A 115,343-nucleotide genomic window follows, 5' to 3' on the forward strand; every position below is an offset into this window, starting at 1 on the left:
GGACTCATACTCGTGACAAAAGAATAAAAAATGTTTGATAAATCAATTAGTTTGAAATTTTTATCACACTGAAGTTCAAAACGAGGATTTTTTACTTTTGTGATGAATTAGAATAAAATTCATATAAAACAAATAGATAAAAAATAACCAGCCTAAAGCCGTGAGGATTAATACTTGAGTATTTTACTCGGGTATTGTATCTTTGCGTCATAAGATTATCGTCTGCGGTCGCCATTATGGGTACACTATAGGCCTATGACAAAGCAGCGCATAAAGACATCAGCGAGAACCGAAGTTATGACTGAACAAATTCATGAAGCATTATCCCGTAAATATGAGGCAGGCTTCGTCTCTGATATTGAGTCTGAAACCTTTGCTACAGGCTTAGATGAAAGTGTGATTCGTCGTATTTCAGCCATGAAAAACGAACCAGAATGGATGTTAGAATGGCGTCTGAAAGCTTACCACAATTGGCTGGCGATGGAAGAGCCTGAATGGGCTCATGTTCACTATCCGAAGATGGATTATCAAGCCATATCCTACTATTCAGCTCCTAAGAGTATGAAAGATAAACCTAAATCACTTGATGAGGTTGATCCAGAGCTATTACGAGTGTATGAGAAGTTAGGGATTCCTCTCTATGAACAGGAAATGCTCGCTGGGGTTGCTGTTGACGTCGTGTTCGATTCCGTGTCCGTAGTCACCACCTTTCGTGAAAAACTAAAAGAAGCCGGCGTGATTTTCTGTCCGATTTCGGAAGCGGTGCAAGAATACCCTGAACTAGTGAAAAAATACCTTGGCTCTGTGGTGCCACGTTCTGATAACTACTTTGCCGCGTTAAATAGTGCTGTATTTACTGATGGTTCGTTTGTGTATATCCCGAAAGGGGTACGTTGCCCGATGGAACTATCAACCTATTTCCGAATTAATGAACAAAATACTGGCCAATTTGAGCGTACCTTAATCATTGCCGATGAAGGCAGTTACGTCAGTTATCTTGAAGGTTGTACCGCGCCTCAGCGCGACGAAAACCAACTTCATGCTGCTGTGGTTGAATTGGTGGCGATGGACGATGCGCAAATTAAGTACTCGACCGTTCAAAACTGGTATCCCGGTGATGAAGATGGTAAAGGTGGTATCTATAACTTTGTAACTAAGCGTGGCATTTGTCATACCAATGCAAAAATCTCGTGGACACAAGTTGAAACCGGGTCGTCAGTCACTTGGAAATATCCAAGTTGTATTTTAAAAGGCGACAACAGTGTCGGTGAATTCTACTCTGTTGCCTTAACCCGTAACCGCCAACAAGCGGATACCGGTACCAAAATGATTCATTTGGGTAAAAATACTCGCTCAACGATTATCTCGAAAGGGATTAGTGCTGGAGAAAGTAATAACACTTATCGTGGCTTGGTACATATGGGGCCGAAAGCTGATGGCGCTCGTAACTTTACCGAATGTGATTCGTTGTTAATTGGCGACCGCTGCGGCGCGCACACTTTCCCATACATTGAAAGTCGTAACCCAAGTGCCAAAGTAGAACATGAAGCGACCACTTCTAAAGTGAGCGATGAACAGCTGTTTTTATGCCAACAACGAGGATTAGATACCGAGAAAGCGGTATCGATGATCGTCAATGGCTTTTGTAAAGAAGTGTTTAAAGAGTTGCCAATGGAGTTTGCCGTGGAAGCCGGTAAGCTGCTTGAAATTAGTCTGGAAGGCTCAGTAGGATAATTATTACATGTTAAATATTAAAAACTTACACGCTCGTGTGGAGCAAAAAGACATTATAAAAGGGCTAAATCTCGACATTAAGCCGGGCGAAGTTCACGCGATTATGGGACCTAACGGTGCGGGTAAAAGTACCTTAGGCTATGTGCTTTCTGGGCGCGACGGCTATGAAGTGACCGACGGCGAAGCGATGTTACATGGTCAAAGCTTACTGGATATGGACGTTGAAGAACGTGCTCGACACGGCTTATTCCTGGCCTTTCAGTACCCAGTAGAAATTCCTGGTGTCAGCAATATGGAATTTATGAAAGAGTCAGTGAATGCCATGCGTGCTCATCGTGGACAAGAGCCATTGACGGCTGCTGAGTTTTTGAAAAAAGCCAAAGAAGCCAGTAAGCAAGTTCAACTGCCGCTCGATTTTCTGAAACGAGGCGTTAATGAAGGCTTCTCCGGTGGTGAGAAAAAACGTAACGAAATCATGCAAATGATTTTATTAGAGCCAAGCCTATGTATTTTAGATGAATCGGATTCAGGATTGGATGTTGATGCTTTGCAAGTGGTTGCTAACGGCGTGAATAGCCAGCGCAGTAAAGATCGTAGCTTTGTGGTCATTACTCACTATCAGCGCTTGCTTGATTACATTGAACCCGATTTTGTCCACATTTTGGCTAACGGCCAAATTGTCAAAAGCGGTGATGCTTCATTAGCCAGAGAAATTGAGCAACAGGGTTACGCATTTCTTGGCTTAGAAGATAGCGAGGGGGCTGAGTAATGAGTCAATGGCTTCAGCAAGTGATAGACCGTGGCTCGAAAACCAATGATTGGCTGAGCCCGGTTCGTCAACAAGCGCTTAATGCTCTGCGTCAAACCCGCTGGCCGACCCGACGTACTGAAGCTTGGCGTTATACCTCACTCTCTTGTTTAGAGCAGCTAGAACTGTCGCCGGAATCAGACAATGCGCCGTTCAACTTAGCACCAATCGCTGGGCTTGAAACCATCGATTTAGTGTTTGTTGATGGTCAATTGCAGACCGATTTAAGCGCGCTAAATTTACCACAGGGTGTCAGTATCTATAGTGCTCAAAGCCTACCCGCTGACCAACAAGCAGCTGCGGTGAGCCGTTTTTCTCAGGTTAAACCATCGCGCCATTTATTCGGTATGGTCAACGATGTATTGGCTGATAATGTATTGTTTATCGATGTTGATCCTGAGTGCCATTGCACGACTCCGCTCCGAATCGTTCATCACAATCATCATGGCTATGAAGCCCATTATCGTGTGCAAGTTAATCTTGGTCACCATGGCAAATTAACCTTGATTGAGCATGCTCAAGGCAGCGGTGATAATTTACGCACCGGTTTCACGGAGTGTTTGCTTGATGTACATGCTGAGCTAGAGCATTATCAATTTCTGATCAATAGCCCGCAAGCTTTGTATTTTGGTGGCACGCATTTCTCGCTTAATGATTATGCTCAACTAAACAGTACGGTGATTGGCTTTGGTAGCCAATTGTCACGCCTTGATGTTGATATTATTCATAGTGGTGAGCATGCAGAAGCAAAAATGAACGCCGTTTATCTATTGGGTGAATCGGAGCATTTTGATTTGCACAGTACTATTGAACACGCAAAACCTAATGGTACTAGTGAAGAGAATGTACGTGGTATTGTCGGTGACAAAGCGACAGCGGTATTTAATGGCCGTATTCACATTCATCGTGATGCGCAAAAGACCCTTGCTGAGCTGAATAATCGTAACTTACTTTTGTCACGCCGTGGCCAGATCAATACCAAGCCAGAGTTAGAAATTTACGCCGATGATGTGAAATGTGCCCACGGTGCGACGGTGGCTGAAATTGAAGAAGAAGCGCTGTATTATTTGATGTCGCGTGGCATTGGCCGTTCACAGGCATTAGTCATGCTCAATGTTGGCTTTATTCAAGAATTGATTAACCAAATGCCAAATCAAGTTTTGGCTGAGTGGTTAGCGCCTATATTGAGTGCTCGTTTTAAAGAGATGGAGGTAAGATAATGGTCGAAACCTCTGCGTTCGACGTTGCTGCGGTTAGAGCGCAATTTCCTATTCTTAATCAAAATGTTGAAGGTAAGCCTCTGGTTTACCTAGACAATGCCGCGACGACGCAAAAGCCGATGGCGGTTATTGAAGCGATTACTGATTTTTATACTCAGTGTAATGCTAATGTTCATCGTGGCGTTCACCGTTTAGCGGATCAAGCAACACAACGTTATGAACATGGCCGTGATGTGGTCGCTAACTATATCCACGCTTTTGATCGCAGTGAAGTGATTTGGACTAGCGGGACTACCGAGTCGATCAACATTGTTGCGCATGGTATCGCGCAGCGTTTGCAGCCTGGCGATCAAGTATTGGTCACCGAAATGGAGCATCACGCGAATTTGGTGACTTGGCAACAGGCGTGCCTGAAGAGTGGTGCCGAGTTGGTCATCGCTCCTATTCAAGATAATGGTGAGTTGAATGTCGAGCAATTTGCATCGCTGCTGAATTCATCGACCAAATTGGTGGCGATGCCACACATTTCTAATGCGCTTGGTACGGTTAACCCTATCCATGCCTTAACGGCACAAGCCAAAGAGGTGGGTGCACTGGTCTTAATTGATGGCGCGCAAGGCATTGCTCATGGTGGTGTCAATGTGGCTGATATTGGCTGCGATTTTTACGCCTTCTCTGGTCATAAGGTTTTTGGTCCAACAGGAGTGGGCGTACTTTGGGGCAAAGCTGAGGTATTGCAAGATTGGCCGGTGTTGCAAACGGGCGGTGAGATGATTGCTAAGGTGACTTATCAAGACGCTACGTGGGGAAGCCTTCCTAACCGATTAGAAGCGGGTACACCCAATATCGCTGGTGTGATTGGTTTGGCCGCTGCCATTACTTGGTTTAGCCAGTTTGACCTCGCAGCCGTGCAAGCACACGAACGGGCCTTGATGGAGCGAGCGTTGCAACACGCGAGTGAGCTAGAGGGTTTCCAATTAATTGGTAATGCTAACGACAAAATTGGCGTGTTGAGCTTTTTACTGGAAGGTTGTCACCCAGCCGATATCGGTTTTATTCTAGATAAACAAGGGATTGCAATTCGCACCGGCGATCATTGTGCGCAGCCATTGATGCGTCGTTTAGGCGTTCCTGGTACGGCGAGAGCGTCATTTTCTATTTACAACACGATAGAAGAAATCGATGCGCTGTTCATTGCACTTAAAAAAGCTCAGCAAATGTTAGTTTAAGGTAAATTATATGCAGGTAGAAACTTATACCCCTGAAGTGTCGAATCAACCAGTACTGACATTAACCGACAGTGCGATTCGTCATTTTGAAAATAAATTAGCGAGTCAGCCTGACCATGTTGTACGCATCTCTGTGAAAACCAGTGGTTGCAATGGCTATGCCTATGTTCTCGATATCCAAGAGCAGGCGCTAGAGTCAGATCGAGTGATCAACGCAAGCGATAAGTTGACGGTCAGTATTGCTGCTGAGGCGATTGCGATGCTGCAAGGTACTGAACTTGACTACGTTAAAGATGGTTTAAATGGCGTGGTAAAGTTTAATAATCCTAATGTGGTTGCTGAATGCGGCTGTGGAGAAAGTTTTAATGTCAGTTAACACCTTAGTGGTCAGTGTTACTGTCTTTTCGAGCATCAAGGTTAACTAAATGCAACAGAGAATTGTAAACCTTGAACGCGATTGTCTGGTTAGGCGAGTGCCTAATGGCGATAAACAGCTTCTTACTCAAGGTGAGTTTGTCACCATTACTCAGGATCTGGGCGGTAACTATACCATCACGTGGCGCGGAAATATGTATCGTGTTGATGGTACTGATGCCGATGCGATTGGTCGACAGCCTCTGAAACTTGAATTTGATACACCCAAAGATGGAAATATCGATCAAGCGCAAATATATCAGGCTTTAGAGACCGTCTATGATCCAGAGATCCCGGTTAATTTATTATCGCTAGGTCTAATCTATCAAGTGTCGATTGATCAGGCTGCTCGCTGCGTACAGATTGAAATGACGTTAACGGCACCAGGCTGTGGAATGGGACCTGTTTTAGTCGGTGATGTTGAACATCGTGTCAGTATGGTGCCTCATGTCGATAAGGTTCAGGTCAACTTAGTGTTTGATCCACCATGGTCACGTGAGATGATGAGTGAAGAAGCCCAACTCGAAACCGGACTGTTTTTTTAATTCTTGGCTCCACGACTAGTGTAGAGCCGTTACGACACCTTAATCCAGTCGATGTCGTATCAATTCGTAAGGATATAGAGCTTAAAAATGAACCTACCAAGTGACCAAGAGATGATCGAAGATTTGGCTTTTTTTGACGATTGGGAGCAACGCTACCAATACATCATCGATTTAGGCAAGGCATTAACGCCGTTTGATGAGCAGCAAAGGCGAGATGAAGATCTAGTACCGGGGTGTCAGAGTCAAGTATGGCTGCATACTCAAATTGAGCAGGGTCGTTTACAGCTTTTTGCTTATAGCGATGCGATCATCGTTAACGGTTTATTGGCGATTGTCTTGGCGGCTTATCACAATAAGACTGCCAGTGAGATCCTAGCGTTTGATATCGATAGCTATTTCAAAACGTTAGATTTAGAGCGTCATATTAGCCCGACTCGAGGTAACGGACTAAGAGCGATTGTGGGTAAAATTCAACATTTGGCTCGCCAGCAACAATAAGTCAGGTTTTGGCCTATAAATAATAAAACCCACGCAAGTCGTGGGTTTTATTATTTATGTTGTCACTTTAAGCGGTTTAGCGCAGAAAATCTTCAATCTTATTACCGGTAATGGTCGAAATACTTTTAAATAAGTAGATCAATGCTCCCATCATGATGATCGTGACGGGTAAAGCAATGACTGGAAAGCTGAGGGCGGTCATCTTACCGATCTCTTCATTAAACGCTTCTGTCCCTGCTGGGCTCGTCACTATCCATTTGGCGAGTACATAGTTTAATACCGTAGAAACCAGAAACGAAAAAGCAATGATGTATGAGCAGATATTAATTTTGCTCTCAAATTCAGCGTGATTGTTGGATTTTTCTAACGCTTGATTGAGTTTTTCATTATCGACAATATCATCGTTAAGCAGCATCTTTTTGACAACCGGATATCCGATGGCATTACTAATCAATATACCAATAAAAATGATCCCTGGAATGGCCGCTTCTTTAATCGCAATGTAGGCGGGGTCTAATTGCAGTAAACCGATACCACCAGTCAACAGAACACTGATTAAACCAAGAGCGGAGTAAAAGTTGATTTTTCTTTCTTGAATAAAACTCACGATACCAAAAATCAATGGGAAGGCGAGGGCAACGATCAGCGCCCAGGTCGGTCCTAGATTATCTTCACCACTCATCTTACTGAGAATAACGACAGGGATGATAATGTTCAGTAACAGATTACTGATTAAACTCTTGTTTTTATTTGATTTCATTGTAAATGATTCCTACTTGCAGAGAGCAAAGTATACTAATGCTCCCCACTAACGCAAGTCCATCAGTAACCTCAAATCGAGCTCAATTGTAAGCAGTCGTCTCATGGTTTCTTCTTACTATTTGAGTTTAAACCCGCCCTTATTTTTATAATTGAGTAAAAAGAGTTTGCCAATACGGCCCATTAGGTTTACTGTTGTATCTGTGTATAACACCATATCGGTATAAAAATATGACAGAGTGGCAAGATAACCAGCCCATTTTTCGTCAGTTAGCCGACAAGATCATTGAACAGATCTTACAAGGGGTTTGGCAAGAAGATCATGCCTTACCGTCAGTAAGAACCGTGGCGGCTGAACTGAAAATTAATCACTTAACGGTAATGAAAGGTTATCAATTACTGGTTGACGAAGGACTGGTTGAAAAGCGCAGGGGTCAGGGAATGTATGTCATAAAAGGTGCACTTCAGCAGTTAAAAAACAGCCAGAAACAGCATTTTTTGCAGCAGCAAATCCCAGAAATAGCCCACACACTTCGTGTGCTAGAGATGCCCTTAGATGATTTTATTAGCCAATTAAAACGGCATATTGAAGGTGAACAATGAATCCATTAGTTGAAGCAAAGCAGGTTTCTAAACAGTACGCTAAACAAGCAGAGGCGCTGCATGAAGTGAGTTTTACTCTTCATGCTGGGCAAGTATTAGGCGTGTTGGGCCATAATGGTGCGGGTAAATCGACCCTAATTAACGCTTTATTAGGGGCTCACTACTACCAAGGTGACATCGCGATTAACGGTCTTCATCCGATTGCTGATCATGCTCAGGTCATGGAAATACTGGCCTATATTTCTGATGTCAATGTGCTGCCGGACTGGATGACGGTGAAGCAATTGTTACGCTATACCTCTGGCGTTCATCCCAGCTTTTCGTTAACCAAGGCCCGTTCAGTGTTAGCAGAAACCAATATTAATCTATCGAGTAAAATTCGCACGTTATCCAAAGGGATGAAAGTCCAGCTCCATTTAGCCTTAGTGATTGCAACCGATACCCAAGTGCTGATTTTGGATGAGCCCACATTAGGACTTGATCTTATGTATCGAGAAACCTTTTATCGTCATTTATTAGAGTGGTTTCATGATGGTGAGCGAGCGTTAATTATTGCTAGCCATGAAGTGGCAGAAATTGAACATTTGCTGACCGATGTGCTGATCTTAAAACAAGGCAACGTCGTTTTACAAGATTCGATGGATAATCTAACTGAGAATTATTGTGTATTAGAGGCGAACTCTAGCTACGCAGACGAGATTGAAAAACTGAATCCGTTACGTGCACAAGTCGGATTAGGCACCACCAAGTGGTTGCTGGCCGCAGAACATCGAGAAGCAGTACAAGCTTTCGGAACAGTACATAATATCAAATTAGCGGATTTATTTATTGCTCTACAAAAGGAGAAAGCATAATGCATGCAAGTCTATATATGCTTGAAAAAGAGCTGATTGAAAATAAAAGTGTTACCCGAATTCCTTTATTTTTATTAGCATGCGGAATATTATTATTCATTAGCTTATTAATGAATGTTTCACTTGGGAATAATCTATTTTTCGATGTCGAATATTCTGACACGCTTGCTCATGTTGATGGTTCTGCCGTCGAGAGCTTCAATCAATTCATTACGATGATGATTGGCTTGGTATCATTAATGTTAAGCGCTTTATATTTTCCGAAAACGTTTCGTAAAGAACGAAAAGAAGGTAGCGCGATGTTTTGGCGCAGTATGCCGGTCACAAATACCATGGTCCATATGGTGAAACTGGCTTTTGGACTACTATTAATCCCAGTTATCTGCTCTTTATTGGTTGTTTTTGCAGATATTTTTCTCTGGGTGCTCAATATGGCAACCAATGAAAGATTTGGATTTTTATTTGCTCAGCGTTCTTTGTGGTACGCATTGCAGCATGGTTTGAGTTACATTGGTTTAATGTGGCTAGTCGGTTTGTGTTTAATTCCATTAGCATGTTTTACTTTACTTATGTCACAACTGTTTAATTCACCACTATTAGTCATGTTTATTGGTGGTTTTACCTTAAAATGGTTGTCGATCGCGATGTTTAATTCTTACCTTATCAGTGATTTCTTTAACGCTATCTTTAATTTTCCGCTAAAATTAGTCACGGCTTCGACCATGTCCAATATAGTCAATGAGGTTGGTATCGGTAATCTCATGGCGTATCTTTTGATTGGCATGGTCAGTTATTGGGCAAGTTACCGGCTTTATCGTACGAATGAAAGTTCATTGGCCGCGCTATGGGCTAAATAAACGGATCATCCTCTTCGATATATACCCAAACCACTTGGAGTTGCAGGTAGCCAACACCGCTGCAGCTTCAAGTCGAAAGGGTATAAACAGAGGTGATGGGAAATCCCTTCTCATCACCTCTAGTGTTGCCGGTATTGTTATTTGATTTGGAGTATCAAAAGGCACAGTAGTGAGAGGAGAGGAATGTGAGTAGTGATAACGGTGGGATCCCGCGCCCAAGTGGTAAGGTTAACCCAATTGATACGGACTATACCGTTGGCCAAGATAATGTGGTGTTATCGGTTGGGCCTTTTGGCTTAGACATTCATAACCGAGTGTTCGCCGTATCTGGGCTAGCAATCATTATTTTTGTATTTACGACTTTGATTTTCCGCGAGCAAGTAGAACCTGTCTTTTTACATATGCGTGGTTGGCTGACCTCGCATTTAGATTGGTTTTTCATGCTATCGGCCAATATCTTTGTCTTGGTGTGTTTAGGTTTGGTGGTATCGCCATTAGGCCGAGTGCGTATTGGTGGCACTGACGCGGTACCCGACTATTCTTACGCTGGTTGGCTAGCCATGCTATTTGCTGCAGGAATGGGGATTGGTTTGGTGTTCTTTGGTGTGTCAGAACCCATGTCACACTTTAGTAGTTCCTTATCAGGTTCAGCCATAGAAGATGGCTTACGTACCGATTGGGCGCCACTGGGCGGCGCAATGGGAGATACCGAAGCGGCTCGTCGATTGGGCATGGCAGCAACGATTTACCACTGGGCGCTGCACCCATGGGCAATCTATGCATTGCTCGCGCTTGGGTTAGCCATTTTCTCGTTTAATAAGGGATTGCCACTGACAATGCGTTCAATTTTTTATCCTCTCTTTGGTGAGCGGGTATGGGGTTGGACAGGGCATGTGATCGATATTTTGGCGGTGGTAGCGACCGTGTTCGGTTTAGCCACTTCCTTAGGCTACGGAGCGTCTCAAGCAGCGACTGGACTTAACTTTTTATTCGATGTCCCCTTAACTGATACTACACAAGTGGTATTGATCATTGTGATCACCGCGTTAGCATTGATTTCGGTGGTTGCTGGGCTAGATAGTGGTGTTAAACGTTTATCAGAAATCAATATGGGCCTAGCCGCCTTATTGCTGCTGTTTATTGTCGTTGTTGGTCCGACGTTAGCGATTTTAACGGGATTTTTCGATAACCTTTTAGCCTATGTGACTTATCTACCTGAATTAGCCATGCCATTTGGCCGTGAAGATGTAAATTACTCGCAAGGTTGGACGGCGTTTTACTGGGCGTGGTGGATTTCTTGGTCACCATTTGTCGGTATGTTTATTGCGCGAGTATCGCGTGGTCGTACGGTACGCGAATTTATTGTTTGTGTGTTGTTGATCCCATCGACGGTCTGTGCATTTTGGATGACAGCCTTTGGTGGCACAGCGATTAGCCAATACGCTAATGATGGTTATCAAGCAGTGATGGGCGCTGATTTACCCGTTAAGTTATTTGCGATGCTGGATGCCATGCCGTTGGCGAGTATTACGTCGGTGATTGGCATCATTTTGGTCGTGGTCTTCTTTATCACTTCTTCAGATTCAGGATCATTAGTGATTGATACTATTGCGGCAGGTGGCAAAGTGAATGCGCCGACGCCACAGCGTATCTTCTGGTGTACCTTTGAAGGGTTAGTCGCTATTGCATTAATGCTAGGTGGCGGGTTAGCCGCAGCGCAGGCGATGGCGGTCACAACCGGTTTCCCGTTTACCATTGTCTTACTGGTCGCGACGGTGTCACTGATTAAGGGATTAATGAGCGAACCCAGAAAAGCAAAAGCCAAATAAAGAGCCAATAACGGCATATACCGAAAGTCGAAAGAATACCGTTGCTTCTCGATAAAAAAAGCCCTAACAGAGAGTTAGGGCTTTTTGTTGTACGACTGAAAGTTAACGAATCAAAAGCAGCGGGACGTTGGATTCAATGATGATTTTTGTGGTGTTGCTACCTACAAAAAACTGACGCAGTTTTGAGTGACCATAAGCGCCCATCACAATCATTCCCAACTGATGATGCTGTTGGTAATCGAGAATCGCGCGGTGCACGTCACCGGTTAAACTGGCTTCCACCACATTGACGCCATGAGTACGCAACTTTTCCGCTGCGTTAGCAAACGCGGTCGCTTTTTCATCTGAGTCTTCGACCATCACTAAGTGACAAGTCAGCCCTTTGAGTAGCGGAGTATTGATCGCTTTTTCAACCAGCTTTTGGCTCACTTCACTGCCATCAAACGCTAACAAATAATTTTGCGGCGCTGCAAAGTCCCCGGTCGCGACTAAAATATGACTTTTAATGGTGCGAACCACACTTTCCAATTGTGAACCAACGGCTTTAGTATTGCTTTGGTTCACCTCACCAGATTTGCCGACCACGAGGACGCGGATATCTTTTTCCATGTCCAACAAAGTTTCAAGTAAGTCACCGTGTTTTTGCAGTTTTTGTAGATCAGTAAAACCAGACTCAAGGGCTTTGGCTTCTAACTCATTGAGTAAGGCCTTTCCGTGTCTTAATGCTACTTTGGCGCGTTTTTCATCCAGCTCGACCAGCTCTTGTAGTAAGTGCTCACGACTGCCTAGTCCAATGTTTCCGGATAATTCAATGGCAATTTCTCGATCGGATTTATCGAGCACATGCAGTAGAGTGAGTGGCGCAGACAACGTTTTCGCTGTCCAAACGCTCAGATCCGCCACGGACTGTGAATAGCTCGCTCCATCGATACAGGCAATAATATTTGTCATGCTTTGCTCCTTAGTGACCGCCCATCAGTTTTGCCACTTCTTCGGGTTTATTATGAACACCGAACTTGTCGACAATGGTGGCTGTTGCTTCATTCATGCCGATTAATGTTACTTCAGCCCCTTCACGGCGGAATTTAATCACCACTTTATCAAGGGAAGAGACGGCAGTAATATCCCAGAAATGTGCTGCAGAGAGATCGATGGTGACATGATCCAATGCTTCTTTGAAGTCGAATGAGTTGATAAATTGATCTGACGAGGCAAAAAAGACTTGCCCAACAACACGATAAGTACGCTGGCTGCCATTTTCTGCTAGGTCGCTCTTGATAACCATAAAGCGGCCAATTTTATTGGCAAAGAATAGTGCAGCTAATAGCACGCCAACTCCAACACCAATCGCAAGATTGTGGGTCATGACCACCACAATCACAGTCGAAATCATGACAATATTGGTAGAAAGTGGATGCGATTTAAGATCTCTAATTGAGCTCCAAGAGAAGGTGCCGATGGAGACCATGATCATTACGGCGACTAGAGCTGCCATAGGGATCAAGCTTAACCAATCACTAAGAAAAACCACCATGATAAGTAGTAGTATACCCGCGACAAAAGTCGATAGACGGCCTCGACCACCGGATTTAACATTAATAATTGATTGACCAATCATCGCACAGCCAGCCATACCACCTAAAAAGCCAGTGGCAATGTTGGCCACACCTTGGCCTTTACATTCGCGGTTTTTATCGCTGTCGGTATCGGTAAGATCATCAACAATCGTGGCGGTCATCATCGATTCAAGCAAACCGACGACAGCAAGGCCAGCAGAGTAAGGTAAGATGATCAGTAAGGTTTCTAGGTTAAGCGGTACATCAGGCCACAAGAAAATTGGCAGTGTATCGGGTAAATCCCCCATGTCACCGACGGTACGAATATCGATGCCAAAACTAATAGCGATAATGGTTAAGGTGATAATACATACCAGCGGAGAAGGCAGCATTTTGCCAATGACGGGTACATAAGGGAAAAGATAAATAATGCCTAAGCCAGCTAAAGTCATCACATAGACATGCCAGGTGACATTGGTTAGCTCTGGAAGCTGAGCCATAAAAATTAAAATTGCTAAGGCGTTAACAAAACCGGTGACCACTGAACGCGATACAAAGCGCATTAAATTCCCCAGTTTTAGATAACCGGCGGCAATTTGTAATACTCCAGTGAGCAGTGTCGCCGCTAATAAATATTCTAGGCCGTGTTCTTTAACCAGCGTGACCATTAATAGAGCCATAGCGCCCGTTGCAGCAGAAATCATTCCCGGGCGTCCGCCAGTAAAGGCAATAACCACCGCCATACTAAAAGAGGCATATAGACCCACTTTGGGGTCAACACCAGCAATAATTGAAAAAGCAATTGCTTCTGGGATCAGTGCTAGCGCAACCACTAAACCAGCTAAAACATCCCCTCGCACGTTGGATAACCAATCGCGCTTAATATTCTGTAACATCTGTTTTCTCTATAAATAGGTAAATAAAAGGTGTGAATTGAGAGGTGGTTATTGTTCTAGGGCGGCGTAAGTGACATGCACGGAATCTCCTATTGGCCATTTAGAAATGTGATCTTAATCATTGCTGTTCTGAAGGTCAACCAAGGAAACCGTTAAGACGGTGTTTTGCTTTTTACTTTTTGCCAATGAGTAACGAAAAAAACAGCATTGAGCTTTGACTTTTTGCTTCGAAAGCCTTAACTTCAAACGCATCTGATTTTTCATATGTGTTTGTTATGTGCGATACGTTAACCTTCTATAAATCATTAGCTGAAGAGACTCGGCTTAAATCATTATTACTAATAAGTCGGCATCGAGAACTGTGCGTGTGTGATTTAATGACCGCACTCTCTCTCAGTCAACCCAAAGTCTCTCGTCATTTAGCCGAGCTACGTAAAAACGGTTTGGTGATTGATGAGCGGCGGGGTAAATGGGTCTATTACCAAATTAATCCACAATTACCGAATTGGATGCGTGAGGTATTAATCATGTCGCTGGAAAATAATCAGTCACTAATAGCAAACGAAAATCAAACCATTATTCGGCATTCTTGCAGTAATTAATTACCCGTCCAGACCTGCTTTAATTCAGGCCATCCCCAGGTGGTTAAAGCAACATTTTTAATTAAATCGTGGAAACGTAGCACTTGTTGTTCGTGATAGAGCGGCTGTAAAAAACCGTAATGAATTAACGTTGCCACCAAAGGCTCTAATACCACAAGGTACTGCTCTATACAGACGTTTGCGCGTATATCTGCTAACGATTGACGTAGCCATTTACTAGCCACATCACCCAGCGCATGGTGAAGCAGCGGGTTACTGTAAAGAAACTGATAGGCACTGGTATGACGATTATCATCTAAGTTAATACTGCTTAAGATTAGGGTTTCATTGAGAGTTCCCTGTGCTGCTTTTTGTTGCAAGGTTTGATAGTCGTAACTGTGGATGATGACTTGAATACCGTGATCAGCCAGCCGCTTAGCTATTGCTTCAGCGCACTCAATCAATGTCACGTAGTTGTATACGGCCATCGTCATTGACGTCGGTAATGGGCACTGAGTGGCGGGGAATCGAGATAACTTGGTCCAACAAGGCAATAAATGATCAGCGGGAGTGAGGTTTGAGTGCGCTATATCGCTCAATAACCAGTTTGGCTCAAGCAAGCTAAGTAACCATTGGCGTTGTTGGTCGTCGAGCGGTAGGTTAGCGTGGTGATTATTTAATAAAAAAATCGCCCCCTCTTCTTGGCGAGAGAATTGATTAATTTGTTCGTTTTCAATCTTCGGAGATTCTGCCGATACGTAATATTGGCAGCTTCGGCCAGCGTGAGGAATGGCGTCGGTTGCAGTTGTTACATCTTGGTCGAATAGCCAGATAGTAATCTGGTCACATAATGAACGGCAGCCATAGTATCGATTGAAAGCATGCAGTACTAATTGCTTATCAGTATGAGTATAAACTTTGAATGCACCACTGCCGATCACGTTGGAGTTGGACTGCTGAAGCTGTTTAACCGGTTGAATAGAATAACTGACACCGCTAATCAGACCTGCAAAGCTTTGATCAGGGACGGTGAATTCAAACAGTATTTCCCGCGGATGCGGGGCACTAATGCGCTTTAAATGAGCAAGTTCATGCTGATAATTCGCTAAGGATTTTAAGCCTGAAAAGAGCTCGACAATGCTCTGCGCATCGATCATTTGTCCGTCATGAAAAGTTAGCTCTGGGCGTAAATAAAAGCGCCACTGATAATTCTCAGCATCATAATGCCAATGGTGAGCCAGTTCCGGATGTACTTGTCCGTCAGCATCACAACGGACCAAGCAAGCGTAGGTTTGTCGTACTAAAAAGCGTTCACTGTTACGTTGTGGATGATGGGGCAGCAGAGTCTGAAAGGGGCGGCGATAGGTCAATTGGATATGCAATCGCCCTTCGTGCATTGAAGCTCCGGAGGTTTGCTGTAATAGCCGAGCGAAAACCTGTTCATCTTGCTCCAAAAGATCCAAGGCCTTGTCATACTGTCCACGTAAAAGACAGTCACTGGCTAGATGTTCTTTGAGCCGCTCAGGATCTTGCAATAAACACAGCGTTGAACGCTTATTTCGGCCAACCTTAGGCTGCCACGAGAGCCAGCCTTGTTGCTGCATTTGTTGTAGCAAGACACGTGCATAGCGCGGGCTACTGCATAATCGATTGGCAATGTCCTCTAACGTAGCACTGATGGGTTGTTCTATCGCATAACCATCGAAGCGTAAGTAATAACGATATAAATTAAGGATAGACAAAATAGGTTTCCTTTTTAAATTTTTGCTCCCCATTTAAGGGGGTAATGATAGATCGTTTTCCATTAAGAGCCATCTTATGGTCTATTTAAAGCTTTTATGAGCTTTTCCAGTCTATTGTGTATTGATGGTGTCAATGAGTCATTCGATTTATTTTTAAATAGGGATGTAAAATAAATTATCCTGTCAGTTTTTCTTTTCCTTAAATCTAGCATACTAAAGATATCCCAAGCCAGAAGAGGATACCATAATGCCAACCACATCAGCCGTTGCTCGCTCAAGCAAACCTATTGAAACGGGGTCTGTTGTTCACCCGCAGCCATTAACAGAATACTACTTACAACGCTTAGCGGTATGCCAATCTCGCTCAGAAAAGCAAGCGCTATTCGCTTTGATCCAACTATGCCAATGGCAACAAGAGATAAACAGTAAATCTAACTGAATAACCGCATGGCACCTTATTTACGCCCGCTCCTGACCCCCATCAAGAGGCAAGTAAGGTGCCATTTTTACGTTTTCCATTCATCGATATTTCTCGAAAACTTCACTTTGCTAGCTTGATTACGACTTCAACATCTTGTGCTTGACGAGCGTAAAATAAGACATATGATTTACCATATATCTGAAAAATCAAATGTGATGGTGCTCTCTTCAGAGCTAAGTTACGCCACTCATAATTCGAATCGTTTGTTGCTAATAAGGTGAATCTACCGATGAAAATCACGCGCATCATCTTAATAATGGCTAAGCCAATCATTGATGATGCGTTATTTTTAGCTATTGAAATATGATGAATCGAAAATTTTAGGAGAAAAATCATGGGATTATTTGAGCGCTACTTATCCGTTTGGGTAGGGCTGGCGATCATTGCTGGTATTACACTTGGCTCAATAGCGCCGGATGTCTTTGCGATATTTGCTCGCTTTGAATATGCGCAGGTGAATATTGTTATCGCGGTGCTGATTTGGTTAATGATTTACCCAATGATGGTGCAAATTGATTTTTCTTCCATTAAAGATGTCGGTAAAAAGCCTAAAGGTCTGATACTGACTTTAGTGATCAACTGGCTGATTAAACCGTTCACCATGGCATTTTTAGGTTGGCTGTTCTTTAAGGTGTTTTTTGCTAACTGGGTCGATCCACAAACCGCCAATGAATACATTGCTGGGATGATTTTACTTGGTGTTGCCCCTTGTACGGCGATGGTGTTTGTCTGGAGCCAATTAACCAAAGGCGATGCAAACTATACCTTAGTTCAGGTGTCGGTAAACAATGTCATCATGATCTTCGCTTTTGCGCCTATCGCTGGGCTGTTGCTGGGGATGACCGATATCACCGTCCCTTGGGATACCTTATTACTCTCGGTGGTTTTGTATGTGCTGATCCCGTTACTCGCTGGAGTGTATACGCGCAAAAAGCTAGCTAAAAATAATGATCTGTCACGTTTAAACGCTTTTACCGCAAAAATGAAACCTTGGTCGATAATTGGTTTGTTAGCAACCGTAGTGCTGCTATTTGGGTTTCAAGCCGAGACCATTCTCTCTAAGCCTTTGGCGATTGTATTAATTGCCATTCCGCTGTTGATTCAAACCTATGGCATTTTTGCGTTGGCTTACTTCGCTGCTAAGAAAATCGATTTACCACATAATATTGCCGCACCAGCGTGCATGATCGGCACTTCTAATTTTTTTGAACTCGCGGTGGCGGTGGCAATTGCTCTGTTTGGGTTACATTCTGGTGCAGCGTTGGCAACGGTAGTTGGCGTGTTAGTGGAAGTACCCGTGATGCTAAGTTTAGTCTGGTTTGCTAATCGCACGCGTCATTGGTTTAATTAATCACCCGATCGATTGGTCGCTGCCGAATAGGGCAGCGTTATGGATTATTCCTTCAATAAAAAAACAGCCATCTCTTATAGAAATGGCTGTTTTCCTCAGAGCTCTCAACCTCGATTCGATAGAGACTGAGTGCGTTCGTCGAGTCAGAGAGAACTAATACTTTTTGGCGAGTAGTTCAGCCATCTCTTGGTCGGTCTTATGGCGCACATCTAAACCTTTGACAAAGTAGATGGTGTACTCACAGACGTTGCGCGCATGATCGCCAATTCGCTCCACGGCACGGCCTATCCAAGTGATCTCTAAGATGGTTTGGAAGTGAGAACAGTTAAGCAGCATATTTTGGTTGTTTTGACGTAAAATTTCGCTATAACTGTTATCAATATGCTTATCCAACATTGCGGCTTCTAAGGCCGCTTCCGCATTCATATCATGAAACGCATCCATGGATTTTTGTAGCATATTAATCACGTGAGCGTTGATTTGTTCGAACTCATCTTCTTGCAGTTCAATACCCTCAAAGTAATTTTTCTTTCCTGGATGCTGTTCTTTTAAACGCAGTACCGCGCTGGCAATGCGTTTTGATTGATCACCAATCCGCTCTAAATCCATGATTGCCTTCATGATGGAAAAGATTGCTCGTAAATCGCGTGCTGCAGGCTGGCGTTTAACGAGAATATCCACACATTTTTGGTCGATACTTAGCTCGAGTAGGTTGATCTGATGATCATTTTCTATTACCTGCTTAGCGAGTCGAGTATCACCAGTCATAAAGGCATTGAGTGCGTGGCGAACCTGCTCTATCACTAAGTCGCCCATGTTAACCACAGAATCGACAATCGAGCGTAATTCGCTGTTGTAACTGTGTGAGGTGTGCCCATCAATACGATGAGTTGGCATAAATCTCTCCTGAAAAATTGTGAATTAACCAAAGCGACCCGTGATGTAATCTTCCGTGCGGCTATCACGCGGGTTGGTGAATATTTCTCGTGTATCATTGAGCTCGACAAGATTGCCCATATGGAAAAATGCGGTTTTATCGGAGACACGCGCTGCTTGTTGCATATTGTGCGTGACCATCGCGATGGTGTAGCTGCCTTTCAGTTCATCAATCAAATCTTCAATGATTGAGGTCGCAATAGGGTCGAGTGCCGAACACGGTTCATCCATTAAGATGACTTCAGGATTGACGGCAATCGCGCGTGCAATACAAAGGCGTTGTTGTTGACCACCAGACAGCCCAGTTCCGGGAGCAGAAAGGCGATCTTTGACTTCATTCCACAGTCCTGCACGGCGTAAACTGTTTTCAACAATTTCTTCTAAGTCGGCTTTATTATCGACTAAACCGTGCAAACGGGGCCCATAAGCAATATTTTCGTAGATGGATTTTGGGAATGGATTCGGTTTTTGAAAGACCATACCCACTTGCGCACGGAGCTGTACGACATCAAGGCTCGGGTGATAGATATCTTGCCCATCCAAGGTGACGGAGCCTTCAACGCGTGCGCTATCAATGGTGTCATTCATGCGATTTAAACAACGTAGAAAGGTCGATTTACCACAACCGGAAGGGCCGATAAACGCGACGACTTCATTTTCTACAATATCCATGTTGATGCCATGCAAGGCTTGTGATTCACCATAGAACACTTTGACATCACGGGCGGCCATTTTGGAATTTTTTACCGCAGTGGATGACGATGCTTTACGCACAATATCAGGGTTAATCATCGGCTGTTTATTCATTACTGCTTCACTTATCATGTTGGATTACCACCGTGTTTCAAAGCGTCGACGTAACCAGATGGCCAACGCATTCAGACTAATCATTAATGCTAGCAATACGATGATTGCAGCAGAGGTTCTTGCTTCAAAGAAGTTACGGAGTTCATTACCTTGCCATAAGAAAATTTGCACTGGCAGAGCGGTTGACTGATCCATCGGCGTACTTGGAATACTGGCAACAAACGAGTTCATACCGATTAATAACAGCGGTGCGGTCTCGCCCAATGCTTGTGCGATACCTAAAATCGCCCCGGTCAAAATGCCTGGAAGAGCCAGCGGCAGTACGTGGTGAAATACCGCTTGAGTTTTTGATGCGCCAATACCTAGCGCTGCTTGACGGATCGATGGTGGAATCGCTTTTAAGGTTGAACGAGTCGCAATAATCACCGTTGGCAGTGTCATCAGAGTTAACACTAAACCGCCGACAAACGGTGCCGATAATGGCAGTTTAAACCATAAAATAAACACCGAGGCACCGAGTAGACCAAACACAATTGAAGGAACGGCGGCGAGGTTATTAATGTTCACTTCAATAAAATCCGTCAGTTTGTTTTTCGGCGCAAACTCTTCCAAATAAATCGCGGAAGCTACCCCAATCGGTACCGCGAGCACCATGACGATCAGCATCATAAATACCGATCCCATAAATGCCCCCGCTAAGCCAGCCGACGCTAACGAGCTGCGTGAGTCGACATTCATAAATAAAGCGGTGCTAAATTTATTTTGAATCACGCCACGGTCTGCCAGTTCATCAGCCCAAGCACGCGTGCGAGCACTTAATTGCTGGCGCGAGTCGGGTAAATCGCGATCAATATTGCCTTTTAACCACACATCGACATTCGCATCGGCCAATAAATCTAAGCGTAGTGTTTTACCGACCAATGACGGGTCATTGACTAACATGTCGCGCAGTGCGAAACGTTCACCACTGGTGATTAAGCGTAATGCATCACGTTGATAGCGGGGCGCTTCCGGTATTTCTTTGGCTAAACTATTAACGATAATGCGGTTGAAATTGACCATGCCTACTTGACCTTGCCAAGCGAGCATTCGTTGTTGAAATTCACCTGCGGATTCGCCACTGAGCTGAACGGGTTTCGGCTCAATATTGATTACCTCAGGATCGAAATAAACGTTCAAACTTACCGTCGCCTGCCAAAAAGCAGGAATGCCTTTGGAAAAAACGGAAACAAACAGGATCAATACAAAACTGAGGGCTAAGCCAACAGCTCCCATACCAAACGCTTTAAAACGACGTTCACTGGCATGGCGTTTTTTGAGTGATTTTGCAATACGCAGTTGTGTTTTCTCACGTAGCTTATTCGTATCGCTCATTGATTGAGTTGAAGTTGGCATAATACTGTCCATGAAATTACTCATATTGTTCGCGGTATTTACGTACGATGACTAACGCAATGACGTTAAGAAACAGGGTAATCACAAACAGCGTTAACCCTAAGGCAAAGGCCACCAGTGATTGCGGGCTAGAGAAATCCAGATCGCCGGTTAATTGATTGACGATTGTCACGGTCATCGTCGATACAGCTTCAAAAGGATTAGCGGTTAAGACCGGGCTATTGCCCGCAGCCAACACGACAATCATGGTTTCGCCAATCGCACGGCTGGCGGCGAGTAGTACGGCTCCGGTAATGCCCGGCAGCGCTGCGGGCAGGACGACTTTACGTATCGTTTCTGATTTTGTCGCTCCGAGACCCAGCGAGCCATCTCTTAAGGCTTTAGGAACTTGGGTGAGGATGTCATCGGAAAGAGAAGAGATGAACGGGATGATCATTAACCCCATCACGACCCCTGCTGTTAGAGCTGAGGTAGCACGGATATCAATATTGAAGAATTCACCTATCTCACTCAGAAAAGGGCCGACGGTGATCAGGGCAAAGAAGCCATAGACAATCGTTGGGATCCCTGCCAGTACTTCAATAATCGGTTTCGCTACAGAGCGAACTCGACTGGGGGCATATTCGGCTAAGTAAATCGCGGCCATCAAACCGACTGGAATGGCGACGGCAAGAGCGATAAACGCAATCATGAACGTTCCCGCTAACAGCGGTAGCATACCAAAACCACTTTGGCCGCTGGTGCCTACGGTTGAGAAACGCGGATTCCATGTCGTACCAAAAAAGAAATCGAGTGGGTCAACAAAGCTAAAAAAGCGAAAGGCTTCTCCCAGCATCGACAGCACAATACCAATCGTCGTCAGAATGGCTACACCAGAACAGAGAATAAGTACGATGTGCAACGCACGTTCAACTTGGTTACGAGCACGTAAATCAGGGCGAATGCGACGGGTGCTAAAGACGACGCCTGTCGCAGCTAAAGTCGCCATTAAGCTACTTAAGATAACGTGACTGGTAAATTGTACCTGTTGCAGGTACTCAGCTGCCGCGATTTGATAATCACTGAATTCACTGACTACGGCAAAGCCGCTGGCTAAGTTATTCAATTGGTTCATCAATACACGAGCGTGATCGGCGGTAGCGGGTTGAAACTCGCTGGGGATACTGCTGAGCACTAAGTTTTGAATGAAATTAGGGGAAAATGTCGTCCATAAAACAAACACTAAAAAAGCGGGTACGACAGCCCAAAGTAGGGTCAATACACCGTGATAAACTGGACGAGAATGCAAGCGTTGAGTCTGCCCGCTGCTGGTTGATGCCACTCTTTTACTGCGCACTAGCCCGAGCTGATAAGCCAGAGCCATGACTGCCAGTAGTACCACCATTAGCATCATATTATTCATAATTGTGATTACCTTTTAAAAGCAATAGTAAGAGAGACGTTAATGCCTCTCTTACTGAATTATTACTTTATTTATAAAGTCTTACGGTTGCGAATGTCGTTTGAAACTTGCGCGCGCTCAGCGTCATCCATTGGGATTAGGCCAGCTTCTTCTAATGGGCTACCCATGCCACCAATCTGCTCGTTGACGAAGAATTGAGCGTATTCAAGTAGGCCAGGGACAACACCAACGTGGGCATTTTTGATATAGAAGAATAAAGGACGAGAAACCGGATATTCACCCGTTGAAATGGTCTCTAAACTAGGAGTGACACCATCGACCGTTGCCACTTTTAAGCGGTCACGGTTTTGGTCATAGAAGCTGAGGCCAAAAACACCTAATGCGTTACGCTGTGCATCGAGACGAGCCAGTGTTTCTGTATAGTCACCAGCGACTTCCACCACGCGTCCATCGGTACGAATCGCGTTACAGAAGTTTTCTTTGGCTTTGCTATCCATGGCTTTGACTTCAGCAAACGTTGCACAACCCGGGTGGACAACTTTTTCTTCATACACTTCACGGGTGCCGTGGTTAGAGCCAGGGATCACTAATAAGATATCTTGATCCGGTAGTGAAGGATCAATCTGTTTCCAGTTGGTGTAAGGGTTATTAACCATTTTACCGTTTTGAGGAATTTGCGCTGCGCCTGCTTTAAATACATGTTCAGGTTTTAGTGCAAAACTGCCACTGTCGGTGCGTGAAGCAAAGACAATACCGTCGTAACCGATTTTCACTTCGATGACTTCATTCACGCCGTTGGCTTTACAGTTCGCAAGCTCATTGGGACGGATAGCACGAGAAGAGTTAGCAATATCAATGGTGTTGACACCAACGCCTTGACAAAACTGGCGAAGGCCGCCGCCCGAACCACCTGATCCAACAATCGGTGTATTAAATTGAGCAAAAGTTTGCCCAAACTCTTCAGCAACGATTGATGAAAATGGCAGCACAGTCGATGAGCCAGCAATTTGGATAGTTTCACGAGCCATTGCAGGTGCTGAGATAGCCGTGGCGATGGTTGAGGCAAGCAATAGCGCGTTGCGTCCAAACTTCATAGTATTTCCCTCGTTCATTCACATTGTTAACCGCTATGGCATCATGCCTTCAAATTGCGGTTGTGTTTGGTTTAACTAAAACGGATTTTGGGTGGTTTGTATGACAGTAAAATGGAAGTTATATGACAATCATGTGACAGAGGGGAGCGGTGGGGGTGTGGCATAACCCGGTTTCTCGGTCAGTCAGCGCAGATTAGCACTGGAGGATGACGCTCTGATGACATCAACAAGATGATCTTTTTGAATATGAAAATTTCATGACAACGGCTGGATTACCATTGACAGCGATTAGAACGAAGTTAAGATATTCACATATCCATATAAGGAAATAGACTTATGCTACCTCATCAATTTTTTAAACTGTTGGCTGATGAAACCCGAGTGCGTTGTTTATTAATGATCGCTCGTGAACAGAACCTCTGCGTTGCGGAGTTAACCGCGGCATTAGAAGAGAGCCAACCCAAAATATCGCGCCATCTTGCTTTATTAAGGGCGAGTGGCGTTGTCGTCGATGCCCGTCAAGGTCAGTGGGTATTTTATCACTTATCTGATCAGCTACCTGGCTGGATGAGAAAACAGATCCAAGGCTTAGTCGACTCTCAGTGTTTACGAACTGAATATCAGCTTGATATTGCGCGATTGGCGGCGATGAAATCTCGGCCAACATGTTGTGCTTAATTATTCCGTGTGACTTGAAGGGCTTTCAAGTCACACGGATGAACGGATCATTATTAAGGAAATAAATCATGACGATTAAAGTAGGAATTAACGGATTTGGCCGAATTGGCCGCTTGGCATTGCGCGCGGCTTATGATTGGCCAGAGCTGGAATTTGTGCAGATCAATGATGTAGCTGGCGATGCGGCAACGTTGGCACACTTATTGGAGTTTGACTCTGTGCAAGGTCGTTGGCATCACCCTGTCTTGGCAGATGGCGACAGCATCATGATTGGTCAACATAAGATTCAAACCTCTCAACAAAAAGCCATTGATGCCGTAGATTGGTCAGGTTGTGATGTGGTGATTGAAGCGACGGGTAAACATCGTAAAACGGAGTTACTTAATCTGTATCTTGCTCAAGGTGTTAAGCGAGTCGTCGTTTCCGCTCCAGTAAAAGAGCCGGGTGTAGCGAACATTGTCGTCGGTGTTAACGATCATATTTTTAACCCAGATCAACACCGAATTGTTACGGCGGCATCGTGCACGACCAACTGCATTGCACCGATTGTTAAAGTGATCCATGAAAAATTAGGCATCGAGCAATCCTCATTTACGACCATTCACGATTTAACCAATACGCAAACCATTTTAGATGCGCCGCATAAAGATCTGCGCCGTGCTCGTGCGTGTGGGATGAGCCTCATCCCAACAACGACCGGCTCAGCAACCGCGATTGTCGAAATATTCCCTGATCTGAAAGACAAAATTAATGGTCATGCGGTACGAGTACCACTAGCTAATGCGTCACTGACCGATATTATTTTTGATGTTAAACGTGATACCACCGCTGATGAGGTTAATGCTTTGCTTAAAGCGGCATCAGAGAATGAACTGCAAGGTATTTTAGGCTTTGAAACACGTCCATTGGTATCGATTGACTATAAAGGCGATCAGCGTTCAACGATTGTTGATGCGCTATCAACCATGGTGGTGGGTAAACGTATGGTGAAAATTTACGCTTGGTACGATAACGAAATGGGCTACGCAACGCGTACCGCTGAACTGGTGCGTAACGTTGGCTCAGTATAAGGAAAAGACAATGACACATCCAACTTGGGAACTGCCGATTACCGATCAAGCCGGACTGATCCTCACGCCTTGTCCGGGCACAAAACAAACAGCGCTGACCGAAAGTATCGCACAATTAAAGGCGCAAGGGGTCACGGTTGTGGTGACCGCGCTGAGCCAACAAGAGATGCAAGAACATGGCGTTGGCCAATTGCCAGAAGAGGTAGAGAAAGCCGGGCTACTTTGGTTGCATGCACCAATCGCTGATGATTGTGCACCGGATGAAGCGTTCCATGTTCGCTGGCAACACATTGCACCTTTAGTGCATAAAGCTTTAAGTCTTGGTGATAAAGTGGCGTTGCACTGTATGGGGGGCTCGGGTCGTACGGGATTATTAGCCGCTCATGTTTTGCTTGAGAAGGGCTGGCCACTGGAAACGATCATTGCCAAGGTGCAGGCTTTGCGTCCAGGTGCTTTCACTAAAGCGGATCAGGTCGATTATATTCATCAGTTTGTCGGTCAATAACCCCTAGTAAGAGCTGCATTGATGCAGCTCTTTTTCAAAAAGAGTGATCATCCATGTTGTCCCAATTCAATCATAATGTTCGTCAATATATGCTGGTGACGTTCAATTACTGGAATTTTACCATTACCGATGGCGCATTGCGCATGTTGGTGGTGCTGTATTTTTATGATTTAGGTTATTCGACGTTAGCGATCGCTTCGTTATTTTTGTTCTATGAATTTTTTGGCGTGGTGACTAACTTAATTGGTGGCTGGCTTGGTGCAAGGCTTGGCTTAAATCGCACCATGAATATTGGATTAGGGATGCAAATCGTCGCTTTATTAATGTTAGCCGTACCTGCCGCGTGGTTGACGATCCCGTTAGTGATGGCAGCACAAGCGCTCTCTGGTATTGCCAAAGATCTCAATAAAATGAGCGCAAAAAGTGCCATTAAAACGTTGCTGCCAGATGATGCACAAGGGGCGTTATATAAATGGATAGCTATTCTGACTGGATCAAAAAATGCGTTGAAAGGAGCCGGTTTTTTCCTTGGTGGTGTCTTGCTCTCGCTGATCGGTTTTCAATATGCAGTGCTGGCGATGGCTGGCGTATTATTGGTCGTCTTTGTTGGCAGCCTCGTTAGTCTACAAGCCGATATTGGCAAAGCCAAAAATAAACCCAAATTTTCAGAAATTTTTTCCAAATCACGTAGCGTGAATATTTTATCGGCGGCGCGGATGTTCTTATTCGGAGCCCGTGATGTCTGGTTTGTGATCGCTTTACCGATTTATCTTGGTAGTGTATTTGGCTGGGATCACAGTGCCGTGGGCGGATTTTTAGCCTTGTGGGTCATTGGCTACGGTGTTATCCAAGGGTTTGCGCCGAAAATCACCGGTAGTGCTTCTGGTCAAGTGCCGGATGGACGTTCCGCCATGGGGTGGGCCGCCTTATTGGCTTTAGTGACCGGAGTGATTGCTTACAGTATTCAGGTCCAATGGCATCCGCAAATGGTGATCATCGGTGGATTATTACTTTTTGGTGCGATTTTCGCGGTTAACTCATCCTTGCATTCTTATTTAATTGTCAGCTATGCCAAGGGAGATGGCGTGTCATTGGATGTTGGTTTTTACTACATGGCCAATGCGATGGGGCGCTTGATTGGCACCATTTTATCTGGTTGGGTATTTCAAGAGTGGGGATTCGCCGCGTGCTTATGGGTTTCTTTTGCTTTCTTATTACTGACCACCTTAATTTCGATCGGGTTACCAAAAGTCAAACCACAGGATAGATTAGCGACCTAAATTGACGGGCATGAGCTTGTCCGTTGAGGCTGCAGTTAGATGGGTAACCGTTGGTATGCTACCCCATCAAACTGCAGCTTCTACTTTTTTGCTTTCACAGTATCTCTGTCGGCGGCAGACGTTTTCTCGTTCTATCCTTTATTCCCCACACAAACGCTGATAACGAGGCAACATACTTTCATTGCCTAACAACCCGCCTTGGTGAATATAGATAAATGAACATGGTTGCTGACTAGGTAGCCAATCAAGTAAACAGCGCCACATCAATGGGTCGTACAGCAAATCAAACTCAACATGAGTTTGCTCATAGAGCTGCTGCCAAATTTGATAATCCTCGCGATATAAATGGCCAAAGTGATGTTTACGCGAAGGTTCGATAATCGTTGGATAAAGGGTATCTGCGAGTTGTTGCCACTGTTGGCGTAAATAGTCCGCACCACCGACACAAGGGCAAGTAATCACTTGGATATCATGAGGTTGCAGTGCCTTTTGTAGGTAGAGCGAGGTTGCTCCGGTGCCTGACGGCAAAGCGATAATCCAGTGCTGTTTTGGCTGCTGTTGAATCCATTCGAGTAATTCAAGAGCTAACTGTTTGACGCCATATTCTGCTAAAGGTGATCGACCACCTTCTTCAATAAATAGACAATCTTGATCCGGTTTACGTTGTTGAACGATGTAATCATAGGGATGTGAGATAGCTTGATCTTCAGTGCTGATAACTTGCGCACCCAGTTCGAGCGCGGCCCGATAGTTACCGATTGGCCGTTGTTGGAGCCACTTAGGGATTCGATGAACATAATATTCTAATTTCCAACCACGAATCGCTGCGAGTCCTGCCAGTGAATACAAAGAATTGGCTTGCACGGATCCATAGCTAATTAAAGTGGTGATCGCCGGAGCTTCCAATTCGAGTAGACCAAGAAATTTACGCGCTTTATTGCCGCAAAATTGTGGATGCAATTTATCATCACGTTTTAAATAGAAATCGACACCTTGAAAGCGATGCTGGGTGATTGGGCTATGAGAGAGCTTCATGAATTCATGGGGTATTAACAAGTCAGCAGAGCATTATACGCTTTCTTAGCCATTAGCGGTATGAGGTGCAAAAAAAAGCCCAGAACAAAATGAACTGGGCGGATACAAACATAGGAGTTAATAAGGAAAAAGCAGCATTTACCTTGCCACTTGAAGCATCGACGGGATTCGCTCAACCTTCAAGTCGTATCGGTATCGTGTAGTTGCCAGTGACCAAGAAAGTTCGACGGCCGTAAAACTCTGAATGCTCTACCAACTACACTAAGTCAGACTGGATGAATAACAAAGAGTTCCCAAATAATAGAAAAATGATCAAAAAAAATGATTATTTTCCTTTGTTCTTGCTCGAGAACCTGAAATGCAGAGAAGTTATGTTGATTTATCACGGATTTTATATGGCGCTGACCATCTGGTCGGACCATGTTTAAAAAGTGTGATGTTAATTGCTTGTTAATCTCGTGTTTCAAAGGTATATTTCAAACAGTTGTTTGATACGGATGATTGAAATGGCCCCTAAGAGCAGTACCAAAGAAAAAATACTCGATGTAGCAGAAGGGCTATTTGCTGAGCATGGTTTTAATGATACCTCTCTTCGTACCATTACTAGTAAAGCTAACGTCAATCTGGCGTCGGTGAATTATCACTTTGGTGATAAAAAAACGCTGGTACGAGCGGTACTAAATCGTTACTTAGAAGCATTTATGCCAGCTGTTAAACAGTCATTGATGGCGTTGAATGAGCAAGAAAGTTACAGCATGGAAGAAGTCTTTGAATCGTTACGTGGTCCCTTAAAAGCGTTGAGTCAAATACGCCCAAGCGGAACCAGTCGTTTCATGCTGTTGATTGGCCGAGGTTATACCGATGTACAAGGTCATTTACGTTGGTTTATCACCACTCGTTATGACGACGTTCTCAGCTTATTTACTCAGTCAGTGATGAAGGCAAACCCCAATTTAACTCGCGAGACGCTGTTTTGGCGGCTGCATTTTACCCTTGGGACCTGTGTTTTTACCATGGCATCCAGCCAAGCTTTAGCGCAAATTGCTGAAAATGATTTTGCGGCTAAAGTTGACGCTAACTCCATGATTGACCAGATTATTCCTTATTTAGCTGCTGGAGTGGCGGCCAAATAATTGAACCAAACGAAACTATAATAAGTATAAATCTTAACCAGTGAACAAAAGGATCGGAATTATGAGCTCTCTAAGAAGAAAATGGATTAGTGACCCCGCTTTCAAACTCTTTAAGCAAGTGTTGCCTCCGCTGTCTGCAACCGAAAAAGAAGCCATGGAAGCCGGAAGTGTATGGTGGGATGGGGAGTTGTTCTCTGGTAAGCCTAACTTTACAACGCTACATCATTATCCTAAGCCAACTCTCACGGCGGAAGAGCAATCATTCATGGATAATGAGCTTGAAACGCTACTCGGTATGATTGATGACCATAAAATCATCAAACACGATCGTGACCTACCCAAAGAGGTATGGGATTATCTGCGTAAAGAGCGCTTCTTCTCATTAATTATTTCTAAAGAATATGGTGGCCGTGAATTCTCGGCATTGGCCAATTCAACTATCGTATCGCGTATTGCGACGCGCAGTATCAGTGCTGCCGTTACCGTCATGGTGCCTAACTCTCTAGGCCCTGGTGAACTGCTTTCTCATTATGGTACTCAAGAGCAGAAAGATTATTGGTTGCCACGTTTAGCTGATGGTACGGATATTCCTTGTTTTGCATTAACGGGCCCAGAAGCAGGCTCCGATGCCGGCGGCATTCCTGATCAAGGTATCGTGTGCTACGGCAAGCATGAAGGTAAAGAAGTCCTAGGTATTCGTTTAACGTGGAACAAACGTTATATTACGCTCGCCCCAGTTGCTACCGTTCTTGGTTTAGCGTTTAAACTGAACGATCCGGATGGGCTGCTCGGTGATAAAAAAGAGCTCGGTATTACTTGTGCCTTAATTCCAGCCAACCATACCGGTGTGGAAATTGGTGAGCGTCATGATCCGCTCGGTTTAGCGTTTATGAACGGACCAACTCGTGGTAATGATGTCTTTATTCCGATGGAATGGCTGATTGGTGGCGTGGACTATGCTGGTAAAGGCTGGCGTATGCTGGTTGAATGTCTTTCTGCTGGGCGGGGTATTTCTTTACCGGCTCTCGGTACGGCGATTGGTCACCTCACTTCTCGTACTACGGGAGCTTATGCTTATGTTCGTAAGCAGTTTGGTATGTCGATCGGTAAGTTTGAAGGCGTTGCAGAAGCGCTCGGTCGAATTGGTGGTTTGACTTACCTACTCGAAGCGACACGCACCTTGACAACAACCTCTCTCGATATGAAAGAGCGTCCAGGGATCATTACCGCGATTGCTAAATACCATATGACAGAAATGGCGCGAACTATCTTAAATGATTCCATGGATATTCATTCAGGGCGTGCAATTCAAGATGGACCTATGAATTATCTATCGACCCATTACCTCGGTGTTCCCGTTGCGATTACGGTGGAAGGGGCCAATATCCTGACCCGTAACCTGATGATCTTTGGTCAAGGTGCGACGCGTTGTCACCCCTATGTTCTTAAAGAGATGGAAGCGGCTGCTAACCCAGATAGCGAACAAGCCGCGAAAGATTTTGATAAGTTATTGTTTAAACACATTGGTCATGCAGTCAAAAATACCTTTGGTGCTTTTGGTGCTGCTCTGACGGGTTCACGATTCATCAAAGCGGAGATGAGTGGACCGACCCAAGGGTATTATAAAGAAATGACTCGTTTAAGCCGTGCCTTAGCGGTTAGCGCCGACTTTGCCATGTTGACTCTGGGTGGTGAGTTGAAACGTAAAGAGATGATATCTGCGCGTTTGGGGGATGCACTGAGCTTCCTTTATATGGGGTCAGCGGTTCTAAAGCGTTACGAAGATGAAGGCCGTCAACAAGCGGATCTCGATTACGTGCACTACGCGATGCAACACTGTTTACATCATGCTGCGAAAGCCCTGAGTGATACTTATCGTAATTATCCGATTAAAGCGGTCGGTGGATTATTAAAAGGATTGATATTCCCACTAGGTAATCACTACCAAGCGCCTAGCGATACACTTACCGTCAAGATTGCCGAAAGTTTAATGACGCCGGGAGCGCATCGTGATCGCTTAACCCATTTGTGTTACATCGGCAAAGATGAAGATGATAGCGTCGGCTTAATGGAAAAAGCTTTCCTTGCTATGTATAGCGTTAAAGGATTAGAGCGACAAATGAATAAAGCGGTGAAAGAAGGTAAAGTGGCTCGTAAAGGACCTTTGACTGAGCGTCTTGCTCAAGCGAAAGCGGCTGGTGTCTTGACTGAAAATGAAGTTGAAGCGATTTTAGCCGCAGACAAACTGCGTTCGAAAGCGATTCAAGTGGACCATTTCAGCCACGACTTAAGCGAAGTGCGCACTCACAACGTTAATCCACCAAAACTGAATAATGTGGCATAACTCATCCTATTCAATTTGCTAATGTCTTAAGGCCTCTTTTGAGGCCTTATTTTTTTGCTGTTAGTGGTACAGTAGCGCTGATTTTTTGCGATTGGTCTTGTCTTGCGTGTTTAAGATAGGATGATCCTGAACCATTTAGGTTAAGAACAGCTCCAACCACTCAGTAAAAAAGTGCTTTTGGGCAGAAATAAGATGCGAAGTGGCGCTGAAACTTTTATCCTAACCGAGATTTTTGAAGGAAGTTGAATATGATCATCAAACCTAAAATTCGTGGATTCATTTGCACAACCACTCATCCAGTGGGCTGTGAAGCGAACGTAAAAGAACAAATTGCTTATACTAAAGCACAAGGCTCGATTAAGAATGCACCCAAACGTGTGCTGGTCGTTGGCTCCTCTAGTGGCTACGGCTTATCTTCACGTATTGCTGCCGCCTTTGCTGGTGGTGCTGCAACGATTGGCGTCTTTTTTGAAAAACCGGGTACGGAAAAGAAAACCGGAACCGCTGGGTTTTACAATGCGGCCGCGTTTAATAAGTTAGCTCACCAAGAAGGTTTATATGCCAAGAGCCTCAATGGTGACGCCTTTTCTGATCAAGCTAAGCAAAAAGCCATTGAGTTGATCAAACAAGACCTAGGTCAAATTGATTTAGTGGTTTATTCATTGGCCTCTCCGGTACGTAAGATGCCAGATAGCGGTGAAGTGGTTCGCTCGGCCCTGAAACCAATCGGTGAAACCTACACCGCTACTGCGGTTGATACCAATAAAGACATCATTATCGAAGCCAGCGTTGAACCTGCCACTGAACAAGAAATCAACGACACCATCACCGTGATGGGCGGTCAAGATTGGGAGTTGTGGATGCAAGCGCTTGATGATGCGGGCGTTTTAGCGGACGGTTGTAAAACCGTCGCTTATAGCTACATCGGTACTGAGCTGACTTGGCCAATTTATTGGGATGGTGCATTGGGTCGTGCGAAGATGGATTTAGATCGCGCAGCGCAAGCATTAAATGAAAAATTAGCCGCTAAGCAAGGTAGCGCTAATGTGGCCGTGTTAAAGTCGGTTGTCACTCAAGCCAGCTCGGCGATTCCTGTTATGCCGTTATACATCGCAATGGTCTTTAAGAAAATGCGTGAAGAAGGCATCCACGAAGGGTGTATGGAGCAAATCTATCGTTTGTTCAGCCAGCGTTTGTATAAAAACGATGGTTCAGCACCAGAAACGGACGATCATAACCGTCTGCGTCTCGATGATTGGGAGTTGCGTGAAGACATTCAGCAGCACTGCCGTGAGTTATGGCCGCAAATCACGACTGAAAACCTAAAGACGTTAACAGACTATGAGCTTTATAAAGAAGAGTTCCTTAAGCTGTTTGGCTTTGGTGTTGAGGGTGTTGATTACGATGCCGATGTCAGTCCAGAAGTTGAGTTTGATGTGATCGATATCTAATCGATATCCGTTCTGATAGTAAAGATAGTAAAGATAGTAAAAAAGGCGCTTTATGCGCCTTTTTTGTTTAGCTTTTATTCCTTTCGACGATACCCATTGATTGAACCGTTTTAGCTGAGAATGATCAAAATGGTACCAGCAAGCGTCATCAAAATATTGGCAATCGCGTAAGTGCCTGCATAGCCAAGCGCTGGAATGGTCGATTTGGCATAATCATTGACGATATCCATCGCCGGTGCGCAGGTACGAGCGCCAATGATCGCTCCAAAAAGTAAAGCACGATTCATTTTTAATAGGTAGGCTCCGACCAGATAAGCAAAGACCACGGGGACAACACTCACGATAAACGCTAAGCCAATCACTTGCGGACCAACTTCGGTTAAGTGTTCAAACATCCGTCCACCAGCGCTTAAGCCGATACCCACCATAAATATCATCAGTCCTAGATCTTTGACCATGTTTAATGCACCTTGCGGGACATAACCAAAGGTTGGATGGTTGGCTCGTAAAAAACCAAGCGAGATACCGGACAAAAGCAGGCCGACGGCATTGCCTAGGCTAAAGGAGACTTGGCCAAAGGTCATGGTAATTAAGCCAAAGAGAATCCCTAAAATGAAAAAGCTACAAAAAGCCATGAGATCGGCCATCTGACTATGAATGGAGATAAAGCCGATTCGTTCGGCTAGCCCTTTAACGCGACTTTTTTCTCCACTGACCTGAAGTACATCGCCTTTCGCCAGCACAATATCGAGATCCATCGGCATTTCAATTTGTGCGCGCACCACGCGGTTCAAGAAACAGCCATATTCCGAGAGGTTTAAATCAGACAATCTTTTTCCGGCAATACTGTCACTTTTGACGACAATTTCTTCTTCAGTGATCCGTAGGTCAAGTAAGTTTCTATCAAACACTTCTTTACCATTACGAAAGCTCGGATCAAGGCGCGCATGACTGTCAGGAAAACCGACTAAGGCAATTTCATCGCCTTCTTGCAAAATGGCATCACCATCAGGGTGGGCAAGAATACCATTACGACGAATACGCTCGATATAGCATCCAGTTTGACGATAGATACCAAGCTCTCGTAAATTTCTGCCATCAATCCAATTGGTTAGCTCAGGGCCAACCCGATAAGCACGAATGATCGGCAAATAGACCTTACGTTGTCCGCTGCCGCCAATTCCCCGTTCTTGAGCAATTTGTTGCGCTGAATCAGAGAGATTTTGTTTTTGTAATTTAGGCAGTAACTTTGCAAACATGATCATACTGATCAGGCCAATCAGATACGCCATCGCATAGCCGACCGAGACATTTTCTAAAATCAAGGTCAGATCCATATTACGAGGAATATTGGCTAGCCCAGAGTTTAGGGCATCCTGTGCGCCAACCAACACTGGAGTCGACGTTAACGCTCCGGCCATCATCCCCGCGGCTAAGCCGTAATCGAGATTAAAAAAATGGCTGGCGGAATAGGTTAAACTGGTGGCAGTGACTAACACCACTAAACTTAAAATTAAGTAGTGTTTACCATCACGAAAGAAGATACCAAAGAAGTTTGGTCCCGCTTCAATCCCCACACAATAAATAAACAACATGAAACCAATCGTTAATGCTTCGGCATTAAACGAGAAGCCCAGATGCCCCATCACTAAAGACGTGATCAACACACCGATGGAGTTGCCTAATTGCAAACTGCCAAAGCGAATTTTGCCAAAGGCCAAGCCAATGGCGAGGACAACGAAGATCAATAAGATGGGATTTTGTTCTAACAACAGTACGACGTCGATATTCACAATTTAGCTCAATGTTGGCATGCAAGGGGAGGATGATTAAATTGTGACGATTGTATCGTAAATAGGCAAAAAGATAAGTGAAATTTTTCAGGGCAAGGTCATTTTTTAATAAATAATCCATTAAAAAACCCGCTAAACATCAGCGGGTTGACTAAGATTAGAAATGGTGTGTCGAAAGCTTATTCGTCAAATAGACCTAAATGCTCTTTTGCATAGGCTTCAAATTCAGTGCAGCCGCCAATATGCTCTTGATCAATAAAAATTTGTGGCACCGTTTCAACCGGTTTACCCACGGTTTTTTCTAGATCGGCTTTAGTAATACCTTCTTCATGAATATCAACATAACGGTAGTTGAAGTCATCACGTTTCGCTTTTAAGGTTTCTGCGTGCTCTTTTGCACGGACACAATATGGGCAAGCCGGGCGGCCAAAAATCACTACGAACATCACTTTCTCCTCTGTTTCGTTTGCGCCACTATGCCCGATTCGAATTAGGAAATAAAGTGTCATTTACCAGTTGTTTTAATAGGTAAAATTGATTGGATAATTTATGCCCAAGTTAAATAAAGCAGCGATAGTCATGCCATCTATTGTGATGTCGTGCATAGTCTGAGATGAAGTTTGAGTTATTTAGCAACAGGTTGCACTGAGTCAAAAAATTTTTCTACAAAGGAAAGCACACTGAATGCTATCAAAGTGATTGGGGGAGGGCACATGTTTCAGTTTATGACATCGAATCGAATTGTATTCGGTGCGGGTGCACTGCAACACTCGCTATCGCTGATTAATCAATACGGTTACAGCGTTCTATTGGTCTCAGGTAAAAACGTGCAACGCGCTCAAATGATCAGTGATTACTTGCAACAGCAAAAGATGCCGTATCAACATGTCGCGATCTATGGCGAGCCCAATATTACTATGGTAGAAGAAGCGGCAATTGTCGGACGACGTTTTCGACCACAAGTCGTGATTGCTATCGGTGGTGGTAGCGTTTTAGATATGGGCAAAGCTTTAGCGGCGATTATTCCTAATCAAGGAAATGTGTATGATTATGTTGAAGTTGTTGGTCGTAATGTGCCACTCAAAGCAAAGCCTCTGCCGTTTATTGCGATTCCAACCACCGCCAGTACCGGCTCTGAAGTCACGAAAAATGCAGTGTTAAAATCTGGACAAGATAAAGTCAAAGTGAGTTTACGTAGCCCAGAGATGCTGGCAGTCATGGCGATTATCGATCCGAGTTTAACCTATGGCACCGATCGTTATACGTCTGGTCGTGGTGCAATGAAGGCTTTTACTCATCTCATGGAGGCTTACGTTTGTGGTGATCCCAATCCTTTAACGGATATGATCTGTGAAGAGGGATTACGCCGTTTATCACGTTCAACGCTTGCTGCGTGTTGTCTAGATGATAAACCTGCTCGTGAGGATTTATCTTTTGCTGCGATGTTGGGCGGGATGGCAATCACTAACGCTAAGCTAGGTGCTGCGTATGGATTGGCCTCTGCGTTGGGAGGTAAGCTCGACGCGCCACACAGCGTGATCACCGCTCGTCTTGCCCCTTACGTTATGAGAGAGAATATTCATGCGGCGAAAAAGGCTCAGCGAGCGGATGTTTTACAGCGTTATTACCGAATCGCTCAATTATTAACGAAGCGTAAAAATGTCAATATTGATGACAGTATTCTTTGGGTACAAATGATGCTCGACAAATTACCACTACCGACGTTGAGTCAATTTGGCGTGTGTTCCACTTCTTTCGAGCAAGTTGCGACGGATGCTCTGCGCTCACAAGCGATCAAAGGCAACCCACTACCATTAACTCATGAGAGGTTAGTGTATATTTTACGTCAAGTTTGTTCATGTTCTAAATCAGAAACGCAGAATATTATCTCGCCTTTGGTTACCGAGAAAAGATTGCAGTGGATTTATAATTCTCGCCTTGTCGAAGGAAGTGAACAAGGAAGCTAAAAAGTAGAAAGAGAATGGAGCTATTCATCTTATGACCATGAATAGCTCCATTCTCTTTTTAGGTTGGGGGAGAGAAAAGAATTAAAACTGCGATAATTTATCGTAGCGAGAGTCTTTTAACACGTCTTTGACGCGTTTGAGGTTTTCTCTAAAACCAGAACCTCGGCGTAAAGTAAAACCGGTCGCCAACACATCTATCACCGTCATCTGCACAACTCGACTCGCCATCGGCATGTAAACATCAGTATCTTCAGGGACATCAAGACAAATCGATAAAGAACTCGCTTTATCTAATGGCGAGTCTTTTGCGGTAATTGCAATAACCGTTGCGCCATTTTCTCGTGCAAGATTAGCAATTTCGACTTGGCTTTTTGTCCGTCCTGTATGAGAAATAAGGACGATCACATCATTATCAGTACAGTTAATACAGCTCATCCGCTGCATAACAATATCTTCAAAACAAGAGATTGGAATATTAAAACGAATGAATTTGTTTTGTGCATCACGCGCAACGGAGGATGAAGCGCCTAAACCAAAAAACGAAATGCGCTTCGCTTGCGTTAATAGGTCAACGGCTCGGTTAATTTGCATTGGGTCGAGACTATTTTTGGCCACATCCAAACACGCCATGGTCGATTCAAAGATCTTATGGGTATACGCATCAGGTCCATCGTCTTCTTCCACATTGCGATTCACGTAAGGCGTACCATTTGCCAAACTTTGCGCTAAGTGTAACTTGAAATCAGGGAAACCTTTGGTATCGAGTCGACGACAAAAGCGATTCACCGTTGGTTCACTAACATCGGCCATTTTGGCCAGCGTCGCAATACTGGAATGGATCGCGGTTTGCGGGGAAGCCATGATCACTTCAGCTACCTTACGTTCCGATTTGCTGAAATTTTCTAGATTTTTTTGTATTTTTTCTAATGTATTCATAGTGTTCACGCGGGCCTAGAGAACAACTCATTGGGATTTTTAGGTGTCTTGTCATCATAAAAATGAATTATTTCGACAAGGGACACATTTACCAACGCCATGACGCGAGTATAAACCCAAGCGGTCATAAATCATAAAGTAAACACACTATCAAATAGTGAGAATATGACAAGCCTCAAACTAAATTTCATGAAAACTACACTTTTAATTGGCGAAAAGAGCTAAAAGCGTCGTTTATCGATGGATTATGATGGGCGAGTTACAATAAAAAGAAAGAAATTTTCATTTATTTCTTTCTTTTTATTCGTCGTTATTGTTTTGCAAATTTGCCCGAGTTTTTAAGCCTGTGAGCTAATAATGCTTTGACTCGACTGATTTATCTGGGCAAGTAATTGAGTGGCTGTTTGGGCTATGTCCCTTTGCTCTTGCAAGACCGAGTGTAAAATTGACCTAGTCGTGAGCGGGTTCGCCAATACGACACGAAAGACTAAGGTATCTAAACCTTGCCAACGTGCCGGATTGAGTTGTGTGCGAGAAACAAACGATTTACCTGTTTCACGCTGTTTCTTCTGAATGTATTTAGTTAATTCATTCAGCAAATGATTCAGTGCGATTCTCTCTTTTTCATCAGCGATTGTCAGTGCTTTTATCGCGTTATCAGGAGCATAACGATAAGTGAGCAGGCAAAGCTCAGGTTCTGAAACGAGTTCAAAATCTGTTTGTGATTGAATCAGATCAGCAAAATAACGCGCTTTCTCAATACTTTGATCAATTAATAGTTGATAACCTGCACGACTAATAATATGCATGCTCGCATAGACAAGCATCGCCATCCCAGAACGAGATCCTTCTAAGGTATGACTGCCTAAATCTTTAGAACCTTTGCGTAAAATATATTGCGCATGATGTTCTATCGCATTCATTGCATGAGGGTCTTTAAATAACACCATTCCGGCACCCATTGGAATATACATTTGCTTATGGGCATCAATGGTTACAGAATCGGCCAGTTCAATACCATCCAATAAGTGGCGATAGGTACTCGACATTAAGGTGGCACCACCCCAAGCGGCATCGACATGAAAATGACATTGCTCTTTTTGGCAAATTTCACCGATGGCTCTTAGTGGGTCGACATTTCCCGTTTCAGTTGTACCTGCAACACCGACAACGGCAAAGGGATGAATATTTTGTGATTTGAGTTGGTTAATCTTCAACTGCAGATCATCGGGACAAAGACGATTATTATTATCAGTACGAACAGTGACTAAGCCTTGTTGGCCAATGCCCAAAATATCAGCAGCTTTTTTTAGTGAATAGTGGCCGCGCTCAGAGACTAAAATCGCTAATCCTTGATAACCATAGTGGAGCATGGCTTTGAATAAGCCTTCTTTTTCTACGCCACCAAAACCCTCTCTCGCTTGCAGTGCATTATTACGTGCGACCCAGAGCGCGGTAATGTTAGCAATGGTGCCCCCTGAACAAAATGCGCCAAGAGAATGGGCGGCACTGTGCATCCATTGTTGGTAAAACTCGTCTTGTTGAGCATAGATAAGACGGTGCAACATGCCTAATACTTGACGTTCAAGTGGCGTAAACGCTTTCGAGGTTTCAATTTTTACTAAGTTTTGATTCAAAGCAATCATGATTTTTGACAGCGGCATTAAAAAATAAGGCAATGCTGAAGTCATATGGCCAATGAAACTGGGCGATGCCGTATGCACCGATTGAGCCACTAACGTATCCATTAAATGTTGAGTATGCTCTGAGACAAACTCTGGCGCTTCAGGAATGTGCGGATTGGAAAAGTCTTTTTCTATCTCTTTAAGCGGCTTTTCTTCTGCCACAATATGCTCACGTAAGAATTGGTTTAAATTACGTGACAATTCTTCTTCAATACGAGTCAGGGTTGAATCTGGTCCTTCTGGTACGGTGAATATACGTAAAAGGCTCTCAAAGCTTGCATCCGCTATTTTATGTTCTGATACCATAGTTATATCGTTATTGTTGAGACTGGTTAATGTCAGCTAGGCAATCTAAACCAAAACAAAAAACTTGTCCTGCAGTAATTTATATAGCCTTGGCGGTTCGTTCTTTGTTCGATTGGCGCGCTTTACTCAGTCACTTAATTGGGTTACGCATATTGATGAAATGTTGATGCATTGTAAAGTGCGCTATAACGGTTTCTTGAGCGTTAACCTGCAAGAGAGACAAATAACAACATTAAAAACGGCACTAACAGACTCAAGATAAAGCCACTGACAATCGCAATGGGAACACAGCGTACTCCCCCTGTCGTCTGGATCACTGGCAGGGTGAAATCCATGGCGGTTGCTCCGGCGTAGCCAATAGAAGTGCAGGGCTTACGACCAATAAACATCGGTATTAAGGCCAGTGCCACTAACTCACGCATCAGCTCAATCAAAAAAGAAGCGCCACCATAGACTGGGCCAAAAGCATCGCCCATCAGAATTCCAGACAATGAGTACCAGCCAAACCCAGAGGCCATGGCTAATGCTCGATAGATTGGGATATCGAGAATGAAGGCCGCTAGGATCCCACCTATCCAGCAGGTAATAATGACGACAGAGGCGATGATCATGCCATGCTTATTCAATAAGATCTGTTTCAATGTTAAGCCACTGTTTCTTAATTGAACGCCAATAAAAAACAGTAAAATAAATAAAATCCATTCACTGGCACTTTCTACCCAAGATAAATCAAAACCAAGAATCAAGCCAAGCAGCAGACCTGCGCCCACGACAAAAATCAGCTTAATTGATTCTAACGCCATGCTTGATAAGGGTAATTTGGTTTGTGTCGCTTGGCTATCAATGGGAAACCATTTATCAATCCAGGGAAGAGCTAACAAGTTACAGCACCCCATCGCAAGAAAAAACACACCTGCAATACGCAAAATTGCTTGTAGATTAGCGCTTAAATTATCTAATGCAGCGAGGCTAAGCCCCATCAGGAAAAGGATGACATAAACCAGAGAAACCGTTGCTTTGTTGAGTAAGGTTAATTTTGCTGGCTGAGAAATAGAAAAAAGATACCCGATAACGAGTGGGGCAAAAATAAATAGCATCCCTAAAAACATAGATTCCTCAATAGGTAACCCCAGCTCGTATTGACGATGATTGGGGAAGGGGGTCAAAAACCACTGGCGTTAATCACGCCATGTAACTGAGAACGAAATTCAACGTCCGTCATGTTACTTAAATGGTAAAGCACTTCCGCACCCGTGGTGTTAATTTCCACTTCATGCTCGTCTAAAGCGTCATCTTGTTTACGAAATAATAACAGATGATTTGCGATGCGAGCGATATCAAGATAACTGACTTCTTGGCGATGCTCAATGAATGGTTGGTTACTCGCCACTTCGAGAAAATCGTTATCAAATCCCCAATGTTTTAAAACTAGCTGACTGGTTGCCGAACAGTTCGATTGGAAAATCTGCAGCGCAATGTCTTGATCAAGGTAGTGTCCATTTTCCAAGTAAAGATGGTACTCATTCACTAAGCAAAACAGACCGATATCGGCCAATAGACCAACCAACAAAGCTTTCTCTTGTTCTAAATGTTGATAGTGCTGCGGTTCTAAACGCTTAAACCATTGAGTAACTAGAACCATACTGGCACCAAATTCACGTGATATGGCTGCACTATTGGTCAGGACTTTATTGCACGCGGTACTTAGATTAATCGAATACTTGAGTTGCTCAATAGCTTGAGCGGTGACAATATCACGTACGCGTATAATACCTAAGCGGGAAACCGCGGTGCTTAAGTCCAGACAGGTAATATTTCGGCGATTAAAAACCACCGAGTTTGCGACTCGAATAACCACCGCTGCGAGGCTTGGATCGTCGGTTAGACAGGCGGCCACATCAGCGATCGTGGTGGATTCGATACTGCATAATTGTTGAATTTTCAACACCACATCCGGGATAGGGGGAAGCGCAATCTTGCCTGTACTGATTGAAAATTTAACCAGTTGAGCAAACTCACTTTCCAATCCTTGGATAAGGAGGTGTTTATTTTCGGGAAGCCAGTAAAAAGATAAATGGTTCATCGTATCCGGTCAAAAGCGGGAAGACGCCCCATTTTACCGATTGCTAATAAAGAGATGCAACCATTAAACAGGTCTTAATGGTTTTATCGTGTAATATAAAGCATTAAATGAATAACGACTGATATGCAACATTAAGTTTTTGTGAAGTCAGTAGCTTTTTAACACGCTTTTCAAGTGATGGATGTGAGTTAAGTCCAGACTTATTTTATGGAATTAACTATCATGTACATAAATCAATACGCAGGCACGTAGTCAAAATAAGCTTGCGATGTATACCTAATTTATTCGCTATAACTTGCTGCTATCTGGTGATCTTTGTGACTCGGGGACGACGATTAAAGGATCTATCAAGATGAGTGAGACAACATTTTTTGATTATGTAATTAAGTTTGGGGACTACCAAAAACGCTCAATGTTCGGTGGTATTGGCTTATTTCAACAAGAAGCCATGTACGCATTGTTAACTGAGGGGGCGATTTTCCTTCGTGGTAGTGAAGAACTCGATGAATTATTAATCCAGTTAGGCTGTGAAAAATTCCGTCATGTGAAAAAGCAGACCACAGCAACGGTTAATTACTATGATATTACGCAACTTTTCGAGCAAGGTTATCCACAATTAGACGATATTATTCAACGTTCTATCTTTTATTCTATTTCGCAACGTAGTTTTCAAAAATCGCAGGCGAGCCGTCGGTTAAGAGACTTGCCTAATATGCAATTGACTCTTGAGCGAATGGTAAAAAAAGCCGGCGTCAGCGATGTGGAAACTTTTGTAAAACTTGGCGCTCCTGCTGTATTTAGTAAGGTTCGCAAAATTTATGGCAGTGATGTTGATGTTAAGCTGCTGTGGAAGTTTGCTGGAGCGATTGAAGGTGTGCATTGGAAGCTACTCCAAGAGCCACAAAAACGTCAGTTATTAGAATATTGCCAAGCTCGTTGAGCAATAATAAACAAGCCGAGGTCAGAGACGTCGGCTTGTTTTATGAAACGCACAGAGTACTTAAACTGAGTGGTATATCCAAACTACTTGAAGTTGCAGCCAACACCGCTGCTTCTTCAAGTAAGAAGGGTATAAAATTAGTATTTAAATCGAGCCGTAAGCATCAGTTGATCACCATACGCATCATTGAAGCGGGCTTCTGCGCCGAGTGAGAATAATTCCGTTGAGTGGAAACGAGCGTAAACAGAACCTATCCAATCGTCGCGATCATCAATAGAGACATAACCTGCTTTTCCACCGACTTCAAGTTGTGGCCCTAACCACTGACGAACACCTAAATTCAGTTCCATTCCTGAATCTGCACTGCCGTAGCTTTTCTTATCTTGTAAACGGAATAACATTTCTCCCGTTAAATCTGCCCAATTATTAATCGGTGCGTGAAAGCCAAAACCTGCGGCGAGATCGTAATCACTTTCAAACTCAGAATCGATACGGGCAATCATATGAGCATTAGGATGAATCGATTTACTGATTGCTGCACCGAAGGTAGCAGGGCTAGCGCCGAAACGAGCTTCGATATATTCGTAGTTAAAATTACTCATCACAGTTGGACTGTTTGGATCCGTTTGAGCCAAAGCGTGTGCCGACGTTAGAAGTAAAGCGGTTGCCATGATTGTTTTGCGCATAGTCACAATAAACCTATCTGTTTATGATTAATTCCATAGTATACCCAAGCGACATTAAGATGCAGTATTGAAAACGTTGCAACTGATTTCAAATCCAATGCATACGGCTTATAGAACGGGCGGCTTGAGTACACACTAAATCAATTACTATTTCGAGTGTGATAACATCATAATTGATTGATAGAGACGAACTCTACCAAAAAATGTCAAGATTGGGTTACCTTGATAAAAAAATAGCTAAATCAATATGATATTGTTTAGAATGCGACCATCTTTTTATCTGTTAAGCTCGATATTGTTCACGTTTAAAGATCATTCACCATAACTGGAGCGGTTTGCAGCCAGTGCGTTTAGAATTAACTCAGTATCAAGAATTGGCATCCAAGCCATTAAATCAGGCTCGTTTTCGATCACGTAATGAGTTAACTGCTCTTTCACGGTATGACGTAATTGCTCTGCTTGCCAAGGTTTCGTGATAAAAAAATGCAAGCTCGAGTGATTAATTGCTTCGACGGTATCGTCTAATCCAGCTTGCCCGGTTAACAATACCTTACGTGTTGGCTGAGTCGCTTCAGATTGGTTAAGTTCGATAAGAAAATGAATGCCGGTTTCTTGAGGCATAATGTGGTCACACAAAATAAGTGCCAGCGGGATTGCTTGCTGCTGGTAATCGGTAATGACTTCTTTGGCTTCTGCGACAGACTCCGCGGCTTCAAGAATAAAATGTTCTTCGAAGACGCTCAGATCTTGCATAACGCTATTCAGTACTTCACGTTCATCATCGACACATAAAATCATCAGTTTTTGCATTTATTTCTCCCTAAATAGGTTCTCGGTTGACGGGTAACCAAACCTGCATCGTAGTGTATTGACCAACTTCACTGTCTACGTTGATCCATCCTTGGTGTTGACGAACAATTTGTTGGCAAACAGATAAACCAATCCCTAACCCAAAATCGCCTTCTCGTTTGGTGGTATAATTAAGCGTAAAAATCTCGTCTTGTCGCTCTTTAGGAATGCCACAACCATTATCGGTAAAACTGATCACCGCATAAGCGTGATTACCTTGTTGGCGTAGCTCACTGGTAATGATTAATACGCCATGCTCTGGAAACGCTTCAACCGCATTAGAGATAAGGTTAGTCCAAACTTGTTGCAGGGCAATAGGGAGACAAGAGATAGCGGGGAGTTTGGCATAATGCTTTTCAACCTGGTGTCTTTTGAGGCGATTTTCGAAAATAACTAAAGTGTCCTCTAGTCCTTCATGGATATCGACAGTATGAAACGTTTCGTCATCTGCGCGCGCATACCCTTTGAGACTTTTGACCATATCGGCAATTCGCTGCGCACAAACCTGAATCGAACGAAGATTACTCCCTGCTAAGAAATACACTTCTAATTGTTCAATGTCGAGCAATGCTTGTTGTGGTTGAGACTGAGCTAAATTGAGTAGATGTTGGTCGTGCTCTAGGCCGAGTTTGACGATTTTTTTTGCTAATAGCGGATGATGAATTTGTTCGGCGATTTGCTTGGCTTTTGCCCGCTCTTCAGCCGTGGACATAGGTTTAGATTGTAAGGCTTGGGCCAGTAGTTGTGCGCCAGTATGTTCCAAAGAGTGGGGTGGAGCATGACCGACGAGATGAGCAATATGAGTTCGTAGAGTATCACTGCCACGTAGAATCGCCGCAACAGGATTGTTTAATTCATGAGCGACGCCGGCAACCAACTGACCCAGCATGGCCATTTTTTCACTTTCCATCAGTTGCTTATGCGCTGACTCGAGCGAGTCGAGCGTTTTTTGTAATTGTAATTTGGTATTAATGCTGCGCTGTAGCCGTCGATTAAAATGACGCAGTAATAAGTTAGTAAATAGGGGCAGTAAACTGGTATCGCTATGCATCACTTTAGCAAAGATATCGCGATCTAATTTAATGACATCAGTACGAGTTAACGTTAACGCGGTCGAGAAAGAGGGCTCTCCGGTTACAAAAGACATCCCTCCGACGATATTGCCCTTATTGTGGCGCACGACTTCTCTTTGTTGGCCGAGCTCATCTCGTTTATACAGCGCCACTTCACCTGAGGTAATAAACCATAAGAAATGATTGTCTTCACCTTCAACGGTGAGTAAGTGCTCCGCAGAGTAAGTTCGACAGGCTCGCGTTTCATCATTACCGTCAAAAAACTCATACAAGGCACCAATAACTTGCTCCGCGAGTTGTTGATCGGACATGCGGTGATAATCGCTGATAAAACCTTCACGATAGACACGCATTTTCTGATCAATATGCGCGCGTAAAATTCGGGTTTGATCTAATAAGGTGCTGTAAGTAAGAATATTGTCTTTATCATTATCAAGAACATACGTGGTTAACTCTTGGAGAACCGTCTTACATAACACGTTATCTTGTAACGGTTTGGTTAAACAATAATCTAAACGTCCTTCATTGACCGCGTTTAAAATGGCTTGAATATCTTGACCGCTGCTGATCAATATTTTGCGAGCGTGTTTCGTCTCAGGGCTTTTATCTAATTGAACTAAAAATTCGGCGCCATTAAAGCCTTCATGATGACTGGCAATCACTAACGCGGCAGTTTGTTGGTTTTCTTGGATGAACTCGAGTGCCTGCTGAGCCTCTACAATAGAATCAGCGGTATAGAGATCAAACTTGGCGGAAAAAATACTTAATTCATGACGCCATTGTTCAATACTAATGGGATTATTATCTAAGCACAGCAGAGCATATCGGTTCACAGCGGTCCCTATCATTACTTTTTAGCTAGACTACTGTAACAAGCTTTGCGAAAAAGATTTGAGAGCTGAGTTTAAGAATCTTAACCTCGTCAGTATTTGAGTTCGCTTATGGTAATGATGCACCACTTGAGCTCGATCAATCATCTGCGTTACACTGCTTGAAATAATAAGCAATCGAGTCATTTATGCAAAATATCAAACGAATAGGGGCTATCGGTGGTGCGGTAGTTTTAGTCTTGTGTTGGCCTTTAGCGGTTGGGCAAATAGGTCAGAAAGCGATTACTCACGGTTTAGAAAATTTAACGAATGAACAAATAAGCGCAGAGCTAATTCATTATGACCGTGGCTATCTTTCTTCTCACGTATCAGCTCGATTTACGGTGCTCGATGAGCGAGTTCGGCAACAGTTGATCAGCGAAGGTTTACCAACACAGTGGATAGTGGACAGCGATATTCAACATCAATTATTCAGCCTATCGGCGCAATCAAGACTGCCAGAATACCCCGAATTACCATTAACCATGACGACCGTTACCCAATTAAATGGCAATACGGATTATCATATTCAGCTAGATAGCTGGCATTACCAGCCGTTGGACAATGAAGCCTTAGGGATATCGTTAACGCCGGCTCAGCTTACTGGCACAGTCACTACCTTAGGGGAAGTGACTTATGATCTAACTTTGCCTTCGGTAATGGTTGATTTTATCGATGGTCAAAAAATGCAACTGTCTAAACTTGAAGCCAAAGGTCATGGCAAACAAGAAAATGGCTTTTGGCTGGGTAAGCAAGCGTTGTCGATTGGTGAACTTGAGATTAACGACAGTGACCATCAATCCCTTTTGCTTGTTCGTCAGGGCAGTTATGAATTCACTTCATCGATGGATGCCCATAAAAAACGTTTTACTAGTCAACATAAATTGACGGTTGATCAAGTGGTTAGCGATGAAGGTGAAGTGCATGATGCCACGTTTGACTTCACGTTAGCGGATGTTGATAGTCAAGCTTTTGAGCAATTATCCGCGTTATATCAAACCTACTCAACCATGCCTGCACAGGCTTTAAATCAAGCACTACCATTGATCGAAACACTATTTTCTCAAGGTTTTAGTCTGAGTCTAAATCAACTCGCTGTTAAAGTGGGTGACGGTGATTTTTCGGCCAATTGGATGCTGACGATTCCTGAAGGTACAAATGATATTTTGCAAGACCCCAGCGTGATTTTACCAGCTTTAACCGGTCATCTTGATAATTTTGTCTCTCAACAATTTGCCCAAGATTATCCTTTTATTCAACAAGGAATGGATGAACTGGTGATGATGGAGATGGCTACACAAGATGAACAAGGGTATCGAATTCACGCGCAAATTAATCAAGGCAATGTCTCATTTGATAATGGTAAACAAGTACCTCTGATCAGTTTGATCATGCCCTTATTGATGCGTTAATAAAGAGGGTCTCGATTTTTAATTAAGCCGCCTCTTTAGGGGGCGGTTCTGAAAGCAATGCGGATAAGTTGATGGAAAAATAATTAACCGCCGATCTTCAGTCAGTTCAAGCTGTTTCTTCTTATAAAAAAGTGGTATACCGAAAACACTCAGCATGGACTCTTTCAGAGAGAGATGGTGAGTACAGTTACATTTTTGACATCATTTCCCCATTTTCGATAGCAGGAGCAAGCAATACATGGAGCCGAATACGGACACTATTTATAATTTTAGTGCGGGTCCCGCCGCCTTACCTAAAGCCGTCATGGATAAAGCGCAAGCTGAGTTAGTGAACTGGAATGGTCTTGGCGTCTCGGTGATGGAAATTAGCCACCGTAGTAAGCCCTTTATTCAAGTGGCGCAGCAGGCTGAACAAGATTTACGTGATTTGCTCAACGTTCCTGATAATTACAAGGTGCTTTTCTGTCATGGCGGTGCTCGGGCTCAATTCGCGGCGGTCCCCCTAAACTTATTGGGTAAGGCGAATACCGCTACCTATATTGACGCCGGATACTGGGCAGCGAGTGCCGTCAAAGAAGCCCAAAAATATTGTCGTGTCGATGTCTTTGACGCCAAAATCAATAAGCAAGGCAAAACGGCGGTACGGCCAGCCAGTGAATGGGCGATTGATCCAGACTCGGCTTACGTGCATTTCTGTTCTAATGAAACGATTGATGGTATTGAAATTAATGATTTACCGATCACCGATAAACCGATTGTGGCCGATATGTCCTCGACGATTTTATCACGTGAGATCGATGTCTCTCGTTATGGGGTGATTTATGCTGGCGCGCAGAAGAACATTGGGCCTGCTGGGATCTGCATTGTGATTGTGCGTGATGATTTACTCGGTTTAGCGAATGAGGTATTACCGAGTATTCTTAACTATCAATTGTTGGCCGAACAAGAATCGATGTTTAATACACCGCCGACCTTTGCATGGTATCTGTCAGGGTTAGTATTTCAATGGCTCAAACAGCAAGGTGGTGTTCAAGCGATAGAGAAGATTAACCGAGCGAAGGGAGCCTTGCTGTACGACTACATTGACTCGTCAGATTTTTATCGTAACACCATTCATCCAGATAATCGTTCATTAATGAATGTGCCTTTCCAATTAGCCAAACCTGAGTTAGATGAGACCTTTTTATCGTTGGCCGAAACTCGAGGCTTAGTTTCGCTAAAAGGCCATCGAGTGTCTGGTGGAATGCGCGCATCGATTTACAACGCAATGCCATTAGAGGGGGTGCAAGCTCTGGTCGATTTTATGCAAGAGTTTGCTGAGCAATACGCTTAACTCGCTTTATTTCTCTCGATCAAACCGCAGTCAGGAGTGTCGTATCCTGACTGCGGTTTTTTATTCTTGATAAATTTGATAATAATCGATGTTTTGTTCAGCACAATGGCAGATCTTGGTTCATACTTAGTGCATAAAAAAATGGAGTTGGTTTGGTGTAAATGGCTTAGCAAACCTTAGTGAGTTGGAGTGAAACCGATTCGAGCAACGCCACGTTGCGATAATCCCTTTTTCTGACCCAAACAATTAAGGACGTGAGCATGCACAACCATGCATGAAAATAGTTTGCTTTGAGGGATAAACCATGAAATTCAGTCATAAAGTAGTCGCAGCGTCATCCGTGATGCTACTTTTGACGCTGACACTTTTGTCGACGCAACAGTATTTTACTATGCGCTCTGAGATTGAAACTCAAGTGAATAGCAGCGTCGATGAAATTGTTAGTGGGGTACGCAATACGGTGAGTAAAGATCTCAGTGGTAGTAAAGCGTTAGCACAGTATGTTACAGAGCTGGTTCAGGTTGATATTGATCCTCGAAGTGTCGCCGATGTGCTTCGCCAGAGGGCTTTAGCGAAAAGCTTTATTTTGGTCGGGTTTGGCTATGATAAAGATGGCTCTTATGTCGGTAGTGACCCAAGTTGGAACCCGGGAGCAACTTGGGATCCAAGAGTTCGGCCTTGGTATCGTGATGCCAAAAATGCGGGGCAATTAACCATTACCGCGCCCTATGCAGATTCAGCTACGGGAGAAATATTGATCTCGATTGCCACACCAGTTAATTACCGTGGGCAATTTTCAGGGGCAATATTTTTTGATGTTAGTCTTGTGTCTCTTGCCGAACTGGTTAACCAAGTTTCTCTATTTGATGCGGGTTATCTATTTATCGTTTCTGATGATGGTACTACCGTTGCTCACCCTGAAGCGCGTTTTAATGGTGAACCGATGTCGGCTTTCTTACCGAATGTACGTATCAGTCGTGATGTACAAGAAGTGAGGATTAATAATCAAGATTATCAATTACGTTTTGTACCAATCCCCGGTGAAACTTGGTCAGTTGGGGTTTTACTGGATGAGAGTATTGCCTTTGCTGCGGTTGATGATTTACGGCGTAGTGCGTTAATTTACTCGTTACTCGCTTTAGTGGTCAGCACCTTAATTCTTTCTTTCGTGATCCGTATTTTAATGCGCCCATTAGATACTCTCAATGATGCGATTCAAGATGTTGCTTCTGGACAGGGAGACTTGACTAAGCGACTTGATACCAATACCGATTATGAGTTTGCTCGATTAGCCAGCGGCTTTAACCGTTTTACTGAAACTTTACAGCAGTTGATTAAAGAGTCGAAGCAGATTGGTCAACAGATCATGCACAGTACTGAATCTACCGCTCACGGTTTACAAGCGTCGACCGAAGCAATGCAAAGTCAAATGCATGAGGTGGAGCAGTTGGCAACGGCAATGAATGAAATGGCCGCGACAGCAATGAATGTGGCTGGTAATGCGCAAGGCGCAGCTTCAGCTGCGCAAGAAGCAGATAACGCCACGGAGCAAGGCTCTGAAGTGGTATCACACACCACAGAAGCGATTAATTCCCTAGCGTTACGTATCGATCAAGCAGTAGAAGAGGTCAAGCAATTAGAAAGTGCGACCTCAAACATCGAGACTATTTTAAAAGTCATTAATGATATTGCCGATCAAACTAACCTATTGGCCTTGAATGCCGCGATTGAAGCAGCGCGAGCCGGAGAATCAGGTCGTGGTTTTGCGGTTGTGGCCGATGAAGTGCGTACACTTGCCCAACGAACGCAACAATCGACCACTGAGATTCGCAGTATGATCGAACAACTGCAAGTGGGATCAAGCTCAGTCGCTGGAGCGATGAGACAAAGTAAAGACACGGCAACAGAAACTGTCGCCAAGGCGAGCGAAGCCAATGATGCTTTATTGCGTATCCGTCAAGCGATTCAGCAAATTAGTGATATGAATATGCAAATCGCGTCGGCGGCTGAAGAGCAAAGCTTGGTTGCTGAAGAAATTAATACGAATACGGTGAAAATTAAAGACTTATCGGTACAAGTATCGGATACCGCGAGCCAATCAAACCAACAGATGCAAGAGCAGCTTGAAGATGTTCGTCGTCAAGAGGCAGTGATGAACAAGTTTATTGTTTAATTCTCTCTCCTTTAATAAAAAAACTCAGGCGGTTTGCCTGAGTTTTTTATATCCAATATAAGCTAAGCGATTAAGGGCGAGCGGATTTAGCGGTTGGTTTGGTGGTGTGGCTTTTCCCTTTAGGCGATGATGTTTTTTTAGCCGCATGAGGTTTGGTATTGCTGCGCAGTGCATCAAATCCAGGTTGGGTATTGGTATGCTTGGTGGCAAACCGATTGGCACCGTGGCGTCCCGACTTACGTCGTTGCGCAGGAGTGCGAGCGTCAACATCATCAGCGGGTACTAAACAGGTTGCTTTGTCTCCGATTAAATGTTTCTTGCCCATGTTAATCAGAGCTTCACGGATCAAAGGCCAGTTAAGCGGATCATGGTAACGTAGTAATGCTTTATGCAATCGACGTTGGCGCTCACCTTTAGCGACAGTAACCTCTTCCCGTTTTTTGTATTTGACTCGTTTTAATGGGTTGGTTTCTGAGTAATACATTGCTGTCGCGTTACACATCGGTGATGGGTAGAAGTTTTGTACCTGATCACATTGATAGTTATTAGACTTTAACCACAGCGCAAGGTTGAGCATGTCCTCATCCTCGGTACCTGGATGAGCAGAAATAAAGTAAGGGATTAAATACTGTTTTTTACCCGCTTCCGCACTGTATTTCTCAAACATCTCTTTAAAACGGTTATAGGTGCCCATACCCGGTTTCATCATCAGATCGAGCGGGTTCTTTTCGGTATGTTCAGGAGCAATTTTTAGATAACCGCCAACGTGGTGAGTGACCAGTTCACGGACATACTCTGGAGATTCAATTGCTAAATCATAGCGTACACCAGAAGCAATCATCACTTTTTTGATGCCCTTTACCTTGCGCGCTTCACGATAAAGATCAATGGTATGTTTATGATCAGTATTGAGTTTATGGCAAATACCCGGAAAAACACACGATGGACGACGACAGTTCATTTCTGCTTTAGGATCGCTACAACCCAAACGGTACATATTGGCGGTTGGACCTCCTAAATCGGAGATCGTCCCAGTAAATCCTGGCACTTTATCGCGAATTTCTTCCATCTCATGGAGGATTGACTCTTTTGAGCGGTTTTGAATAATTCGTCCTTCATGCTCAGTAATTGAGCAAAATGAACACCCCCCAAAGCAGCCACGCATGATATTTACTGAGGTCTTGATCATGTCGTAAGCGGGGATTTTTGCTTGGCCGTATTGAGGATGAGGCACTCGGGCGTAATTTAATCCAAATACGTAATCCATCTCTTCGGTGGTGAGTGGGATTGGGGCTTGGTTGACCCACAATTCACGATCACCATGGCGCTGAATTAATGCACGTCCCGAATAGGGATTGGTTTCTAAATGCAATACGCGGCTCGCATGGGCGTATAATATCCGGTCATTATTCAGTTTTTCGAAGGCTGGTAAGCGCACGGCTGTCGTCGCTGCATCGTGACGAGAAGGGCGAATGGTGATTGGCTTGGCTTCGGCTTCTTTTTCCTGATTAGTCTCACACTGGGTTTCTACTGCATAAGGGTTTATCGGTACAAACGCTTTACCCGGTTTTTCAATCCGTGAAGAGTCAATGATCGTGTAATGTTCGGGTGCTGCAGGAAGGATAACCGCCGTGCCGCGGATATTGGTCATCTCAGTGATAGCGTCGCCATTAGCCAAACGATGGGCGACTTCGACTAAAGCACGCTCGGCGTTACCAAACAACAAAATATCTGCTTTGGAATCGAACAGCACCGAGCGACGAACTTTATCAGACCAATAATCATAATGAGCAACGCGGCGTAAGCTCGCTTCAATACCACCTAAGACTAATGGGACATCTTTATAAGCTTCTCGGCAGCGTTGAGAATAGACTAACGTGGCGCGATCAGGACGCTTACCACCTTTATTATTTGGCGTATAGGCATCATCATGGCGCAGCTTTTTATCAGAGGTGTAGCGGTTAATCATCGAGTCCATATTGCCTGCGGTGATGCCAAAAAAGAGATTTGGCTTACCGAGGGCCATAAAAGCCTCTTTATTATGCCATTCAGGCTGTGCAATGATACCGACCCGAAAACCTTGCGCTTCTAGTAAGCGGCCAATGATCGCCATCCCAAAACTGGGATGATCAACATACGCATCGCCAGTGACAATAATAATATCGCAGCTATCCCATCCTAGCGCATCCATCTCTTGCTTACTGGTAGGAAGAAAGGGTGCCGTTCCAAAACATTCAGCCCAGTATTTTTTGTAGTGATGGATAGGAGTGATCTTGCTGTGCATATTTTAACCTCTGATAGATGAGCCGCGCATTATAACGACTTGTATCAGTAGTATCTAGGGCATGTTGAACTTTATCTTTTTCTCTGTATTTGCCATCATGGAGCATAAAATTCAAGCCGTTATCTGTTATTCACAGTGTCTTCCTATGACTTGCCCTATAATATAATTCTGTGTTTGTATTTACTGCGTTCAGTTGACTGATTGGGTAGAGTGTTACAGAACAATCAGTAATTATCTTGAGTGGGAGCGATGGTGATGGAAATGGATTCTCGGGAGCGGGCGCAGAAACAAAGGTTATCTGAAGCAGGGTATCGCTCCATCAACTGGTCACTCGACCTCAAGACTCATCAATTTTCTTGTGATCAACGAGTTATCAATGATCTACTTGATACACAACATTCTTTTACTCACATTAAAGATTTTCTGCGTCATATGACACCCAATAAAGCAGCAGAAATGAAGCGTTGTTTTAAGTTTGTGATAGAAACGGGGGCCATTCATTACTTTAGTTGTAGTTTAGTGATCCCTAATCAGGCATTAACTTATGTCGAATTTTGTATTGAACGAGCATCAGCGGACTCATTGAAAGGTTCGATAACACCGTTAATTCAACTAGATTCCTTAAAAGAGTTAGCTCACCTTTTTGAAGGCGTCTTTGATAATCCGCATCATGGTTTGATTTTAACTGATGAACAAACCCAGGTATTGGCATGTAACCGTTACTTCGAACAACATTCAGGCTTTAAACAACACGAATTACTGGGTAAAAAAGCAAGTGTTTTTAATGCGAATAAGCACTCCAACGAGTTTTTCCAATCTATGTGGCAACATATTCATCATCATGGCTATTGGAGTGGTGCTATTTTAAATCGTCGAGCATCAGGTAAGGTTGCCCCTCAAGAATTAACGATTCAGAAAATAAAATTGCAAGATGGACGTGTGTTCTTTTTAGGAATGACACTTAATCTTGAAAATCAATTAGAGAGTGTGGCAGAAAAGTCATTAGGTCATATTGACCTTCTGACTCAATTACCGATAGAAGAAAAATTTAAAGAACTATTAGAACTTTATTATCAAGATCATCAAGATGATACAACATTAATTGTTTTAGCTTTTCAACCCAGTTTCTCAATCGAGCAACATCATGCAGAAATGTTGATATTATCGAGCTTTCTAACCCAATGTGAAGAAGTTAAAGTCGTTGGTTATTTAGGCAAAGGGATTTACACGGTTTGTTTATCTTGCTCTTCATGTATAAAGAGTAGCGATTTTAGGCATATTCAGGATGCTATAAGGCGTTTTATGTATGAATTAAAACGTGAACCTAGTATACACAATGCAGTGATTCGCGGGCGAATTGGTGTCTCTATCATGGGGCTCGATGCCAAAACGTCATCGAGAATGGTCACTCATGCCATGCAGGCGATGCTTGAGCAACATGCTGGTGAATCGAAAACGATTAGTTTCTATCACAGTGAGATACATCAACAAGTTAAGCGTCGAAAATCTTTAGAGGATTTAGTGAGCAAAGCGATTTCTGAAAGAGATCTCGAGGTACATTATCAGCCGATTGTCGATACCAAAACTTGGGAAATCGTAAAGTTTGAAGCGTTATGCCGTTTTAAACCGACTAAGGATAATGCATTCACGACTCAAGAAATGATCAGTATTGCTGAGGATCTTAACTTGATCAGCGAGTTAGATAGAACGGTCGGTATTCTCTCTTTACAAGCTTTACCTAAGATTAAGATGTTATTTGGGCAACATATCGGATTAACCATTAATCGCTCTTTTAATAGCAAAATGGATGCGGTGCAAATATTAACCAATACCTTAGAAATGATAGAAAATCACACCGATAGCCCACAATCAATTACGATAGAATTAACAGAAAGTGCTTATTTCGATAGCCAGTCAAAGCAAGCTAACGCATTAAAATCACTACGTGAACAAGGTGTGACCGTTGCGATTGATGATTTTGGTACTGGATATTCTTCGTTTACTTATTTAAGTGATTGTCATTTTGATTATTTAAAAATCGATCGTGAGTTTGTTACTGATATTCAGCTTGGTAGTAATAAATGCAAAATAGTAAATATGATCATTGGATTATGTCATAGTCTAGGGATTAAGGTTGTTGCAGAAGGGGTCGAAACTGAACAAGAAGTGATGGTATTAAAGTCATTGGGCGTCGATTATATGCAAGGCTATTTCTTTTCTAAACCATTGCCTTTTACATTATTACATCAAGCGAAAAATTATCGTCGAAATTTAGTTACAATCGATACTGAACCTGATCAACAACAAAAGAAAACCAGCTTAATCCATTTATTTAAAGGTAAACCGCATCTTGATCCGAGTGAGCCCCTCTCTTTAGTCGACAAGTATTTTAAAGTGACACAAACTGACGCACTACCGGTTATCAATAAAGGGGTTTGTGTTGGAATTGTGCTAAGAGAGACGTTAAATTTGCACTTAACCCCAACGATGGGGACTGAGCTGGAAACGATGCGTGAAGCCGCGATTTGGCGACGACCTGTTAATCAGTTAATGCAAATCCATTTTACTCAACTCAATGCGGATACCAAACAAGATAAAATCTCGGAATTAATCAGTAACGAAACCCCCTTTCCTTGGGTTTTGGTGGATGGTGAGAAGTATAAAGGTTTACTAACACAAGCGGATGTCTTGCTGCATTTAGCAGAAAGACAACCGTGTTTGTAATTAGCTATGGCGTTATGGCCCATTCTTTATCCTAAAATACCCATAATCGACTTGAGTGCTTTAGTACGTCGTTTGGGTATCTCGGTTTAGAGCAGCTTTGCCTTAGAGCAATAGATTAACCGCTCTGTTTAGGTGTCATTATGCTGATTTGCTTGATACTTGTATCACCAAACATTTGCTTTGCTCGATGCTGCATCTCTTCAGCACGAATGCTATTCGCCGTATCTTCGATATTCATTAGAGCTTCAATACCATAACCATGAATAAGGTAACGGCTAAGCATTGATGCCATTTGTTCTGGTCTATCTTGTAATGGTTTTAAATCTACGATGAGTTGTTTCGCGACAGTTTGTACTTCTTCTTGGCTGATATGCTGCGTTAAACTCTCGATAACTTCCTGAACAGCTTGTTGTGTTTGCTCAACATAAGCGGAATCAATGGTGGTAATAAATGACCAATCAGAACTCGGTTCACTATCCTTATTGAGTGGGATAACCTCAGGGGTATAATCCAACCCTTTATTTTCTCTAATGTTGGCTAATAATCTTTGTGTCGCTAAGCGATAGAGCATGTCTTCTAGGAACACGGTTTTTGCGCTTTTGACTGAGGAATCAGCAGCAATATAACGATGAACAATCAGAGTGTGGTTGTCTGTATTTATCGGTAATTCTAATTGTGAACTGATGGAGGTTGAATAGTCCGCAGTAAGTCTAAGTGGTTGCGATGGCGCTAGTGGAATATTAGCAATATATTGACGTAATAAGGGAGTGATGGTCGAGGGTGTCACATCGCCAACGATAACCAAAGTAAAGTTACCTTGCTGAAAGAGTTGTTGATGCACTTGCATGACTTGATCTGCCGTCGGAATCGGTTGATCTTGAGTATCCCTAAACCAATGAGCACTGCTCGGATTATAAGAATCATGGCTAACGGCTTTAATGAGTTGACCAAGGGGCGTCGCCACAAACTGACTTAAGTTAGCTCTGTGTTGCTGATTGGTCGTATCCAGTTTTATGAGATCAAGATTTGGCCGTGTAGAGAACTGGTGAATCATGGCGAACCCTTCATCTAAATCCTTTTGATTCATTTCCAATCTTAACCAGTGTGAGGTGGTATCAATAAAGGTTGCCATCGACATGTTTTTGCGTTTCAAGTAGCTGTCCGTTTGTGCTCCATTCATGTCACCCAAACCCGATTGCATCAGAACGGTCGGTGAAATATCGGTTGCATAAAATAGGTCATTGGGTAAAGCAGCGTAGCCACCTAAGCTAGAGTAAAAAAGTTGCAGCTTTTTTTTCCCACTATATGTTCTTAATAAATAAGCATCTACACCATTTTCTAATTGCCAATGAACAATATCAGGGTCGGTGTGGATAGACTGTGAGCTAATAATCTCTCCTTGTTGTATCGGTTGATACAATGCAGGATTAATGTCGGCTATTTCAGTTTTTATCCCACGGCGTTGCTTGGTTTTTTGTATATGATCTCGTTGATTGGTGAGTTTGGATAAAGTTTCTTGTCGATCAGCACCAATAATTATGGTGGCATCACTACGCAGTAACTGTTTTAAGTGACGATTGACCTCTTCAACAGAAGCTTTGCTGAGTAACTGTTTTAGACCATACTGAAAATCGAGGTCACTTTGTAGTACCTCTTGGTTAGAGATAGCCCAAACTCGATCATTCGCATGTTCAGGGGGTAACCGATTATGCTTGTTTTGAGTCGCATACAGGAGGTCATCTTGGTACGAATGAAGTACCGCCTGTAGCTCTTGCTCGCTGACGCCAAAATCACGGAGTGACGACAATGTCGATAAGGTAAGGTCGGTGACCATGCCTCTTTGTTGGTAAGGAAAAGCCACACTGATCAGAGAATAGCGTTGATCAAGTATACGATAACTGATCGTATGTAATTGAGTATGAACTTGTGCGGCTTGATTAAACTCGGCAGCAAGTCGATAAGAGATGAGTTGTTCAGCAATATTATCTAGACGATGATTAATTAACTGTTCGTGATTGGTAATACGATGTTCTCCACGATCGATTAACAGAGAAAAACTTGGGTGTTCACCAGTCGCGACGTAATCAATAAAATCTTGTGTATCCAATTTTGTTTGACTTGGAAGAACTGGGCGACGTGTTTCACCAGCCTGCCAGTCAGCAAAGTACTCTTGTATCCATTTTTCACCTTGTTCGAGAGTGACATTACCCGTAATGACAATTTCTGTTAATTGAGGTTGATACCACGTTTGATAAAAGGTTTTTAGGCGTTCAGGAGTCGCTTGTTGAACACTATCTCGCGTTCCTAATACGTCATGTTGAGCATAAATCGTTTTTGCGATTAATTGCTCATAAAATTTTTGTTCAAATGGTTTATCGTCACTTATTCGATAACGAAATTCACCCATGATCACGCCTTTTTCTTTTTCAACTTCTTGCGGCGTAAAATGTAGACCGTCGGCAATATCTCTAAACCAGAGTAATGCTTTGTCTATCGCTAGGTTATCCGGCAAATCGAGGCTATAGACGGTTTCTTTGTAGCTAGTAAATGCATTCAGGTCGGCCCCAAAACTGGCTCCGGTCTGCTGCACCATCTTAATCACATCATTATGTTGGTAATGGATACTGCCATTAAAAGCCATATGTTCGACGAAATGCGCGTAGCCGGATTGTTCAGGACTTTCTTGTAGCGACCCTGTATGGATATAAAAACGAATGGAAACGGGTTGATGATGATCAGGGTACAGATGATAGGTTAAGCCATTATCTAATTGACCCGTTACCCATCGCTGATCGGCTTGTAAAGGTGTAGTAGGGTGGTGAGAGACACAACCCAGTAAAGAAAGGGAAACTAACCCAGCCATTATTCGTGTGTTCATAGTGACCTCTTGATTTTTTCCGTACTATAAACAAGAAGTCGTTCATGATGGTGCTAGATATTTATGATCCTCGATGAGAATAACGAATCGAATCAATAAGAATGATATGACTGTCAATATTAAAATCGAGGTAGGCAGAGGTGTGACGCTTTTGTTATCATCCCCATCCGTTTTTCATTATGTAACGAAGAATTTATGCTTTATTCCCTATTGAGTGTGATGGCTCCTATGTTATTGGGCGCACAAGTGTTGTTGACCCTCGTGTTGGTCAAAGGCGATATTTGTCCTGGGCAACGGGGGCGAATACATAAAGTGCTGCCTGTGCTGGCTATTTTATGGGTTGCGGTTGCATCATTAAAAGTTGAGGCATTTTTAGTCGTATTTGCTTTGCTTTATTTTTACTCGCAAGTGCAAACTAAAAAAACACGTCAAGAGGGGCCGTTGTGGGTGATGTATCTGGCTGATGGTTTAGCATTAGCCTTCGTCGCTATTTTGATCACTGAAACGGTTAATTGGTCTGCAAGCTTATCTCTGCTCAGCCTGATATTTTTATTAGGCGCGTTATTAGGGCACCTGTTATTAACTATTGCTCGTACGCGTTTACAAGCCTTTCATCGTCTATTGCCAGTGATGGGAATTTTGTCGGCGATGATCGCCACACTCTGTATTGTTCCTTATTCCTATCAACTTGATACGCAATCTCTCTCCGCATTGACTCAACCTTTATTGATAAGTTTTTCATTACTAGTGATAGGTATTGTGGTTTGGTGTTGGCATTTATTATTGGTTAAGCCTGTGAGCAAAGGACAATTGATCCTTGCCCAAACGTTGATTTTGGCTGCGGCTACGGGTTTTCATCATCTTTACCTGTAATTGACTGTGTTTCGAGAGACGGCTCACTTTCCATTCGACTAATTACGACTAAGCTTATTAATAGGGCGTATGGCGATAGAGGAGCATGATGATGGATTTAAGCAATGTGAGCCGTCTTGATGATGCCATTTTACTCGGTATTGTAAATGAGAAGCTGCGGCTTGAATGTGATAGCTTGGGTGAATTGGTCTCAATGTATGAGATGAATGAAGAACATGTGGTTGGTAAGCTGCAAAACTTAGGTTTTAGGTACGACCCTCTCACCAACCAGTTTAAAGCGGTCTAACTTTACGATGCCTATTGATTTTTAAGCCATCTTGACCCCCTCAAGGTGGCTTTTGCATTGTTGGCGAGCAATAGCGAAGAAGGCTTGTAAGTAATGTTTGTTTTTTTCACTATTACGAGTTGCCGCAAATAGCCTGCGCCACAAGCCATCGCCTAGCGGCTTACTGGTGATCAACCCTTGACGTGAAAACTCACTGATCGCCCAATTTGGCAATGTTGCTACTCCTAATCCTGCAGAGACCATCTGCACCAACATCAGAGTGTTATCGGCTTGTTTCCATTTTGCGGGTTCAATACCTGCCGGTTGTAAAAAGTGCTTTACGACATCCAAGCGCTGTTTTTGTACCGGATAGCTCAGCATGGTTTGGTCGGCTAAATCGTGCGCACTAATCGAGGTTTTCTCTGCTAATGGATGAGTGGTTGCCGTGATCAAGCGCATTTCAAAATCAAACAGCGGCTCATAATGCACTTCAGAGCGAGGAAGAATATCTGATGTGATCACTAAATCAAGCTCTCCAGCCAGCAATGCAGGGAGGGGCTCAAAGCCAAAACCAGAAGAAAAATCGAGAGTAACGCTCGGCCAAGCAACTTGATATTCACGTAGCGCAGGCATCAACCATTGAAAGCATGAATGACACTCAATCGCCATGTGTAATCGGCCATTAACGTCTTCTTTTAGACTAGCCAGTTCATTTTCGGCTTTCGCCAGTCTCGGCAGTATTTCATCGGCGACTTTCAATAAAATATCTCCTTCAGAGGTAAAGCGCACAGGACGCGTTTTACGCAAAAAAAGTTGCCCACCAATTCGTGCTTCGAGATCTTTAATTTGATGCGATAGAGCCGATTGCGTTAAGTGGAGACTCGTCGCTGTTGCGGTTAGCGATCCTGTCTCACGTAGCGACACTAAGGTTTTTAAATGTTTAAGTTCTATCATGCGTCACCGTCATCGTTTTATCTTTATTCTGGTCTATTGCTATTTAACTTACGTTGTTTTTTTGGAGCTGTAAACATCTAGATGGCTATTTGGCATTTAAAGAAGTGAAGTTATCGAACATCAACATGAATTTATTTAATAAACAAGTTGAATAATTGGCGATTGTACCGGCCATGGATTAGCGAGATAGTTTGGACATCCGGACATCTTTGGTGCGATGGATGTCTGCAAAAATGAATTATAAAAGGATAACAACCATGGCAACGACAACACATATTCTCGGCTACCCACGTATCGGTGAAAAACGTCAACTGAAATTCGCTTTAGAGCAATACTGGCGAGGTGAGATAACGCAAAATCAATTGCAACAGCTAGGCAGTGACATTCGACAACAAAACTGGCAATGGCAAAAAGATGCAGGATTAAGTTTTGTCACGGCTGGCGATTTTGCTTGGTATGATCATGTGTTAACGACCACCTTGTTACTTGGTCATGTGCCTAAGCGCCATCGTGATGGTTCGCCTGATCTGGATACCTTATTTCGTGTCGGTCGTGGTCAATCGCAAAATAGCTGTGGCTGCAGTGGCAGCGCCGCCTCGGATATGACCAAGTGGTTTAATACCAATTACCACTATATTGTGCCAGAGTTTAGTGCTGATGATAGTTTTGAAGTCAGTTGGCCGCAGCTGTTTGATGAAGTTAATGAAGCGATTAAAGCTGGTCATCAAGTTAAACCCGTGTTGCTAGGGCCATTAAGCTACTTGTATTTAGGTAAAGAGGTCGAAGAAGGATTTGATCGCCTAAGCTTATTACCAAGACTATTAACGGCGTATCAAGCTATTTTGGCTAAATTAGCCAAGCAGGGCGTGACGTGGGTACAAATTGATGAACCGATTTTAGCCCTTGAGTTAGAGCAAAAATGGCAAGATGCGTTTAAATTAGCTTATCAAGTTCTGCAAGGAGAGGTGAAACTGTTACTCACCACGTACTTTGATTCGGTGGTTGATAGCTTAGATAACATTATTGAATTACCGGTCAATGGTTTGCACATCGATCTTTCAGCCGCGCCTCAACAGTTAAATAGCGTGGTTGAGAAGTTACCTCAAGATTGGGTGTTATCGGCAGGGGTGATTAATGGTCGTAATGTATGGCGTGCAGATTTAGCCGCATTATTAACGTCATTACAACCCGTAAAAGAACAATTGGGTGACAGGCTCTGGTTGGCCAGTTCTTGCTCTTTATTACACAGTCCGGTGGATTTGGACTTAGAGTCAACTCTATCAGCGGAGGTGCGCAGCTGGTTTGCTTTTGCCAAGCAAAAAATTACCGAAGTGGCTTTACTCGCGAAAGCGCTCGATGGCGATCAAGCGGCGATCTTAGCTTGCGATACTTACAGCTTACCAATTGTCGCGCGAAAAAGTGCCCTGCATGTTAATAAGCCTCAAGTGCAAACACGTTTACAGAATATTAGCCAAGCACTGGCAGAGCGCAGTGCACCATACAGTGAGCGAGCCCATCATCAGCAAGAAGTATTAGGTTTACCATTATTACCGACGACGACGATTGGTTCTTTCCCACAAACGGGCGATATCCGCGCTGAGCGTAGTGCTTATCGACAAGGTAAATTAACTCAAGATCAATACGAGCAAGCGCTTAAAGGGCATATCGCCGATGCGGTGCAGCGTCAGGAAGCATTAGGTTTAGATGTATTAGTACATGGTGAAGCTGAACGTAATGACATGGTGGAATATTTTGCGGAAAACCTCGCTGGCTTTCAAACCACGCAATTTGGTTGGGTACAGAGTTATGGCTCGCGCTGCGTTAAGCCAGCAATCGTAGTGGCCGATATTGAAAGAGAGCAGCCAATCACAGTAGGTTGGTCGATTTATGCTCAGTCATTAACCAGCAAGCAAATGAAAGGGATGTTAACTGGGCCTGTGACCATTTTATGTTGGACATTCCCACGAGAAGATATTTCTCGTCAGCACATTGCTCAGCAATTAGCACTGGCTTTACGTGATGAAGTTGCTGATCTGCAAGATGCGGGCATCAATATTATTCAGATTGATGAGCCAGCGATTCGTGAAGGTTTGCCGCTGAAAAAGCGCGATCACCAAGCGTATTTACAGTGGGCTGTGGAGGCTTTTAAGATCTCTGCGGCGGTGGCGCGCCCAGAAACACAGATCCATACTCATATGTGCTACAGCGAATTTAACGAAATTATTGATTCTGTCGCTGCGTTAGACGCCGATGTGATTACCATCGAAACCTCACGTTCTAATATGGAATTGCTTAAAGCATTTGAGGTATTTAATTACCCGAATGCGATTGGCCCTGGTGTGTATGATATTCATTCCCCTAATATTCCTTCACAACAATGGATAGAAGGTTTACTCCGTAAGGCGGCGGAAAAAATTCCGGTTGAACGTTTGTGGGTTAATCCGGACTGTGGCTTAAAAACGCGTAATTGGCCAGAGGTGGAAGCGGCATTAAACAACTTGGTGCTTGCAGCAAAAGCACTACGTAATGAGTGGCAAGCAAAAGCTTAACACTTCGGTTGAAGGATGTTTTTCTGTTGAACATAAAAAAGCCGCCATGGGTTTAAATGGCGGCTTTTTTGAGAACGTTCATTTTTTGATGGTTCTCAATCTTATTTATCTTGTGATAGACCGAGTAACGATTGTTGGATATCACTGACTGGTGTTTGCATGGTTGGCTGAGTGGTAATGCCCAATTGCTGTTTTGCTTCTTCAACGGTTAATCCTAGATGACAACACAGTAAATCGATTGCCATTTGGTAGCTATTGACTTCGGCCATGGTGGTAGTTTCCTTTGCTTGCTGTGATATATCCGCTTTTTAGCTGAATCTGCAAATAGTTTGCTTATAGCCATTGACTTAGATCAATCTAATCGCTTTAACTACGCCCCTCAATAAGACCAAAGTCTAACTTTTTACTGATCGGATCTGTTGGTTAATTTCTCGGACATTAAATGTTGCAATTTAGCACTTAACCTTGAATATTAAATCGATAACACTATCTCTATATAAAAGTAAAAGTTGACTGATATATCATCGGTACAATTAATCAAAACATCCTATTTGGAGAGAAGTAATGAAGCGAGTATTTTTATTCTTAGCAACCAACCTAGCCGTTGTGCTGGTGCTCAGTGTTGTTCTGAATATCGTTTATGCAACAACAGGCATTCAGCATGGTAGTTTGTCTGGCTTGCTAGTTTTGGCAGCGGTATTTGGTTTTGGTGGTTCATTTATTTCACTTCTTATGTCAAAAAGTATGGCTCTGCGCTCGGTAGGAGGCAGAGTCATTGAAACGCCACGCAATGAGATGGAACATTGGTTACTGCAAACCGTCGAGCGTCAAGCGCAGCAAGCGGGTATTGGTATGCCGACCGTGGCGATTTATGATGCTCCTGATATGAACGCATTTGCTACAGGTGCCAAGCGTAACGACTCGTTAGTCGCTGTATCGACCGGTCTATTGCACAACATGACTCGTGATGAAGCAGAAGCGGTATTAGCCCATGAGGTAAGCCATATTGCTAATGGTGACATGGTAACCATGACATTGATGCAAGGCGTGGTGAATACCTTCGTGATATTCCTATCGCGTTTTATCGCTAATATTGTTTCTTCTCGCAACTCAGATGAAGGGCAAGGTAGCAATATGATGGTTTACTTTGGTGTCTCTATGGCTTTGGAATTGGTGTTTGGTTTCTTAGCCAGCTTTATCACTATGTGGTATAGCCGCCATCGTGAATTTCATGCGGATGCAGGCGCTGCTCAACTAGTGGGTAAACACAAAATGATTGCCGCTTTAGAGCGTTTGAAAATGAGTCACGAGTCGCAGTTAGAGGGGTCGATGATGGCGTTTGGTATTAACGGTAAGCGTACGGTTATGGAGCTATTGATGAGCCATCCACCGTTAGATAAACGTATTGCCGCATTACGTAACTCATAATCCATTATTTATCATTCATTAACCAGCCTTCGGGCTGGTTTTTCTTTTTTATCGATTGATCGTTTTATCTCTTCATGTCGTATCTCATTTTTATAAAGTTGTACAAAATTTTTTTTGTACAACTTTATAAAATGCACTATCTTATCATTATATTGTACGAAAAATTATTTTGTATAACTACGAGGTTCCACATGGATGTTCAAACGGTTGGTCAATTCTACTGTCAGCTCAGCAAGCATACTTTGCATCGTTTGCCTGAAATTTACCATCAACACGTGGTTTTCGCTGACGCTGCACACCGTATTGAAGGTCTAGAAAGCTTACATCAGTACTTTGTTAACCTTTATCAGAATGTGCAGCGATGTGAATTTACTATTCATGAACAACATCAAATTGAACAAACGGCTTTTCTCGTCTGGACGATGCACTTACAGCATCCTAAGCTTGCCAGTGGTCGAGTGATTGATGTTCAGGGTATGAGCCAGATTAAGTTTCAAGACGATAAAGTCATTTATCATCGAGATTATTTTGATTTAGGTGAAATGCTCTACGAGCAATTACCGCTGCTGGGTAGCTTAGTTCGCGCGGTGAAACGGAGGTTAGGCCAATGAATGGTGTCTTGATCACCGGAGCCAGTTCAGGCATAGGTTTGCAGCTTGCTAAAGATTATGCTCAACAAGGTTGGTCGGTGATTGCTTGTGGGCGTAATTTGACGGCATTGCAAACATTACAAGCCGAGTATCCCACGATTGAAATTCTGATTGCCGATGTCACTGATCGTCATGCCACACTCAACGCTTTATCTTCTTTGACGGTGGTTCCAACCCTTTGGATTCTCAATGCCGGAAGTTGTGAATACATTGATGATGGCGTCATGGACTCTGCATTATTAGGCCGCGTTTTTGAGGTTAATGTACTGGGTATTGCGCACTGCATTGAGGGCATTCAACCTTATCTAACTCAGGGACATCGAGTGGCTTTTGTTGGCTCTATCGCCAGTGAGCTTCCCCTGCCAAGAGCGGAAGCTTATGGTGCTTCAAAAGCGGCGGTCAACTACTTGGCTCGAACGTTACGATTAGATTGGCAAGCCAAGGGGGTAGAGGTTACGACCATCTTCCCGGGTTTTGTCACTACACCTTTGACCGATAAAAATACCTTTCCTATGCCGATGATCATTACCGTCGAGCAAGCCTCTTTGGCGATCAGGCAAGGACTGGCCAAAGGTAAGCAGAGCATATATTTTCCTGCGGTATTTACTTGGATCATTCGTTTAATTGCAGCACTGCCTTACCGCTGGCAGCACGCTATTGTCAAACGATTAGTTGGCGCATAGAAGGACAACATAACAATGAAAATTGCCATTATTGGAAGTGGTATATCAGGGCTCACTTGTGGGCATTACTTGCATCAACAGCATGATGTAACAATTTTTGAAGCGAATGATTATATTGGTGGGCATACCGCCACAGTAGATGTTGAACTGAACGGCCAGTCTTATGCGATTGATACGGGGTTTATCGTGTACAACGATCGCACGTATCCAAACTTTATCAAAATGATGAATGAGATTGGCGTACGTGGCGTTGCAACACAAATGAGTTTTAGTGTACGTAATGATGCCAATGGCCTTGAGTATAATGGCCATACCATCACGACGTTGTTTGCTCAGAAGCGTAATTGGTTTAAGCCAAGTTTTTATCGTTTTATCCGCGAAATATTACGCTTCAATCAACTCGCTAAAGCCGCTGCGGCTGATGCAGAGCATAGTGTTCAAACTCTCGGAGAATTTTTGCATCATCATCAATTCTCTGATTATTTTTGTGAGAATTATATTTTACCGATGGGAGCGGCGATATGGTCCTCTTCATTGGCCGATATGCGTGCTTTTCCTTTGACGTTTTTTCTGCGTTTTTTCCTCAATCATGGCTTATTAGATATTACTCATCGTCCTCAGTGGTATGTGATTGAAGGGGGCTCTCGAGCGTATATTGAACCGTTAACCCAAGGATTTCGCGATAAGATTCGTCTCAATGCTCCTGTTGAGTGGTTGCGACGGAGCGGACAAGGTATTGAACTGCAAGTGCATGGCAAAATTGAACACTTTGATGAGGTGATTTTTGCTTGTCACAGCGATCAAGCCTTGGCTTTATTATCGGATGCTAATCATATTGAGCGTGAATTACTCGGTGCCATGGGTTATCAAGCCAATGAAGTGATTTTACACACGGATACCAGCTTATTACCAAAGCGAAAAGCGGCTTGGGCATCGTGGAACTATCGCTTGGCAGGGGACGTGGATCAAGAGACCCGTTTGCCGGCTTTAACTTACAATATGAATATATTGCAGCATATTGATAGCTCAGAAACGTTCTGTGTCACCTTAAACAGCAGCGAAAGTATTAATCCCAATAAAGTGCTGCGTAAATTTACGTATCATCATCCGGTATTTAACCGTGCCGCGATAGCTGCCCAGCAACGCAAAGCAGAGATCAGTGGGGTTAATCACACCTGGTTCTGTGGTGCCTACTGGCATAACGGTTTTCATGAAGATGGTGTTAAAAGTGCATTAGATGTTGTAACCCGCCTTAGCGCGCAGACCAATACGGCTCAGCAAGGGGCTGCGTAATGCACAGTCAAGATAACGCGGTAAGCAGTGCCTTAATGGTTGGACATGTGCGTCATCGGCGTTTATCGCCAGTGGCGCATGATTTGACCTACCCACTCTTTATGCCTGCGATTGACCTCGATCAGTGGTCTGAGCTTCAGCAAAACGTGTGGGGGTTGGGTGAGAAATGGTGGCATTGGGCACGTTTTCGTCGTCAAGATTATCTTGGTCAAGGTGATTTGAAAGCTGCGGTGCAAGATAAAGTTCATGAACTCACTGGTGAGCGTATCGAAGGTAAAGTATTGGCAGTGGTCCATTTACGTTACCTCGGTCTCTATTTTAGCCCAGTCAATTTTTATTACTTGTATGACCATCAAGGAGAATGGCGCTATTTATTGGCAGAGGTCAGTAATACGCCATGGAATGAGCGTCACTACTATGCGTTACCGGCAGAGGCGGGGGAGGATAATCAGCATTGGCAACATGCTAAAGCCTTCCATGTTTCACCATTTAACCCAATTGATCAGCAGTATGTTTGGAAGCTAAAGCCGCTCAATCAAGGCTTAATGGTGCATTTAGAGTGTCATCGTCAGCATAAAGAATTCGATGCGACGCTGACCTTAAAAGCGCGGCCTTTTACGTCTGCTCAATTACTTAAGCTATTAATGAAAACGCCAATCATGACAATTAAAGTGATGGTGGGAATCTATTGGCATGCGTTGAAGTTATGGATAAAAGGAGCACCTTTTTATGCTCATCCAGATTCATCGTCAGTAAACAAAAATAATAAGGAGAAACGCTAATGTCACACTCTTCTTCTTTGGATATGCCCAAGACGCTAACTGTGTTACAAAAAGGGGCGCGGGCAATGGCATTCAAGTCTCTCAACCTAATGCAAATTGGCTGTTTAACCATCAAAGAATCGTTCAATGAAGTGGGTATTGAACAGTTTGGTCCAGCTCAAGAGGGGCAGATCCACGCGACGGTAGAGGTTAAACATCCTCATTTCTATGCTCGTTTACTCAAAGGTGGCAGTATCGCCGCCGCAGAAGCCTACATGGATGGTTGGTGGGATAGCCCCGATTTAACCGCAGTGATGGAACTAATGGCGCGAAATTTAGCCGCGCTCGATAAACTGGAAGCGCAAAGTAGTATTGTGATGCGCTGGCTCAATCAAATGGGGCACTGGTTAAAGCGTAATTCCCTTGGTCAAGCTAAGCAAAATATCGAAGCGCATTATGATCTTGGTAACGATCTGTATCAAACCTTTTTAGATAAAAGAATGCTGTACTCTAGCGCACTTTATCTAAACAGTGCTGACAGTTTAGAGCAAGCACAACTGAATAAAATGGAGCGTTTGTGTCAGCAGTTGCAATTGCAAGCCAGCGATCATGTGTTAGAGATCGGGACAGGCTGGGGAGCGATGGCGATTTACATGGCACAAACTTATGGTTGTAAAGTGACCACCACGACTATTTCTGAAGAACAGTTTGCCTACACACAGGCATTAGTTGAGTCGCTGGGTTTAACGGACCAAATTACCTTATTAAAACAAGATTATCGTCAGCTCACGGGACAGTTTGATAAATTAGTCTCTATTGAGATGATTGAAGCGGTTGGTAAAGCTTACTTAAAATCTTATATCCAACAGTGTAATCAATTATTGAAGCCACAAGGCTTAATGGCGATTCAAGCGATCACGATTACCGATCAACGTTATGACTATTACAGTAATAATGTTGATTTTATTCAAAAATACATCTTTCCTGGTGGTTTTTTACCCTCGATTACCGCCTTAACTCAAATGGCAACTCGGTTTAGCAATTTGGTGGTGCGCAATGTTTTTGATATTGGGTTAGATTATGCGCATACCTTAGCCGATTGGCGTTTGCGTTTTGAAGCGGCGTTACCAGAGGTGCAACGGTTAGGCTACGATGAACGATTTATTCGTATGTGGCGTTATTATTTGTGCTATTGCGAAGGTGGTTTTCAGGCTCGGACGATCAGTACGATTCATATGACCTTCCAGAAAGGTGCTTAATGCGCAAACTACTGCTGCCTTCATTACTGTTTGAAGTTATTTGGTGGTCTGCTGTCTGGGGCCAGGCCGACTGGCAATGGTTGACTTTAGTGTTGGTCATCATCGCTTGGCTTAGTATGGCCTACACTCAGTTAACATCACTTTTCCCAGTAATGCTGTTGGCCGGAGCGGGAGTGCTATTGGATATCATCAATGGTGCCATCGGCCTGTTTGTTTTTCCTACGGAGCATCCTATTCCATTTTGGTTGGTTATCTTATGGTGTGGTTTTGCATGGTACGCTCGGTTGCTTATCCCTGCGATTCAACACCACTCGCCACGTTGGATTATTATTTTAGGTGGCTTGGGTGGCGCTGTCAGTTATTGGGCCGGTTATCGATTTGCGGCAGTGGATTTTCAATGTACGGTTCTGACCGTAATGGGCATTTTATTTGTCCAATGGGCAGGGCTCACATGGTGCTTATTAAAGGTGTTTAGTCATGCAAGGAACGCTCAGCGTGTATAAATGGGTTATTCGTATTTCGTTCTTGGTCGCCATGATGTTGTCTATTTCGCTGAGAGCAGAAGCGGATAAACCACAAGGAGAAAGGCACGAGGTGTGGCGTGATTGGCCAGTGGTTGGACAGGCTACGCTATCGTGGTTATTTTGGGATGTTTATCACTCCCAACTACGTTCTCCCGATGGTCAATACCAGAAGCAGCCCGGTCAAGAGGTGGCGACTCATCCTTTGGCTTTAGAGATCCATTACCTACGTACGATTCGTCGTGAACAGCTATTGGAGGCCACCGAAAAGCAGTGGCAAAAACTCGGCTACTCTGCAGCAAACATTGAGTCATGGATGGCCCAGTTAAGTCACCTATTTCCAACGGTAGAAAAAGATCAGCGCCTCGTTTATCTCTCGGATGGTCAGCATGGACAGTTGTGGTATTTTCCAACACCAACAGATAAACACGTTCGTGGCGAGGTGATTGACCCCCAAATGAATAAGGCATTTTTGGCCATTTGGTTATCACCACGGAGTGATTACCCTAGATTAAGAAATCAACTGGTAGGAAAACGCGGATGAAAAAGTATTGGCAAGCTCTTTGGTTAAGTGTTGCACTGGTGTTGGTTGGCTGTTCAACAGAGATCAATGATTATCAGGATGCAGAGCCAAAGTTTGATCTGTTCAACTATTTTTCAGGCACAACCCACGCTTGGGGGATGGTGCAAGATTATACCGATAAACAAACACGACGCTTTGAAGTCTTGATCGAAGGTTCGGTAGAGGGGGATGTACTGACTCTGGTTGAAGACTTTATTTTCGATGATGGTGAGGAGAGTCAACGTATTTGGGTGATCACTCGCACTGGAGAGGGTGAATATCGCGGTGAGGCTGACGATATTATTGGTCAAGCTCGAGGTAAAGAAGTCGGTAATGCATTGCACTGGCGTTACTCATTTTTATTGAGTACCGAGAGCCGTGATATTGAAGTGTTGTTTGATGATTGGATGTATCGACAAGATGATCGTCACATGTTTAACCTCACCAAAATTAAGAAATTTGGTATTGAAGTCGGTAAAATTACCCTATTTTTCCAAAAGCAGTAACGGGACACATCAACAAAAAAAGGACTTCAATGTGAAGTCCTTTTTAGTCTAATCAGTTCACCACTTAGAGTTGATCCGTTAGCTCAATCGCATAACCAATATAGCTCGCTGGTGTCATCTGTTTAAGACGAGCCTTTTCTGCATCAGGCAGTGCTAAGCCATCAATAAACTGGCGCATGGCTTCGCCGTCAACGCGTTTACCGCGAGTTAACTCTTTTAATTTTTCGTACGGTTGATCAATACCGTAGCGGCGCATCACGGTTTGAATGGGTTCTGCCAATACTTCCCAATTTTTATCGAGTTCAGCCAATAGAGCGTCACGATTGACTTCCAGTTTGCTGATGCCTTTTAGGGTTGAAGCATAAGCAATGATCGCATAACCCACACCGACTCCAAGATTACGCAGTACGGTGGAATCGGTCAGATCGCGTTGCCAGCGTGAAATCGGCAATTTTTGCGAAAGATGGGTAAAGATGGCGTTAGCTAAGCCTAAATTACCTTCCGAGTTTTCAAAGTCGATGGGGTTGACTTTATGAGGCATGGTTGAAGAGCCAATTTCACCCGCAACGGTTTTTTGCTTAAAGTGACCAAGAGCAATGTATCCCCAGATATCACGATCAAAGTCGATGAGGATAGTATTAAAACGGGCAATAGCGTCAAAGAGCTCGGCAATATAATCGTGTGGCTCAATCTGCGTTGTGTAAGGGTTCCAATTGACGCCTAACGACGCACAGACAAATTCTTCACTGAATTTGTGCCAATCAATTTCAGGGTAAGCAGAAAGATGCGCATTATAGTTACCGACGGCACCGTTAATCTTGGCTAAAATTTCAATATTAGCGATTTGCTTATATTGGCGCTCCATGCGATAAGCGACATTAGCCATCTCTTTGCCCATGGTAGAAGGTGATGCAGGTTGACCATGGGTACGAGAAAGTAGGGGAATATCACGATACTCTTCAGCTAATTGACGAATAGCATCAATAATACGACGAATCTCCGGAAGAATGACCGTATCACGCGCTTCTTTAAGCATCAACGCATGCGAAGTATTATTGATGTCTTCAGAGGTGCAAGCAAAGTGGATAAATTCGTTAACGGCGTGAAGTTCTGGAACTGTCGCGACTTTCTCTTTCAAGAAGTACTCTACCGCTTTCACATCGTGATTGGTGGTCAGTTCAATATCTTTGATACGTTGCGCATCTTGTTCGCTAAAGTTTTCAGCAAGTTGGTCAAGGAATTGATTGGCTGCTTGGCTAAACGCAGGGACTTCTTTAATTTCTGCTGTGGCAGCCAGCTTCTGTAGCCAGCGTATTTCAACGATAGTACGGTACTTGAGGAGACCATATTCACTGAAGATACTGCGCAACGCAATCGTTTTACTTCCGTATCGGCCATCTACCGGTGAAACAGCAGTCAATGCTGACAGTTCCATGTTATTCTCCTGGAGTGTGAGTTAAAAATGAAGGTGAATAAGAGTTAAGCCAAGCGTTATAGTCTTGCTAACAAGATCTGAGCTTGTTCGATCATCTTTTTACGACCAAAAATCAAATGGCGGCGTTTACCACCGACTTGACGCCAAAGCACAGCGCAGCGGATACCGGAAAGTAGCAAAGCACGTACTTTTTGTTGATTCGCGGTTTGTTGCAATACCGTTGGAGTGCCCGTTACTTGAATGCGAGGACCAATAGGACTGATCACATCAAGATAAACACTAGCAAGATTACTGATCATGGTGTCATCAAGTAGATCAAAATGTTCTACTTGACGCTCTAACATCTGCAAACGGTCGCCAAGTTGAGCCATGGCATCGCGTCGCGTATGTAATTTACGTTCTAAAGCCATCAAACTAATCAGATAACGAGTCACCTCACCTCCTGATGGCGTGCTATCAATCCCATTCACTAGACATTGAAGGCCAACTTTTAAATTGGCCTCATTACCGAAAACATCCACGGTATTATTGGGATTAAGGTTGACGATGGCTTGGAGTGAGGTTGCAAACGCGTCTGAATCACAGTGACCGTTTTTTGCCACTTGTTGAACCAAAGCCACGGCTTGGCACATTCCAGCAAAGGCGATAGTACGGTCGTAGTTGGTGTTAGCCACGTAAATACTCCTACAGTTAACTAAGAAATGCGCTGTTCAATAATCCCACCACCGAGGCAGACTTCGCCTTGATAGAAAACGGCAGATTGTCCTGGGGTAACCGCAATTTGTGGTTCATCGAACATCACTTTGATGTTTTGTTCATCAAGCGGAATAATAGTGCAAGCTATATCCGTTTGACGATAACGAGTTTTGACCGTGCAGCGTGTTGGCTCGGTGATGGCTTGACGAGAAACCCAATGTAGCTGAGAAGCCATTAACCCCTGAGATTTTAACAACGGATGATCCGCGCCTTGCACGGCAATCAAAACATTACGTTGTAAATCCTTTTCTGCCACATACCAAGGTTGCTCACTGCCGTCTTTCAAACCACCAATATGTAAGCCTTTACGCTGTCCTAGGGTGTGATACATCAGTCCTTGGTGTTCACCAATCACTTTGCCTTCCGGCGTTTCAATTTTACCCGGTTGTGCAGGTAAATAGCGAGATAAGAAGTCGGTAAATTTGCGCTCACCAATAAAACAGATTCCTGTGGAATCTTTCTTCTTGGCGGTAATGAGACCTTGCTCTTCAGCAATACGACGAACTTCAGGTTTTTCTAGTTCCCCGACAGGGAATAAACTTCTTGCTACTTGTTCGTGACTCAGGGTGTATAAAAAGTAACTTTGGTCTTTATTACTGTCTAAACCACGCAGCATTTGTGGCTTTTCACCTTGAGTTGGGAAAGTACGGCGTACATAATGACCCATAGCGATATAATCAGCGTCGAGGACTTCATCCGCAAACTCAAGAAAGGCTTTGAATTTAATTTCTTTATTACAGAGGATATCCGGATTAGGCGTTCTGCCAGCTTTGTACTCAGCTAAGAAATACTCAAAGACATTATCCCAATATTCTGCAGCAAAATTAATGGTATGCAGATAAATGCCTAGCTTGTCACAGACCGCTTGAGCATCCGCTAAATCTTCAGCGGCAGTACAGTACTCCTCGTTATCATCTTCCTCCCAATTCTTCATAAACAAGCCTTCGACTTGATAGCCTTGTTGTTGTAAAAGATAGGCTGAAACGGAGGAATCCACGCCACCTGACATGCCAACAATCACTTTCTTTTGGCTGTTTGCACTGCGGTTATCTGACATAACGTAATACCACTTAATTAACTTGGGTTCAGATTCTAACAGAAAGAATTTTTCGAGGACAGATCCGCGACCGCAATCACACTTCCCTTGCTGATTATCTGAGCTATTTGCGACCATTTTGTCATGATGGCGGGTGCATCAGGTGAGCGCTGAGACAAAGTGCGAAGCAACGATTCGCAAAGGTGCATAAGTCAACACAGACAAAAATAAAAACCACAACGAAAACGTTTGCCTTGTTTCTGTTAGTTGCTGTTTTAGTGGAGAGCGAGTTAGAATCGCCCATCTTTTTATTCCCAAGCCGAATTGACGCTATGAAATTTCCTGGCCAACGTAAATCTAAACATTATTTTCCTGTCCATGCTCGCGATCCACTGGTTATCCAAGCGCAAGAAAATAAAAAAATGTCCCGTACACACATTATTGGAATTGATCAAACTTTGGTCGACATTGAAGCGAAAGTGGATTCTGAGCTGATTGAGCGTTATGGACTAAGTAAAGGCCACTCTTTAGTGATCAATGACGAGGCGGCAGAAGCGCTTTATCAGGAATTAAAAAGCAATCAATTAATTAGTAGTGAATATGCTGGTGGGACGATCGGTAATACACTACATAACTATTCGGTACTGGCAGATGATCGCTCTACCTTATTAGGGGTAATGAGCCAAGATATTAAGATTGGTAGCTATGGCTATCGTTATCTTTGTAATACTTCTAGTCGCGTTGATCTTAATTATTTACAAGGTGTCGACGGTGCGATTGGCCGTTGTTTTGCCTTAATCACCGAGGATGGTGAACGAACCTTTGCGATCAGTGAAGGTCAAATGAACCAATTAAATCCAGATAATATTCCAGAGAAAATTTTCCGTACCGCTTCTGCTTTGGTGATTACGGCTTATTTAGTACGTTGTAAAGCGGGCGATCCGATGCCAGATGCGACAATGAGAGCGATTGAGTATGCAAAAAAATACGACGTACCTGTAGTATTAACCCTCGGGACTAAATTTGTTATTCAGGAAGACCCGGAGTTTTGGCAGCGATTTTTAAGTGAACACGTCACAGTGTTAGCGATGAATGAAGATGAAGCGCAAGCCTTAACGGGAGAACAAGACCCACTAGCCGCTTCTGATAAAGCGTTAGATTGGGTTGATTTAGTTCTTTGTACAGCAGGTCCTGTGGGTTTATTTATGGCCGGTTACACCGAGGATTCAGCGAAACGTGAAACCTCTCTACCTTTATTACCGGGTTCAATTGCAGAATTTAATCGTTATGAATTTAGTCGCCCAACCAGTCGTCTTGGTTGCGAAAATCCTATCCGAGTTTATTCGCATATCGCTCCCTATATGGGCGGACCAGAAAAGATTAAAAATACCAATGGTGCAGGTGATGCCGCACTGTCGGCTTTATTGCATGATATGGCGGCGAATAAGTACCATAAAGAAAATGTGCCTAATTCAAGTAAGCATCAATATCAATTTTTGACATACTCTTCTTTTTCTCAAGTGTGTAAATATTCTAATCGAGCCAGTTATGAGGTATTAGTACAACATTCACCTCGTTTATCTCGTGGCTTGCCTGAGCGAGAAGATAGCTTAGAAGAAGCCTATTGGGAACGATAAAGACACAAACACAGCGGCAGATTATTTGCCGCGGTGAATAATAAAGGCTCCTAGTAGGAGCCTTTATTGTATGACAGATAAATTCCCTTTTGTTAACGAAATACTCACTAATCGAGAGTTAGGCTCCAAGGTTGATGAATGCGATTATCAGCAGATAAATACCAAGCCGTTAGTTAACAAAGAGGAAATAAAAGAGTTTAGATAGCAAACTCTTCTAATGATTTACCTTCATCCAATGCTTTTTGAATGGCTAAAGGCGTACGTCCTTGACCTGTCCATGTTTTTTCAACGCCATTGTCCATGTATTTATATTTAGCTGGACGTGGTGCACGTTTGCCTTGTTTCGTCTTAGCTTTAGTTTTGGTTTCGCCAGCAAGCGCAGAAATTAACGCGCTCACATCAATACCTTCTTTAGCTATTTGTTCAGCAATCGCAGAGAGCTTAGCTTCTTGTTCTGCCATTGCCGCTTTTTCTTGTTCTTCAAGTTCTTTACGCTCTTGTACTACGGTCGTTAATTTATCGAGCGCTTCTTCAAGCTGTTCTAGAGTCAAATCACGAGCATATGCACGTAGGCTACGAATATTTAATAGCGTTTTAGTTAGTTCAGACATTACTGTTTCCTGTGAGATAAAATGGTTTACCGCTTAATATTAAACCTAGTTATTTGTTCTAGCAATATTAGGATGATGATAATAACACGAATATTGAGTAAAAAAAGATTAACAAGCCGAAGATTAATATTATTGGCTTATAGTATAGCCGGTTAATATGACCATATTTGAGCATAACGTTAACCATAAACAGGTTTTTTTCAAGTCTATTTACTATTTTTAGTGATATTCATTGCATAATCATCTGTCGCTATCAGCTCATGCCATCATTAATTTTAAATCGAGAATAGTGCCGTCATAAAAATCGATGATTTCACGGGTTACTGACCAGTAACGGCAAGCGGTAGAGCATCAAAAAGAATTAAACCTTACTATAGGTTGCATTGAGATGGATGATAAGTACAATGCGATGACCTAATGCGGGAGTCATGGATTACTTAAGATGATTAAGTAAGCGGATTTCTCGATGTAGAGGTGCGGTATTGAAAAGTAACTAGGGTTGGGGTGATGCCAATGAACCCAAGTGAAAGGCCTTACCGCCGAAGTAAGTCGTCGATCAACACGGCTTGCTGGGGTTGTTATCGAATAGGGACAACACTGCCATAGTCTAAGTACCGTACGCGTTTGGTGAACATAACCAACCTACCGTTCGGTACTGTGTTGTTAAACTATGGAGCGCTACTGTAGGGTTGGGTGAAGTGTTCGCTTCCCTTTCGCTTAGTTCAACATAAGCTGTGATGATCAATATCGTCCAGTTTGTCTGCAGTAGATCTCTTGCCATTTATTATTGGTTTTTGAAGATCATGAATGTAATTGATTTTGCTTCCTCGCCTTTGTCTTTGTTACCACCCTTGGTTGCATTGGGCTTAGCAATTATTACCCGTCGAGTGTTGTTGTCTCTTGGCGTTGGTATTTTAATCGGTGCTTTACTGCTCGCTAACTATTCCGTCACTGATGCGGTTTCTTATACCAGTGGTCAAGTATTCAGTGTGTTTATCGCTGATGGTGGTATCAATACTTGGAATATGAGTATTGTTGGCTTTTTATTATTATTAGGCATGATGACCGCGCTATTGACGTTATCTGGCGGTACTCGTGCGTTTGCCGAATGGGCGCAAGTTCGCGTAAAAAGCAAACGTGGGGCTAAATTATTAGCGGCTTTTCTTGGTGTATTTATTTTTGTTGATGACTATTTTAATAGTTTAGCGGTCGGTTCTATTTCAAGGCCAGTCACGGATCGTTTTTATGTATCACGTGCCAAACTGGCTTATATTTTAGATTCGACGGCTGCGCCAATGTGTGTCGTGATGCCCGCTTCCAGCTGGGGTGCATACATCATGACGATTATCGGTGGTATTCTCGTCTCGCATGGTATTACTGATTATTCACCGCTTGGTGCTTATTTACGCCTTGTACCAATGAACTTTTACGCTATCTTCGCCTTGCTTATGGTATTTGCGGTAGTGTGGTTTCAAATGGATATTGGCCCGATGCGTCGTCATGAAATTAATGCGTCGCAAGGTCGAGGATTTGATAACGATCAGGACAATGATAGTCCCGCTGCTCATCAATTAAATGAAGAGTTAGACATTCCGGAAAGTGAAAACGGTAAAGTGTTGGATTTGGTGTTACCGATTGTGCTGCTGATTATCGCTACTATTGGTGCCATGCTCTACACCGGTGGACAAGCTTTAGCAGGTGAGGGGATGGCTTTTAATATTCTCGGAGCCTTCGAAAATACCGATGTAGGCACCTCATTAGTTTATGGTGGCTCTACGGGATTATTGGCGGCATTAGTAACGGTATTCAAACAAAAAATGCCATTACGAGACACATTGATGACGATGTGGATTGGTGCTCGTTCGATGTTTGGTGCGATCTTGATCCTTATCTTTGCTTGGACGATTGGTTCCGTGATTGGTGACATGAAAACCGGGGCTTATTTGTCTTCATTGGTGCAAGGCAATATTAATCCTCACTGGTTACCAGTGATGCTCTTTTTATTATCAGGTGTGATGGCGTTTTCAACCGGAACCTCATGGGGGACCTTTGGGATAATGTTACCGATTGCCGGAGACATGGCTGCGGCGACTGACATTGCATTGATGTTGCCGATGCTTAGTGCGGTATTGGCGGGAGCGGTGTTTGGTGACCATTGCTCACCGATTTCAGATACGACCATTCTCTCTTCAACAGGAGCACGTTGTAACCATATCGATCACGTTGCAACCCAATTGCCTTATTCACTTTCAGTGGCCTTTATTTCTGCGATTGGTTTTGTGGTGTTAGGGATGACGGCTTCGGTCCTAGCTTCTCTGGCGGCTTCAAGCGTGGTGTTTATCATCGTTTGTTTTATATTATCGTGGTTATCTAAAGCGAGAATGGTTCGTTAATCGCGAGCATTGACGATAAATTAGAAAAATTTGCAATTTGCAGTTGCAAATATGGTCAAGCTTAGTTAGTGTTGAAAACAGTCGAATTAAGCCATAGAAAGATAATCAGTATGCGTAATTTTGTAATGAATATTCATCACCATCATCATCCCTAGCCAGTCTTTCGGGAGATGCACGCATACCCGGGAGGCAGGATGCTCCCGGTGGTTAAATCAAAGTATATTTAGATTTTAAACCCTTGGGAGAGCACTCTCCCAAGGGTTTTTTTACGGTTTGATTTTAACGCGATAAATAACAAAGGAATGAACGAATGCCAACACAACGCCTAAGAATTGCTATCCAGAAGAAGGGTCGCTTAAGTCAAGAGTGCCAAGATTTATTGAAAAAATGTGGGGTGAAATTCAACATCATGGGCGAGCGACTCGTAGTTCACTCGCTGAATATGCCGATTGATCTCCTGCTCGTTCGAGATGACGATATTCCCGGATTGATCATGGATGGCGTGGTTGATTTAGGGTTTGTCGGTGAAAATGTCCTCGAAGAGACTCGCTTAGATCGTCGCGCGTTGAATCAGCCAAGCCAATTTGTCAGCCTCCGTCGGATGGACTTTGGTGGATGTCGTCTGTCGATCGCCATGGATAAAGATCAAACCTACACTGGCCCGCAAGATTTGAAAGGTAAACGGATCGCGACGACTTATCCGCAATTACTCAAAGCCTACATGGATGAACAGGGAATCGATTTTAGTACCTGTATGTTAACTGGCTCAGTAGAGGTCGCTCCTCGCGCCGGTCTTGCTGACGCGATCGCCGATTTAGTCTCAACGGGAGCCACTTTAGAGGCAAACGGATTAAAAGAAGTAGAAGTGATCTTTCAATCCAAAGCCATGCTTATTCAACGTTCAGGTGATTTCACGGCCGATAAAGCGGCATTGATTGATAAATTGCTGACTCGCATGCACGGCGTGCAACAAGCCAAAGAATCAAAATACATCATGTTACATGCTCCGGTTGAGCAGCTCTCCAAAATTACTGCGTTGTTACCCGGTGCTGAAGACCCGACCGTACTACCGCTCTCGGCAGATAAAAGCAAAGTGGCAGTGCATTTGGTGAGTTCGGAGAACTTATTTTGGGAAACGATGGAGCAGCTCAAAGCCTTGGGAGCCAGTTCTATCCTTGTGTTACCGATTGAAAAAATGATGGAGTAAGGAAATGAGAACGGTTGTTTGGCCATCACTGAGTGAAACTCAGCAAGAATCGGTTTTAGAGCGCCCAGCGATAAGTGCAGGAGCCAATATTACCGCCACGGTACAAGATTTGATCAGCCAAGTTCGCCGTGAAGGGGATAAGGCATTGCTGGCACTGACGGAAAAATTTGATCGAGTGAAACCCAACACCTTGCGTGTCTCGCAAGCAGAGATTGACGCCGCCAGTGAGCGTTTATCAGCCGAGATGAAGCAAGCTTTGCAGCAGGCGTACAGTAATATTGCCAAATTTCATAAAGCGCAAAAATCGCAGCCTCTGAGAGTAGAAACCATGCCTGGTGTCGTTTGTGAGCAAGTGACTCGTGCTATTAATAAGGTTGGTTTATATATTCCCGGTGGCAGTGCGCCGTTACCTTCAACGGTACTAATGCTTGGCGTTCCAGCGCAAATTGCGGGCTGTCGCAAAGTGGTGCTTTGTTCACCGCCACCAATTGCCGATGAGATCCTCTATGTCGCCAAATTATGCAATATCGATGAGGTGTATAACGTCGGCGGTGCTCAAGCGATTGCGGCGATGGCGTATGGCACGGAAACCGTAGCTAAAGTCGATAAAATCTTTGGTCCTGGTAATGCTTATGTGACCGAAGCTAAGCGGCAAGTGAGTCATGACTTTCAGGGCGCAGCGATGGATATGCCTGCTGGTCCGTCAGAAGTGTTAGTGATCGCTGATGAGACGGCGGACGCTGAATTTATTGCTGCTGATTTACTCAGTCAGGCCGAGCATGGACCTGACTCACAAGTGGTGTTAGTGACGCCATCGCCAATGATTGCCAATCGTGTGACTGATGCTGTGCAGCGTCAGCTTAAAACGTTAACTCGGGCAGACATTGCTCAGCAAGCGTTGGCTTCCAGTTTAATCATTATTGCCGATTCGCTGACCCAAGCGGTGGCGATCTCTAACTATTACGGTCCAGAACATTTGATTGTTCAGACCAAAAATCCTCGTGAGCTCGTGCCACTGCTCGATAACGCAGGGTCGATATTTTTAGGCAATTGGTCACCAGAATCGGTCGGGGATTACGCTTCAGGCACCAATCATGTGCTGCCAACTTATGGTCATACACGGACCTATTCCAGTTTAGGTTTGGCAGATTTTACTAAGCGTATGACAGTTCAAGAGCTGACAGCGGATGGCTTAAAGGCATTAGCACCGACAGTGGTTGCCATGGCTAACGCGGAAGGATTAGATGCTCACCGACGTGCGGTCACGATCCGTATAGAGAAATTACAAGAGGCGAAAAATTGATGGAAAAATTGGCACGCAAACAAATTCAGGCTTTAACGCCTTATTTATCGGCTCGTCGCATTGGCGGCAGTGGCGATGTGTGGCTGAATGCCAACGAATCTCCGTTCGATAATCACTATAAAACCGACTTTGCTCGTCTTAACCGATATAGCGATTGTCAGCCACAAGCACTGATCCAAGCTTATGCTGACTACGCTGGAGTTAAGCCTGATCAAGTACTCACTTCACGCGGTGCTGATGAGAGTATTGAGCTATTGATCCGCACCTTTTGTGAGCCGAATCAAGATGCGATTCTTTATTGTCCCCCGACTTATGGCATGTATGCGATCAGCGCTGAAACCTTTGGGGTGGAGCGTAAACAGGTTCCGCTTAGCGCAGATTGGCAACTCGATTTAACCGCGATTGAGGCCAACCTTGAGCAGGTGAAATTAGTCTTTGTGTGCAGCCCGAATAACCCGACTGGCAACCTTATTCGTCGTGAAGATATCATCGCGCTATTAGAAATGACTCAAGATCGGGCCATTGTGGTGATGGACGAAGCCTATATCGATTTTTGTCCCGAAGCGTCAACGGTCGATTTACTGCAAACCTATCCTAATCTGGCCATTTTACGTACCTTGTCGAAAGCATTTGCATTGGCGGGCCTACGCTGTGGTTTTACTTTGGCGAGTCCAGCGATCATTAATCTGTTACTTAAAGTGATTGCTCCTTATCCGGTTCCGGTACCAGTAGCGGATATTGCCCTGCAAGCTTTATCGCCATCAGGTTTAGCGCGTACTAAATTTCAGGTATTGGATCTCAATGCGAACCGCGCCTATTTACAAGTCGGTTTGCAAATGGTGCCCGGTGTCGAGGTCTTTGAAGGCTGGGGTAATTACTTATTGGTTAAGTTTCCCGATGGCGATGCGCTATTTAAAGCCGCTTGGGAGCATGGGATTATTTTACGTAACTCGCCAATCGACAATGCAGTACGAATTTCTGTCGGCAATCGCGAAGAGTGTGAAAAAGTCGTCGCCTTTGTGCGCAATTATTACCAATAAATGACATTAACGGGCATCAAGGAGCAATAACCTTGAGTGCAGAATAAGAAAAGGATATTCCTGTGAGCATACAACAAAAAATTCTCTTTATTGACCGCGATGGCACCTTAATTGTCGAGCCTCCGGTCGATTTTCAAGTGGATCGTTTAGATAAGCTTAAGTTTGAGCCTGATGTGATCCCCAGCCTGTTGGCCCTCCAAGAGGCGGGTTATCGTTTGGTCATGGTCACTAATCAAGATGGTCTTGGCACCGACAGTTATCCGCAAGCAGACTTTGATGCGCCGCATACGATGATGATGGAGATTTTTCAATCACAAGGCGTGAAATTTGATGAGGTGCTGATTTGCCCTCACTTTGAACAGGATAATTGTGCCTGTCGTAAACCTAAATTGGGTTTGGTGAAGTCTTATTTGCAAAGTGGCCAGATCGATTTTAAACATTCAGCGGTGATTGGCGATCGAGTGACTGATCTGCAATTGGCAGAAAATATGGCGCTGCAAGGGATTCAATATCATCCACAAAATTGCAATTGGCGGCAGATAGTCAAGCAGTTAACGGTCAAAGCGCGCACCGCTCAGGTGGTACGAAAAACCAAAGAAACCGACATTCAAGTCGCGGTTAATCTCGATGAAACAGGCGGTAATCAGATTGAAACTGGTTTAGGTTTTTTTGATCACATGCTGGATCAAATTGCTACCCACGGTGGGTTTCAACTTAAATTAACCGTTAAGGGCGATTTGCATATTGACGATCACCACACGGTAGAAGATACCGCTTTGGCATTAGGCCAAGCCTTAAGAGAAGCCTTAGGTGATAAGCGAGGCATTGGCCGTTTTGGTTTTAGCTTACCGATGGATGAATGCTTAGCACAGTGCGCTTTAGATTTATCGGGTCGTCCTTACCTTAAATTTGACGCGCAATTTAGCCGTGAACAAGTCGGGGATTTGTCGACGGAAATGGTCTACCACTTTTTCCGCTCTCTCACTGATACCTTAGCCTGTACTTTGCATTTATCCTCAACCGGTGACAACGATCATCATATTATTGAAAGCTTGTTTAAAGTCTTTGGCCGCACTCTGCGCCAAGCGATTCAAGTACAAGGTAATGAATTACCGAGTAGCAAAGGAGTGCTGTGATGAAACCCAAGGTGGTCATTATTGATACGGGATGTGCCAATATCGCTTCAGTACGCTTTGCAATTCAACGACTCAGTTACGATGTCACTTTGTCTCGCCAGCCAGAGGAGATCCTCGCCGCGGATAAGCTGTTTCTACCTGGCGTAGGTACCGCGAGTGAAGCGATGCATAACCTTAAGCAGAGACAATTGGTGGAATTGATTCAGCGCCTTGAGCAACCGGTACTCGGGATTTGTTTAGGGATGCAATTGATGGGCCGACGCTCACAAGAGCATGGCCAACAAGCTCAGCAGGCGGTGGATTGTCTTGGCTTAGTGAACGGCGATGTGCAGCGTATGCAAACTGAAGATTTACCACTTCCCCATATGGGCTGGAATACGGTGACCGCTCAGCAAGGTAATCCGTTATTTGCGGGTATTGATGCCAATGAGTATTTCTATTTTGTCCACAGCTTTGCCATTCCAGTCGCTGATTACACCATTGCTGAATGTGATTACGGACAGCCGTTTAGCGCCGCTATCCAACAGGGCAATTATTACGGTGTGCAGTTTCACCCTGAACGCTCGTCAAAAGTGGGCGCAAAACTGATTGATAATTTTTTGAAACTGTAAGTTTGAATGGTTAAGGATCGCGGCTTAGTCGATGGACTCAGCCAGCATTAAGGATAAGTGATGATTATTCCCGCATTAGATTTAATTGATGGTCAGGTGGTACGCCTCTACCAAGGTGATTACGGCCAAGTGACTGAATACAAAGTGGACCCCGTTGAGCAATTTAATTTATATCACCAAGCTGGGGCCAACTGGCTGCACTTAGTGGATTTAACCGGTGCAAAAGATACCTCAGCACGGCAGCTTGAGCTGATCAGTAAGCTATTAGCCAGTACGCCGGCCAATATCCAAATTGGCGGAGGTGTACGCAGTGAGCAAGACGTTATCGATTTACTGGCGGCTGGAGCGCAGCGTGTGGTTATCGGCTCGACAGCGGTGAAGCAGCCGCAGTTGGTCAAGCAGTGGATGGAAAAATATGGTGCTGAGAAAATCGTCCTCGCCCTAGACATCAATATTGATCAAGAGGGCGTACGCCGAGTGGCGGTCTCTGGCTGGCAAGAAGATTCTGGGGTAACCATTGAAGCACTACTAGACGATTATCTCACTGTCGGCTTGCGGCATGTATTGTGTACCGATATTGCCCGTGATGGCACCTTAAATGGCTCCAATGTCGAGTTGTATATCGATTTATGTCAGCGTTACCCTCAGGTCCAGTTTCAATCTTCTGGGGGGATTGGCAACCTCGCTGATATTGCTGCACTTAAAGGCAGTGGCGTGGCGGGTGTGATTGTCGGTCGAGCATTATTGGATGGCAAATTTACCGCTCAGGAGGCATTTTCATGTTGGCAAAGCGAATAATTCCTTGTTTAGATGTGCGTGATGGGCAAGTCGTGAAAGGGGTCCAGTTTCGTAACCATGAGATTATTGGTGATATTGTGCCACTCGCTCAGCGTTATGCACAAGAAGGTGCCGATGAGTTAGTTTTTTATGATATCACTGCCTCCAGTGATGGACGGGTGGTGGATAAAAGCTGGGTTGCCAAAGTTGCTGAGGTCATTGATATTCCTTTTTGCGTCGCTGGCGGCATTAAAACGGCGCAAGATGCGGCGCGGATCTTAGAGTTTGGTGCTGACAAAGTTTCTATTAACTCACCGGCGTTAGCTGATCCTAACTTGATCACTCAATTAGCGGACAAATTTGGTGTGCAGTGTATTGTGGTCGGGATAGATTCTTATTTTGATCAGGCAACGGGGCAATATCAGGTCTATCAATTTACCGGTGATGAAGCGCGCACTAAAGCCACGCAGTGGCAAACGCAAGATTGGGTGCAAGAAGTCCAACAACGCGGCGCGGGAGAAATCGTACTCAATATGATGAATCAAGATGGGGTGCGTAATGGTTATGATTTACAGCAGCTGAAAATGATCCGTGCGGTATGCCAAGTGCCGCTGATTGCATCAGGTGGCGCGGGGACTATGGCGCATTTTGCCGATGCGTTTCAAGTTGCCAACGTTGATGGCGCGCTCGCGGCATCGGTATTCCATAAACAAATCATTAATATTGGTGAGTTGAAGCAATATTTACATCAACAACAGATAGAGGTAAGACGATGAGCCAAACGAAACAAACTGAGCGGCCACTGGTTGAGCGCATTGATTGGCAAAAGGTCGATGGTCTTATCCCTGCGATTGTGCAAGATTTTGACTCTAGCCAAGTATTGATGATGGGTTACATGAATCCAGAAGCGCTTGAGGTGACACTAACTACTAAGCAGGTGACTTTTTATTCGCGCTCCAAACAGCGCTTGTGGACCAAAGGAGAAACCTCTGGCCATGTTTTACACCTAAGAAATTTGGCCCTCGATTGCGATCAAGACACCCTGTTAGTCAAGGTTAATCCGATTGGTCCGACTTGTCATACTGGCACCACGACTTGCTGGGACGACGATAGCCAAGAAGAATCACAAATGGTTTGGCTTCATCAACTTGAGCAATTATTGGCGGCTCGTCAATCTGCCGATCCTGAGTCATCCTACACCGCTAGCCTTTACGCGAGCGGCACTAAGCGCATTGCGCAGAAAGTCGGTGAAGAAGGGGTTGAAGTCGCGCTTGCGGCGGCGACGGGTGATAAGGCGGAGCTGATCAGTGAATCGGCGGATCTTATCTATCATCTGTTAGTGCTATTACAAGACCAAGGCTTAGCCCTGAGTGATGTGATTGATAAATTAAAGCAGCGTCATCAGTAATCACAATCTGACCATGCCTCTCATCAGAGCATGGTCAGACAATTATTTACAGATCGATTTCGCGCCATTCTCCGGGTTGGAGCGTTTCTAGAGTTGTGTTACCAATCGAATAACGAATCAGGCGTAGAGTGGGAAAACCAATGTAAGCGGTCATGCGTCGTACTTGTCGATTACGGCCTTCAATAATGGTAATCGCTAACCACGTGGTGGGGATTGCCGCCCGAAAGCGCACTGGTGGATGGCGCTCCCATACCAGTGGTGGCTCGATAATCTCAACCTGAGCCGGTAACGTCGGGCCATCTTTAAGCGTCACACCGCGGCGCAACTGCTCTAAATCGGCTTCTTGTGGTTGCCCTTCAACTTGCACCCAATAGGTTTTTGGCGCTTTAGCTTTAGGTTGAGTTAATCTTGCTTGTAATACGCCATCATTAGTTAAGATCATTAATCCTTCGCTATCACGATCGAGTCGCCCGGCGGCATAAATGTCTTTTATCGTAATAAAATCAGCCAGTGTTTGTCGGCCTTGACCATCGGTAAATTGGCTTAAGGTATCGTAAGGTTTATTAAAGGCGATGACTTTTCGTTCGTCAGGCGATCGTGGTACGGAAGCGATTTTCTTTCGCTTGAAGCTGGGTCTTTCAGTGAGTTTAGGGCGTTCGGCGCGTTTGAATTGCGCAGGTGCGCTGGTCGTTGAGGAACCGGAAAGCGTACGACGTGAGCGGGATGACATGTTAAGCACCTTGCAAATATGTAAATGAGTTGTGTTTGAATGTTTTATCTGACGCAGAAATAGGCTATGCTTTGCGCGCCTGAAAACAAGATTGAACGACGGAATGATAGACTATTATCTTGTTTTTGTTTAATTATAGCCAATAGAGAATTTCTCACCGTGAGACTCAACCAGCACATCCATCGTGAGAGTTAACCTTATAATAGTGAGACAAACGTGGCCAAGTTTTGAGGATGTAAAACTAGCTTGTTCACGGACATTCACATCGTACTATTTCATCCCATAGTGCGGTTAGAACAAAGGGAAAGTTCATGCCTACAGAAAAACCAACCATCATCTATACCATCACTGATGAAGCGCCGGCGTTAGCGACGTATTCATTACTGCCAATTATTCAATCATTTACGGCATCATCAGGGATCAGTGTTGAGACCAGAGATATTTCGTTAGCCGGGCGTATTCTTGCCAGCTTCCCTGAACACTTGAAAGAGAATCAACGAGTCAGCGATGCTTTATCTGAGTTGGGCCAGTTAGCACAAACCCCAGCGGCGAATATTATTAAACTACCAAATATCTCAGCGTCGATTCCTCAGTTGAAAGCCGCGATAAAAGAGCTGCAAGACAAAGGTTATGATCTTCCCGATTATCCTGCAGAACCGAGCACTTACGAGCAGGAAGCGATCAAAGCCACTTACGATAAAATTAAAGGCAGTGCGGTAAACCCAGTACTACGAGAAGGTAACTCGGATCGTCGTGCGCCAACATCAGTGAAAAATTACGCCAAGAAAAACCCGCACTCAATGGGCGCTTGGTCGAAAGATTCCCGTTCTCACGTGGCGAGCATGGATGATAAAGATTTCTTTGGCAGTGAAAAATCGTTAACGGTTACCGGTGACACTCAGGTCTCGATTGAGTTTGTTGCTCATGATGGCACTCGTAAAACTTTGAAAAAGCCATTTGCTTTGCTGGATAAAGAAATTATCGACACCAGCGTGATGAATAAGAAGGCTTTAGTGGCGTTTTACGAAAAAGAGATCGCCCAAGCTAAACAGCAAGATATTTTGCTTTCTTTGCATCTCAAAGCGACGATGATGAAAGTCTCTGATCCGGTGATTTTTGGTTATGCGGTTAAAGTTTATTACCAAGATGTATTTGCTAAATACGGTGAGCTGTTTGATCAACTCGGTGTTGATGTTAATAATGGTCTTGGCGATGTTTACGCTAAAATTAAGACCTTACCACAAGCGCAGCGTGAAGAAATCGAGTCTGCCATTCAAGCGGTATACACCACTCAACCTCCGTTAGCGATGGTTGACTCAGATCGTGGTATCACCAATTTACACGTGCCAAGCGATATTATTGTTGATGCTTCAATGCCAGCGATGATCCGCTCATCAGGTCAAATGTGGGGACCGGATGGTAAACAAAAAGATACTAAGGCGTTGATCCCTGATCGTTGCTACTCAGGGGTGTATCAAGCGGTGATTGATTTTTGTCGTGATAATGGCGCTTTTGATCCTACCACCATGGGTAGTGTGCCTAACGTTGGTTTAATGGCACAAAAAGCCGAAGAATATGGTTCACACGACAAAACCTTTATCCTTGATGCTGATGGCGTTGTGCAAGTCATTGATCAATCAGGTAAAGTATTGCTTGAACAGGTTGTCGAAGCGGGTGATATCTTCCGTATGTGCCAAGTGAAAGATGCACCGATTCAAGATTGGGTTAAATTAGCCGTTAATCGTGCTCGCGCAACGGGAGTGCCAGCGGTATTTTGGCTCGATGAATCTCGCGCCCACGATCTTGAGCTGATTAAAAAGGTTAAGCAATACTTGCCGGATCACGATACCCATGGTCTAGACATCAAAATTATGTCGCCAGTACAAGCTACACTCTACACTTTGGCGCGCATGAAAGAAGGCAAAGACACCATTTCAGTAACCGGTAATGTACTGCGTGATTATCTGACTGACTTATTTCCGATCCTTGAATTAGGAACGTCAGCGAAAATGCTGTCCATCGTTCCGCTAATGAACGGTGGCGGTCTGTTTGAGACCGGAGCGGGTGGCTCTGCACCGAAGCACGTACAACAAGTGCAGAAAGAGAATCACCTACGTTGGGATTCTTTGGGTGAGTTTCTCGCTCTTGCTGCCTCACTGGAGCATCTGAGTGTGGTCACGGGTAATCCGAAAGCCCAAGTATTGGCTGATACCTTGGATGTAGCAACAGGCAAGTTTTTAGATAATAACAAATCACCGTCACGTAAAGTCGGCGAGTTAGATAACCGTGGCAGCCATTATTATCTTGCTACTTACTGGGCGGAAGCGCTCGCTGAGCAAAAGCAAGATAGTGATTTAGCCACGGAGTTCGCTCCCATTGCTCAGCAATTGAAGGCGCAAGAGCAACAGATTATTCAAGAACTTAATCAGGCGCAGGGCGTGCCGGCTGATTTAGGTGGCTATTACGCCCCTGAGTTTGCCAAGGCGTCTACTTTGATGCGTCCTAGCCAGACGTTAAATAAGATTATTGACCGCGCTTAAACAACAAAACCCGCCGAAAGGCGGGTTAGTTTTAGACACAAGTTGGCAGCGAATTATTTACTTGGTTGGCCTTCAATCGGTACCACATTACTCGCATGATAGCCTTTAGGGCCCTGTTCCACTTCATAAGCAACCTGTTGGCCCGCCTTTAATGTGCGATAGCCATCCATTTTTATCGTTGAATAATGAGCAAAAATGTCTTCATTTCCGCCTTCCGGACAAATAAAACCAAATCCTTTAGCGTTGTTGAACCATTTTACTGTACCTGTAGCCATGCTATACATCCCTCATGCATTGTATTACTGATGTTGTTAACGCTTACCTTGTTTATCGACAGCCTCCAATAAAAAAGGCATCAATCTTCGCTTTTTATTCCGTTAGCGAAGCGGTTGTTAAGTGAATAACCATTTAGCCGCTGCCAAATTTTTAGTCACTAATTGACCAATGTAGCCAATGATTGAGCGCAGTCAATAGTAAAAAGACATAAAAATCGTCACTTTTATAGGTAAATCACTTAACTAGCCTGCTATTAAACGCATATTTATCAAATACACGCTGGCGTTGTGGTATTGATAGTGTCTCAGCCGCATTGATAATGTGATCCTCAATCGCTAAAAGATAGATGCGTTGTTTAGGATTTCCCTCCAGATCTCAGTTGATCGATTGAAGGGGTTATTAACGTAAGATGATGTAATGAGAAATTTAGCGTGTGGATAAATGCAATTTGATTTGCAAATAGCAATGCATAATGTGATATCTGGTGCATAGTGGTGGGTGAATTTTACACATTTAAACCTAGCGGATAACCGGAAAAGTGAGGTTTTATTTGCAGCGATACCATTGCTAGATTAGTCTCTAAGTAAGGGTTGTTTTTCACCTGAGCAAGCCACCAGTAAAGTTTATTTACTGCGCTGATGAAAAGGGTAACAATGAGTAATACAACGAGAAACGCTCCTAAATACGACGGTTATGAGTAGAAATTTTGAATGGGTCACTCCAGGCTCTGACTTACTGGAGAAAGAGAAAACCGCGGTTAAACCCCCGGCAATGTATCATGTGGTACTCAATAACGATGATTATACTCCGATGGACTTTGTCATCGAAATACTGGCTCGATTCTTTTCAATGGACATGGAACGAGCGACGCAAGTCATGTTGAGAGTTCATTATGAAGGAAAAGCCATTTGTGGCACGTATACTGCAGAGGTAGCAGAGACGAAGGTGGCACAAGTAGCGACATACTCAAGAGAAAATGAGCATCCCCTCTTGTGTACCATGGAGCAAGCTTAGACTTGCAACAACAATCTGGTTGTTCCTCAAGGAGGCCTTATGCTTAACAAAGAACTAGAATCGAGTCTCAATGGCGCGTTCGCTCGAGCGCGAGATAAAAGACATGAATTTATGACCGTCGAGCACCTCCTACTTGCATTATTAGAAAATGATGCAGCGAAGGATGCACTCGTCGCTTGTCAAGCCGATATCGATAACTTACGTCGCGAGCTTGATCAGTTTATTGATCAAACTACACCCTTAATTCCTAATAACGATGAAACACGCGAAACTCAGCCTACATTAAGTTTTCAACGTGTATTACAGCGCGCTGTTTTCCATGTTCAATCTTCTGGTCGCAGTGAAGTCACGGGTGCTAACGTACTGGTTGCCATTTTTAGTGAGCAAGAATCTCACGCGGCGTACCTATTGAAAAAGAACGATATCAGCCGTCTCGATATTGTTAACTACATTTCTCATGGCATCACGAAAACATCTGGTGCCGAAGATTCGTCAGGGGATGCTTTTGGTAGCAGTAGCCCTGAAGAATCAAATTCTGATGAACGTTTAGAAAGCTTTGCTTGCAACTTAAATCAGCTTGCCAAACAAGGCCAAATTGACCCTCTAATCGGCCGAGATAAAGAGCTTGAGCGCACTATTCAAGTATTATGTCGTCGTCGCAAAAATAACCCTTTATTAGTGGGTGAGGCCGGAGTAGGTAAAACTGCGATTGCTGAAGGTTTAGCGTGGAGGATTGTTGAAGGGCAAGTGCCTGAAGTCATTCAAAATAGCGTGATCTACTCTTTAGATATTGGTTCGTTATTAGCCGGGACCAAATACCGTGGTGATTTTGAAAAACGTTTTAAAACCATTCTAAAACAGTTAGAAAAAGAAAAAGATGCAATTTTATTTATCGATGAAATTCATACCATCATCGGTGCTGGAGCCGCTTCTGGCGGACAAGTTGATGCGGCTAATTTAATCAAACCTTTGCTGAGTAGTGGTAAGCTACGTTGTATCGGCTCAACGACTTATCAGGAATACAACACCATATTCGAAAAAGAGCGTGCGTTATCCCGTCGCTTCCAGAAAATTGATGTTGTCGAGCCTTCCATCGATGATACAACAAAAATTTTGATGGGCTTAAAACCAAAATATGAAGCTCACCACGATGTTCGTTATACCAATAAAGCGTTACGCGCAGCGGTGGAGCTCTCGGCTAAATACATTAACGAGCGTCACTTGCCAGATAAAGCGATTGACGTCATTGATGAAGCTGGGGCGAGAGTTCGATTGATGCCTGCAAATCGACGCAGAAAAACGGTCGGTGTGGCAGAAATTGAAGCCATGGTTGCTAAAATGGCTCGTATACCCGAAAAGTCAGTGTCTTCTTCAGATAAAGATATTTTGAAAAATCTGGATAAGAAGATGAAGATGCTGGTATTTGGTCAAGACAAAGCTATTGAAGTGTTGAGCGAGTCGATTAAGCTGACTCGTGCAGGATTGGGTGCGGAAAATCGCCCTGTCGGCTCCTTCTTATTTGCAGGCCCAACAGGGGTCGGTAAAACTGAAGTCACTGTTCAGCTATCTAAGTTGCTTGGTATCGAGTTACTGCGCTTTGATATGTCGGAATATGGTGAGCGTCACTCGGTGAGTCGTTTAATTGGTGCGCCTCCTGGTTATGTTGGTTATGACCAAGGCGGATTATTGACTGATGCAGTGATTAAACATCCTCATGCTGTCGTGTTATTGGATGAGATAGAAAAAGCGCATCCCGATGTATTTAACCTATTACTCCAAGTGATGGATAATGGGACGCTAACCGATAACAATGGCCGTAAAGCCGATTTTCGTAACGTTATCTTAGTCATGACGACCAACGCAGGGGTTGCGGAAACAGTTAAAAAATCAATTGGTATGATTCAGCAGGATCACAGCCATGACGCGATGGCGGAGATCAAGAAGGTCTTTACGCCAGAGTTTCGTAACCGTTTGGATCATGTAATTTGGTTCAATAGCCTTGATGAGCGAGTGATTCACCAAGTCGTTGATAAATTTATTGTTGAACTACAAGTGCAGCTTGATGCTCGTGGTGTTTCTCTTGAAGTGTCAGAAGATGCACGCCACTGGTTAGCCGTGAAAGGGTATGATCGTGACATGGGGGCTCGCCCGATGGGTCGAGTGATTCAAGATCAGTTGAAAAAACCATTGGCTAATGAATTACTGTTTGGTTCGTTAGTCGAAGGTGGAACGGTCAAAGTGGATTTAGCTGATGATCAATTAACGTTTCAGTATATGAGTTCTCGTGAAAAGGTCGCTCATTAAGCGTAATCCTTTGCTCAGCGAAACTCACGATTGAATGAAATTAAGTTAATAAAAAAGCGCACAGAGTATCGTGCGCTTTTTGTTATCCGTGTATCACCCGATCCATGATTCACTCTCAGGCAACAAAAACGGAGCATTAAGCTCCGTTTTTGTTGCATTCGAAAATCAGTGATTAACGAGCACGGAAGACGATGCGACCTTTAGAGAGATCGTACGGTGTCATCTCGACAGTAACTTTGTCTCCAGTAAGAATGCGGATATAGTTTTTGCGCATTTTACCAGAAATGTGAGCCGTCACTGTGTGACCATTTTCTAGCTCAACACGGAACATTGTATTTGGAAGAGTATCAAGGACAGTGCCTTGCATCTCAATTACGTCTTCTTTAGCCATTTAATCCTCTTTAGAAATTTGGCGAAAAATAATCAACGGCGTATTTTGCCGTTAAAAAATCAATATGTAAACTTGGGGCGTATTCTACCCTTGCCAACGCTGTTTGACTAGCTTTTGATGTGCTCTGAAGCGTACTTTGTAGTTCATCGCTGGGCATTCATCAATTTGATATCCCAAATAAAGCCACTGTTTGTTCATGGTTTTAGCAAGCTCAAGTTGACTAAGAACGCCCAATGTTCCTAAGGATAGGGAACTATCGGGATCAAAGAAGGTGTAAAATGCACTCGCACTACTCGGGAGAATATCGGTGATAGCGACAGCGACTAACTGATCATCCAAATAGAGATGTAAGTATTGTGTATCTAACCAGTCCGAATTAGCAAATTTAGCAAATTCATCACGACGAGGAGGATACATAGTACCGCTGTTATGACGCGCTTCGATGTAACGAGAATAGAGCGTAAACCAATCTTGATCCATCTCTGGTTTTAATTGCCACCGATAACGAGATTGTACTTGTTTGAGCAGGCGTTTTTGACTTTTCGATGGGGTGAATTCACTCACTGATACGCGCAGAGCTTGGCAAGCTTGGCAATGATCGCAATGAGGCTTATAGATAATGTCACCACTGCGTCGAAAACCATTGGCTAGCAGTAGCTCATAGTTTTCTGGGCTCTGCATGTGAGGCTCCATTGCAACGGCGACTCGCTCCATACGATCGGCTAAATAACTGCAGGGATGATTATTGGTTAAACCAATGCGTATTTGCTGTAAATCAGAACTCATAGCGACTCCTTCGATGAGTCGTTAACGGTAAGAGATAACCATTGAGGTTGAAAGCAGTGATCTGTTACCTGACCTTGCTTTAAGGATAGCAATGAATCTAAAAATTGGTCACGTGGTAATTCAACGGCACCTAATGAGCGAAGATGTGGGTTCATGACTTGGCAATCGATTAATTGCCCACCACAGCGTGCAAAATGGACACAGAAATACCAAAAACCGATTTTTGATGCGTTATCAGCTAAACTAAACATCGATTCACCACAAAAGAGCTGCCCGACTTGAATGCCGTATAGCCCACCCACTAAGGTATCATCACGCCACACTTCAACGGAATGGCAAATGCCTTGCTTGGCAAGTTGTTGATAGGATGAACGCATATCCGCATTTAACCAAGTTTGCTCAGCAGGACGTACTGCTGCACATAATTCAATCACTCGTGCCGTATCATGATTTAAACTGACTCGATAAATGTGTTTACGTTGAAATTTTTGCACACTTTTTGCTGGTTTAAAGGTCTTAGGAAAAAACACGGCACGTGGGGAGGGACTCCACCAAAGAATGGGTTCGCCAGGGCCATACCATGGGAAGATACCATTGTGGTAAGCTGAAATAAGACGATCGGGATGCAAGCTCCCACCAAAAGCCAGTAGGCCATTAGGCTCATCTGAGGCAAGTAAAGGCGAGGGGAAATCGAAATTATCACTCGCTAATTCAGTGAGATAGAGTGCCATTACTTAACCAACTTATCCTAATAGGAGTAAAAAATGACAAAGTGGATATGGATCTTATTGATTTTTCCTCTGTTTGCCAATGCTGCGTATCAACGAAATCAGGCGAGACCGGTTAATGATGTCGTTTTTGGGCAAGTAGAAACCGTCCGTTATATTACCCAGCAAGAGATTATACATTCAAAATCAAAGGGCTGGGAAACATTGCTTGGTGCGGTAGTTGGAGGCCTTGTCGGTCATCAGTTTGGTGATGGTCGAGGTAAACAAGTTGCCACGGCGGTTGGCGCAGCAGCTGGTGCGGGTGTTGCTCATCATCATGGAAATAAAACTCATCTTATTGAGTATAAATTGGTTGAGCTATTGATTAGAACGAACGATGGTCAATTGATTGATGTTATTCAAGATCTCGATAACCAAATGATCTTTAACCGAGGTGATTTAGTAAGAATCTTGTACTTCTCAGATGGTGTGAGAGTGGATAAAGAAAGATAAGCAAGATTTTTTGTATTGAGCGAGGGATAAAGACTAGCGAGGATAAAAGATTTTGGTTAGTCTGCCAGTATCAAGAATTTTACTGCCTTCAATATTAATGGTTATGATGACAGTGCAAGGAAATACACGTTTAATGGAAAGTCTTACCTTACAGCCTATTGCAAATATTAATGGTGAAGTTAATTTGCCAGGTTCAAAAAGCGTTTCAAATCGAGTGCTTCTGTTAGCCGCATTAGCCACTGGAACGACACGCTTAACCAATTTACTCGACAGTGATGATATCCGCCATATGCTCAATGCATTGAGCCAATTGGGTGTTAAGTATCGGCTTTCAGCGGATAAAACACAGTGTGAAGTAGAGGGGTTAGGTCAACCCTTTGTAATCGATGGTTTACAAGAACTCTTTCTCGGTAATGCCGGGACGGCAATGCGCCCATTGGCTGCAGCATTGTGCTTGGGGCGTGGTGAGTTTGTTCTCACGGGTGAGCCACGAATGAAAGAGCGACCAATAGGCCATTTGGTGGAGGCTTTGCGTCAAGCGGGGGCAAATATCGAGTATTTGGAAAATGAGCATTATCCTCCATTGCGTATTCAAGGAACCGGATTAAAGGCGAGTCATGTTTCGATTGACGGTTCTATTTCCAGCCAATTTTTAACGGCCTTCTTAATGTCGGCACCATTAGCAGAAGGCACCGTGACTATTGATATTGAAGGCGAGTTAGTTTCAAAACCGTATATCGATATTACGTTACATCTGATGCAACAATTTGGTGTTCAGGTGATCAATCACAACTATCAGAAATTTGTGATTCCTACCGGTCAATCGTATGTTTCTCCTGGTGATTTTCTGGTTGAAGGCGACGCTTCTTCTGCTTCTTATTTTCTTGCTGCTGCCGCGATAAAAGGCGGTCAAGTTAAAGTAACGGGTATTGGTAAAAATAGTATTCAAGGCGATGTCCAGTTTGCTTATGCGTTAGAGAAAATGGGCGCACAAATTGAATGGGGAGACGATTATGTGATTGCTCGTCGTGGAGAGTTAACTGCAGTCGATTTAGACTTTAATGCTATTCCTGATGCTGCGATGACGATTGCTACGACGGCTCTATTTGCTAAAGGGTCAACGGCGATTCGTAATGTTTACAATTGGCGAGTTAAAGAGACCGATCGGTTAACCGCGATGGCAACAGAACTGCGTAAAGTTGGTGCTCAGGTCGAAGAAGGTGAGGACTACATTATCATCACCCCGCCAAGTCATTTACAACATGCGACAATCGATACCTACGACGATCATCGCATGGCGATGTGCTTTTCTTTAGTCGCGCTTGGTGAGACACCAGTGACGATTAATGATCCAAAGTGTACATCAAAAACTTTTCCTGATTATTTTGAGAAATTTTCCCAGTTATCTCACTGAGTTAATTAGGAAAATAAATGTTCAGCGTCACTACGGAAAAAGCCTCAATATAGAGGCTTTTATTGTTTTTTAAGGGTAAATTGTTTTGAAAGATGATGAGCTAAATATTTAAACATATTAAAAACGGCGGTTGTTTTTTCACTTGGCAGACCTTGAGGGTCAAGAAAATACTCACCTTTAAATACCAATACGCCGTCTTTTTCTTCTACGCTGGTCGTGCGCATTCCCTCTATATAGCTATCGTGTTCTTGAATTAATTGATTGGCTATGAGTAATAAATCGAATTCATTGATGGGTTGTTTGGTCTGCATATTGTTCTCTTTATTTTAGGTTGTTCTTTGATTTACTTGCTCTCGGTATTACGTTTCTCTATGCTGCTGCCCAGTAGATAACGACTGTCTAGCAATTGATAACGTGATTGTAGAATTGTGTCATGTAAAAACCATGATCATAAACAGGAAATGGATAAAAGACAATTTTGCCTGATTTTGTGATTAACAACATATTTTCTAGATTAATGGTCGCGCCTAAAACAGACTCTCTTTACTATGAGGCTAATTTTGTCTTGCGAATGCTGTTTCGTCGATTTGTCGAGCAAACAAGCGTTTTTTTTCAAAAACAGGTTGATCTTCTGCTTAACTGGCTCGATAGTAAAAAAAGAAGCAATATTTTTAGAACATCATGCGATTTATTACTCGCAGTGTGATTAAGGGCATTTGAATCAAATTATGGGTAAATCACTCGTTATAGTGGAATCGCCAGCCAAGGCTAAAACAATCAATAAATACCTTGGTAAAGACTTTATTGTTAAGTCTAGTGTCGGTCATGTCCGCGATCTGCCTACGGCAGGTCAAACTACTACCACGGCTAAAAAAGCGACACCAGCAGCGAATAAAGCACTTTCTTTGGAAGAAAAAGAGCGTTTAAAAAAAGAAAAAGAACGGACCGCTCTGATTAAGAAAATGGGAGTGAATCCTTTTCAAGGTTGGGAAGCGAACTATCAAATTCTCCCAGGCAAAGAAAAAGTGGTCGCTGAGCTACAGAAATTAGCTAAAGACGCCGATTGCGTTTATCTCGCAACCGATTTGGATCGCGAAGGAGAAGCTATCGCTTGGCACCTACGTGAGATCATCGGTGGTGATGAAGAGCGCTATAAGCGGGTAGTGTTTAACGAAATTACTAAAAATGCCATTCAGCAAGCCTTTGAGCAACCGGGAGAGCTGAACATGGATGGCGTTAATGCTCAACAAGCGCGTCGTTTTATGGATCGCGTTGTAGGCTTTATGGTCTCGCCATTATTATGGAAAAAAGTGGCTCGTGGCCTTTCTGCTGGTCGTGTGCAGTCGGTAGCGGTGAAACTCCTCGTTGAGCGTGAGCGTGAGATCAAAGCGTTTATTCCTGAAGAGTTTTGGGATATTCATGCGGACACAAAAACCAGTACGCAAGATGATTTTCGTTTGATGGTGGCTCAACAAGCGGGCTCTGCTTTTAAGCCGACCAATGAGGCTGAAACTCAAGCCGCACTTTCAGTGTTACAAAAAGCGCGCTTTGAAGTTTGTAAACGCGAAGATAAACCTACCAGCAGTAAGCCTAGTGCACCTTTCATCACCTCAACGCTTCAGCAAGCCGCCAGTACACGTTTAGGCTATGGCGTGAAGAAAACCATGATGTTGGCACAACGCTTGTATGAAGCGGGTTACATTACTTATATGCGTACTGACTCGACTAATTTAAGTAGCGAGGCGGTAGAATCAGCCCGTCAGTTTATCGAGCAGCAATTTGGTCCACAGTATCTGCCACAACAAGCGATTGTCTATGGTAGCAAGAAAGGGGCTCAAGAGGCGCACGAAGCGATTCGTCCTTCCGACGTTAATGTCAAAGCCGATGACTTACAAGGGATGGAAGCGGATGCACATAAGATTTATGCTCTGATTTGGAATCAATTTGTCGCTTGTCAAATGACCCCCGCCCAGTACGATTCAACCACCATCAGTGTTAAAGCAGATGAGTATACGTTGAAAGCGAAAGGACGGATTTTGAAGTTCGATGGCTGGACTCGCGTACAGCGTCCACTCGGTAAAAATGAAGATCAAATTTTACCCGCAGTTCAAGTCGGTGAAGTACTTACTCTTGAGAAACTTGATCCTAAGCAGCATTTTACCAAACCGCCAGCACGTTTTACGGAAGCCGCATTAGTCAAAGAATTAGAAAAGCGTGGTATTGGGCGTCCATCGACCTACGCGTCGATCATTTCTACCATTCAAGATCGTGGCTACGTGAAAGTTGATCAGCGCCGTTTTTATGCAGAGAAAATGGGCGAAATCGTGACCGATCGTCTCGATGGTAGTTTTACTGATCTAATGAACTATGATTTTACTGCTCGGATGGAAGAAAAACTTGACCAAATTGCAGAGGGTGAAGCGAATTGGAAACAAGTATTGGATGCCTTTTTCGTTGATTTTAGTGGTGATTTAGAGCAAGCCGAGCAGGACGAAGATCACGGTGGTATGAAGCCTAACCATATTGTCATGACTAATATTATGTGCCCAACCTGTTCTCGTCCTATGGGGATCAGAACGGCTTCAACTGGGGTCTTCCTCGGTTGTTCAGGTTATGCATTGCTTCCGAAAGAACGTTGTAAAACGACGATTAATTTGGGCGATGAAGATGGCATTATCAATGTTCTTGAGGAAGATGTCGAAACGGCAGCGTTACGAGCGAAAAAACGTTGTCCGATTTGTGAAACGGCGATGGACGCTTATCTAATTGATGGTCAACGTAAACTACATGTTTGCGGTAATAACCCAAACTGTGAAGGTTATGTCGTTGAAACCGGTGAGTTCAAAGTTAAAGGTTACGACGGTCCCGTTGTTGAGTGTGATAAATGTTCATCAGATATGGTGTTAAAAACTGGACGTTTTGGTAAGTACATGGACTGCACCAATGACAACTGTAAGAACACTCGAAAGATATTGAGAAACGGCGAAGTTGCTCCTCCTAAAGAAGATCCGGTTCATTTCCCTGAACTGCCGTGTGAAAACTCAGATGCCTATTTTGTGCTACGTGACGGTGCTTCTGGACTATTCTTAGCCGCCAGTAATTTTCCGAAATCTCGTGAAACACGGGCGCCTCTTGTTGAAGAGTTACAGCGTTTTAAACAACGTTTACCTGAAAAGTACCAATATCTAGCGACGGCTCCCACTCATGATCCCGATGGGCTTGCTGCGGTGGTACGGTTTAGTCGTAAGAGTAAAGAGCATTACGTACGCACGGAAGCAAATGGTAAACCTTCCGGTTGGACGGCAATCTATGACGATGGTCACTGGCAAGTGACGGACAAACGAAAGTCAGCCAAATAAGAGAAATTTTTCTTATCGATAACAACATTGAGGCAGCCATTGGCTGCCTCAATGTTTTCCTAGTAAGTCATTCTTAATGGAGAATCGGTGTGCTTTTTCAAGCAAAATTATTCCCCAATTTTCATCCTATTTTTCTCATCATCAATAAATAGTCGTTATTTTTCGTTACCAAAAATGAAACATAAAAATGCAATTTCATAACGTTATGATGCCTTAATTGTGAACAAGATTAGGAGTTCAACCGATTGGCTGTTTTACTGGCTCAAAATAGACAATTGCCATTTGTATTTTTATGCAAACGCTATAAAGTAATACACAACCAATTGCACTTTTCGTGGTTGGCCGAAAGGCCGTAATAAACTAAGGATAGTATCGTCATCCCCCCAATAGTATTGACATGACGATAATCAATAAAACTTAATGGAGAATAACAATGACCGGTGTACTAGGAATGATTCTGGCTGGTGGTGAAGGCTCAAGATTGAAGCCTTTAACTGAATCGCGTACTAAACCTGCCGTGCCATTTGGTGGTAGTTATCGCTTGATAGATTTCGCCCTAAACAATTTTATTAATGCAGATTTAATGCGAGTGTATGTATTAACACAGTTCAAATCGCAATCCCTTTATCTGCATATGAAAAAAGGCTGGAACGTCTCTAGCCTGCGTGGCAGCTTTATTGATTCCATACCTGCCCAGATGCGTGATGGTAAACGTTGGTACGAAGGAACGGCCGATGCTATTTATCAGAACTTACGTTTCATTGAAATTTCTGAAGCCGATGATGTCTGTATCTTTGGTTCTGATCATATCTATAAAATGGATATTCGTCAGATGCTTGATTTCCATCGTCGAATGGAAGCCAAACTGACCGTCTCTGCCATTCGTATGCCTCTTGTCCAAGCGTCACAATTTGGGGTGATAGAGGTAGATGTCACGGGGAAGATGATTGGTTTTGAAGAAAAACCTCAGCACCCTAAATCGATACCGGGTGAGCCTGAGTGGGCATTAGTATCAATGGGTAATTACATTTTTGATACCGATACGTTATGCCGTGAATTACGTGAAGATGCGGTAAACCCAGAGTCTAGCCATGATTTTGGTAAAGATATTATCCCTAAAATGTTTCCGCAGGGTGAAGTCTTCGTTTATGATTTCTCAACCAATAAAATCAAAGGTGAGAAGGGCGAAGCCTACTGGCGTGATGTCGGCACGATTGAATCTTATTGGTCTGCGCATATGGACTTATTGCAAAAAGATGCGCCATTTTCTCTTTATAACCGCAGTTGGCCTTTACATACTCATTATCCACCGTTGCCACCAGCGACCTTTGCTAATGAAGGAGAGAAAAAGGTTTGTATTACCGATAGTTTAATTTCAGCGGGAAGTTATATCCAAGGTGCAAAAATTTATAAATCGGTGTTAGGTTTTCGAACCAATATCGGTGCAGGTTCATGGATCAGTGAATCGATTATTCTTGGTGATGTCAAAATTGGCGCTGGTTGTACGATTAAACGCACGATTATCGATAAGGACGTCGAAATTGCTCCAGGAACGGTGATTGGGGAAGATTTACAATTAGATAGGCAGCGCTTCCATGTCTCTGATGAAGGCATTGTAGTCATCGAAAAAGGAATGAAAGTTGGATTCTAATCTTGAAAAAATGAATATTTGGTTTGTTGTATCCGAAGCAGAAGGCTTAGTGAAGAGCGGAGGCTTAGCCGACGTTGCCAAAGCTTTACCAAAAGCATTACAGGAGTTAGGTCACCAGGTAGCCATTGTGCTACCTGCTTATCGTTCAATTCCAAATAAAATGGATTTACCCATCATACTCGAAACCGAGTTAACCCACTGGCCTCATACTCGCTATCAAGTAAGGCAGGGTGAGCTCGACGGTGTTGTGGTTTACCTGATTGATTGTGATGTTTACTTTGATCGACCAGAAATGTATGCGGAGCACAATCAAGCTTACACGGACAACGGTGAGCGTTTTGGTTTTTTCTCGGCGGCGTGTCTGGATATTTTGCCCAAGCTGAATATTAAGCCAACCATCATCCATGCCAATGATTGGCATACAGGTTTAGTGCCTTTTTTATTAAAAACTCGCTACCGTGAAGACCCACATTTTTTCGGCGTTAAGTCGGTGCTGACTATTCATAATGCCATTTTCAAAGGTATTTTTTCCTACTACCAATTGGAAGTTATCCCCGAGTTAAATCTCTCTGGGATGGAGTTTCTACAGTACGGACATGATCATGTTAGCATGCTACGAGCTGGTATTGCTTTTGCCGATAAAATCAATGCGGTGAGTCCTAATTATGCTTCTGAACTGTTGACGCCGTTAGGTTCTCACGGATTGGTGGATGATTTTGTGCGCCGTGCGCGAGATCTGCATGGGATTGTCAATGGATGCGATTATTCTGAATGGAGCCCCTTGACGGATCGTTATATTCCTCAGACTTACCATGCGGAACGACAATCGCTCACTCTAGGAAAATCAGCCAGTAAACTTGCCTTGCAGCAAGAGTTAAATTTACCACAAGTGACGACACCGATGTTTGGCATGGTATGCCGTTTGACTCATCAAAAAGGATTTCATTATTTATTGCCTATTCTTGAGTCGTTTTTGCGTAATCAGGTACAAGTGGTGATCGTCGGCACCGGTGAACCGGAGATTGCGGCGGCATTACATAAAATTGCTGCGCATTATCCTGATAAGTTAGGGTTTGTTGAGACTTACAGCAATCGTTTGGCTCATTTAGTTGAAGCGGGCTCGGATTTTTTTCTCATGCCCTCAGAATTTGAAGCTTGTGGACTAAACCAAATCTACAGTATGGCTTATGGTACTTTACCTATCGTACGCGAGGTTGGAGGTTTAAAAGATACCGTACAAGATTATGATAAATACCCTCAGCAAGCGACGGGGTTTGGTTTTCAAGAGCCGTCACCAGCGGCATTATTGATCACGATGCAGAGGGCGTTGCTGTTTTATCTACAGCAACCTGAAGAGATGCTTAATGTTCAAATACGAGCGATGAGCAGAGATTTTGGCTGGCGTGAGTCTGCTCTTGAATACCTTAAAATGTACCGCTTAGCCATTTTTGACTAAATGTCTATGAAGACGGGAAGCGTCAATGCTTGTTGATCGGCTACCATCGTCTTTTCTTTTCTAATCACTTTCCTTTATACCGATGGGGAGCTTCCCCGTCGGTTTACCAATCGCCCGTTTAACAACAATAGATTTTTACAACTCAAAAACGATTTTTGACACTAAAATATGCTAATCTCTCAGTATCAATGATTTTGATTTTCTGTGGTATCCATGTCTCAATCTTTACTGTTTCATAAAGTTTATCCACATCCAACCAGCCGAGAATGGGTGGTGTTTGTGCATGGTGCGGGTGGAAGCTCGTCTATTTGGTTTAAGCAGATCAAAGCGTATAAGCAGCATTTTAATCTGCTATTGATTGATTTACGCGGCCATGGAAAATCTCATCGTCTTATCAAAGATCTGATTGCTAATCGATACACCTTTAAGACAGTGACCATTGATGTACTTAAGGTGCTGGATCACTTAAAAATAGCTTCAGCTCATTTTGTCGGGATGTCACTGGGGACCATTATCGTGCGTAATATTGCCGAATTGTCCGCCCAGCGAGTTCGCTCTATGGTATTAGGTGGCGCTGTCACTCGTTTGAATATCCGCTCTCAGCTTTTGGTGAAGTTAGGCCACCTCAGTAAACATCTCATTCCCTATATGTGGTTATATCGACTGTTTGCTTATATTGTCATGCCACAACGCAGTCAGAAAGAGTCTCGTCATCTGTTCGTTCGAGAAGCTAAAAAATTGTGTCAGCAAGAGTTTAAACGCTGGTTTACATTGACTGCGGAAGTCAATCCATTGATGCGTTATTTCAAAGATCGAGAGTTGCCTATTCCCACCTTGTATTTAATGGGGGAGCGCGACTATATGTTTATTCGCCCAGTACGCGAAATGGTCGCCGCGCATCGACAGAGTGAACTGTTGGAACTCCCAAATTGTGGTCATGTTTGTAATGTCGAGCAACCGGAGTTGTTTAACCAACTGTCGATTCAATTTATCCAGCGGCAAAGTACAGCAACGACTTTATCTCATTCAGTGACTTAATCTCAGTGTCAACTGATTGAATGGCACGATTGTTGGGCAGCTATGCTTGTCTTAAGCCAATCATGTTGTTGATTTATATTGATAGAGATTAGAGGAAATGGTTGGCGAGCTGTCAGCTTCAATTGTGCAAACGATATCGAAATGATTAAGGTCAAGGAATCATGATGCTTATTAGGAGGCGTTATGATTGGTAGATATACCCGCTACTGACTCTCAGTGAGCGGGCTAGATATCAAAATTAAAACAGGTTTTTTTTCAATTCTTCACGACGACTTGGAGGGATCACCGACCAATGTTTACCTTCGATTGCCCCTTCTAACGCCCACAATAACTCTAAACTGACATCAGATGAGTGACTTTGTCTGATCGCCTGATAAGCGGCGACAGCACCCGTTTGTTGCAACTGATCAACGGAATGAATGCCTGCTTTTTTGAGCATTCTTTCGGTTGCTAAACGTAGGTTAGGCAGATCTTTAAGACGAGTGGGTTTAGTCTGCTCTTGCTGCTCTCGCTCCGATTTGGCTTGGCGTAAGGCGACGGTTGCTTCCTGCAAAATGGTCGTTGGATCAAGCCAACAGGTATCAGGTAAAGCAAAGTACTTAGTTACCACAGGAAAGCCCCGTTTTTTATAAACGTAGGGCAGATAGCCTCTTTCGGTAAAAACTTTAGCAGATTCATCGTCAGCTCGAAGATGGAGTTGATTGTTGACGACTAAAGCGAACATAGTGTCATCGACAAAAATGCCGAAGCCACCAAACATTGAGCGCGACTTGACCTGGCCAAGCAGTTCGAATAGCCGCATTGAATCTTTTAATACCGGTTTATCCATGCTGTCATTCTCGGTGTATTAAGCAATTCGCCAGCAAAATCAGGTCCGAGAAAATAGCAAAACGTCAAAAAGCATAATAATAGGGGGAGTTGACTGCTTGTTTTAGCTATTTTGTCATCGGCAACCCCGCTACCTACCACTATGGTTTAGGCCGGAGGCTTTGCGTCCCATCTTTTCAAATGGTTTGCCCTGTGCGTGACACGTTTCATTATTGACAAAATAGTATAACTTGGATGTATAAAATAAACAAATCATTGAATAAATATCACACTCAGTGATTGTTTATATGATGTTTGTTTCATTTTGATTTGAATTAGGCAAAGATTGCCCCCCAATCGTGGCGCTAAGGCTACGATTGGGTTTGAAGTCTTTTTTGCTCAATAATGGGTCAATGAAGTGGTTATCTATTTAGCGGTGAGTTTTTTGACTGAGTCACGTTCCACGATTTCAGGGTGCATTTCAAAAATACGTCTTTCGTGTTCTTTATCTTTGATGCGCTCCAACAATATTTCAAACGCATTTTTCCCAACACGGCGTTTAGGTTGATGGACCGTGGTCAGTGGCGGAGAGAAATATTCGGCTAACTCAATATTATCATAACCAATGACTGACATATCGTCTGGCACGCGTATGCCACGTTGCTGTAAACGGCTGATCAGACCTAATGCCATGGTATCATTAAAGCAGAATACCGCGCTCGGGCGTGTATCCATAGCAATGATTTTATCCGCGGCTAGAACGGCAGTATCGCATTCGAAATTGCCTTCTAAAATCCAATCTTCTTTTACCGTTAGGTTGGCTTCTGCCATGGCACGCCGAAAGCCTGCGATACGTTCTTGACAGGCGGCTTTAACAAAGTGACCACTTAGACAAGCAATTTCAGTGTGCCCATTTTCGATCAAATATTTCGTTGCTAGATAACCCCCTTCTTCAGAGTTATCAATGATCTTATCGGCTTGTGATGTTTGCGGGCCCCAATCCATAATAACTTTAGGTATCGAGGGATGACTCTCTAACATCTCAAGTAACTCTTCCGTTAAATCGGAGCACATGACCAACATACCGTCGACCCGCTTTTCAGCAAGCATACGAATATAGTCACGTTGTTTCTCGTAGATACCACCAGTATTGCAGAGGATCAGTGTATAGCCTTGGCGATAGCAATAGCTTTCAACACCATCGATCACTTCAGAAAAGAATAGATTGGTGGATTGAGTCACCAACATACCGATCGTACGCGTGGTGTTACATTTTAAGCTGCGTGCGACGGCGCTTGGTGCATAATTCAGCTGTTTAACCGCGTCCAAGACTTTTTCTTGAGTGGTTTCTGCCACAAAACGTGTTTTATTGATGACATGAGATACGGTTGTTGTCGATACGCCTGCTAGGCGTGCAACGTCTTTAATCGTAGCCATAAAATTATCCTGTCGGTGACTGCTCGGCGTTAGGTAACTAGAGCAGTAGTTATGTCCCGAAAGTGCAATCGCCCTGTTAGGAGATCGTGATAGGAGAGAGGTTTGTTTTAAGCACTGTCGATGCTGCCTTTTTACAACGTCTCATTCTTCGGGTATAGGCTAACGTCAGCCTAAAAGTAATAAAAACACAAAAACCGCTGTTAAATAGCGGCCTATTGGTTACATTTAATCTTGTTAATAACCAGCAAGATTCTAGACTGCAACGCAGTAACTCGCAATCAAATTCGGCCCATAATCCTTCCAATTGATGTTAAATGTGCACAATGTTTATCAAGTTGTGCACCAAACCACTTTTTCGACGATGCCGCTTATAACAAGAATATCAATCACCCTCTACGGCAGGCGATGATTCATTCAATTTGGGTTCATGGCTCACCCAATCGCGCATGGCTTGCCATATTAGCCCCATGGTTTCATACCAATACCGCTCAGTTTGTTCTAAATAGAGCGCTCTCGGGATATATTTATCCCAAGCTTGGCTGATATTCGTTTGGGCAAGATAATTTGTCGGCGCAGGGATAGGCGTTAGCCCTGCAGATTGAAATTCATTCATTGCACGGGGCATGTGGCTGGCCGAGGTGACCAGAACCAGAGTGCGCTGCTGAACAAAAGCGGCCGCTTGTCTTGCTTCTTCCCACGTATCTTGCGCCGTCTCAAGCAAAATAATGTCTGATTTTGCGACACCAAGCGCAAGCGCCACTTTAGCCAGCATGCGTGCATGACTCATTTCACTCCCGCCTGCATAACCCGATAGGATCAGTTTTGCGCCAGGGTACATCCGCATTACTCGAATTCCTTCGCTAAGACGCATTAACGCGGCTCGGGTAAGCTCAGAGGTTGGTGGGATGCTATCATCGACGACATGGCCATTACCTAAAACCATAACATAATCGATAGTACCCTCAATGGGTAAAAAAGCGCTGTACTGACGCTCTAAAGGCATTAATAAGCGACTGGATACTGGTTGAAAAGAAATAACCAATAAACTAGACAAACAAAATAGAACCACTAAGCAGCCAGTCTTTCGCTTTGCGGTAAACATAATCAGCATCAAGCCGATAAAACCAATCATCAGCAGTGCTGGTAATGGCATCAGTAGAGAAGAAACGATTTTTTTCAGCTCAAACATAGATTAAATAGTCCGAAAAAACAGCACTTGATAATAAAATCAGCGAAAGGTCCTTTATTCCTGCCATTCCTATGACAGAATAGCAGCACGATTTATTATCATAACTCAAGCCACTGTGACTGAAGATCGCAATTTCGACGATATTGCCCACAAATTTGCAAAAAATATTTACGGCTCTGACAAAGGCGAGATTCGTCAAGTCATTGTTTGGGATGATCTCATGCAAATTTTGACCCATTTTAACGGTCAGACAACGCCCCTGCATATTTTGGATGCGGGAGGGGGCTTGGCGCAAATGTCGCAAAAACTCGCCATGCTTGGCCATCAAATCACCTTGTGTGACCTCTCGCAAGAGATGCTCGATTTAGCCAAACAAGAGGTGACCGACCATGGATTACTGGAGAGATTTCGCTTTGTGCATTCTCCCGTACAATCTGTGCAGCAACATTTGACGGAGCCCGTTGACATCATCTTATTTCATGCGGTGATGGAGTGGTTGACGGAACCACAAGAGGCTTTACAGCAGCTGTTAGCACTGGTGCGTCCGGGCGGTATGGTTTCGGTGATGTTTTACAACCAACATGGCTTAGTTTATAAAAATGCGGTATGTGGCAATATTCCGCATATTTTAAATGGCATGCCACATCGTAAACGATTTAAATTACAGCCACAAAAAGGGCTGCTCCCTGCTGATGTGTATCAGTGGATTGAACATGCTGGATGTCAAATTATGGGTAAGTCAGGCATTCGTTGCTTTAGCGATTATATCGGCAATATGACCAATATGGGCGAGTTTGAGTTTGCAGACCTTTTGGCATTGGAGCAACAATTTTGCCGCCAAGAGCCTTATCTATCTTTAGGACGCTACATCCATGTTTGGGCTAGGAAACAACCACAGGAAGAACAATGAGTGATATGACTCACAATGCGACTGAACAACCGATTGATGAACTCGTCAGTTGGGTGAAGCAGCACGATTTTTCTTTGAACTTACCTGCTGAACGGCTGGCGTTTTTGATAGCGATTGCGGTATTGAGCCATGAAAAATTCGATGAAGAATTAGGGGAGGGGGAATTGCATGATGCGTTTGCGATTGTTAGCCGCCTATTTACTGAAACGGGTGATGTCTCTGCATTTCGGGCTAATAACGCCATTAATGAGCTCGTCAAACAGCGTTTGCTGAGTCGTTTTACTAGTGAGGTCACCGATGGCGCGAGCATTTATCGCTTGTCGCCTTTGGCGATTGGCATTACCGATTATTATGTTCGTCATCGTCAGTTTTCGAAATTAAAACTCTCTATTCAACTTTCCTTGTTAGCGGATGAAATGGCTAAAGCCGCCAACTCCGCTCAGCAAGGGGGGACACCTGCGCATTGGAAAAAGAATGTTTACGGGGTATTAAAATACTCGGTGAGTGAAATCTTTGATCGCATCGATCTCAACCAACGCGTTCTAGACGAGCAGCAGCAATCCGTGAAACAACAAATTGCCGATCTATTGAATAAAGATTGGCGAGAAGCGATTCATAACTGTGAAAGTTTATTGTCTGAAACCTCATCGACGTTACGAGAGCTGCAAGATACGCTTCAAGCCGCAGGCGACGAATTACAAACTCAAATTCTTGATATTCAAGAGATTGTTTACGGCGATCCAGAATTAGAGTTTATCGATGAAGTGCTGTTTGTGCTGCAAATGAAATTAGACCGAATCATCAGTTGGGGACAACAGGCGATCGATTTATGGATTGGTTATGACCGCCATGTGCATAAGTTCATTCGCACGGCGATAGATATGGATCAAAATCGCGCTTTCAGCCAACGTTTACGCCAGTCGCTGCACGATTACTTTTCTCAACCTTGGCTACTCACTTATGCCGAGGCCGAGCGTTTGTCTGATTTACGCGATGAAACTCTGATGTTACGAGATGAAGAAGTGACCGGCCACATTCCCCCCGCTGTCGAATATGAAACGTTTCAAAAGGTTCACGATGAGCTTGCAGAGCGTATTGCTGGGATGCTTCAGAGCCATAAACAACAGGGCCAACCGATCAACCTTGGTCATGTGCTGCGTGATTATCTTGCCGCACACCCAAGAACTCATCATTTCGATCTAGCCCGTATTGTTGTCGACCAAGCCGTTCGCTTGGGTTATTCACAATCCGACTACCAAGCCATTCAACCTGATTGGCAAGCGATTAACCAATTTGGTGCAAAGGTACAAGCTAATGTCATTGACCGATATTAACCACTATATGCCAGAGAATCTGGCTAAAGCGATTGTTAACCCGCTTTTTCCGGCTTTAGACAGCCAATTACGCGCAGGGCGCCATGTGTCCAGCGATGATTTAGATAACCATGCGTTTCTCAGTGATTTTGAGCCAGAGTTAGCACTTTTTTATCAGCGCTATAATACTGAGTTAGTTCGTGCGCCCGAGGGCTTTTTTTACTTACGTCCACGCTCTACCTCATTGATCAATCGCAGTGTTTTGTCTGAATTAGATATGCTGGTTGGTAAGGTGCTGTGCTTCTTATATCTAAGCCCAGAGCGTCTTGCCCATGAAGGTTTATTTACGTATCAAGAACTCTATGAAGAGTTATTGAGTTTGACCGATGAGAAGAAATTGATGAAGCTTGCGACCAATCGTGCGCAAGGTTCAGATTTGGATAAAGAGAAACTGTTTGAAAAAGTCCGCACTTCGTTACGTCGTTTACGCCGCCTAGGGATGATTATCCACCTTGGCGAAACCACCAAATTTAGAATTACCGAAGCGGTATTTCGTTTTGGAGCCGATGTGCGTATTGGCGATGATTTACGTCAGGCGCAATTGCGTTTGATACGAGATGGTGAAGCCGTTGTTCATAGTCAAGAGCCTAGTCAGCAAAGCTTATTGGATACGGTATCTGCTGACGAACAACATGAAGATCAACCGACATTATGGGAAGATGAAGCATGATTGAAAGAGGTAAGTATCAATCGCTGACCATGATCAATTGGAACGGCTTTTTCGCACGTACTTTTGATATTGATAATTTGGTGACGACGTTATCGGGCGGCAATGGGGCGGGTAAATCAACCACGATGGCGGCGTTTATCACCGCATTAATTCCCGATCAAAGTTTACTGCATTTTCGAAATACCACAGAAGCGGGCAGCTCTCAAGCCTCTCGCGATAAAGGCCTGTACGGTAAATTACAACCTGGCGCCTGCTATGCGGCATTGGATGTGGTCAATTCTCGCCATCAACGCTTACTGTTTGCAGTAAAACTTCAACAAGTTGCCGGCCGTGATAAAAAAGTCGATATTAAACCTTTTGTGATCCAGGGTTTACCTAGCCATATCAAACCGACGGATATTTTGATTGAAAGTGTTTCTGATCAACACGCTCGAGTGAGACAGCTCAATGAAGTCAAAGATGCCGTTCATGCTATTGAAGGTGCGCATTTTAAATCGTTCAGTTCCATCGTCGATTATCATAGCCACATGTTTGAATTTGGTGTGGTACCGAAAAAGCTGCGTAATAGCAGCGACCGATCAAAGTTTTATCGCCTCATTGAAGCGTCTTTGTACGGCGGTATTTCCAGCGCGATTACCCGTTCATTACGCGATTACTTACTGCCACAAAATGGTGGGGTGAAAAAAGCGTTTCAAGATATGGAGTCAGCGCTGCGAGAAAACCGCATGACGTTGGAAGCGATTAAAAACACCCAAGCCGATCGTGATCTGTTCAAACATTTAATCACCGAATCGACCCAATATGTTGCCGCAGACTACATGCGTCACGCCAATGAACGTCGCAGTAAAGTGCAGCAAACGTTGACGTTACGCCAAGAGTTATTCAGCGCTCGAGATACGCTTCTGGAACACAATCGGCTATTGAATCAAGTGCACGAAGAGCTGGAAACGCTGCTTGAACAAGAAGCTGCGCTGGAACAGGATCATCAAAGTGCAGCCGATCATCTGCAGTTAGTACAAAATGCCCTTCGTCAGCAAGAAAAAATCGCCCGTTATCAAGACGATCTTGAAGAGTTGAGTCTGCGTCTTGAAGAGCAGCTAATGGTGGTTGAAGAAGCGCAAGAGCGCTTAGTGATGGTTGAAGACCAAGCCACTGCGGCTGAAGAGGAAGTCGATAGTCTGAAAACTCAGCTTGCAGATTATCAGCAAGCGTTAGACATTCAGCAAACGCGAGCTTTGCAGTATCAACAAGCAATGCAAGCCTTGGCAAAAGCACGTCAGCAGCTCGCTGATGATAGCTTGACGGCAGAAAGTGCTCAGACGGTGATGATTGAGCTGAGCGCACGCCAAGAGTCAACCACCCACGAATTACTGGCAGTTAAACATAAGCTCGATATGTCTTCGGCCGCTTCCGCGCGGTTTAACGAAGCCTTGCATTTAGTGAGCCGCGTTTTAGGTGAGGTCACTCGTAGCCAAGCGGCAGAGCATGCAAACCAATTACTCGCTCAAGCACAGCAAGCACAGCAACTCGTACAGAATGAAGCGCTTTGGTATGAACAGCAGCGCGATTTACAGCACCGTATCGAACAGCAACAATCTGTGCGTCAATCGGTGACTGATTATCACCAGCAATTTCAGGTGATGATTGATGATCCATCCCAATTGCAGCAAGAACGCGAGAAGCATCTCGCTCTGTTAGAAGAGCTTGATGAGGCACAAGAAGTGCTACGCGATCAGCGTAGTCAACAGCGTGGTCTTGAACAAGAACAACGCAATGCTATCAAACAGTTGGAGCTAAAAGCGCCAGCTTGGCATCAAGCGATAGAAGCATTGCAGCTATTGCGTGAGCAAAGTGGGGCGGGTTTAGACAGTCGACAGTCGGTAATGACTGAGATGCAAAGCATTTTAGAGCGTGAAAAACACCAATCGGCTCAGAAAGATGCATTAGCTCAACGTCGTGAGCAATTAGAGAAAGATATCGAACGCTTGGCTTCACCGGGCGGATCGAATGATCCTCGTCTTAAAGGCCTTGCCGATACCCTTGGTGGGGTTCTACTTTCTGAAATTTATGATGACATAACGTTAGAAGATGCGCCGTACTTCAGTGCTATGTACGGTCCGGCTCGTCACGCGATTGTGGTCTCTGATCTTTCAGGCATCAAAGAAAAACTGGTCGAGTTAGACGACTGTCCAGAAGATCTTTATCTGATTGAGGGCGATATTGATGCGTTCGATGATAGCTCATTTAATGCCGCAGAATTAGAAGGTGCGGTCTGTGTTCAGCTCAATCAGCGTCAAATGCGCTATTCCCGTTTTCCAAAAATCCCACTGTTTGGGCGTGCAGCTCGTGAGCAACGTTTAGAGCTACTGCGCGATGAGCGTGATGAAGTTGTCGAAGCGCATGCTAAGGCCGCGTTTGATTCACAAAAGTTACAGCGCTTATACCGCAGTTTTAATGATTTTGTTGCTCAGCATTTACAGGTGGCGTTTGAGCCGGATCCTGAACAAGCACTCAGTCAAGCTCGTGACGCACTCAATCATCTTGCTCGCCAGTTAGTCGAGTTAGAGCATCAACAACAGCAACAAACCAGTCGACGTCAACTGAGTAAACAGGCATTAGCACTATTAGAGAATATTGCGCCTCATTTACGCTTGTTGTCTGAATCTGGATTAACCCAACGAGCCGCAGATATTGACGCCAAGTTAGCTCAGTTAGTGGAAGCGAAAGCTTGGCTTCATGCTCATGGTAAAACGGTTGAACAACTGACGCCGATTGCTTCAGCGTTAGAGGTTGATCCTGAGCAGTTTGAAGTCTTAGAACAGCAATATCTTGCTGCGGATCGCGGACTGCAACAACTCAAAACACAAATTTTTGCCCTCGCTGATTTGGTTGAACGTCGCCACCACTTTGCTTACGCAGATTCGGTGGATCTTCTCAATCAAAGTAGCGAACTCAGTGAGCAGTTAAAAGCTAAGTTAGTTCAAGCTGAGAGCCTGCGTCAGCGTACTCGCGAAGAGTTAAAACAAGCGCAAGCGCAATTCAATCAGTACAACCAAGTGTTGGCATCGTTGAAAAGTGCTCATCAGGCTAAATTGGAAACAATGCAAGAGTTTAAGCAAGAGCTACAGGAGTTTGGCGTACATCCAGATGAAAACGCATTATTCAGAGCTCAGCAGCGCCGTGATGAGCTGCATGAACGTTTGCACAGCTCTCGTAGCCGTAAGAGTCACTATGAGCGGACAATCACCTCAACCGAAATTGAGATGAAATCGCTTGCCAAGCGATTGAAAAAATTAGAAAAAGAGTATCAAGATTTACGTACTTTCGTTGTTAATGCCAAAGCTGGGTGGTGTGCGGTTCTTCGTTTAGCCCGCCAAAATGATGTTGAACGTCGTTTGCATAAACGTGAATTGGCTTATTTATCAGCTGATGAGTTACGCTCCATGTCGGATAAATCACTCGGGGCGCTACGTCTTGCCGTGGCGAATAATGAGGCGCTGCGTGATGCGCTGCGCCACTCGGAGGATAATGCGTACCCTGAACGTAAGGTACTGTTTTACATTGCAGTTTATCAGCACTTACGTGAACGAATTCGACAAGATATTATTCGTACCGATGATCCTGTTGAAGCGATTGAAGAGATGGAAGTCGAGCTAGCTCGCCTAACAGAAGAGCTGACTCAGCGGGAAAATCGTTTAGCGATCAGCTCAGATTCGGTGGCGAGCATTATTCGTAAAACCATTCAACGTGAACAAAACCGTATTCGCATGCTCAACCAAGGGCTTTCGAATATTGCTTTTGGGCAAGTGAATGGCGTGCGTTTAAATGTCAAAGTTCGTGAAAGCCATGAAGTTCTTCTCAGTGGTTTAGCAGAGCAGCAGGCTCAACATAAAGATCTGTTTGAAAGCTCACGTTATACCTTCTCAGAAGCGATGGCGAAGCTATTCCAACGCGTCAATCCCCATATCGATATGGGGCAGCGTTCACCACAAATATTGGGTGAAGAGCTACTCGATTATCGTAACTATCTTGAGTTGAGTGTTGAA

The 115,343-nt window shown here is 43.8% G+C and carries 98 protein-coding genes, 2 riboswitches and 1 other annotated feature (1 of these 101 running past the window's edge); of the genes, 62 read left to right on the plus strand and 36 right to left on the minus strand.

Annotated features, from left to right (window positions below; translation table 11 throughout):
- Positions 1-297 precede the first annotated feature (297 nt).
- From sufB to CAG58_RS04975, 7 genes are all read left to right on the plus strand, one after another.
- On the plus strand, positions 298-1,734 hold the full coding sequence (sufB, locus tag CAG58_RS04945; protein ID WP_004395001.1) for a Fe-S cluster assembly protein SufB: 1,437 nt from the start codon (positions 298-300) through the stop codon (positions 1,732-1,734).
- Positions 1,735-1,741: 7 nt separating this feature from the next.
- Positions 1,742-2,503, plus strand: a complete 762-nt coding sequence (sufC, locus tag CAG58_RS04950) for a Fe-S cluster assembly ATPase SufC (RefSeq protein WP_154167785.1) — start codon at positions 1,742-1,744, stop codon at positions 2,501-2,503.
- Positions 2,503-3,762, plus strand: coding sequence for a Fe-S cluster assembly protein SufD (gene sufD, locus CAG58_RS04955; protein ID WP_161426443.1), 1,260 nt, complete (start codon positions 2,503-2,505; stop codon positions 3,760-3,762). Before sufC ends, sufD begins: the two co-directional genes overlap by 1 nt.
- Positions 3,762-4,991: an aminotransferase class V-fold PLP-dependent enzyme gene (locus CAG58_RS04960; RefSeq protein WP_161426444.1), complete on the plus strand. Its 1,230-nt coding sequence runs from the start codon at positions 3,762-3,764 to the stop codon at positions 4,989-4,991. Before sufD ends, CAG58_RS04960 begins: the two co-directional genes overlap by 1 nt.
- 10 nt (positions 4,992-5,001) lie before the next feature.
- Complete coding sequence (locus CAG58_RS04965) at positions 5,002-5,367, plus strand: HesB/IscA family protein (protein ID WP_004395005.1); 366 nt, start codon at positions 5,002-5,004, stop codon at positions 5,365-5,367.
- 49 nt (positions 5,368-5,416) lie between these two features.
- Complete coding sequence (gene sufT / locus CAG58_RS04970) at positions 5,417-5,950, plus strand: putative Fe-S cluster assembly protein SufT (protein ID WP_158143743.1); 534 nt, start codon at positions 5,417-5,419, stop codon at positions 5,948-5,950.
- 87 nt (positions 5,951-6,037) lie between these two features.
- A complete protein-coding gene (locus CAG58_RS04975; protein WP_161426445.1) occupies positions 6,038-6,448 on the plus strand; it encodes a SufE family protein in 411 nt (136 codons plus the stop codon).
- Between the two features lie 76 nt (positions 6,449-6,524).
- Here the strand turns inward: CAG58_RS04975 and CAG58_RS04980 are convergent, their stop codons facing one another.
- Positions 6,525-7,208, minus strand: coding sequence for a VC0807 family protein (locus CAG58_RS04980; protein ID WP_154167801.1), 684 nt, complete (start codon positions 7,206-7,208; stop codon positions 6,525-6,527).
- Between the two features lie 230 nt (positions 7,209-7,438).
- On the opposite strand from CAG58_RS04980, the gene CAG58_RS04985 reads away from it, so the two are divergent.
- From CAG58_RS04985 to CAG58_RS05000, 4 genes are all read left to right on the plus strand, one after another.
- Complete coding sequence (locus tag CAG58_RS04985; RefSeq protein ID WP_161426446.1) at positions 7,439-7,810, plus strand: GntR family transcriptional regulator; 372 nt, start codon at positions 7,439-7,441, stop codon at positions 7,808-7,810.
- Positions 7,807-8,664 (plus strand): ABC transporter ATP-binding protein, encoded by an 858-nt coding sequence (locus CAG58_RS04990; protein WP_161429856.1) that lies wholly within the window; start codon positions 7,807-7,809, stop codon positions 8,662-8,664. Before CAG58_RS04985 ends, CAG58_RS04990 begins: the two co-directional genes overlap by 4 nt.
- Entirely contained in the window at positions 8,664-9,521 is an 858-nt protein-coding gene (locus tag CAG58_RS04995; protein WP_161429855.1) for a hypothetical protein, read from the plus strand. Before CAG58_RS04990 ends, CAG58_RS04995 begins: the two co-directional genes overlap by 1 nt.
- A gap of 185 nt (positions 9,522-9,706) precedes the next feature.
- Positions 9,707-11,350, plus strand: a complete 1,644-nt coding sequence (locus CAG58_RS05000; RefSeq protein WP_161425844.1) for a BCCT family transporter — start codon at positions 9,707-9,709, stop codon at positions 11,348-11,350.
- A 102-nt stretch (positions 11,351-11,452) separates the two neighbouring features.
- Here CAG58_RS05000 and CAG58_RS05005 read toward each other — a convergent pair whose 3' ends face one another.
- Positions 11,453-12,301 (minus strand): universal stress protein, encoded by an 849-nt coding sequence (locus CAG58_RS05005; RefSeq protein ID WP_040904223.1) that lies wholly within the window; start codon positions 12,299-12,301, stop codon positions 11,453-11,455.
- A gap of 10 nt (positions 12,302-12,311) precedes the next feature.
- Entirely contained in the window at positions 12,312-13,802 is a 1,491-nt protein-coding gene (locus tag CAG58_RS05010) for a SulP family inorganic anion transporter (protein ID WP_161425845.1), read from the minus strand.
- 275 nt (positions 13,803-14,077) lie between these two features.
- Here CAG58_RS05010 and CAG58_RS05015 point away from each other — a divergent pair, with 275 nt between their 5' ends.
- A complete protein-coding gene (locus tag CAG58_RS05015; RefSeq protein ID WP_161426488.1) occupies positions 14,078-14,404 on the plus strand; it encodes a metalloregulator ArsR/SmtB family transcription factor in 327 nt (108 codons plus the stop codon).
- Here CAG58_RS05015 and CAG58_RS05020 read toward each other — a convergent pair.
- Positions 14,401-16,125 carry an SgrR family transcriptional regulator gene (locus CAG58_RS05020; RefSeq protein ID WP_161426487.1) on the minus strand — a complete coding sequence of 575 codons (1,725 nt, stop codon included), beginning with the start codon at positions 16,123-16,125 and terminating at the stop codon, positions 14,401-14,403. The two genes, CAG58_RS05015 and CAG58_RS05020, sit on opposite strands and share 4 nt — an antisense overlap.
- Positions 16,126-16,372: 247 nt before the next feature.
- Here CAG58_RS05020 and CAG58_RS05025 point away from each other — a divergent pair, with 247 nt between their 5' ends.
- Both CAG58_RS05025 and arsB read left to right on the plus strand, forming a co-directional pair.
- A complete protein-coding gene (locus CAG58_RS05025; protein ID WP_004395017.1) occupies positions 16,373-16,564 on the plus strand; it encodes a hypothetical protein in 192 nt (63 codons plus the stop codon).
- 376 nt (positions 16,565-16,940) lie between these two features.
- Positions 16,941-17,957, plus strand: coding sequence for an ACR3 family arsenite efflux transporter (gene arsB / locus CAG58_RS05030; RefSeq protein ID WP_161429854.1), 1,017 nt, complete (start codon positions 16,941-16,943; stop codon positions 17,955-17,957).
- Between the two features lie 153 nt (positions 17,958-18,110).
- Here arsB and phoU read toward each other — a convergent pair whose 3' ends face one another.
- The 5 genes from phoU to CAG58_RS05055 form a co-directional block, all read right to left on the minus strand.
- Positions 18,111-18,854 (minus strand): phosphate signaling complex protein PhoU, encoded by a 744-nt coding sequence (gene phoU, locus CAG58_RS05035; RefSeq protein ID WP_158143754.1) that lies wholly within the window; start codon positions 18,852-18,854, stop codon positions 18,111-18,113.
- A 24-nt stretch (positions 18,855-18,878) separates the two neighbouring features.
- On the minus strand, positions 18,879-19,685 hold the full coding sequence (pstB, locus tag CAG58_RS05040) for a phosphate ABC transporter ATP-binding protein PstB (protein ID WP_249374266.1): 807 nt from the start codon (positions 19,683-19,685) through the stop codon (positions 18,879-18,881).
- 39 nt (positions 19,686-19,724) lie between these two features.
- Positions 19,725-21,095, minus strand: coding sequence for a phosphate ABC transporter permease PstA (pstA, locus tag CAG58_RS05045; RefSeq protein WP_154167832.1), 1,371 nt, complete (start codon positions 21,093-21,095; stop codon positions 19,725-19,727).
- A gap of 16 nt (positions 21,096-21,111) precedes the next feature.
- On the minus strand, positions 21,112-22,497 hold the full coding sequence (gene pstC, locus CAG58_RS05050; protein WP_154167834.1) for a phosphate ABC transporter permease subunit PstC: 1,386 nt from the start codon (positions 22,495-22,497) through the stop codon (positions 21,112-21,114).
- A 71-nt stretch (positions 22,498-22,568) separates the two neighbouring features.
- The gene (locus CAG58_RS05055) at positions 22,569-23,591 is read right to left on the minus strand and encodes a substrate-binding domain-containing protein (protein ID WP_072669632.1); all 1,023 of its coding nucleotides are present in this window, start codon (positions 23,589-23,591) and stop codon (positions 22,569-22,571) included.
- Between the two features lie 336 nt (positions 23,592-23,927).
- Here CAG58_RS05055 and CAG58_RS05060 point away from each other — a divergent pair, with 336 nt between their 5' ends.
- The 4 genes from CAG58_RS05060 to arsJ all read left to right on the plus strand — a co-directional run bounded on the left by CAG58_RS05060 (position 23,928) and on the right by arsJ (position 27,124).
- Positions 23,928-24,269 carry a metalloregulator ArsR/SmtB family transcription factor gene (locus CAG58_RS05060; protein WP_161425230.1) on the plus strand — a complete coding sequence of 114 codons (342 nt, stop codon included), beginning with the start codon at positions 23,928-23,930 and terminating at the stop codon, positions 24,267-24,269.
- Between the two features lie 68 nt (positions 24,270-24,337).
- Positions 24,338-25,339 carry an ArsJ-associated glyceraldehyde-3-phosphate dehydrogenase gene (locus tag CAG58_RS05065; protein ID WP_158138584.1) on the plus strand — a complete coding sequence of 334 codons (1,002 nt, stop codon included), beginning with the start codon at positions 24,338-24,340 and terminating at the stop codon, positions 25,337-25,339.
- Positions 25,340-25,349: 10 nt separating this feature from the next.
- Positions 25,350-25,844, plus strand: a complete 495-nt coding sequence (locus CAG58_RS05070) for a cyclin-dependent kinase inhibitor 3 family protein (protein ID WP_161425231.1) — start codon at positions 25,350-25,352, stop codon at positions 25,842-25,844.
- Positions 25,845-25,897: 53 nt separating this feature from the next.
- Entirely contained in the window at positions 25,898-27,124 is a 1,227-nt protein-coding gene (gene arsJ / locus CAG58_RS05075; protein ID WP_161429853.1) for an organoarsenical effux MFS transporter ArsJ, read from the plus strand.
- 138 nt (positions 27,125-27,262) lie between these two features.
- On the opposite strand, the gene CAG58_RS05080 is transcribed toward arsJ, so the two are convergent.
- Positions 27,263-28,159 (minus strand): 1-aminocyclopropane-1-carboxylate deaminase/D-cysteine desulfhydrase, encoded by an 897-nt coding sequence (locus tag CAG58_RS05080; protein WP_161425601.1) that lies wholly within the window; start codon positions 28,157-28,159, stop codon positions 27,263-27,265.
- 506 nt (positions 28,160-28,665) lie between these two features.
- Here CAG58_RS05080 and CAG58_RS05085 point away from each other — a divergent pair.
- The 3 genes from CAG58_RS05085 to fabV all read left to right on the plus strand — a co-directional run bounded on the left by CAG58_RS05085 (position 28,666) and on the right by fabV (position 33,087).
- Positions 28,666-29,292, plus strand: coding sequence for a TetR/AcrR family transcriptional regulator (locus CAG58_RS05085; RefSeq protein ID WP_004395030.1), 627 nt, complete (start codon positions 28,666-28,668; stop codon positions 29,290-29,292).
- A 61-nt stretch (positions 29,293-29,353) separates the two neighbouring features.
- Entirely contained in the window at positions 29,354-31,636 is a 2,283-nt protein-coding gene (locus CAG58_RS05090; protein ID WP_158143761.1) for an acyl-CoA dehydrogenase, read from the plus strand.
- A 248-nt stretch (positions 31,637-31,884) separates the two neighbouring features.
- A complete protein-coding gene (gene fabV / locus CAG58_RS05095) occupies positions 31,885-33,087 on the plus strand; it encodes an enoyl-ACP reductase FabV (protein WP_161425482.1) in 1,203 nt (400 codons plus the stop codon).
- A gap of 110 nt (positions 33,088-33,197) precedes the next feature.
- Here fabV and CAG58_RS05100 read toward each other — a convergent pair whose 3' ends face one another.
- Positions 33,198-34,880: an aspartate:alanine antiporter gene (locus tag CAG58_RS05100; protein WP_004395033.1), complete on the minus strand. Its 1,683-nt coding sequence runs from the start codon at positions 34,878-34,880 to the stop codon at positions 33,198-33,200.
- 179 nt (positions 34,881-35,059) lie between these two features.
- Positions 35,060-35,326: a GrxA family glutaredoxin gene (locus CAG58_RS05105; RefSeq protein ID WP_004395034.1), complete on the minus strand. Its 267-nt coding sequence runs from the start codon at positions 35,324-35,326 to the stop codon at positions 35,060-35,062.
- Positions 35,327-35,593: 267 nt separating this feature from the next.
- On the opposite strand from CAG58_RS05105, the gene CAG58_RS05110 reads away from it, so the two are divergent.
- A complete protein-coding gene (locus CAG58_RS05110) occupies positions 35,594-36,847 on the plus strand; it encodes an iron-containing alcohol dehydrogenase (RefSeq protein WP_161425483.1) in 1,254 nt (417 codons plus the stop codon).
- An 81-nt stretch (positions 36,848-36,928) separates the two neighbouring features.
- Here CAG58_RS05110 and CAG58_RS05115 read toward each other — a convergent pair whose 3' ends face one another.
- From CAG58_RS05115 to CAG58_RS05130, 4 genes are all read right to left on the minus strand, one after another.
- On the minus strand, positions 36,929-37,783 hold the full coding sequence (locus CAG58_RS05115) for a MurR/RpiR family transcriptional regulator (protein ID WP_004395036.1): 855 nt from the start codon (positions 37,781-37,783) through the stop codon (positions 36,929-36,931).
- 338 nt (positions 37,784-38,121) lie between these two features.
- Complete coding sequence (gene panP, locus CAG58_RS05120; protein ID WP_161429852.1) at positions 38,122-39,774, minus strand: pyridoxal-dependent aspartate 1-decarboxylase PanP; 1,653 nt, start codon at positions 39,772-39,774, stop codon at positions 38,122-38,124.
- A gap of 203 nt (positions 39,775-39,977) precedes the next feature.
- Complete coding sequence (locus CAG58_RS05125) at positions 39,978-40,883, minus strand: lysine exporter LysO family protein (protein ID WP_161426150.1); 906 nt, start codon at positions 40,881-40,883, stop codon at positions 39,978-39,980.
- Between the two features lie 53 nt (positions 40,884-40,936).
- A complete protein-coding gene (locus CAG58_RS05130) occupies positions 40,937-41,857 on the minus strand; it encodes an HDOD domain-containing protein (protein WP_161426149.1) in 921 nt (306 codons plus the stop codon).
- A gap of 352 nt (positions 41,858-42,209) precedes the next feature.
- Here CAG58_RS05130 and CAG58_RS05135 point away from each other — a divergent pair, with 352 nt between their 5' ends.
- Positions 42,210-42,797: a TfoX/Sxy family DNA transformation protein gene (locus tag CAG58_RS05135; protein ID WP_154167867.1), complete on the plus strand. Its 588-nt coding sequence runs from the start codon at positions 42,210-42,212 to the stop codon at positions 42,795-42,797.
- Positions 42,798-42,934: 137 nt separating this feature from the next.
- Here CAG58_RS05135 and CAG58_RS05140 read toward each other — a convergent pair whose 3' ends face one another.
- The 3 genes from CAG58_RS05140 to CAG58_RS05150 all read right to left on the minus strand — a co-directional run bounded on the left by CAG58_RS05140 (position 42,935) and on the right by CAG58_RS05150 (position 46,238).
- A complete protein-coding gene (locus CAG58_RS05140) occupies positions 42,935-43,483 on the minus strand; it encodes a hypothetical protein (protein ID WP_158138576.1) in 549 nt (182 codons plus the stop codon).
- Between the two features lie 312 nt (positions 43,484-43,795).
- Positions 43,796-44,293 carry a response regulator gene (locus tag CAG58_RS05145; RefSeq protein WP_154167871.1) on the minus strand — a complete coding sequence of 166 codons (498 nt, stop codon included), beginning with the start codon at positions 44,291-44,293 and terminating at the stop codon, positions 43,796-43,798.
- Positions 44,294-44,303: 10 nt separating this feature from the next.
- The gene (locus tag CAG58_RS05150; RefSeq protein ID WP_161426500.1) at positions 44,304-46,238 is read right to left on the minus strand and encodes an ATP-binding protein; all 1,935 of its coding nucleotides are present in this window, start codon (positions 46,236-46,238) and stop codon (positions 44,304-44,306) included.
- Positions 46,239-46,423: 185 nt separating this feature from the next.
- On the opposite strand from CAG58_RS05150, the gene CAG58_RS05155 reads away from it, so the two are divergent.
- The 3 genes from CAG58_RS05155 (at position 46,424) to CAG58_RS05165 (ending at position 51,192) form a co-directional block, all read left to right on the plus strand.
- Positions 46,424-47,686 (plus strand): DUF945 family protein, encoded by a 1,263-nt coding sequence (locus CAG58_RS05155; RefSeq protein ID WP_154167875.1) that lies wholly within the window; start codon positions 46,424-46,426, stop codon positions 47,684-47,686.
- A 238-nt stretch (positions 47,687-47,924) separates the two neighbouring features.
- The gene (gene serC / locus CAG58_RS05160; protein ID WP_161426501.1) at positions 47,925-49,019 is read left to right on the plus strand and encodes a 3-phosphoserine/phosphohydroxythreonine transaminase; all 1,095 of its coding nucleotides are present in this window, start codon (positions 47,925-47,927) and stop codon (positions 49,017-49,019) included.
- Between the two features lie 304 nt (positions 49,020-49,323).
- A complete protein-coding gene (locus CAG58_RS05165) occupies positions 49,324-51,192 on the plus strand; it encodes a methyl-accepting chemotaxis protein (RefSeq protein WP_158138574.1) in 1,869 nt (622 codons plus the stop codon).
- A gap of 70 nt (positions 51,193-51,262) precedes the next feature.
- Here the strand turns inward: CAG58_RS05165 and CAG58_RS05170 are convergent, their stop codons facing one another.
- Positions 51,263-53,476, minus strand: coding sequence for a YgiQ family radical SAM protein (locus CAG58_RS05170; RefSeq protein WP_161426540.1), 2,214 nt, complete (start codon positions 53,474-53,476; stop codon positions 51,263-51,265).
- A gap of 255 nt (positions 53,477-53,731) precedes the next feature.
- Between CAG58_RS05170 and CAG58_RS05175 the strand changes: the two genes are divergently transcribed.
- Positions 53,732-56,200 (plus strand): sensor domain-containing phosphodiesterase, encoded by a 2,469-nt coding sequence (locus CAG58_RS05175; RefSeq protein WP_237665980.1) that lies wholly within the window; start codon positions 53,732-53,734, stop codon positions 56,198-56,200.
- Between the two features lie 115 nt (positions 56,201-56,315).
- Here the strand turns inward: CAG58_RS05175 and CAG58_RS05180 are convergent, their stop codons facing one another.
- Positions 56,316-59,078 (minus strand): M16 family metallopeptidase, encoded by a 2,763-nt coding sequence (locus CAG58_RS05180; RefSeq protein WP_161426538.1) that lies wholly within the window; start codon positions 59,076-59,078, stop codon positions 56,316-56,318.
- A 195-nt stretch (positions 59,079-59,273) separates the two neighbouring features.
- On the opposite strand from CAG58_RS05180, the gene CAG58_RS05185 reads away from it, so the two are divergent.
- A complete protein-coding gene (locus CAG58_RS05185; RefSeq protein WP_161426537.1) occupies positions 59,274-59,951 on the plus strand; it encodes a hypothetical protein in 678 nt (225 codons plus the stop codon).
- Positions 59,952-60,042: 91 nt separating this feature from the next.
- Positions 60,043-60,237: a DUF4250 domain-containing protein gene (locus tag CAG58_RS05190; RefSeq protein WP_040904231.1), complete on the plus strand. Its 195-nt coding sequence runs from the start codon at positions 60,043-60,045 to the stop codon at positions 60,235-60,237.
- Positions 60,238-60,258: 21 nt separating this feature from the next.
- Here the strand turns inward: CAG58_RS05190 and metR are convergent, their stop codons facing one another.
- Positions 60,259-61,170 carry an HTH-type transcriptional regulator MetR gene (metR, locus tag CAG58_RS05195; RefSeq protein WP_161426536.1) on the minus strand — a complete coding sequence of 304 codons (912 nt, stop codon included), beginning with the start codon at positions 61,168-61,170 and terminating at the stop codon, positions 60,259-60,261.
- 257 nt (positions 61,171-61,427) lie between these two features.
- On the opposite strand from metR, the gene metE reads away from it, so the two are divergent.
- Positions 61,428-63,719: a 5-methyltetrahydropteroyltriglutamate--homocysteine S-methyltransferase gene (gene metE / locus CAG58_RS05200; RefSeq protein WP_161426535.1), complete on the plus strand. Its 2,292-nt coding sequence runs from the start codon at positions 61,428-61,430 to the stop codon at positions 63,717-63,719.
- Between the two features lie 101 nt (positions 63,720-63,820).
- On the opposite strand, the gene CAG58_RS16805 is transcribed toward metE, so the two are convergent.
- Entirely contained in the window at positions 63,821-63,988 is a 168-nt protein-coding gene (locus CAG58_RS16805) for a hypothetical protein (RefSeq protein ID WP_004395053.1), read from the minus strand.
- 295 nt (positions 63,989-64,283) lie between these two features.
- Between CAG58_RS16805 and htpX the strand changes: the two genes are divergently transcribed.
- The 9 genes from htpX to CAG58_RS05245 all read left to right on the plus strand — a co-directional run bounded on the left by htpX (position 64,284) and on the right by CAG58_RS05245 (position 71,382).
- Positions 64,284-65,147, plus strand: coding sequence for a protease HtpX (htpX, locus tag CAG58_RS05205; protein ID WP_158143772.1), 864 nt, complete (start codon positions 64,284-64,286; stop codon positions 65,145-65,147).
- Positions 65,148-65,338: 191 nt separating this feature from the next.
- A complete protein-coding gene (locus tag CAG58_RS05210) occupies positions 65,339-65,758 on the plus strand; it encodes a nuclear transport factor 2 family protein (protein ID WP_158138566.1) in 420 nt (139 codons plus the stop codon).
- Complete coding sequence (locus CAG58_RS05215; protein ID WP_158143773.1) at positions 65,755-66,480, plus strand: SDR family NAD(P)-dependent oxidoreductase; 726 nt, start codon at positions 65,755-65,757, stop codon at positions 66,478-66,480. Before CAG58_RS05210 ends, CAG58_RS05215 begins: the two co-directional genes overlap by 4 nt.
- Before the next feature lie 15 nt (positions 66,481-66,495).
- Positions 66,496-67,773, plus strand: coding sequence for an NAD(P)/FAD-dependent oxidoreductase (locus tag CAG58_RS05220; RefSeq protein WP_154167897.1), 1,278 nt, complete (start codon positions 66,496-66,498; stop codon positions 67,771-67,773).
- Positions 67,773-68,555 carry a DUF1365 domain-containing protein gene (locus CAG58_RS05225; protein WP_004395058.1) on the plus strand — a complete coding sequence of 261 codons (783 nt, stop codon included), beginning with the start codon at positions 67,773-67,775 and terminating at the stop codon, positions 68,553-68,555. Before CAG58_RS05220 ends, CAG58_RS05225 begins: the two co-directional genes overlap by 1 nt.
- Positions 68,555-69,793: an SAM-dependent methyltransferase gene (locus CAG58_RS05230; RefSeq protein WP_161426534.1), complete on the plus strand. Its 1,239-nt coding sequence runs from the start codon at positions 68,555-68,557 to the stop codon at positions 69,791-69,793. The genes CAG58_RS05225 and CAG58_RS05230 overlap by 1 nt, the downstream gene beginning before the upstream one ends.
- On the plus strand, positions 69,793-70,296 hold the full coding sequence (locus CAG58_RS05235; RefSeq protein WP_161426533.1) for a DUF2878 domain-containing protein: 504 nt from the start codon (positions 69,793-69,795) through the stop codon (positions 70,294-70,296). Before CAG58_RS05230 ends, CAG58_RS05235 begins: the two co-directional genes overlap by 1 nt.
- Positions 70,271-70,858, plus strand: a complete 588-nt coding sequence (locus tag CAG58_RS05240) for a hypothetical protein (RefSeq protein ID WP_237665981.1) — start codon at positions 70,271-70,273, stop codon at positions 70,856-70,858. Before CAG58_RS05235 ends, CAG58_RS05240 begins: the two co-directional genes overlap by 26 nt.
- Positions 70,855-71,382, plus strand: a complete 528-nt coding sequence (locus CAG58_RS05245) for a DUF3833 domain-containing protein (RefSeq protein WP_161426532.1) — start codon at positions 70,855-70,857, stop codon at positions 71,380-71,382. Before CAG58_RS05240 ends, CAG58_RS05245 begins: the two co-directional genes overlap by 4 nt.
- A gap of 64 nt (positions 71,383-71,446) precedes the next feature.
- On the opposite strand, the gene purB is transcribed toward CAG58_RS05245, so the two are convergent.
- Genes purB through mnmA form a run of 3 tightly spaced genes read right to left on the minus strand, consistent with a single transcriptional unit; the run spans position 71,447 to position 74,630 of the window.
- Entirely contained in the window at positions 71,447-72,817 is a 1,371-nt protein-coding gene (gene purB / locus CAG58_RS05250) for an adenylosuccinate lyase (RefSeq protein ID WP_161426531.1), read from the minus strand.
- A 56-nt stretch (positions 72,818-72,873) separates the two neighbouring features.
- Entirely contained in the window at positions 72,874-73,491 is a 618-nt protein-coding gene (gene hflD, locus CAG58_RS05255) for a high frequency lysogenization protein HflD (protein WP_004395062.1), read from the minus strand.
- Positions 73,492-73,511: 20 nt separating this feature from the next.
- Positions 73,512-74,630 carry a tRNA 2-thiouridine(34) synthase MnmA gene (mnmA, locus tag CAG58_RS05260; RefSeq protein ID WP_154167903.1) on the minus strand — a complete coding sequence of 373 codons (1,119 nt, stop codon included), beginning with the start codon at positions 74,628-74,630 and terminating at the stop codon, positions 73,512-73,514.
- 311 nt (positions 74,631-74,941) lie between these two features.
- On the opposite strand from mnmA, the gene CAG58_RS05265 reads away from it, so the two are divergent.
- Positions 74,942-76,246, plus strand: a complete 1,305-nt coding sequence (locus CAG58_RS05265) for an inosine/guanosine kinase (RefSeq protein ID WP_040904781.1) — start codon at positions 74,942-74,944, stop codon at positions 76,244-76,246.
- Between the two features lie 197 nt (positions 76,247-76,443).
- Here CAG58_RS05265 and CAG58_RS05270 read toward each other — a convergent pair whose 3' ends face one another.
- Positions 76,444-76,857 carry an H-NS family histone-like protein gene (locus tag CAG58_RS05270; RefSeq protein WP_004395065.1) on the minus strand — a complete coding sequence of 138 codons (414 nt, stop codon included), beginning with the start codon at positions 76,855-76,857 and terminating at the stop codon, positions 76,444-76,446.
- 461 nt (positions 76,858-77,318) lie between these two features.
- Positions 77,319-77,546: riboswitch (Lysine riboswitch) on the plus strand.
- A gap of 114 nt (positions 77,547-77,660) precedes the next feature.
- Here CAG58_RS05270 and CAG58_RS05275 point away from each other — a divergent pair.
- From CAG58_RS05275 to hisIE, 9 genes are all read left to right on the plus strand, one after another.
- Complete coding sequence (locus tag CAG58_RS05275; RefSeq protein ID WP_158138558.1) at positions 77,661-79,250, plus strand: Na+/H+ antiporter NhaC family protein; 1,590 nt, start codon at positions 77,661-77,663, stop codon at positions 79,248-79,250.
- A 133-nt stretch (positions 79,251-79,383) separates the two neighbouring features.
- Positions 79,384-79,520 (plus strand) — a sequence feature (His leader region).
- Between the two features lie 40 nt (positions 79,521-79,560).
- Positions 79,561-80,457: an ATP phosphoribosyltransferase gene (gene hisG, locus CAG58_RS05280; protein WP_154167907.1), complete on the plus strand. Its 897-nt coding sequence runs from the start codon at positions 79,561-79,563 to the stop codon at positions 80,455-80,457.
- A 4-nt stretch (positions 80,458-80,461) separates the two neighbouring features.
- Positions 80,462-81,760, plus strand: a complete 1,299-nt coding sequence (gene hisD, locus CAG58_RS05285) for a histidinol dehydrogenase (RefSeq protein WP_161426579.1) — start codon at positions 80,462-80,464, stop codon at positions 81,758-81,760.
- Entirely contained in the window at positions 81,760-82,800 is a 1,041-nt protein-coding gene (gene hisC / locus CAG58_RS05290; protein ID WP_004395069.1) for a histidinol-phosphate transaminase, read from the plus strand. The genes hisD and hisC overlap by 1 nt, the downstream gene beginning before the upstream one ends.
- Positions 82,801-82,862: 62 nt before the next feature.
- Positions 82,863-83,936 (plus strand): bifunctional histidinol-phosphatase/imidazoleglycerol-phosphate dehydratase HisB, encoded by a 1,074-nt coding sequence (hisB, locus tag CAG58_RS05295; RefSeq protein ID WP_161426578.1) that lies wholly within the window; start codon positions 82,863-82,865, stop codon positions 83,934-83,936.
- Positions 83,936-84,547, plus strand: coding sequence for an imidazole glycerol phosphate synthase subunit HisH (gene hisH / locus CAG58_RS05300; protein ID WP_202598208.1), 612 nt, complete (start codon positions 83,936-83,938; stop codon positions 84,545-84,547). The genes hisB and hisH overlap by 1 nt, the downstream gene beginning before the upstream one ends.
- A 60-nt stretch (positions 84,548-84,607) precedes the next feature.
- Positions 84,608-85,345 carry a 1-(5-phosphoribosyl)-5-[(5-phosphoribosylamino)methylideneamino]imidazole-4-carboxamide isomerase gene (gene hisA / locus CAG58_RS05305; RefSeq protein ID WP_161426576.1) on the plus strand — a complete coding sequence of 246 codons (738 nt, stop codon included), beginning with the start codon at positions 84,608-84,610 and terminating at the stop codon, positions 85,343-85,345.
- Positions 85,327-86,100, plus strand: coding sequence for an imidazole glycerol phosphate synthase subunit HisF (gene hisF / locus CAG58_RS05310; RefSeq protein WP_154167915.1), 774 nt, complete (start codon positions 85,327-85,329; stop codon positions 86,098-86,100). The genes hisA and hisF overlap by 19 nt, the downstream gene beginning before the upstream one ends.
- Positions 86,097-86,732 (plus strand): bifunctional phosphoribosyl-AMP cyclohydrolase/phosphoribosyl-ATP diphosphatase HisIE, encoded by a 636-nt coding sequence (gene hisIE / locus CAG58_RS05315; RefSeq protein WP_161426575.1) that lies wholly within the window; start codon positions 86,097-86,099, stop codon positions 86,730-86,732. Before hisF ends, hisIE begins: the two co-directional genes overlap by 4 nt.
- Positions 86,733-86,778: 46 nt before the next feature.
- Here the strand turns inward: hisIE and CAG58_RS05320 are convergent, their stop codons facing one another.
- Entirely contained in the window at positions 86,779-87,462 is a 684-nt protein-coding gene (locus CAG58_RS05320) for a pseudouridine synthase (RefSeq protein ID WP_237665982.1), read from the minus strand.
- 311 nt (positions 87,463-87,773) lie between these two features.
- Here CAG58_RS05320 and CAG58_RS05325 point away from each other — a divergent pair, with 311 nt between their 5' ends.
- Positions 87,774-90,002, plus strand: coding sequence for an NADP-dependent isocitrate dehydrogenase (locus CAG58_RS05325; RefSeq protein ID WP_161426574.1), 2,229 nt, complete (start codon positions 87,774-87,776; stop codon positions 90,000-90,002).
- 53 nt (positions 90,003-90,055) lie between these two features.
- On the opposite strand, the gene cspD is transcribed toward CAG58_RS05325, so the two are convergent.
- Positions 90,056-90,277 carry a cold shock domain-containing protein CspD gene (cspD, locus tag CAG58_RS05330; protein WP_004395077.1) on the minus strand — a complete coding sequence of 74 codons (222 nt, stop codon included), beginning with the start codon at positions 90,275-90,277 and terminating at the stop codon, positions 90,056-90,058.
- 694 nt (positions 90,278-90,971) lie between these two features.
- Here cspD and clpS point away from each other — a divergent pair.
- Both clpS and clpA read left to right on the plus strand, forming a co-directional pair.
- Positions 90,972-91,292, plus strand: a complete 321-nt coding sequence (gene clpS / locus CAG58_RS05335; protein ID WP_040904233.1) for an ATP-dependent Clp protease adapter ClpS — start codon at positions 90,972-90,974, stop codon at positions 91,290-91,292.
- A gap of 39 nt (positions 91,293-91,331) precedes the next feature.
- Positions 91,332-93,596 carry an ATP-dependent Clp protease ATP-binding subunit ClpA gene (gene clpA, locus CAG58_RS05340; RefSeq protein ID WP_040904235.1) on the plus strand — a complete coding sequence of 755 codons (2,265 nt, stop codon included), beginning with the start codon at positions 91,332-91,334 and terminating at the stop codon, positions 93,594-93,596.
- Positions 93,597-93,768: 172 nt separating this feature from the next.
- Here clpA and infA read toward each other — a convergent pair whose 3' ends face one another.
- The 3 genes from infA to aat all read right to left on the minus strand — a co-directional run bounded on the left by infA (position 93,769) and on the right by aat (position 95,504).
- Positions 93,769-93,987, minus strand: a complete 219-nt coding sequence (gene infA, locus CAG58_RS05345) for a translation initiation factor IF-1 (RefSeq protein WP_004395079.1) — start codon at positions 93,985-93,987, stop codon at positions 93,769-93,771.
- 84 nt (positions 93,988-94,071) lie between these two features.
- On the minus strand, positions 94,072-94,773 hold the full coding sequence (locus CAG58_RS05350) for an arginyltransferase (protein WP_161426216.1): 702 nt from the start codon (positions 94,771-94,773) through the stop codon (positions 94,072-94,074).
- Entirely contained in the window at positions 94,770-95,504 is a 735-nt protein-coding gene (aat, locus tag CAG58_RS05355) for a leucyl/phenylalanyl-tRNA--protein transferase (protein ID WP_161426217.1), read from the minus strand. Before aat ends, CAG58_RS05350 begins: the two co-directional genes overlap by 4 nt.
- A 33-nt stretch (positions 95,505-95,537) precedes the next feature.
- Here aat and CAG58_RS05360 point away from each other — a divergent pair, with 33 nt between their 5' ends.
- Positions 95,538-95,993, plus strand: coding sequence for a glycine zipper 2TM domain-containing protein (locus tag CAG58_RS05360; RefSeq protein ID WP_040904237.1), 456 nt, complete (start codon positions 95,538-95,540; stop codon positions 95,991-95,993).
- A gap of 133 nt (positions 95,994-96,126) precedes the next feature.
- Positions 96,127-97,407 carry a 3-phosphoshikimate 1-carboxyvinyltransferase gene (aroA, locus tag CAG58_RS05365; protein ID WP_161426218.1) on the plus strand — a complete coding sequence of 427 codons (1,281 nt, stop codon included), beginning with the start codon at positions 96,127-96,129 and terminating at the stop codon, positions 97,405-97,407.
- Between the two features lie 59 nt (positions 97,408-97,466).
- Here the strand turns inward: aroA and CAG58_RS05370 are convergent, their stop codons facing one another.
- Entirely contained in the window at positions 97,467-97,718 is a 252-nt protein-coding gene (locus CAG58_RS05370; RefSeq protein ID WP_158138553.1) for a YciN family protein, read from the minus strand.
- 417 nt (positions 97,719-98,135) lie between these two features.
- On the opposite strand from CAG58_RS05370, the gene topA reads away from it, so the two are divergent.
- From topA to CAG58_RS05390, 4 genes are all read left to right on the plus strand, one after another.
- Entirely contained in the window at positions 98,136-100,766 is a 2,631-nt protein-coding gene (topA, locus tag CAG58_RS05375) for a type I DNA topoisomerase (protein WP_161429851.1), read from the plus strand.
- A 433-nt stretch (positions 100,767-101,199) separates the two neighbouring features.
- Positions 101,200-102,417 carry a glucose-1-phosphate adenylyltransferase gene (gene glgC, locus CAG58_RS05380; RefSeq protein ID WP_161429850.1) on the plus strand — a complete coding sequence of 406 codons (1,218 nt, stop codon included), beginning with the start codon at positions 101,200-101,202 and terminating at the stop codon, positions 102,415-102,417.
- A gap of 10 nt (positions 102,418-102,427) precedes the next feature.
- Positions 102,428-103,873, plus strand: a complete 1,446-nt coding sequence (gene glgA, locus CAG58_RS05385) for a glycogen synthase GlgA (protein WP_040904783.1) — start codon at positions 102,428-102,430, stop codon at positions 103,871-103,873.
- Positions 103,874-104,086: 213 nt separating this feature from the next.
- Positions 104,087-104,911 (plus strand): alpha/beta fold hydrolase, encoded by an 825-nt coding sequence (locus CAG58_RS05390; protein ID WP_004395089.1) that lies wholly within the window; start codon positions 104,087-104,089, stop codon positions 104,909-104,911.
- Between the two features lie 238 nt (positions 104,912-105,149).
- On the opposite strand, the gene CAG58_RS05395 is transcribed toward CAG58_RS05390, so the two are convergent.
- From CAG58_RS05395 to elyC, 3 genes are all read right to left on the minus strand, one after another.
- Positions 105,150-105,740, minus strand: a complete 591-nt coding sequence (locus CAG58_RS05395; RefSeq protein ID WP_040904243.1) for a TfoX/Sxy family DNA transformation protein — start codon at positions 105,738-105,740, stop codon at positions 105,150-105,152.
- A 116-nt stretch (positions 105,741-105,856) separates the two neighbouring features.
- A riboswitch (cyclic di-GMP riboswitch) is annotated at positions 105,857-105,939 on the minus strand.
- A gap of 205 nt (positions 105,940-106,144) precedes the next feature.
- Positions 106,145-107,155, minus strand: coding sequence for an HTH-type transcriptional repressor PurR (gene purR / locus CAG58_RS05400; RefSeq protein WP_154167931.1), 1,011 nt, complete (start codon positions 107,153-107,155; stop codon positions 106,145-106,147).
- 382 nt (positions 107,156-107,537) lie between these two features.
- Positions 107,538-108,344, minus strand: coding sequence for an envelope biogenesis factor ElyC (gene elyC / locus CAG58_RS05405; RefSeq protein WP_154167933.1), 807 nt, complete (start codon positions 108,342-108,344; stop codon positions 107,538-107,540).
- 115 nt (positions 108,345-108,459) lie between these two features.
- Between elyC and cmoM the strand changes: the two genes are divergently transcribed.
- The 4 genes in view from cmoM to mukB are tightly spaced (each overlapping or abutting the next) and all read left to right on the plus strand, a layout consistent with a single transcriptional unit that may run on beyond the window.
- A complete protein-coding gene (gene cmoM, locus CAG58_RS05410; protein ID WP_154167935.1) occupies positions 108,460-109,254 on the plus strand; it encodes a tRNA uridine 5-oxyacetic acid(34) methyltransferase CmoM in 795 nt (264 codons plus the stop codon).
- Positions 109,251-110,588, plus strand: a complete 1,338-nt coding sequence (gene mukF / locus CAG58_RS05415) for a chromosome partition protein MukF (RefSeq protein ID WP_161426348.1) — start codon at positions 109,251-109,253, stop codon at positions 110,586-110,588. Before cmoM ends, mukF begins: the two co-directional genes overlap by 4 nt.
- On the plus strand, positions 110,569-111,297 hold the full coding sequence (gene mukE, locus CAG58_RS05420) for a chromosome partition protein MukE (RefSeq protein ID WP_004395095.1): 729 nt from the start codon (positions 110,569-110,571) through the stop codon (positions 111,295-111,297). The genes mukF and mukE overlap by 20 nt, the downstream gene beginning before the upstream one ends.
- Positions 111,294-115,343 carry the 5' portion of a chromosome partition protein MukB gene (mukB, locus tag CAG58_RS05425; RefSeq protein ID WP_161426347.1) on the plus strand. It continues 408 nt past the right edge of the window, so 4,050 of the gene's 4,458 nt are visible here — the first part of the coding sequence; its start codon is at positions 111,294-111,296; its stop codon lies beyond the right edge, outside the window. Before mukE ends, mukB begins: the two co-directional genes overlap by 4 nt.

The organism is Vibrio sp. V31_P5A7T61 (assembly GCF_009904895.1).
Lineage (GTDB): Bacteria > Pseudomonadota > Gammaproteobacteria > Enterobacterales > Vibrionaceae > Vibrio > Vibrio metschnikovii.

What these genes read in the sequence shown, in the direction of transcription:
- sufB (WP_004395001.1), top strand. Translation starts at nt 298, where the DNA reads ATGACTGAACAAATTCATGAAGCATTATCCCGTAAATATGAGGCAGGC.
- sufC (WP_154167785.1), top strand. Translation starts at nt 1,742, where the DNA reads ATGTTAAATATTAAAAACTTACACGCTCGTGTGGAGCAAAAAGACATT.
- sufD (WP_161426443.1), top strand. Translation starts at nt 2,503, where the DNA reads ATGAGTCAATGGCTTCAGCAAGTGATAGACCGTGGCTCGAAAACCAAT.
- CAG58_RS04960 (WP_161426444.1), top strand. Translation starts at nt 3,762, where the DNA reads ATGGTCGAAACCTCTGCGTTCGACGTTGCTGCGGTTAGAGCGCAATTT.
- CAG58_RS04965 (WP_004395005.1), top strand. Translation starts at nt 5,002, where the DNA reads ATGCAGGTAGAAACTTATACCCCTGAAGTGTCGAATCAACCAGTACTG.
- sufT (WP_158143743.1), top strand. Translation starts at nt 5,417, where the DNA reads ATGCAACAGAGAATTGTAAACCTTGAACGCGATTGTCTGGTTAGGCGA.
- CAG58_RS04975 (WP_161426445.1), top strand. Translation starts at nt 6,038, where the DNA reads ATGAACCTACCAAGTGACCAAGAGATGATCGAAGATTTGGCTTTTTTT.
- CAG58_RS04980 (WP_154167801.1), bottom strand. Translation starts at nt 7,208, where the DNA reads ATGAAATCAAATAAAAACAAGAGTTTAATCAGTAATCTGTTACTGAAC.
- CAG58_RS04985 (WP_161426446.1), top strand. Translation starts at nt 7,439, where the DNA reads ATGACAGAGTGGCAAGATAACCAGCCCATTTTTCGTCAGTTAGCCGAC.
- CAG58_RS04990 (WP_161429856.1), top strand. Translation starts at nt 7,807, where the DNA reads ATGAATCCATTAGTTGAAGCAAAGCAGGTTTCTAAACAGTACGCTAAA.
- CAG58_RS04995 (WP_161429855.1), top strand. Translation starts at nt 8,664, where the DNA reads ATGCATGCAAGTCTATATATGCTTGAAAAAGAGCTGATTGAAAATAAA.
- CAG58_RS05005 (WP_040904223.1), bottom strand. Translation starts at nt 12,301, where the DNA reads ATGACAAATATTATTGCCTGTATCGATGGAGCGAGCTATTCACAGTCC.
- CAG58_RS05010 (WP_161425845.1), bottom strand. Translation starts at nt 13,802, where the DNA reads ATGTTACAGAATATTAAGCGCGATTGGTTATCCAACGTGCGAGGGGAT.
- CAG58_RS05015 (WP_161426488.1), top strand. Translation starts at nt 14,078, where the DNA reads ATGTGCGATACGTTAACCTTCTATAAATCATTAGCTGAAGAGACTCGG.
- CAG58_RS05025 (WP_004395017.1), top strand. Translation starts at nt 16,373, where the DNA reads ATGCCAACCACATCAGCCGTTGCTCGCTCAAGCAAACCTATTGAAACG.
- arsB (WP_161429854.1), top strand. Translation starts at nt 16,941, where the DNA reads ATGGGATTATTTGAGCGCTACTTATCCGTTTGGGTAGGGCTGGCGATC.
- phoU (WP_158143754.1), bottom strand. Translation starts at nt 18,854, where the DNA reads ATGCCAACTCATCGTATTGATGGGCACACCTCACACAGTTACAACAGC.
- pstB (WP_249374266.1), bottom strand. Translation starts at nt 19,685, where the DNA reads ATGATTAACCCTGATATTGTGCGTAAAGCATCGTCATCCACTGCGGTA.
- pstA (WP_154167832.1), bottom strand. Translation starts at nt 21,095, where the DNA reads ATGCCAACTTCAACTCAATCAATGAGCGATACGAATAAGCTACGTGAG.
- pstC (WP_154167834.1), bottom strand. Translation starts at nt 22,497, where the DNA reads ATGAATAATATGATGCTAATGGTGGTACTACTGGCAGTCATGGCTCTG.
- CAG58_RS05055 (WP_072669632.1), bottom strand. Translation starts at nt 23,591, where the DNA reads ATGAAGTTTGGACGCAACGCGCTATTGCTTGCCTCAACCATCGCCACG.
- CAG58_RS05060 (WP_161425230.1), top strand. Translation starts at nt 23,928, where the DNA reads ATGCTACCTCATCAATTTTTTAAACTGTTGGCTGATGAAACCCGAGTG.
- CAG58_RS05065 (WP_158138584.1), top strand. Translation starts at nt 24,338, where the DNA reads ATGACGATTAAAGTAGGAATTAACGGATTTGGCCGAATTGGCCGCTTG.
- CAG58_RS05070 (WP_161425231.1), top strand. Translation starts at nt 25,350, where the DNA reads ATGACACATCCAACTTGGGAACTGCCGATTACCGATCAAGCCGGACTG.
- arsJ (WP_161429853.1), top strand. Translation starts at nt 25,898, where the DNA reads ATGTTGTCCCAATTCAATCATAATGTTCGTCAATATATGCTGGTGACG.
- CAG58_RS05080 (WP_161425601.1), bottom strand. Translation starts at nt 28,159, where the DNA reads ATGAAGCTCTCTCATAGCCCAATCACCCAGCATCGCTTTCAAGGTGTC.
- CAG58_RS05085 (WP_004395030.1), top strand. Translation starts at nt 28,666, where the DNA reads ATGGCCCCTAAGAGCAGTACCAAAGAAAAAATACTCGATGTAGCAGAA.
- CAG58_RS05090 (WP_158143761.1), top strand. Translation starts at nt 29,354, where the DNA reads ATGAGCTCTCTAAGAAGAAAATGGATTAGTGACCCCGCTTTCAAACTC.
- fabV (WP_161425482.1), top strand. Translation starts at nt 31,885, where the DNA reads ATGATCATCAAACCTAAAATTCGTGGATTCATTTGCACAACCACTCAT.
- CAG58_RS05105 (WP_004395034.1), bottom strand. Translation starts at nt 35,326, where the DNA reads ATGTTCGTAGTGATTTTTGGCCGCCCGGCTTGCCCATATTGTGTCCGT.
- CAG58_RS05110 (WP_161425483.1), top strand. Translation starts at nt 35,594, where the DNA reads ATGTTTCAGTTTATGACATCGAATCGAATTGTATTCGGTGCGGGTGCA.
- CAG58_RS05115 (WP_004395036.1), bottom strand. Translation starts at nt 37,783, where the DNA reads ATGAATACATTAGAAAAAATACAAAAAAATCTAGAAAATTTCAGCAAA.
- panP (WP_161429852.1), bottom strand. Translation starts at nt 39,774, where the DNA reads ATGGTATCAGAACATAAAATAGCGGATGCAAGCTTTGAGAGCCTTTTA.
- CAG58_RS05125 (WP_161426150.1), bottom strand. Translation starts at nt 40,883, where the DNA reads ATGTTTTTAGGGATGCTATTTATTTTTGCCCCACTCGTTATCGGGTAT.
- CAG58_RS05130 (WP_161426149.1), bottom strand. Translation starts at nt 41,857, where the DNA reads ATGAACCATTTATCTTTTTACTGGCTTCCCGAAAATAAACACCTCCTT.
- CAG58_RS05135 (WP_154167867.1), top strand. Translation starts at nt 42,210, where the DNA reads ATGAGTGAGACAACATTTTTTGATTATGTAATTAAGTTTGGGGACTAC.
- CAG58_RS05140 (WP_158138576.1), bottom strand. Translation starts at nt 43,483, where the DNA reads ATGCGCAAAACAATCATGGCAACCGCTTTACTTCTAACGTCGGCACAC.
- CAG58_RS05145 (WP_154167871.1), bottom strand. Translation starts at nt 44,293, where the DNA reads ATGCAAAAACTGATGATTTTATGTGTCGATGATGAACGTGAAGTACTG.
- CAG58_RS05155 (WP_154167875.1), top strand. Translation starts at nt 46,424, where the DNA reads ATGCAAAATATCAAACGAATAGGGGCTATCGGTGGTGCGGTAGTTTTA.
- serC (WP_161426501.1), top strand. Translation starts at nt 47,925, where the DNA reads ATGGAGCCGAATACGGACACTATTTATAATTTTAGTGCGGGTCCCGCC.
- CAG58_RS05165 (WP_158138574.1), top strand. Translation starts at nt 49,324, where the DNA reads ATGAAATTCAGTCATAAAGTAGTCGCAGCGTCATCCGTGATGCTACTT.
- CAG58_RS05170 (WP_161426540.1), bottom strand. Translation starts at nt 53,476, where the DNA reads ATGCACAGCAAGATCACTCCTATCCATCACTACAAAAAATACTGGGCT.
- CAG58_RS05175 (WP_237665980.1), top strand. Translation starts at nt 53,732, where the DNA reads ATGGAAATGGATTCTCGGGAGCGGGCGCAGAAACAAAGGTTATCTGAA.
- CAG58_RS05180 (WP_161426538.1), bottom strand. Translation starts at nt 59,078, where the DNA reads ATGAACACACGAATAATGGCTGGGTTAGTTTCCCTTTCTTTACTGGGT.
- CAG58_RS05185 (WP_161426537.1), top strand. Translation starts at nt 59,274, where the DNA reads ATGCTTTATTCCCTATTGAGTGTGATGGCTCCTATGTTATTGGGCGCA.
- CAG58_RS05190 (WP_040904231.1), top strand. Translation starts at nt 60,043, where the DNA reads ATGGATTTAAGCAATGTGAGCCGTCTTGATGATGCCATTTTACTCGGT.
- metR (WP_161426536.1), bottom strand. Translation starts at nt 61,170, where the DNA reads ATGATAGAACTTAAACATTTAAAAACCTTAGTGTCGCTACGTGAGACA.
- metE (WP_161426535.1), top strand. Translation starts at nt 61,428, where the DNA reads ATGGCAACGACAACACATATTCTCGGCTACCCACGTATCGGTGAAAAA.
- CAG58_RS16805 (WP_004395053.1), bottom strand. Translation starts at nt 63,988, where the DNA reads ATGGCCGAAGTCAATAGCTACCAAATGGCAATCGATTTACTGTGTTGT.
- htpX (WP_158143772.1), top strand. Translation starts at nt 64,284, where the DNA reads ATGAAGCGAGTATTTTTATTCTTAGCAACCAACCTAGCCGTTGTGCTG.
- CAG58_RS05210 (WP_158138566.1), top strand. Translation starts at nt 65,339, where the DNA reads ATGGATGTTCAAACGGTTGGTCAATTCTACTGTCAGCTCAGCAAGCAT.
- CAG58_RS05215 (WP_158143773.1), top strand. Translation starts at nt 65,755, where the DNA reads ATGAATGGTGTCTTGATCACCGGAGCCAGTTCAGGCATAGGTTTGCAG.
- CAG58_RS05220 (WP_154167897.1), top strand. Translation starts at nt 66,496, where the DNA reads ATGAAAATTGCCATTATTGGAAGTGGTATATCAGGGCTCACTTGTGGG.
- CAG58_RS05225 (WP_004395058.1), top strand. Translation starts at nt 67,773, where the DNA reads ATGCACAGTCAAGATAACGCGGTAAGCAGTGCCTTAATGGTTGGACAT.
- CAG58_RS05230 (WP_161426534.1), top strand. Translation starts at nt 68,555, where the DNA reads ATGTCACACTCTTCTTCTTTGGATATGCCCAAGACGCTAACTGTGTTA.
- CAG58_RS05235 (WP_161426533.1), top strand. Translation starts at nt 69,793, where the DNA reads ATGCGCAAACTACTGCTGCCTTCATTACTGTTTGAAGTTATTTGGTGG.
- CAG58_RS05240 (WP_237665981.1), top strand. Translation starts at nt 70,271, where the DNA reads ATGCAAGGAACGCTCAGCGTGTATAAATGGGTTATTCGTATTTCGTTC.
- CAG58_RS05245 (WP_161426532.1), top strand. Translation starts at nt 70,855, where the DNA reads ATGAAAAAGTATTGGCAAGCTCTTTGGTTAAGTGTTGCACTGGTGTTG.
- purB (WP_161426531.1), bottom strand. Translation starts at nt 72,817, where the DNA reads ATGGAACTGTCAGCATTGACTGCTGTTTCACCGGTAGATGGCCGATAC.
- mnmA (WP_154167903.1), bottom strand. Translation starts at nt 74,630, where the DNA reads ATGTCAGATAACCGCAGTGCAAACAGCCAAAAGAAAGTGATTGTTGGC.
- CAG58_RS05265 (WP_040904781.1), top strand. Translation starts at nt 74,942, where the DNA reads ATGAAATTTCCTGGCCAACGTAAATCTAAACATTATTTTCCTGTCCAT.
- CAG58_RS05270 (WP_004395065.1), bottom strand. Translation starts at nt 76,857, where the DNA reads ATGTCTGAACTAACTAAAACGCTATTAAATATTCGTAGCCTACGTGCA.
- CAG58_RS05275 (WP_158138558.1), top strand. Translation starts at nt 77,661, where the DNA reads ATGAATGTAATTGATTTTGCTTCCTCGCCTTTGTCTTTGTTACCACCC.
- hisG (WP_154167907.1), top strand. Translation starts at nt 79,561, where the DNA reads ATGCCAACACAACGCCTAAGAATTGCTATCCAGAAGAAGGGTCGCTTA.
- hisD (WP_161426579.1), top strand. Translation starts at nt 80,462, where the DNA reads ATGAGAACGGTTGTTTGGCCATCACTGAGTGAAACTCAGCAAGAATCG.
- hisC (WP_004395069.1), top strand. Translation starts at nt 81,760, where the DNA reads ATGGAAAAATTGGCACGCAAACAAATTCAGGCTTTAACGCCTTATTTA.
- hisH (WP_202598208.1), top strand. Translation starts at nt 83,936, where the DNA reads ATGAAACCCAAGGTGGTCATTATTGATACGGGATGTGCCAATATCGCT.
- hisA (WP_161426576.1), top strand. Translation starts at nt 84,608, where the DNA reads ATGATTATTCCCGCATTAGATTTAATTGATGGTCAGGTGGTACGCCTC.
- hisF (WP_154167915.1), top strand. Translation starts at nt 85,327, where the DNA reads ATGTTGGCAAAGCGAATAATTCCTTGTTTAGATGTGCGTGATGGGCAA.
- hisIE (WP_161426575.1), top strand. Translation starts at nt 86,097, where the DNA reads ATGAGCCAAACGAAACAAACTGAGCGGCCACTGGTTGAGCGCATTGAT.
- CAG58_RS05320 (WP_237665982.1), bottom strand. Translation starts at nt 87,462, where the DNA reads ATGTCATCCCGCTCACGTCGTACGCTTTCCGGTTCCTCAACGACCAGC.
- CAG58_RS05325 (WP_161426574.1), top strand. Translation starts at nt 87,774, where the DNA reads ATGCCTACAGAAAAACCAACCATCATCTATACCATCACTGATGAAGCG.
- cspD (WP_004395077.1), bottom strand. Translation starts at nt 90,277, where the DNA reads ATGGCTACAGGTACAGTAAAATGGTTCAACAACGCTAAAGGATTTGGT.
- clpS (WP_040904233.1), top strand. Translation starts at nt 90,972, where the DNA reads ATGAGTAGAAATTTTGAATGGGTCACTCCAGGCTCTGACTTACTGGAG.
- clpA (WP_040904235.1), top strand. Translation starts at nt 91,332, where the DNA reads ATGCTTAACAAAGAACTAGAATCGAGTCTCAATGGCGCGTTCGCTCGA.
- infA (WP_004395079.1), bottom strand. Translation starts at nt 93,987, where the DNA reads ATGGCTAAAGAAGACGTAATTGAGATGCAAGGCACTGTCCTTGATACT.
- CAG58_RS05350 (WP_161426216.1), bottom strand. Translation starts at nt 94,773, where the DNA reads ATGAGTTCTGATTTACAGCAAATACGCATTGGTTTAACCAATAATCAT.
- aat (WP_161426217.1), bottom strand. Translation starts at nt 95,504, where the DNA reads ATGGCACTCTATCTCACTGAATTAGCGAGTGATAATTTCGATTTCCCC.
- CAG58_RS05360 (WP_040904237.1), top strand. Translation starts at nt 95,538, where the DNA reads ATGACAAAGTGGATATGGATCTTATTGATTTTTCCTCTGTTTGCCAAT.
- aroA (WP_161426218.1), top strand. Translation starts at nt 96,127, where the DNA reads ATGGAAAGTCTTACCTTACAGCCTATTGCAAATATTAATGGTGAAGTT.
- CAG58_RS05370 (WP_158138553.1), bottom strand. Translation starts at nt 97,718, where the DNA reads ATGCAGACCAAACAACCCATCAATGAATTCGATTTATTACTCATAGCC.
- topA (WP_161429851.1), top strand. Translation starts at nt 98,136, where the DNA reads ATGGGTAAATCACTCGTTATAGTGGAATCGCCAGCCAAGGCTAAAACA.
- glgC (WP_161429850.1), top strand. Translation starts at nt 101,200, where the DNA reads ATGACCGGTGTACTAGGAATGATTCTGGCTGGTGGTGAAGGCTCAAGA.
- glgA (WP_040904783.1), top strand. Translation starts at nt 102,428, where the DNA reads ATGAATATTTGGTTTGTTGTATCCGAAGCAGAAGGCTTAGTGAAGAGC.
- CAG58_RS05390 (WP_004395089.1), top strand. Translation starts at nt 104,087, where the DNA reads ATGTCTCAATCTTTACTGTTTCATAAAGTTTATCCACATCCAACCAGC.
- CAG58_RS05395 (WP_040904243.1), bottom strand. Translation starts at nt 105,740, where the DNA reads ATGGATAAACCGGTATTAAAAGATTCAATGCGGCTATTCGAACTGCTT.
- purR (WP_154167931.1), bottom strand. Translation starts at nt 107,155, where the DNA reads ATGGCTACGATTAAAGACGTTGCACGCCTAGCAGGCGTATCGACAACA.
- elyC (WP_154167933.1), bottom strand. Translation starts at nt 108,344, where the DNA reads ATGTTTGAGCTGAAAAAAATCGTTTCTTCTCTACTGATGCCATTACCA.
- mukF (WP_161426348.1), top strand. Translation starts at nt 109,251, where the DNA reads ATGAGTGATATGACTCACAATGCGACTGAACAACCGATTGATGAACTC.
- mukE (WP_004395095.1), top strand. Translation starts at nt 110,569, where the DNA reads ATGTCATTGACCGATATTAACCACTATATGCCAGAGAATCTGGCTAAA.